Origin of the sequence: Occultella gossypii, assembly GCF_019947135.1 — a bacterium.
Classification (GTDB): Bacteria; Actinomycetota; Actinomycetes; order Actinomycetales; family Beutenbergiaceae; genus Occultella; species Occultella gossypii.
In genome coordinates this window covers 1-115013 of sequence record NZ_JAGSHT010000016.1, presented here as the reverse complement: position 1 = coordinate 115013, position 115013 = coordinate 1, and the positions used below count along the sequence as shown (strand labels likewise).

Genomic DNA, 115013 nt, shown 5'->3' with positions numbered 1-115013 from the left:
TCCGCGCTGCTGTGGGACACCCGGACCGGGGCGCCGCTCGGTCCGATGCTCGGCTGGCAGGACCGGCGCACCGCAACCGCGGCCGCCGGTCTCGCCGGGCACGAGGAACAGGTGCGCGAACGCAGCGGGCTGCCCATCGACCCGATGTTCTCCGCGCTCAAGCTCGCCTGGCTGCTCGACCGGGTGGACCCGGATCGCTCCCGCAGTGCCCGTGGCGAGATCGCCGCCGGCACCGTGGACTCCTGGCTCGTCCACGCCCTCACCGGCGAGCACCGGATCGAGATCGGCAACGCCAGCCGCACCCAGCTGCTGAACCTGGCCACCGGCGGCTGGGACGAGCACCTGCTGGAGATCTTCGGCGTGCCCGCCGCCGTGCTGCCGCGCGTGGTCGCCTCCACCGAGCCGACCCGCCCGATCGCCGAGTTCGGCGGCGCCCGGATCCACGCCGTGCTCGGCGACTCCCACTCCGCCCTCTACGCCCACGGCGTGCGTGAACCCGGCGCGGTGAAGGTCACCTACGGGACCGGGTCCTCGGTGATGGGGCTGCTGGCCGGTGACGGGCAGATCCCGCCCGGGCTCGTCGGCACGATCGCGTGGCAGTTGGGCGATGCTCCGCACCGACTCGCGTTCGAGGGCAACATCCTCGCCACCGGGGCCACCATGGCCTGGCTCTCGCGACTGCTCGGACGGCCGGTCCCGGACCTGGCGGCACTGGCCCGGACCGCCCCGGCCGACCACGGCGTGCACCTGGTACCCGCGTTCGCCGGCCTCGGCGCGCCGTACTGGGATCCGGGCGCCGGTGCGATCCTGACCGGGTTCGATCTCGGCACCGACGCCGCCGTCCTCGCCCGGGCGGGTGCCGAGTCGATCGCGCACCAGGTGGAGGACGTGCTCGCCGCCGCGGACACCGCCGGCCCGGTCACCGACGTGCTCGTGGACGGCGGCCCGTCCTCCGACGACTGGCTGATGCAGCTCCAGGCGGACGTCAGCCGCCGCCGGGTGCACCGCGGCGCCCGGGACTCGCTCTCGGCGTGCGGAGCCGGTCTGCTGGCGGCCGAGACCCTCGGCCTGAGGGTCCCGCCGGACGCGCCCGCGACCACCTTCACCCCGGCCATCCCGGCCGACCGGGCCGGCCCGCGCCGCGAGGCGTGGCGGCGAGCCGTCCGCCTGGCTCGCGCTACGCCGTCGGGCATCACCGCAGTCCCCACCACCACCTGAGGAGACCCATGAGCAACCAACGCTACGGCGCGGGCATCTGGCACTTCGCCACCTACGTGGACCGTTACGCCACCGACGGCTACGGCGAACCACGCACCATCCTGGACGCGATCGACCTCGCCGGGCAGGTGCGGGACCTGTCCGTCGTGGACCTGAACTACCCGTTCTTCGGCGGCGACTTCAGCAACGAGCAGGTGGGCACCGCACTGACGACGGCCGGGCTGGACGTCATCGGCATCACGCCGGAGATCTACACCCGGGCGTTCGCGAAGGGGTCGTTCACGAACCCGGACCCGGGCGTGCGTCGGCTGACCCACGAACTCGTCACCGAGGCCGCGGACGTGGTGCGCCACTTCGGCGCCGACTACGTCAAGCTCTGGCCGGGCCAGGACGGCTGGGACTACCCGTTCCAGGTGGACCACGGCGCGCTCTGGAAGGCCTCGCTCGACGGCGTCGGCGCGCTCGCGAGCGAGAACCCGGACCTGAAGTTCGTGATCGAGTACAAGCCGCGGGAGCCGCGCGTGCACATGAGCTTCGACTCGGTCTCGCGCACTCTGCTCGGCATCGAGCGGATCGGACTGCCGAACGTGGGCATCCTGCTGGACTTCGGGCACGCCCTGTTCGGCGGCGAGTCCCCGGCGGACTCGGCGCAGCTCGCGATCGACTACGGGCGCCTGTTCGGGATGGACGTCAACGACAACCTGCGGGGCTGGGACGACGACATGATCGCCGGCACGGTGCATCCGATCGAGCTGTTCGAGTTCTTCTACACGCTGCGCCGCAACAACTGGGCGGGCGTGTGGCAGCTCGACCAGTTCCCGTTCCGGGAGGACTCCGTGGCCGCCGCTGACCTGGCCATCGACTTCCTCAAGGCGGTGGAACGGGGCCTGGACAAGCTCGACGTGGCCGGTGTGGTCGAGGCACAGTCGCGGCACGACTCGATCACCGCGCTGCGGCTCGTTCAGCAGGCCCTGTTCACGTCCTACTGAGCGCCGATGACCACGGGCAGTAGTGTTCACGCCATGTCTTCCGGACCCGGCGGCGCGGGCCGCGTCTCGAGCGATCGGATGTCCCTGCTCGTCAAGATCGCGCGGATGTACCACGAGCAGGGGCTGCGCCAGCCGGAGATCGCCGACCGGCTGCACATCTCCCAGTCGAGGGTGTCCCGGTTCCTGAAGGAGGCCGTCTCGATCGGCATCGTGCGCACCGTCGTGGTGCCCCCACCCGGGGTGTTCTCCGAGCTGGAGGAGGCCGTCCGCGACCAGTACGGCCTGAGCGACGTGGTGGTGGCCGGGCCGTCCACCGACGACGACTCCGCGGTGCTCGCGGCCATCGGCGGCGCCGGCGCGGCCTACCTGGAGACCACCCTGATCGGGGCCGAGCGGGTGGGCATCTCGTCCTGGTCCGCGTCCCTGCTGGCCGTGGTCGAGGCGATGTCGCCGCGGGCCACCCGCACCGCCGACGTGGTGGTGCAGGTGCTCGGCGGGGTGGGGAACCCACGGGTGCAGGTGCAGGCCACCCGGCTCACCGACAGGCTCGCCCAGGTCACCGGCGGGACCGGCCTGTACTTCCCGGCACCCGGCGTGGTCTCCTCCTCGGCGGTGCGGGACGCGCTGCTCGCCGACCCCTACATCTCCGACGTCGCCGCCGCCTGGTCCTCGCTGAGCGTCGTCCTGGTGGGCATCGGGTCCGTGCAGCCCTCGCCGCTGCTGGTGTCCTCCGGGAACGCACTGCCCACCGCGGACCTGGACGCGCTGCGGACCGCCGGTGCCGTCGGGGATGTCTGCCTGCGCTTCTTCGACGCGGACGGCGCCCTCGTGGAGACCGACCTGCACGATCGGATCCTCGGTATCAGCGCCGACGCATTGCGGGCCATACCCCGCAAGATCGGGGTGGCCGGGGGGCCGCGCAAGTTCGAGGCCATCCGGGCAGCGGCGCGCGGCGGATGGATCGACGTGCTCATCACGGACAGCTTCACCGCCCGCCGCCTGGTGGACTGAGGCCTGGACCGGTGCGGGCCGCCGCTCGACGGCCTCGTGTCGCGGGCGCGTGCGGACCTCGCAGCCTGCGAGGTTGGCGGAAGTCCTGGTGAGTCAGAGTTCCACGGCGGTGCGCCAGCGCTGCCAGGTGGCGGCGAGAGCATCCTCGGCCAGGTGAGCCTCGCTCGCGATCGCCCGCACCAGTGCGCCGGGGCCGGCGAGCGTGGTCGTATGCCGATCCGTGACCTCATCGGGCGTCAGCCCCAGCACTGCCAGGGTGGCGAGCACGCGCGCTTCGCCGAGCACACCGGGGGCCGTGCGCAGCCCGTGGTCACCGCCGTGCAGGTCCAGGTCCTCGACGAGGAGCGGGGTGCCGTCGTAACTCGCGCGCAGGGCCGCGCGCAGCGCTCCGCCGACCTCGCCGCTGCGTCCGAACACCAGCACCTCCCGCAGCAGTGCCCGCGCACCCAGGGCCAGGTCGAGGTCGGTGTGCCGGTGCACGTGCGCGCCCTGCGCCAGCACGAACGGCGCCGCTGCCCAGGTGAGGCGGGCGCCGTCGGCCAACCGGACCTGGGCGCTCCAGTGCGCGTCGCCACCGCGGGCGTTGTAGGCCACGGTCCCGGAGGGCTCGACCAGCACCAGGTGGGCGCCGGGGCCGACGTCGATGTCGATCCGCAGGTCGTCGCCGGCCAGCAGCATCGCGCACGCTCCGATCAGCGCGACCTCCGCCCGGCGGCCCCGCACGCCGAGCAGCCGGGGCCGGAGGAACTGGCTGGCATCGAGCCGGCCGATGCGTGCCCTCCCGTCAGCGACGTCGACGGCGATCCGCGCCGGTGCCGGTCGGCTCACCCGTGCACGTGCTCATGTTCGTCATGGGCGTGTGTGTGCTCGTCCTCGGCGTGGAAGTGCGGGGCCATCGGGCCGGGATCACGGGCGACGTGGCCGCCCTGCCGGTACTCGGCCACCACCGCCTCCACCCACGCGCAGAGCCGGTCCACCGAGGCGGGATCGTGGTGGCTGAGTGCCAGCACGGGCAGGCCGTCCCGCACGGCGCCGGCATCGCTGACCATCTGCTCCACATCGACCTCGACGTACGGGGCGAGATCGGTCTTGTTGATGATCAGCAGATCAGCCCGCTCGATGCCCGGGCCGCCCTTTCGAGCCACGTCCCCGCCGCCGGCGACGTCCAGGCAGAAGATCTGGGCATCCACGAGCGCGGGGCTGAACGTGGCGGTCAGGTTGTCCCCGCCACTCTCCACGATGACCAGGTCCAGCGGTGCGAACTCCCGTTCCAGGTCCTCGACGGCGATCAGGTTCGGCGTCACGTCGTCCCGGATGGCCGTGTGTGGGCAGGCCCCGGTCTCCACCGCCCGGATCCGCTCGACGGGCAGCACCCCGGCCGCGCGGAGCAGGCGGGCGTCCTCGTCGGTGTAGATGTCGTTGGTGACCACGGCGATCTGCAGCCGGCCGGACAACTGCCGGCACAGCGTGGCGATCAGCGTGCTCTTGCCGGTGCCGACCGGGCCGGCCACGCCGAGCCGCAGGGGCCGGGTGTCCCGGGCCCGGCCGTGCGGGGTGTGCTCCGGGGACTCATGGGTGTGGGTGTGCTCAGGCAACGAAAATCCTCCTGGTTCGTCCATGGTGCTCGAGTGACCACTGTTCGATCAGTGGCGCGGTGACGGCGGGGAGATCGTCCGGGCAGGTGACCCTGATCGCCCTGGTGATGATGTCGGTCATGGTGGGCTCGGCCCGCAACAGCCACCGGGTCGCCTCGGTGGGGTCCACCGGCAGCAGCTTGAGGGCCGCGGCCGCCACCGTCTGCGCGTCGTCGTACAGGCTGGCGCGGGCCACCTGCACTTCGTCCATCCCGACGGCGGCCGCCACCACACCGAGCACAACCGGGCGCAGTGGGGCCAGACCCAGGCCGCCGAGCGCCCGTACCGCCGGGTTCTCCGGCCAGAGGCGCTCCGCCAGCCGGACCAGACCCCGGCCCAACAGGCCGGACGCGTGGCGCTGCGGGGCGCTCGGGGTCCGCGCCGTGAGCGCCTCCTGCACGGCACCGAGGCGGTCCGGGTCGGTCCGAGCCGACCGCAGCGCCAGGACCGCGGCGGCGGCCTCGACCAGGCCCACCGTGCGCAGCCGGGTGGTGATGTAGTCGGGCACCTGGGCGGCGGTCAGTCCCGCGGCCAGGGCCGGTTCCAGGCCACCGGAATGCGCGTGCCCGCCGGTCGGCAACCGTGCGTCGGCGAGCAGCAGGACTCCCAGCTCAGCGGTCATCGCGCGCTCAGAACATCAGGTAGCGCTGCGCGAGCGGCACCACGTCCACCGGGTTCGGCCGGACCAGGTCACCGTCGATCGTGATCGCGAACGTCTCCGGGTCCACCTCCAGCGCCGGCAGTGCCTGGTTGTTGGGCATGTCCGCCTTCGTCACGTCGCGGGTGGGGCGCACCGCCGTCAGGCGACGGCGCAGGCCCAGGCGGTCGGCGAGGCCGTCCTCGATCGCCGCCGGTGACACGAAGCTGGTGGCCAGGTGCGGCGCCGAACCGGGCGCACCGGGCAGGGTGGGTCGCAGGAACACCGGTTGCGGCATCGGGACCGCCCCGTTGGGGTCACCGAGCGGGGCGGAGACGATGGCACCGCCCTTGATCACCGCCGACGGCCGGATGCCGAAGAAGGCCGGGTCCCACAACACCAGGTCGGCCAGCTTGCCGGCCTCGATCGACCCGACCTCGTGATCGATGCCGTGCGCCACGGCCGGGCAGATCGTGTACTTCGCGACGTACCGGCGGGCGCGCTCGTTGTCGGCCGGTAGGGACGAGCTCAACGGACCCCGCTGCGCCTTCATCACGTGCGCCACCTGCCAGGTACGGCACACCAGTTCGCCGATGCGGCCCATGGCCTGGGCATCCGAGGACGTGATCGAGATGGCACCCATGTCCTGCAGGATGTCCTCGGCCGCCATCGTGGTCCCGCGGATCCGCGACTCGGCGAATGCCAGGTCCTCAGGCACTCGGGGGTTCAGGTGGTGGACCACCATCAGCATGTCCAGGTGCTCCGCGACCGTGTTGACGGTGTGCGGCAACGTCGGATTCGTCGAGGCCGGCAGCACGTTCGGCTCACTCGCCACCACGATGATGTCGGGAGCGTGCCCGCCGCCTGCGCCCTCGGAGTGGAACACGTGGATCCCGCGCCCCGCGATGGCGTCCATCGTGTGCTGGACGTAGCCGGTCTCGTTCAGGCTGTCGGCGTGCAACGCCACCTGCAGTCCGAACTCGTCGGCAGCACGCAGGGCAGCATCGATCGCGGCCGGGGTGGCACCCCAGTCCTCGTGGACCTTGTAGCCGCCGGCCCCGGCCAGCGCTTCCTGCCGGAGCGCCTCCGCGCTCACGGTGCTGCCCTTGCCGAACAGGATGACGTTCAGCGGGATGTGGTCGAGCGCGCGGTGCATCATCGCCAGGGACCAGGCGCCCGGGGTGACGGTGGTGGCCTTGGACCCCTCGGTCGGTCCCGTGCCGCCCCCCATCACCGTGGTGGTGCCGGTTGCGAGCGCCTCGAGCATCTCGATCTCGCTGAGGAAGTGCACGTGGGTGTCGATGGCGCCCGCGGTCAGGATCTTGCCCTCGCCCGCGATCACGTCGGTGCTCGGGCCGATCTGCAGGTCCGGGTGCACGCCGTCCATCACGTCCGGGTTGCCGGACTTGCCGACGGCGACGATGCGACCGTCTCTGACGCCGACGTCCGCGCGCACGATGCCCCAGTGGTCCAGCACCACGACGTTCGTGATGACGAGGTCGAGGGCGCCCTGGTCGCGGGTGGTGGTGCCCTGCCCCATCGACTCGCGGATGGTCTTCCCACCACCGAAGGTCGACTCGTCGCCGCCACCACTGAGATCCTGCTCGATCTCCAGCCAGAGGTCGGTGTCGCCGAGGCGCACCTGGTCCCCCACGGACGGTCCGTACATCTGGACGTACTCACGGCGGTCGACCCGGCTCACGGTGTCTCCTGCTCGGGTGTCGGCTCGTGTTCCACCGCTCCAGGTGGTGCCGTTGACCGGTCGGCCGGTTCGCCGCTGACCCGGGCGCGCACCGCCCCCGCCCGGTGTGGATCCTCGACGTGCGTGCCGGGTGTGCCGAACGGCACCACCCGCTTGGGTTCGCGCCGGTGGGTGGGCAGATCACTGTCGATGCCACGTACTTGCAGGCCGGGGACGTGGCCCCGGCCCCCGAGTGCGACGATGTCGACGGTTCGGCTCACGCCGGGTTCCAGCCGCACCGACGTCCCCGCCGGGATGTCCAGGCGGAAGCCCTGCGTGAGCTCCCGGTCGAAACTCAGCGCGGGGTTCGCATCGGGTAGGTGCAGGTGCGAGCCGATCTGGATCGGCCGGCCGCCGTCATTGACCACGACCATGGAACGGCGGGCTCGTCCGGCGTTGCACTCGACCGGCGCGCCCCCGATGCGGACCTCCCCGGGGATCATTGGATCGGCTCCGTGATCGTGACCAGCTTGCGCCCGTCCGGAAAGGTGGCCTCGACCTGGACGTCGGAGATCATCTCGGCGACCCCCTCCATGACCTCGTCCCGGCTGAGTACGTGCCGGCCGTCGTTCATGAGGTCGGCCACCATTGCGCCCTCGCGGGCCCGCTCGAGGACCCAGCAAGACAGCAGCGCCACCGACTCGGGGTAGTTCAGACGGACGCCACGCTCCCGGCGGTCCCGGGCGATCATGCCCGCGACGCTCAGCAGCAGCTTCTCCGTGTCGGAGGGGGTTAGATACACAGCGTCACCTCTCCTTCGAAGTTCGCCCCGAACCTAACACTGGCGCCGATCACACGCACCCGGGCCGTCAGGCGACCGTAGCGCGAGTCCGACCACCCGGCGCACGCCGAGTTCGGGGGTGCTGGTGAGCACCAGCCCCGCCGCGTGCCCGGAGACCGTCGAGTAGGTGGTGGACCTCGATGCCGGGGGTGCGTGGCGTGACAACCACGAACGTCGAGCGACTTCCGGCCGGCGTCGGCCTGGGCCTGACGGTGCCGCCAACGCGGCATCTGCCAGGATGTGGCGATGGCCGAGACGGGCGAGCGCCAGGAGCAACAACGACCTGTTCGTCGCCGCTGGTGGCGATGGCCGGTGCGGGTGCTGGCGGCCCTGCTCGCACTCGTGCTGGCGGTGTTCCTCTGGTTCCAGGTGAGCCCTTGGCCGGGTGCGATGCTGATCCGGCACTCCGGAAGCGACGGGCTGGACGGCGCCGAGCTGATCGCGGACTACCTGCCGGAGGACGTGGAGCAGCACCTCGACGTCGTCTACGACGCTTCCAGCCCGGACGGCAGGCTCGACGTGCTCTACCCGTCCGGCACCACCGAACCGTTGCCGACGGTGGTCTGGGTCCATGGTGGCGCGTTCGTCGCGGGCACGAAGGACGCGCTGGTCGGCTACCTCTCGGTGCTGGCCTCACACGGCTACACGGTGGTGAGCATCGAGTACACGAAGGCGCCGGAGGCGACCTACCCGCGTCCGGTCGAGCAGGTCAACCTCGCGCTGGAGTACCTGGTCGCCAACGCCGAGGAACTCCATGTGGACCCCGACCAGTTCGTCCTGGCCGGCGACTCGGCCGGGGCGCACATCGCCGCGCAGTCGGCATTGGCGATCTCCGATCCCTCCTACGCAGCCGAGGCCGGCCTGCCCGCCGTGATCGGCGCCGACCAGCTGCGCGGCACGATCCTGTGCAGCGGGGCGTTCGACCCGAGCCTGGTGGATACCTCGAACCCGACCTGGGGCTTCCTGCTGCGCACGGTCCTGTGGGCGTACTCGGGGACGAAGGACTTCGAGAACTCACCGGTGTTCGACTTCGCGGCGCTGCCCCGGCACGTCGGTGCCACCTATCCGCCAACGTTCCTGACCACTGGACCCTATGACCCGCTGCTCTCGCACACCGAGGCCATGGCGGGGCCCTCGAGGACGCGGGCGGCGACGTCGATCTGCTCCTGTTCGACTCGACCACGACGGAGGAGGCGATCGGGCACGAGTACCAGCTCGATCTCAACACTCCCGAGGCACGCACCGCGATGGAGCACATGGTCGCGCTGCTGCGGGACGTGACGCAGACACCGCAGCCGCACGAGGGTGTCAGCGACGGCTGGTGATCACCACCGGCGCCGCGCCCTGAGCCGAGCGCTCAGGCCGGCAGTCCCGCCGTGGTCGTCGCCCCGCTCTGTGGCGCGCGGCGGCTACCGCCCCGGCGAAGCGGGTCGAAGTGCGCCATGACGGCCGGGGTCGGTTCGCCCGTCATCTGGTCGGCGAGCAGCCGCCCGGTCAACGGGCCGAGGGCGATGCCCCACATCCCGTGCCCGCCGGCGACGTGCACCCGCGGGGACCGGGTGCCACCGACCAGCGGCAGCCCGTCGGCGGTGCACGGGCGTGAGCCGACCCATTCCTCCTCGCGCACGTCCCAGTCGATGCCGGTGAGCATCGGCCGGGCGGCGTCGATGATCGCCCTGATCCGGCGGTCATCGCGCGGCGCGTCCGGCCTGCGGAACTCCATCATCCCGGCCACCCGGAACCGGTCCTGCAAGGGCGTACAGGCCACGCGCTGGGTGGGCAGGTACACCGGGTTCTCCGGCAGCCGGTCGGGCCGCACCGTGAAGCTGTACCCACGGCCGGCCTGGACGATGGTCCGCACCCCGAACCGGCGGGCCAGGGCGTTCAGCCGGGCACCGGAGGCGAGGACGACGGCGTCGGCCGACTGGGTGGCGCCGTTGCGGTCGAGTACTTCGACGCCCGTGCGCCCGTGGTCGAGGATCTCGTCGACCTCGAACCCGGAGATGATCGCGCCGCCGCGGGCGCGGACCGCGTCGGCGAGCGAGTTCACGAACCGGGGCGGGTCGATGAACCGCTGCCCCTCGATGGTGATCGCGGCGCGGACACCCTCGCCGAGGACCGGCTCGACGGCGCGGGCCTGGTCCCCGGTCAGGAACGCGTGGTCGACCGGGGCGCCGTGCTCGCCGGCGTAGCGGAACTCCTCGGCGAGGACCTGGCGGTCCGCCTCGTTGGCGAAAGCAGCAAGGAACGGCTCGGCGGTGCGGACCGGCTCGGCCACACCGCCGTCGGACAGTTCGTCGTAGGCGCCCAGGGCGAGCTTGTTCAGCTCGGCGAACACGGCCATCGACGACTCCCACCGCTGCTTGGTGCAGTGCGCGGCGAACGTGACGAGGAACTGCAGCAGCCGGGGGTCGGCCGACGGCGGCACGTACACCGGGGAAGCCGGGTCGAAGACGGCGCGAATCCCATACCTGAGGACGGCCGGCTCCGGGAGCGGGAGGGTCAGCGCGGGGGCGAGCCAGCCGGCGTTGCCCCACGAGGAGTCCGCGGCCACGCCGGCCCGGTCGAGAACGGTCACACCGATGCCGTGCCTCTGAAGGTGCCAGGCCGTCGACAGCCCGACGGCGCCAGCTCCGATGACGATCACGTGCTCGGGGTGCCTGCTGGTCACGGTCACCGACCTCCTCGACTGGGCTGTGGCTTTCCACACTGCCTGGTACCGCGGCAACCCGGACTGGCCGATCGGCCAGGGTTCCCGGCCGGCGGCGGTGCGATCGGACAGGTCGCCGCGCGCGCCGCTCAGTCCTGGGACGCCGGCCGCAGGGCCGTCAGCGCGAACTGGAGCATGAGCACCAGCCGCGCGTCGGGATCGGCCACGTCCACGTCGCAGCTGTCCGCGGCGCGCCGGAGCCGGTTCCGCAACGTGTTCGGGTGCACGTGCAGCTCGGCCGCGGCCACGGCGACGTCCCCGCCATGGTCGAGGAACGCTCGCACCGTGGGCACCAGCTCGCTCCCGTTCGCCTCGTCGTACCCGACCAGCCTCGCCAGCGGCGTGACCCCGTCCAGGTCGTCGAGCAGCCCTTCGGTTCGCAGCGCGACGAGGTCGGCGAGCGCGTCGCTCGTGGTCGCCACCGCGCCGGGCCGGCGCCGGCGGCGCAGCACGCGCAGGATCCGGACGGCGTCGGCGTGGGAACTGTGCGCCTGGCCGGGGGAGGGAGCCTCGCGCCCGACGGCGATGATCACGTGGTCGCGGACCCGCGCCGTGCTCGTGAACGCGCGCAGGACCCGGGTCGCGGTCTCCTCGCCGGCGGCGAGGACCGCGCACACGGTCGCATCCAGCTCCGCGGTCAGGGCGCGAACGCCGCGGGCGTCGAGGTGGATCGCCAGCGCACCGGCGAGCCCGGTGGGCACCTCCGGGCCGTCGACGGGCGCCGCCAGGGCAACCGTGATCTGGCCGGTCAGGCCGAGCTCGGTGGCGATGTCGAAGCCCTCCGGGCCGCCGTCGAGGATGGTGCGCGCCTGCCGGCTCCGCAGCCGCCGGTGCCGGTCCGCCCGCGCCCGGTGGGCGACGATCAGGCGGGCCACCCCCGGCGCGGCGGCCAGCAGGGTCTCCTCCTCGGGGGGGGCGAGCCGGCCGGATCGGGCGGCCCAGATCGAGCCGATGAGGGCGCCGTCACCGGTGCGCACGGCCACCACGGCCCGCGTGACGCTGCCGGCGCCGAGGTCCGCGTAGACGACGCCGGGCTCGCGCCGGAGCCGGTCGAAGACCCCCGCCTCGGCGAGCATCGTGCGGTATCGGCCGGGCACCTGACGGCCGAGGATCGTGTCGATCCGGACGTCGTCGACCGTCTGGGCGTCGGCGGAGTAGGCGAGCACCGTGGAGTGCTCGTCCTCGATGGTCACGGGTGCGTCGATCGACCCGGCCAGCGACTCGGCGACCTCGAACAGGTCTTCTCCGAGGGCGTCCATTCCGTGACTCTAGGGCAACCCGCTCGGTTCCAGCGTCCCCGCATGGTGCCGCCCGATCGGGAGCATCAGCGGCTTGCCGGAGACCGGGTCCGGGATGACCCTGGACTCCAGACCGAACACCGTACGCACGGTCTCGTCGGTGAGCACCGCACCCGGTTCCCCGACGGCGTGCACCTGCCCCTCGGCCATGGCGATCAGGTGGTCGGAGTACCGGGCGGCCAGGTTGAGGTCGTGCAGGACCATGACGATGGTGGTGCCGCGGTCGGCGTTCAGGTCGGTGAGCAGGTCGAGCACCTCGATCTGGTGGCTCACGTCGAGGAACGTGGTCGGCTCGTCCAGGAGCAGCACGTCGGTCTGCTGCGCCAGGGCCATCGCGATCCAGACCCGCTGGCGCTGACCACCGGAGAGCTCGTCCACGGCGCGGTCGGCGAGGTCCGCCGTCGCCGTGGCGTCCAGGGCGGCCGCGACCGCGGCGTCGTCGGCGGCGGACCAGCGCGAGAGCAGTCCCTGGTGCGGGTGCCGGCCGCGGCCGACCAGGTCCGCCACCGTGATGCCCTCCGGGGCGATCGGCGCCTGCGGCAGCAGGCCGAGGGTGCGCGCGAGCTCCTTCGCCGGCATCTTGTGCACATGGCGCCCGTCGAGCAGCACCTGCCCGCCGCGCGGGGCGAGCAGGCGGGACATCGCGCGCAGCAGGGTGGACTTGCCGCACGCGTTCGCGCCGACGATCGCGGTGATCGCGCCCGGTGGGACGAGCAGGTCCAGCGAGGTCAGCACAGTGCGGTCGCCGTAGCCGGCCGTCAGGGCCTCGACGGTCAGCGAATGGTCCGTGGTCACAGGGAGCCTCCCACGCGGTTGGTGCGGATGATCAGGTAGATCAGGTACGGCGCCCCGAGCACGCCGGTGATCACGCCGACCGGGAACCGGGTGCCGAACGCGAACTGGCCGGCCAGGTCGGCCACGAGCACCAGCAGCGCGCCGACGCACGCCGACGGCACCAGCAGCGAACCGCCCGGGCCGACCAGCCGGGCCGCGATCGGACCCGAGAGGAAGGCGACGAACGCGATCGGCCCGGCGGCCGCCGTCGCGAAGGAGATGAGCAGCACGGCGGCGACGATCAGTACCAGCCGGGTGCGCTCCGGGCGGGCGCCGAGCGCCGCGGCCGTGTCCTCGCCCAGCTGCAGCGCGGAGAGGTTGCGCGACTGTGCGAGCAGGACCGGCACGAGCACCGCGGCGGCGATCAGCACGGTGACCGTCTCCGGCCACGTCGTGCCGTTCAGGCTGCCGGTGAGCCAGCGCGTCGCCTCCTGCAGGTCCCACTGCGCGGCCTGGGAGAGCACGTAGGCGGTGACGCTGTCCAGCATCGCGGAGATCCCGATGCCGATCAGGATCAGCCTCGTCCCGGCCACCCCGTCCTTGAACGCGAGCACGTACACGATCAGTGCGACGGCCAGGCCGGCGACGATCGCGAACACGGACACCCCGGTGCTACCGAGGGAGAGCATCACGATCGCGAACGCCGCGGCCGCGCTCGCGCCGGAGGAGATCCCGATGATGTCCGGGCTGGCCAGCGGGTTGCGCAGCATCGTCTGGAACGTGACGCCGGAGAGGCCGAAGCAGGCGCCCGCGGCGACGGCGAGCACCGCGCGCGGCAGCCGCAGGGTGCCGACCGTGAACGAGGCGCCCGGTACGTCCTGCCCGAGGATCACCGCGATCACGTCCGCGGGCGGGTAGAAGGTCCGCCCGACCATCAGGGTCACCGCGAAGACCACGGCGACCGCCACCGCGAGCACCACGATGATGGTCCGACGGCGGGACGTGCGTCGCGTACGGCCGCTGCGGACCGCGACCAGGGTGTCGAGCGTCGACGGCGGCGGTCGGTGCGTCTGCGTCGTCATAGTTCGCGCACCTTCTGGCGGCGCACGATCGCGATGAAGAACGGCGCCCCGATCAGGGCGGTCACGATCCCGACGGCGACCTCGCTCGGCCGGGCCGCGATGCGGCCGACGATGTCCGCGGCGGTCAGCAGGGCGGCGCCGGTGACGGCGGAGAACGGGAGCAGCCAGCGGTGGTCCACGCCGACCAGCAGGCGGCACGCGTGCGGCACGACCAAGCCGACGAACCCGATCGGCCCGGTCACCGCCGTCGCCGCCCCACACAGCACCACGGCACCGAGCGAGGACGCCCCGCGCGCGACGGCGACCCGTTCACCGAGCCCGGCGGCCAGGTCGTCCCCGAGCGCGAGGGAGTTCAGGCCGCGGGCGCACAGCAGGCAGATCGCGAACCCGCCGATCAGGAACGGCGCGACCTGCCCGATGGAGGCGAACGTGGCCCCGCCGACGCCGCCGATCTGCCAGGACAGGGCACTGTCGGAGATGTCGCCGCGGATGAGCCGGATCCCGCTGATGAACGAGGCGAGCGCCGCTGCCGTCGCGGCGCCGGCGAGGGCGAGTTTGAGCGGGGTGGCGCCGCCGCGGCCGAGCGAGCCGATCACGTAGACGGCGACGGCGGTGATCGCCGCACCGGTGATGGCCACCCAGATGTAGCTGGTCGCCGCGGTGAGCCCGAAGTACCCGATGCCGACCACCACGGCGAGCGAGGCGCCCATGTTGATGCCGAGGATGCCCGGATCGGCGAGCGGGTTGCGCGTGACCCCCTGCATCACCGCACCGGAGACTCCCAGGGCCGCGCCGGTGATGACGGCGAGCAGGGTGCGCGGGATCCGCTTGGCCACCGAACCCTGACCGAAACCGTCGGTGCCACCACCGAGGGCCGCGATCACGTCGGCGAGGTCGACGTCCCGGGAGCCGATCAGGATCGAGGCCACCATCAGGGCCGCGAGCACGGCGAGGACCGCCAGCAGCCACAGACCGCGGGCGCGCCGCGGGCGCCGCCGCCGAACTTCGGCGACGGCGCCCGGAGCGTCGGTGGTGGTCGTGTTCACTGCGAGGCGTCGGCCGCCTCACCCAACAGGGCCAGGTAGTCGTCGAGGATCCAGGAGATGGACAGCGGGGTCGGGTTCGCGGCGGTACCCAGCGGGCTGGTGCCCGGGAGGTTCACGATCGCCCCGTTCTCGACGGCGGGCATCTGGGACAGCAGCGGGTCCGCCTCGAGGGCGGTGACGAGCTCGTCGCCGCCGTAGGTGACGATGATGTCGACGTCGTTGAACGCGTCGGCCTGCTCGGCGCTCTGGGTGAGGGCGAACTGGTCGGTCTCGGCGGACGCCGTCGCGATCGACTCCGGCGTGCTCAGGCCGAGATCCTCGAAGAACAGGGCCCGGGTGTCATGGGTGGTGTAGAAGCTGACCTCGCTGAGGTCGGTGGTGTCCACGTGGGTCAGGAACATCGCCGACCGCCCCTCGAGCTGCGGGTAGGCCGCCGCGGCCTCGGCGATCTCGGCCTCGAGGGAGGCGACGAGCTCCTCGCCCTCCGCGGCCATGCCCATCGCGGTCGCGTTCACCTCGATGATCTCGCGCCACGGGGTCGCCCACGGGGCCTCGGGGTAGGGCACCACCGGCGCGATCACGCTGAGGGTGTCGTAGTCCTCCTGGGTCAGACCCGAGTAGGCGGCCAGGATGACGTCCGGGGCGGTGTCGCCGACAGCCTCGAAGTCGATGCCGTCGGTCTCGTCGAACAGCACCGGAGGCTCGCCGCCGAGCTCTTCCAGCTTCTCCTCGACCCACGGCAGCAGGCCGTCACCGTCGTCATCGCCGAAGTTCGCAGCGGCCATGCCGACCGGGACCACGCCGAGGGCCAGCGGCACCTCGTGGTTGGCCCAGTTCACCGTGGCGACCCGCTCCGGCTGGGACTCGATCACGGTGGTGCCGAGCGCGTGCTCGATGGTGATCGGGTACTCGGCGCCCGCGTCGGCCGTGGTGGCGGCATCGTCGGCGCCGTCGGAACTGTCGGCGCCAGTGGCGGTGGAGCCGCACGCGGCGAGGGTCAGGGCGGCCGCCGCGGCAACGGCCACGGCCAGGGGTCGATAGGAACGCACGGGAAACGGACTCCACTCTCGGTGTGGGGATGCAGCAGGGGGGCGCGCAGACAAGCCCCGGGCGGCCGGAGAGGTCCCCGCTCGCTAAGGTATGGCGACCCTAACACTGGCGACCGGCCGCCGACAATGTCGGAGGGCTGGCACACGGCTCGGGCCTCCTCGCAGGCCTCCTCGCGGGCCGCCTGCTGGAGCGGCCTCAGGTACCGCGAGTCAGTCGCGGCGCCATCGAATCAGCCGGTTGGAAACGACTGATTCGAGGGCTGGTCGACTGAGTCGAGTGCTGGCTGGTTCCTCGCCAACTTCCTCGACCTGGGTGCGGGCCTCAGTGCCGCCGGGGCGCCTTCCAATATCCCGAGAACGTGACGTCGTCCTTTCCGACGCCGCCCCGGACCAGATGCCGGCGCAGCGCGACGGGCAGCGCCTGCTCGCCCGCCACCCACGCGTAGGTGTCCGCGGCCGGGGTCGGCAGTGCCTGCGCCGCGGCGAGCACCGTGCGGCCCGGGGTGTCGTGGACGTCGGCCCGGACCACCCAGGTGACGGCGACGCCGTCGGGCCCGTCGAGCACTTGCTGGTCGCCCTCGGCGGGGATCTCGATCAGAGCCCGGCCGGTGGTCGCCCGGGGTAGGGAGGCGAGGATCCCGGCGACGGCGGGCAGCGCCGTCTCGTCCCCGACGAGCAGCACCCGCTCCGGCTCCGGCTCGGCGCGGAAGGCGATGCCCTCGTCGAGGATGGCCACCACGTCGCCCGGCGCGCAGGTCTGCGCCCACGAGGCGGCCGGCCCGGCCGTGCCTGCCGCGGGGCTGCCGTGCAGCACGAAGTCGATGTCGAGTTCCGGACCCAGCGGGCCGTCGGGCCGGTAGGCGCGCACCGTGTAGTTGCGCAGCACCGGCCGCTCGGTCTTGGCGTGGGTCAGGTACTTCAGGTAGCTGAGCGTGTCCAGCTTGCTCGGCACCCAGCCCAGCGACTCGGGGTCCGTGATCGGGATGAACAGCCGGAACCACTGGTCGTAGCCCATCGGGACGAACCGCTCGATGTCGCGCCCGCCGAGGCTCACGCGGGCGAAGCTCGGCGAGATCCGCTCGGCACGCAGCACCTCGAGGGTGACGAGCGTCGTGGTCTCGGGCTTCGACCGCACCGCCGTCATGTTCGTGCGAACCACCGTGGACTCCTGATCGATCGGGACTGAGGCGAGCCTTACCTTACATGCGCTCGCTCGGACCCGTCGTCTCGACGTCCACCCACTCGTGGCCGAGCGGCACCACCTCGCCCGCGCCGGCGGTGGCCGCCGCCACGAGCGACTCCAACTCGCCGCCGTCCCCGGCCAGGCGCAGCACGGCCCGCTCGGCGTACGTCGTGTCCAGGACCACCACGCCGGCATGACGGCGCAGCTCGGCCTCCACCCGGCCGGCGTCGGCGTGCGGCAACGCGACCGAGAACAGGTCCCGGCGCTCGCGGGCCACCAGCAGAGCGTCCGCCGCAGCGGCGTCGACGGCGGCCAGGACCGCATCGGAGTACGCCCGCACCAGGCCTCCCGCCCCCAGCAGAACGCCCCCGAAGTACCGGGTCACCACCGCGACGCAGTCGATCAGGCCACGCCCGGTCAGGGCCTCGAGCATCGGTGCACCGGCCGTGCCGGACGGCTCGCCGTCGTCGTTCGAACGGCGAACCTGCCCCGGCTCACCCGAACCGCCGAGCACGAACGCCGAGCAATGGTGCCGGGCACTGTGGTGCTCCTTGCGAGCCTGCTCGACGGCGGCCCTCGCCTCCTCCTCGTCGCTCACCCTGACGAGTCGGCACAGGAAGCGTGAGCGCTTGACCTCGGTCTCGGCGTCCACGCGCGCGCCGGGCCCGCCGCGAAGGGTCAGATCGGTCATCGGCCCATCCTCCCGCAGCCGCCTCGTGCGCAGGCCCGTCCGCCGTCCAGGTGCTGCCTGCGGGCGAGATAGGGTCGCCGGACGTGAGCGCGGCAGCGGAGGTCAGCACCATCCCCAGCACACCCGAGGAGTCCCAGGGGGCCCGCCCGTGATCGTCGCGTTGGCGCTGCTCGCCGTGGTGGCGGGGGCCGCCCTGCAGCGGATCACCGGCCTGGGCTTCGCCCTGGTCTCGGCGCCGTTCCTGGTCCTGCTGCTCGGACCGTTCGACGGCGTCGTGGTCGCCAACGCGGGTGGCGCGCTGTCGTCGCTGCTCCTGCTGGTGCGGTTGCGCGACATGATCGACTGGCACCGGTTCCGCTACCTCACGGCAGGTGCACTCGTGGGCACGATCCCCGGGGCGTGGGTGGCGCTGACCGTCGCCGACCGCGTCCTGGACATCGGCATCGGCCTTGCCGTGGTGCTCGGGATGTCCGCGTCGTTCCTGGCCGCCCGGCTCGGCACCATGTCCGGCCGGGCGCCGATGCTGGCCTTCGGCGGCGCCTCCGGCTTCATGAACGTCACCGCCGGGGTGGGCGGACCTGCGCTCAGCGTGTACGGCGTGGCCTCGCGCTGGTCGCAGCTGTCCTTCGCCGCCACCCTGCAACCCGTCTTCCTCGTGATGGGTCTGGTCTCCCTCGCGGTCAAGGGCGTCGGCGCGCCCGAGGCCTTCGCGGCGCTCGGCTGGTCGGTCTGGTTGGGCGTGGCGGTCGCCGTGCTGCTCGGACTCGCGGTCGGGACGGTCCTCGCGCGGCGGGTGGGCCCTGCGAAGGCCCGGGTGGTCGTGATCGTGATGGCGTACGCAGGCGGCGCGGCGACCCTGCTGCGAGGCCTGCTCGCCGGGGCCTGAGCCCGGCGCCCGAGCCACCGAGGGTGCTCAGCCAAAACCTCCCGGTTGCGGCATCTGCAACGGTGCGCGCTGTGCGCCACGTCACAAGGCGGCCTGGTCGGGGTGGCTGACCTGCGGGTTCGTCGGCTCGTTCACCGGTGTTCACCGGGGCGTCGACTACGGACGCGCTGGTATTCACCCTCGGCTCGTACCTTTCCCAACGGCCCGCGGAACACGTTCCGGGCCCTCAGGAGGTACCGGTGCTCCATTCAACCCAGTGTCTCGGCAGGCGTCCGTGAGCGCGCTGACCAAGGCGCCGATCGCCGTCGGGAAGTCGAAGGCGGCGAAGCCGCCGCAGCGACCCGTGACGCCCGAGCGTCGCCGCTCGAACCGGCGCGAGGCCATCCTCTTCCTGGTCCTGATCCTGCCGAACATCGCGGCGATCGTCGTGTTCTCGTACTACCCGACGGCCTACAACTTCATCCTCAGCTTCATGGACTGGGACCTCGTGGCCCCGTTCCCGGAGTGGGTCGGCCTGGAGAACTACCAGCGCATGTTCGCCAGCCCTCGGTTCGTCGAGGTGCTCGCCAACACGCTCCTGTTCACCCTGGTGGCGGTCGGCGGGACCCTCGTACTCGGACTCGGCGTCGGGCAGTTGCTCGCCCAGCGGCTGAAGTTCTCCGGGTTCGCCCGCACCATGGCGTTCGCCCCGCACATGCTGCCCGGCGCGGCCGTGGGGGTGCTGTGGCTGTTCATGTTCGACCCGACCTACGGCCTGAGCCGGTGGCTCTTCAACATGATCGGCCTGGACTCACCGAGCTGGACCACCACGTCCGACTGGTCGCTGTGGGCGGTGATCATCGCGTACTCGTGGCAGCGTCTCGGCTTCGTCACGATCATCTACTACACGGCCATCCAGGACCTGCCGCAGGACGTCTACGAGGCCGCCGAGCTCGACGGCGCGCGCGGGTCGAAGCTGTTCTGGTACATCACCCGGCCGCTGCTCTCGCCGGTGACGTTCTTCCTGTCCGTCACCGGGATCATCAGCGCCGCGCAGGCGTTCGACATCATCGCCACGCTCACCGACGGGGGGCCCGGCTCCTCCTCCACGACCCTGAACTGGATGGTCTACGAGGAGGCGTTCAAGAAGTTCGACGTCGGGACCTCGGCGGCGGCGGCCACGGTGCTGTTCCTGATCCTGCTCGTCGTCACCCTCATCCAGGCCCGTGCGCAGGGCAGGCAGGTGCACTACTCATGAGCCTCGACGTCAAGCCGCCCATCACCGCGCCGGTGGCCACTTCGAACCCGGTGGAGCCGACCGATGCGGTCGTGAACGACGCCCCACGCGCGCCGAACCGCAAGGTGGTCCACAACCCGGTGCTGCGGGTGCTGCAGTACCTCGCCCTCGCGCTCGTGGTCGCGGTGTTCGTGCTGCCGCTGTACTGGCTGTTCAGTTCGGCGCTGAAGGCCGAGAACGAGATCTACTCCTACCCGCTGCAGTGGATCCCGACGATGCTCGAGCCGGAGAACTTCGCCGAGGCGTGGCGCTCGGCCCCGTTCGACCGGTTCTTCATCAACTCGATCATCACGACGTTCTTCGGCACCACGCTGGAGATCGGGCTCGCGATTCTGTCCGCCTACGCGTTCGCGTTCGTGCGGTTCCGGTTCAAGACGCCGCTGTTCCTGGTGATGATCGGCTCGCTGATGCTGCCCGGGCACGTCACGTTGCTGGTCAACTACATCACCGTCGGCCACCTCGGCTGGCTGAACAGCTACGCCGGCCTGATCCTGCCCGGCATCGGCAGCGCGTTCGCGATGTTCCTCATCTACCAGCAGATGCGGGTGGTGCCGACGGAGATCGTCGACGCCGCGAAGATCGACGGCGCCGCGCACCTGCGGCGGATGTGGTCGGTGGTGCTGCCGATGTGCCGCCCGATGATCCTCACCGGAACCCTGATCGTGATGTTCGGCAAGTGGAACGACTTCGTCTGGCCGTTGATCGTGACGTCCACGGCGGACATGCGGACGCTGCCGATCGGGCTGATGTTCCTGCGCAGCCAGGAGGGCTACTCGAACTGGGGCTCGATCATGGCGGGCACCGTGATGGTCGCCCTGCCGATGCTCCTCGTCTTCTTCTTCGCCCAGAAGCGCATCATCGGCGGCATCGCCGCCGGCGCGCTCAAGGGCTGAGTTCCGCACCCGCACCACCAGACCTCAATCCCCAAGCAACCCACAGGAGATCCGCATGTCCTCGTCCCGTCTGGACACCTCGCTGATGCTGAACCGTCGAACCCTGCTGACGGCGTTCGGCGCCTCCGCGGCGGGCCTCGGCCTGGCCGCCTGCGGCGCCCCTGGTGGCGGCGCCGCGGCGGACGACGGTGAGGCAGGCTCCAACCTGCGTCCCGAGTTCTCCCAGGCACCGGTCACGGAGATCCCGTCGCAGTACGCCGACCGCACCAACATCCTGTTCTGGGCGCCGTTCACCGGCGTGAACTTCGAAGCCCTGCAGGAGTTGTTCACCGCATTCAACGACTCCCAGGAGGAGATCTACGCGGCGCTGGAGTCGCAGGGCAGCTACGCGGACCTGAACACCAAGTTCACCGCGGCCCTGCAGGCCCGTCAGGTGCCGGACATCGTCTGCTTCCCCGAGATGCAGTGGATCCAGTTCTACTTCTCGGACGCTCTCGCCCCGCTCGACGACTACTTCGACGACGAGTGGTCCCTGGACGTGTACCTCCAGAACTACGTCAACGAGGGCGTCGCGGCCGGCAAGACCTACGTGGTGCCGTTCGCCCGCTCGACGCCGCTGTTCTACTACAACAAGACCCAGTACCAGGCGGTCGGCCTGCCCGAGGAGGGCCCCACCCGCTGGTCCGACCTGGCCGAGTTCGCACCCGCGCTCAAGAGCGTGAGCGTCGCGGGACAGCCGCTGATGCCGTTCGCGTTCGGCGCCGGTGACAACTGGTACGGCCAGGCGCACACCTGGGCCTGGGGCGGTCAGCTCTCCGACGAGCTCACGGTGACCGTGACCGACGGCCCGATGCAGGAGTGGCTGGAGTGGAAGGCGAAGTTCATCCACGACGACGGCTTCGGCTACATGGCCCAGTCCGCGATGACCGACTTCACCACGGGCCTGTCCGCAGGCACGCACGGCTCCACCGCCTCCCTGCGCGGAGCCACCGAGTCCGCCGAGTTCGAGATCGGCACCGCGTTCATGCTCGGCGGCATCGAGGACGAGACGAAGGTGCCCACCGGCGGCTCCGGCCTGTCCATCGTGAAGGCGGAGTCCCAGGAGCGTCAGGACGCCTGCGCCGTGCTGTTCCGGTTCCTCGCCCAGCCGGAGAACGCCGCCTTCTGGCACGCCGGCACCGGCTACCTGCCGATCGTCACCGAGTCCCTCGAGACCGCGACGGTCACGGACCTCGTGGCGGAGAACCCGAACTTCGGCGTGGCCCTGGCGCAGCTGCCGAACGCCCAGACCGCGGACGAGCCCACCTGGTACCAGGCCGGCGCCACCGAGTTCGGTACGGCCATGGCGCAGGTCTACGGTGACAACGCGGATGTCGCAGGCGTCCTCGAGGGTCTGCAGGCCGCCTTCGAGGAGGTCATCGAGGACAACCGCGAAGACCTTGAGGAGGTCAAGGGTTCATGACTGCCGGCTCGATCCCACGGATCGTCGGGCACCGGGGCGCGTGCGCCCTGGCGCCGGAGAACACGCTCACCTCGTTCGCCCGTGGCGTCGCCGACGGCGCGGACCAGATCGAGCTGGACGTGCACCTGACCGCGGACGGGCGCGTGGTGGTCCACCACGACCCGACCGTCGACCGCACCGCCGTGGGATCGGGCCGCACCACCGGCGCGATCGCCGAGCTCACCTGGGCCGAGCTCCAGGAGGTCGAGCTCGCCGGGAGCGAGCGGATCCCGACCATCGAGGCCGCGCTCGACGCGATCGACGTGCCGGTCCTGATCGAGATCAAGGCGCTCGAGGCCGCCGGCCCGGTCGCCCGCCTGGTGGCCGAGGGCGGGTACGTGGAGAAGTCGATCTTCATCAGCTTCAAGCCCGAGGCACTCGCCGAGGTGCTCCGGGTCGACCCCGGTTACCGCACCGGCCTCATCGCGAGCGAGACCACCGACGTCCAGCGCACCGCCCTGGCGGAGCTGGGCTGCGGGAACTACTCGCTGCGCTACTCCGGGCTGACCCGGGACGAGGTGGCGCACTGGCAGGCGCAGGGCCTCACCGTGACCGGCTGGCCAACGCTGGTCGACGCCGACGTGGCCGCCGGCCTGGCCGCCGGCGCCGACTTCATGACGGCGGACGACCCGGCCTGGGCACGCCGCACCGCCGAGGCGGCGGTCGCGGCGCAACAGACCGGCTGAGCCGGGAGGCCGCGCGGGCGAACCGAACCCGCCCGACGGCGCCCGCACAGCCCGCGCCCGACGGCGTCCGCACGCCCCCGCCCGACGGCACCCCCGCCGTCGCCGGCTTGACGAACCTTCATGGAAGGCACACCCATGGCACGCAACCGCCTGCTGGTCATCTCCGTCGACGCGATGGTGGGGGAGGACCTCGAGTACGCGCGCACCCTGCCCACGTTCTCCCGGCTGATCGAGCGGTCCGCGATCGCTGAGATCGAGTCCGTGTTCCCGACCGTCACCTACCCGAACCACACGGCGCAGACGACCGGGTGCCCGCCGGCGACGTCCGGGATCTTCAACAACCTGACCTTCGACCCGTACGCCACGGTCCCGGCCTGGTTCTGGGAGTCCCGGCACATCCGGGTGCCCACCCTGTTCGCCGTCGCGAAGGCGGCCGGCCTGCGCACCGCGGCCGTGCAGTGGCCGGTGACCGCGCACGATCCGAACATCGACGTACTCGTGCCCGAGGTGTGGCAGATCGAGCAGTGGGGCGGCATCGAGGAGCTGTACCGGGGCACCGCGTCGCCCGGAGCGTGGGAGACCTATGTGGCCCCGCACGTGCACAAGGTCGTCTGGTCCCCGAGGCGGGACTTCAACGACTTCGCCTCCGGCGTCGCCCAGGACATCCTGCGCGTGGAACGCCCGGACGTGATGTTCCTGCACCTGGTCGCCGTCGACGCCGCCCGGCACGCCACCGGGCCACACAGCCCGCAGGTGGACGCGGCCCTTCGCCGTATCGACGCGATCCTCGGCGAGATCGTCGCGACCATGGAGGAGGTCGGCACGTTCGAGTCCACGAACATCGTCCTGGTCAGCGACCACGGGCACCTCGCCACCACCCAGCACACGAACCTCAACGCCCTGTTCGCCGAACGGGGGCTGCTGCGCCTGGATGACGCCGGAGCGCTCGTCGACTACGACGTGTACTGCCACGGGGCCGGGTTGTCCGCACAGCTCTTCCTCGCCGAGGACCTGGACGACGCCCGGCGCGCGCAGGTCGAGGCGGTGCTCGCCGAGATCGTCGAGGAACCCGCCTACCGGATCGAGGAGATCATCTCGGCGGCGGCCGCCCGGGAGTGCTTCGGGCTGGACGGCCCGTTCTCCTACGTGGTGATCTCCGAGCCGGGGGTGCTGGTGGCGCCGCACCTGGACCGCGCGGTCATCGCCGTGCCGGGCGACGCGGACTTCATCGGCTACGTCGGCAACCACGGGCACGACCCCAAGCACGGCGGGCAGCCCGTGTTCATCGCGTCCGGCCCGGACTTCACACCGGGCGTGCACGCGGGACGGCGCTCCATCCTGGACGAGGCACCCACGTTCGCGGCCGTGCTCGGCCTCGACCTGCCCACCGCCGAGGGCACCGTCATCGCCGAGGTGCTCGCCGCGGAACTCGCCGAGCGCTAGCCGCGGGGCGCCGGCGGGTCGGAGCGGCGGCTCAGCCGGGCAGGTGGCGGGCCATGAGCACGTCGTCCACCTCGGCACCCTCGAGCAGGAACTCCCCGCGCAGCACGCCCTCCTCCACGAACGAGCAACGGGTGTACAGCCGGCGTGCGGCGGGGTTGGTGGAGAGCACCCGCAGGCTCACCTTCCGCACGCCGCGCCGGCCGAGCTCGGCGACCGCCGCCTCCACCAGGGCGGTGCCGATCCCGCGCCCGGCGTGGGCCGGGTCCACGGCGAGCCCGTTGATCTCGAGCACGTGGGCGTGGGAGTCGATGCCGAAGACGTTGTGCCACTGGACGTATCCGGCCACCCGGTCCTCGGCCGTGACGGCCACGAGCACATCGGTTGTGGGCAGGTCCGTGAACGCCGAACGCGGCCCCTCGGGCGCCGGTACCGGAGAGTTCGCGGGAGACCAGGTCGCCTCATCGATGGCCACGATGGCGGCGTCGTCGGCCGGGGTGGCGGTGCGGATCGAGATCATGGCTCCCATCGTGGCGCATGGCCGGTTCAGGTCCCGGGGCGGGTGGCTCGTCCCGTTCGCCCGGGGGCGGACCGGCGGCGGTACCGTCGTGGCCATGACCTCGATGGAGCGGGCCCGCCCCGAGGCGCAGCCGGCCCCGGCCCGCGAGGTGGGACCAGCCCGCCGGCTGGTGCCGGCACTGGCCGTGGCATTCGCGCTGCTCGCCGTGATCGCGGACGCCGGCGACTGGCGCAACGGACTCTTCCTGCTGATCCCGGTCGTGGCGTTCGGGGCCTGGTACCGCTCGGCCCTGCCGATCCCGGTGCTGGCCGCCCTGGTCATCGTCGGCGTGACGGGCGCGCTCTGGGGTGGGGATTTCGAGCCGGGCCTGTTCCTGCTCGCCCTGCTCGCGCTGGTGAGTGTGGCCTGGTGCGAGCACCGCCCGACGGCGTGGGCGCTCGCCGTGATGTCGGTCGCCGCAGTCCTGGGACTGGCGCTGGGGCGGCCGGAGGCCGAGGTCGCGTGGGCGCCGTGGGTCGTCGGCATCTCGTTCCCGGCGGTCCTCGGTTGGGTGGTACGCCGCCAGGAGCAGACCACCGCCCAGTTGACCCGGGCCCGGCGTGAGCTCGCCGAACGGGCCGTGCAGGACGAGCGACGCCGGATCGCCCGGGATCTGCACGACCTGGTCGGCCACGGGCTGGCGGCCGTGCTGTTGCAGGTCACCAGCGCTCGGCACGTGCTGCGCCGCGACATCGACTCCGCCGACGAGGCCCTGGCCACTGCCGAGCAGGTCGGCCGGGCGAGCATGCAGGATCTGCGAGCGACCATGGACCTGCTCCGCGCCGACGGCGAACCATCCGGGAACGCCCCGCTGCCGGGCCTGGCGCAACTGCCCGCGCTCGTGGCCGGCTACGCCGAGCGCGGGCTGGATGTGGAGCTGGAGCGCAGCCCGGGCGGGACCGGCGTACCCGGCGGGACCGGCGTACCCGGTACGCCCGGTGCGCCCGGGGCGCCCGACGGGACCGGCGGACCAGCCGCCACCGGCGCTGCCGAACCGGGCTCCGCCGTCGGGCTCACGCTCTACCGGATCGCGCAGGAGGCGCTCGCCAACGCGGCCACCCACGCGCCCGACGCGCGCACCCGGGTGCGTACCGCCGTCGGGCCGGGCTCCCTCACGTTGGAGGTTGTCACCGAGGGGCCGCTCCGACCCGTCCCGTCGCGGCCGGTGCACGGCCACTACGGCCTGCTCGGGATGCGCGAGCGGGCCGAGGTGATCGGTGCGGAGTTCCACGCCGGCCCCACGCCGGCGGGGTGGACGGTGCGGTGCGACGTGCCGATCGACGGTGCGCCGTGATCCGGGTCGTCCTCGCCGACGACCAGGCGATCGTGCGCGCCGGGATCGCCCGCATCCTCGCCCCGGCGGACGGGTTCGAGGTGGTCGCCGAGTGTGCCGACGGCACCGAGGTCGCGGCCGCGGTTGCCCGGTCCCGGCCCGACGTGGTGGTGATGGACGTGCGGATGCCGCGCCGGGACGGGCTCGCCGCGACGCGGGAGGTGCGGGCGCTGCCACAGCCGCCGCCGGTGCTGATCCTGACCACGTTCGACGAGGACGAGGTGCTCTGGAGCGCCCTCGAGGCGGGCGCCGCCGGGTTCCTGCTCAAGGACGCCGGCGCCACCGACCTGATCCACGCCGTCCGGGCCGTGGCCGGCGGCGCGGCCTGGTTCGACCCGGCGGTCAGCCCCCGGGTGCTGGCCGCGTATCGGCGCTCCGTGGTGCCGGACCAGCGGCAGCGCCGGCGCCTCGAGGAGCTCACCGAGCGGGAGGCCGAGGTGCTGCGGTGGATGGCCCGGGGCGCCACGAACGCCGAGATCGCCGCGGGCCTGCACGTCAGCGACGGCACGGTGAAATCCCACGTCGGGGCCGTGTTCGGCAAGCTCGGCGTGCGGGACCGGGCCGCCGCCATCGTGTACGCGTTCGACCACGGCGTCGTCAGTCCGGGGGAGGGCCCGCCCGCGGCCTAGGACCACGGTGGCAGGGCGGGTTCTGGACCGGGGGCCGATGTGGCGGCCGTGCCGTGCGGCGCAGGATCGCGGGTATGACCGACCAGCTCACCCGGCCCGTGAACCCCGACCGGCGCGACGCGATCGTCGCCGCCATGTCCAAGCCGCCGGCCGCGGGGAAGAACCGCTACCGGGTGGTGGTGGTGACGTTCCTGTCCCTCGGTGTGGTCGCCTACGCGGCGGTCATCTACGGGGGCTTCGACGTGTCCACCTCGATGGTCGACACCCGGGACGAGCTGTCCTGGCACTACCCGGTGCTGTGGACGCACATCGCCACCGGCGCCATCGCGCTCACGCTCGGGCCGCTGCAGTTCGTGCGGCGGATCCGACGGGTGCCGCGTGTGCACCGCTACATCGGGCGGGTGTATCTGTTCGCGGGGGTGGTCCCGTCCTCGATCGTCGGGATCGTGGTGGCGCTGCTGACCACGTCCGGTCCGGTGGCCGCGGCCGGCCTCGTGGTGGGGGACGTGCTCTGGATCTCGACGGCGGCCCTCGCCTATCGGCATGCGCGCGCCGGCCGCTATCGGCAGCACGGCCAGTGGATGATCCGCAACTTCGCGGTGACGTTCGCCGCGGTCACCTTCCGGGCCTGGCTCGGCCTGACGATCGTCGGGCAGTTGCCGATCCTGGAGTCGGTGTACGGCGGGGACTTCGACGCCCTGTTCGACGTCGCCTACGCCATGACGTGCTGGCTCGCGTTCATCCCGAACCTGTTGTTCGTCAACCTCTTCCTGCGGCGTCGGCGCGCCGCTGCGCACCCACGGCGATGAGCGCGATCACGAGCCCACCGACGGCCAGCACGGACCCGGCCCACGCGGGCGCCAGGTAGCCGAGGCCGGCCGCGAGGACCAGGCCACCGACCCACGCGCCCACGGCGTTGCCGATGTTCAGCGCGGAGTGGTGCAGGGCGGCGGCCAGCGACGGTGCGTCCGGGGAGGAGTCCAGCAGCCGGGTCTGCAACGAGGGACCGAGGAACTGCGAGATCGTGGCGATCGCGAACAGCCCGATGATCCCGACGACGGCCCAGTGCGCGGTGAGCGCGAAGCCGGCGAGCAGCACGGCCATCCCGGCCAGGCCCGCGATCGCGGTGCCCATCACCGACCGGTCGGCCAGGCGCCCGGCGATCATGGTGCCGACGGTCATCCCGGTGCCGAACACGGCGAGGATCAGGGGCACGGCGCCGATCGACAGGCCCAGGACCTCCGGCACGATCTCGCCGATGTAGCTGTACACGGCGAACATGCCGCCGAACCCGACGGCCGCGATGCCGAGGGTGAACCAGACCTGTGCGTGCCGGAACGCGCGCAACTCCCCGCGGGCGCTCGCGCGCTGGCCGGCCGGGCGTGGCAACGCCGGCACGAACCGCCAGATCGCGGCCACGGCTGCGAGCGCCACGATGACGACCACCGCATAGGCCGAGCGCCAGCCCGCCCACTGGCCGAGCGCCGTCGAGAGGGGCACGCCGATCATGGTCGCGATGGTGAGCCCGAGCATCACCTGCGACACCGCCCGCGCTCGCCGTCCGGCCGGGGCGAGCGTCGCCGCGATCAGCGAGGCGACGCCGAAGTACGCCCCATGGGGCAGACCGGCCACGAACCGGGACACCGCCATCGAGCCGAACTCCGGCGCGAGCGCGGAGAACGCGTTGCCGAGGGCGATCGCTACGGCGAGCAGGACCAGGAGCTGCTTGCGCTCGAGCCGGGCCGCGACCACGACGATCAGCGGCGCGCCGATCACGACGCCGAGCGCGTAGGCGGAGATGAGCTGGCCGGCGGCCGGCACCGAGACGCCGAGGGTCGTCGCCATCTGCGGCAGCAGACCCATGGTGGCGAACTCGGTGGTGCCGATCGCGAAGCCGCCGATCGCCATCGCGATGATCGCGGCCCGCAGCCGCCGGGGCGGGAGGGGCGACGGCGTGGGCCGGGCTGGTGCGTGTGCGTCGGCCCCGGTCAGGTACGGCGAGCCGGACGACGGCGTGGGCGCGGGTCGCGCGGGCGGGTTCGGCCCGGCGTGGGGCACGGCGGTCACGACGGCGTCGGTCCGGCTGGTCATCGGGCGCTCCTGGGGCTGGTGGGGAGGTGCTGCCGACGCTGGGAGCCGTGGGGTCGAAACGATTCTAGTGGGCGGGTCGCCGATATGGGGCCGGTGTGCGCAGACTCACCCGGCGGCGCTGTCCACAGGTCGATGCCGACCGGGCGCGGCAACCGTGCAGACTGGGATTCATGGAACCTGGCGACGCGCTCCTGGAGTGGCTCGGCGGCCTCGGGCAGGAGGAGGTCGACGATCTCGTCGCGCGGCGCCCGGACGTGACCCTCACGTCCAAGCCGCGAGATCTGGGCGATCTCGCCCGGCGGCTGATGCACCCGTACGGCGTGGTGGGGGCGTTCGTGGGGTTGCCCCAGCCCGGCCGCGACCTGATCGAGGCGGCGATGGGACTCGGGTCCGGGCTCGATCTGGACCGGCTGGCGGAGTTCCTCGAACCGGCCGGCAACGACGCTCCGACCCATCGCCGGGTGGTGCAGTCGTGGTGGGAGCACGCGCGCTCGGCGGCTCTGTGCTGGGGTGCCGGGAGGCGCCTGTACGTCAACCCCGGCCTGTACGAGACGATCGGCTCGCCACTGTGGCTCGGGCGCCCGGCGTCGATGCTCGCTGAGGCCGTCACCGTGCCGGTACTGCAGCGAGCCATGCGCGGCTGGGCCGACCGTGCCGTGCAGGTGCCGAGCCGCCGGCCCGAGGTGATCGCCGCCGTCTGTGCCTACCTCGCCGAGCCGGACCATGTGCGCCGCATCGTCGCGAGGGCGCCGGAGCCCGTCCTCGCCTGGATCACCGGGCATGCCGACTCCGTGGCGCACCTGATCCGCACCGTGCCCGCGATCAGCTTCCATGAGGCACCCGAGGAGGAGGAGTTCGAGCCATCCCACTTCGACCGGGCCACCTACCTCGCCGGGCGCCGGGCGCTGGATTGGCTCACGGAGAACGGGCTGATCCTCTCGGAGTCGACCTACTCCAGGTCCGCGACCCACATCCCGGCCGAGGTGACGCGCGCGATGCTGCCGCCGACGCTGCGGGCCCCGTTCCGGGTGCACCCGCCGATGCCGGTCACCACCCCGGTGGATCCGGGCCAGGCCGAGTCGGCCGCGGCAGCCTCGGTCTCGGACTTCCTCGCAGCGGTGATGGCGACGCTCGAGTCGGTGGCCCGGACCCCGCTCACGCAACTCAAGGCCGGCGGTGTCGGAGCGCGCGAACTGGCCCGCCTCGCCAAGGCCGCCGCCGTCGAGCCCACCGAGGCCCGGATGGCCGTGGAGCTCGGCTACCGGATCGGGCTGTTCGACGTCACCGCGGACGGCTCGATCGGCACCGCGCCCCGGTTCGAGCAGTGGCGCCGCCTCGAGCCGGCCGAACGCGCCGCCGAACTCCTGCACCAGTGGTTCCACGTGGACGTGGCCACCAGCGTCGACTCCGATCGCGGGCGCCCGCTCCCGGCGCTCACCCGGCAGGGCCCGGGGTGGTTGCCGAACCCGGCGCTCCTACTGGACACTCTCGCCGGCCTCGATCGGGACGTGGCCGTGGTCTCGGCAGAGGAGGTGTTCGCGCTCGCGGCCTGGGGCAGCGGGGAGTACGAACGACCCCGCGGGGACGCCGAGGTCACCTGGGCCGAGGCACATCGCCTCGGTGCCCTCGCGCACCGACGGCTCAGCCGCATCGGCCGGGCACTCAGCGAGCACCGGTCCGAGGACATCCCGGACCTGCTCGCCGCGCTCACGGACATGCTGCCCGCAATCGAGGCGCACATCCTGTTCGGCTCGGACCTGACCGTGGTGGTGCCTGGCAGCCCGGCCGCCGGGGTCGTGGACCTGCTCGACGCGATGGCGACGCGGGAGGCCCGCGGGGCGGCCAGTACGTGGCGGATCTCCGCGGACACCATCCGCGGCGCGCTCGACGCCGGCCACGATGTCGACACCCTCCTGGAGGACCTCGCCGCGCTCTCGGACAAGCCGCTGCCGCAGGCCGTCACCTACCTGCTCCACGACGTCGGCCGCAGGTACGGGCATCTGGAGGTGCAGCCGGCCGGCGCCGTGCTGGTCAGCGAGGACGAGGCCCTGCTCGCCGAGGTCGCGGCCACCCGGTCCCTGCACGCGCTCGGCCTGCGTCAGGTCGCTCCGACGGTGCTCGCGGCCGCCGCACCGCGGCATGAGGTGCTGGCGAAGCTGCGGTCGGCGGGCTTCCTGCCGCGCGAGCTCGACGAGCACGGACAACCGGCGGTGCGGCTGAGCCGGTCAGCCGTCACGGATGGATAGTTCTGCCACCCGGTGGCTATGGCGGTCCGCAGAACCCGAGCCCCTACGGCGCACCCGGTGGCTACGGCGCTCCCGAGACGCCGAGCCCCTACGGTGCACCGGCGGCCGGCGGTTACGGCGTGCCCGCCGGAGGCTACGCCGCGGCCGGAGGGTACGGGGCGCCGGGTGCCTATGGGGGCTACCCGCCGCCGAAGAGGTCGAACACCGGCCTCATCGTCGGCCTCGCGGTCGGCGGTGCCGTGCTCGTTCTCATCATCGTCGTGGTGCTCGGCAACGTCCTCGGCAACCGCGGGAGCTACGGGTCCGATCCCGAGCTCGACCGCCTCTACGACCAGTGCGAGGCCGGTGACAACCAGGCCTGCGACGACCTGTACAACGAGTCCCCGGCCAACTCCGAGTACGAGGAGTTCGGCGACACCTGCGGCGGCCGAACCAGCGGCGGCACTTGGTGCGTGAACGAGGACTTCTGACCGCACCGGTCTCAGCGGGCGAGGTCGAGGCCGAGCCAGTCGGCCAGATCGGCGAGCTCGGCATCGACCGCGGTCATCATCGTGGCGCTGAACGGGACGTCCTGATGCAGCGCGTGCACGCGGAACACGCCGGCCTTGCGGTCCGCCGTCGCGTCGAGCTTCCCGACCAGCCGGTCCTGGTACAGGATCGGCAGCGCGAAGTAGCCCCAACGGCGCTTGGCGGCCGGCTTGTACATCTCGAGCAGGTACTCGAAATCGAACAGCTCGACGGCGCGGGTCCGGTCGTGCACGAGCCGGTCGAACGGGGAGAGCAGGGCCGCCCGGCCCGTGAACGGCTGCCCGAGCAGGGTCGGATCCACCCGCCAGGTGCCCTTCACACCGTCGACGACGGCTTCCTCCCCGGCTTCGCCGACGTCCCAGGCCTCGACCGGGGACTGCGTGGTCCTGGCGCGCGCGATCCCGAGCGAGCGCAGCCTGCGCTCGTCGCGGATCCGGCGGGCATCCTCGGCCGGCACCACCGGGACGTCGGGGTAGACCCGGTCCGCCAGATCCCACAGGCGCTGCCGCCCGGTTCGGCCGGCGACGGCGACCTCGCCGCGCGCCGTCATGCAGTCCAGCATCATCGTGACGTTGCGGTTGTTCGTCCACCCGGTCGAACCCCACGGCACCGCGCAGGTGTCCGGCAGGTCCCGGGACAGCATCGGGCCGCCGGCCTCCAGGCGCGCCAGGATGTCCCGTCGGCAGGCGTCGTTCGCCGTGACCCACTCCTGGGTCGGGCCGTCGCGGCCCACCCGGGCGATCATGTCCGCCCGGTACAGCGCGATGTCCTCGGCCGGCCGGATCACCGCGAGCACCTCGATGAGGGTGTGCTCGGCGAGCGCGCGCTGCAGGTCCGCGCGCTCGTACGCCGAACCCAGCCGGCTCCACAGCACCAGATCGGCGTTCGGGGCGACGGCCGCCGTCGGGTCGACCTGCAGCATGGCGAGGTGCCGCACCACCTCGCGGGCGTCCGTGGGTCGACGGCGGTCCAACAGCTGGGCGCGCACGGCGATCCGTCGGGCGTCGGCGCGGGAGAGGTGGTGCGTCACTCGCGGCCCGCCATGGTTGCCACGTCCACTTCGTTGCCCTCGGCGTCGGCCAGTGTCCACCACGTCGGCGCGTGCGACGAGACGAGCCGGCCACCGGCGGCCAGGGCGGCGGCCACCCGCTGCTCGCCCTGGTCCGGCGGCACGCAGACATCCACGTGGATCCGGTTGCGGCCGGCCCGGGGCGGGTCCATCTGCTGGAACCAGATCGACGGGCCACGGCCGAGCGGGTCGTCCAGGTCCTCCTCGCCGCGGGGTTCGTAGCCGAGCACGGCCCGCCAGAACGGCATCACGGCCGCGTGCACGTGGGCGTCGATGGCGAGCTGCACGGCCTGCACGGAGTCGGGCCGGGCCACGATGCCGAGTTCGGCCGCCGCGAGTGAGATCTGCCGTGCCAGGTCCGCATCCCGGCGGCTGATCGTGCCGACGTCGTGGGAGATGAGCCGGACCGTGACGCTGCCGTAGCGCAGGTCGACGTCGGGATGGTGGTTCACCGCGTCGGCCAGGTCACCGATCCTGGCGACCAGGGCCACCCCGGTCGCGAACGAACGGGTCTCGAAGTTGGCGGTGGCCCCGCCGAACAGTACCCGCCAGTCGGCCACGCCCTCGCTGGCGTCGAAGGCCGACGGCGTGATCGCGTCGGACATGATCGTCACCTTCCCGCGAGGAACGCGTGCACCCGCTCGGTCAGCAGCGCTGCGGCCTCGGGCTGGTAGGAGGGCAGGCTCGAGTCCGCGAAGTAGTGCTGGTCGCCGGGGTAGAGGAACAGCTCGGCATCGTCGGTGGCCTCGACGAGTTCGCGGGCGGCGTCCACATCACCCTCGTCCATGAAGTACGGGTCCTCCTGTGCGCCGTGGATCTGCACCGGAACCCCGGCCGGCCATGCCTGCCCGAACTCGGTGTACGGCACGCACGAGTACATGAGCAGGGCGCCGCGTGCGCCCGGCCGGGTCTGGGCGAGCTGCTGCGCGGGCACCACCCCGAGGGAGAAGCCGGCGTAGACCAGCTCGGTGGGCAGGTCCTCGGCGCTCTTCGCGCCACGGGCCAGCACCTCCTCGAACCCGATCTCCCCGACATGGGCCATGCCGTCGGGAATGGAGGCGAAGGTGCGGCCGGAGAACAGGTCCGGTGTGTGCACGGTGTGCCCGGCGGCCCGCAGGTCGTCGGCGAAGGCGTGGAAGCCCGGGGTCTGGCCCTGGGCGTGGTGGAACAGCAGAACCTCAGCCATGACGCTTCCTTCCGTGGTGATCATCCGGCGGGTCTGGATGACGCCGAATGATCCATGAGTCTAGAATGATCCAACAGTTTGGATCAATAGGGAGCGGAGAATCGATGGACGCAGCCGAGTCAGGCTCGCCGGTCTCACCCGACTACGACCTCCTCGAGACGGTCGCCGTCACCGAGCCCACGAAGCTGCGGGCGATCTTCGACCCGTTGCGCGGGCAGCTCATGGACCTGGTCCTGGAACGGGCCGCGACGGTCAGCGAGCTCGCCGCGGCCGTCGGCCGGCCGAAGAGCACCATCGCCCACCACGTGAAGGTGCTCGTCGAGAACGACATCTTCAAGGTGGTCCGGACCCGGAAGGTCCGGGCCATCGAGGAACGGTTCTACGGGCGGGTGGCCCGCACCTTCTACGTCGGAGCGGTGCCGCTGGAGGACGTCACGCCGCTGCCGTGGACGAACTATCTCGCGGATGCTGCCGCCGAGTCGATGCCCGCCTATCACGCGGACACGATGTGGGCGCAGCACATGCACGCCCGGATCCCCAGGCAGCGGGCGAACGAGTTCTGGAAGCGTGTCGACGAGGTGATCGGGGAGTTCGCCCGGCTGCCTCGCGAAGGGGACACCGTCTACGGGTTCGCGGTGGGCCTGTACCCGACCGAGCACCCCACGCTGCCCGAGCCGCGCTGACGAGCGGGCCGGTCAGCTGTGCCGCCCGGTCAGCCGTGCCGGCCGGTGCAGGCCGATCGGTTCGGCCGGTCAGCGCGGGTCGATCAGGAACTTCATCACGTCCGCGTCGCCGTTCCGGGCGATGGCCTGTGCCAGCTCGTCCAGACCGAACGTGCCGGACACGAGCCCATCCAGGTCGATCGCCCCGGACGCGGCGAGCTTGATCGCGGTCGGCCAGGTGTCGACGTACCGGAACAGGCCCTCGATCTTCAGCTCCCGGCTCTGCAGCAGGAACAGGTCCACGTCGATCCGCTCCACGCCCATGCCCACGAGCACGGCCCGCCCATCCGGGGCCAGCGCCCGCAGGCCCGCGTCGATCGCGCGGGCGTTACCGGACGCGTCGATGAACGAGGTGACCACGCCGTCGAGGGGCGCGTCGGAGACCGGGTCCAGGACCGCCGTCGCCCCGTGTGCCAGCGCGATGTCGCGGCGGGTCGGCAGCGGGTCGGAGACGATCACCTCGGTCGCACCGAAGGCGCGCGCCGCCACCGCGGTCAGGATCCCGATCGGCCCCGCCCCGGCGATCAGCACGCTGGAACCCGGCACCACGCCCGCCTTCCGGACGGCCGCGATCCCCACCGAGAGTGGCTCGACGAGCGCCGCGGCGGCGTCGGAGACCTCGTCGGGGACCGGGTGGGCGAAGTCGGCCGGGGCCACCAGGTACTGGGCGAACGCACCGTCGACCGGGGGAGCGGAGGGGAACTCCATGTCCGGGCAGAGGTTGTAGCGGCCGGTGCGGCAGTAGTGACAGCGCCGGCACGGGCGTTGTGGCTCCACGGCGACCCGCTCGCCGATCCGCTCCGGGGGCACCCCGGCGCCGACGGCGGCGATCACGCCGGTGGCCTCGTGGCCCAGGATCAGCGGCCCTTCGACGACGAGGTCGCCGACCCGGCCGTGGTCGTAGAAGTGCACGTCCGAGCCGCACAGCCCGACGGCGGTGATCGCCACGAGCACGTCGAGGTCACCCGGGGTGGGCACGGGGGTCTCGCGGACCACGATCGTGCGCGGGCCGTCGAGGAAGGCGGCCCGCATGGTGCTCGGGACATGGGTGGGCAGATGGTTCGGCGCAGCGGGCAGGGCGTGATTCATCTCCGGGTCAGCGTCCGTTCGAGTGTCGTCGTTTGGGGGCCCGCCGCGCGGGTTGCTGGACCGGTTCGACGTCCGGTGCCGCGGGTACGGGCAGGGTGACCGGCTGGTCGGGGCGCACGTCGACCGGCTCGCCGTGGTGCCAGGTCCGCAGACCCGGGCCGGCCTCGACCTCGTAGGTCGCATCCTCGGCGCCCGTGTCGGCATCGCGGCGGATGCTCACCCGCAGCACGTTGCCGCCATAGGTGAGCTGGAACGCGATCCGCTGCAGGGCCAGCGGCAGGCGGGGCGCGAACGTCACCCGGCCGCCGTGATCGCGCATCCCGCCGAAGCCGGCCACCGCGACCATCCAGGAACCGCCCATGGCGGCGATGTGCAGGCCGTCGTCGACGTTGCCGTGCAGGTCGCCCAGATCCACGAACGCGACCTCGGCCCAGTAGTCGTAGGCGAGCTCGAGGTGTCCGGTCTCGGCCGCCATGACCGCCTGCGTGGCCGCGGACAGGGACGAGTCCCGGACCGTGCGGGCCTCGTAGTAGGCGAAGTTGCGTTCCTTCTGCTCGGGCGTGAACAGGTCCCCGCGCAGGTGCATCGCGAGGGTCAGGTCCGCCTGCTTGATCACCTGGCGCCGGTACAGCTGGAAGTACGGGTAGTGCAGCAGCAGCGGGTAGAACTTCTTCTTCGTGGTAGCGAAGTCCCACTCGGCGTGCCGGGTGAAGCCGAGCGACTGCTCGTGCACCCCGAGGTCGTCGTTGTAGGGCATCGCGACACCGGCCGCGGCCCGCCGCCAGAGGGCGATCTCGTCGGCGTCCACGCCGAGGGTCGCGGCGACCTCCGGACGGCGTTCGCAGGCATCCGCCGCGTCGGTGAGGTTCTCCGCCGCCATGACGTTCGTGTAGAGGTTGTCGTCGACGATCGCCGTGTACTCGTCGGGGCCGGTGATCCCGTCGATGTGGAACTCGTCGCCGTTGAAGTGCCCGATCGAGGCCCACAGCCGGGCGGTCTCGGTGAGCAGCTCCACGCCGGCCCCGATCTCGAAGTCCTTGTCACCGGTCACCGCCAGGTATCGCGCCGTGGCCGCCGCGACGGCCGAGTTCACGTGGAAGGCAGCGGTCCCGGCGGGCCAGTACCCGGAGTTCTCCTTGCCGGAGATCGTCCGCCACGGGAAGGCCGCCCCGCGCAGCCCGAGCTCCTTGGCCCGGGCGCGCGCCTCGCCGAGGGTGGCGTGGCGCCAGACCAGGTGGTCACGCGCGGCGGCGGGCATCGTGTAGGTGAGCATGGGCAGCGCGAAGACCTCGGCGTCCCAGAACGTGTGCCCGTCGTAGCCGACCCCGGACAGACCCTTCGCGCTGATCGCCTGCCCCTCGGCCCGGGCCGCGGACTGCAGGATGTGGAACATCGAGACGCGCACCGCCTGCTGCAGGGCCGGGTCGCCGTCGATCTCGACATCGGCCCGGCTCCAGAACTCGTCAAGGAAGTTGCGCTGCTGCTCGATGAGTCCGTCCCAGCCGGTCAGCCTCGCGACGGACAGGGCCGCCTCCACCTGGTCACGCAGCGCCGGTGCCGAGCGTCGGTGCGACCAGCCGTAGGCGACCAGCTTGATCAGCCGCAGCCGGGAGCCGCGCGGGACCTTCGCCGTCACCGTGTAGCGGGCCAGATCCCCGGCGGCCTCGATGGTGGTCTCGACCTCGTCCGGGACCTCGAGCAGGTGCGTCATGCCGGCGGCCACCCGGAGCTTGCTGCGGCGGGTCCGGTGCACCAGGACGGCCCGGCTGTCCCGGGCGGCGGCGAACTCCGCACGCAGTGGCCGGTCCAGGTGGGCGGCATCGCGCGGGTCGCTGGAGGGCGTGGAGCCGGACTCGTTCGCGAGCAGGTCGGACTGCAGCGCGACGTAGGCGTCGCCGTCGAGCGGCTCCACGTCGTAACAGATCGCCGCGAGCGAGCGCTGGGCGAAGGACACCAGCCGGCGCGAGGTGACCCGCACCGGGGTGCCGCTGGGGGAGGTCCACTCCGTGTGCCGGTCCAGGGTGCCGGACCGCAGGTCAAGGGCCCGCTCGTGATGCTCGATCGAGCCGTACCGCATGTCGAACGGGGAGTCGCCCACGAACAACCGGATGATCTTGCCGTCGGTGACGTTGACGGCGGTCTCCCCGGACTCCGGGAAGCCGTAGCCGGACTCGGCGTGCGGAAGCGGGCGCTCCTCGTAGAACCCGTTCACGTAGGTGCCCGGCACCGCGCGCGGCTCACCCTCCTCGAGGGAGCCGCGCAGCCCGATGTGGCCGTTCGCGAGGGAGTACAGCGACTCGCTCGCGGCGAGCGTGTGCAGGTCCAGGCCGGTGCGGCTAAGCGTCCACGGGTCCACCCGGTACGCGCTGTCCCGCTCGTACTCGGTCGCGTCCGCGTCCTTGCTGCCCCGGTCCGCGGGGTTCACGCCGGTGAAGTCGGTCATGATGCCTCCTCGTCGAGGAGCTGGGCCAGGTCGGAGACGACGACGTCGGCCCCGTTCGCGGCGAGCTCGGCGGCCTGGTCGAGGCGATCGACCCCGACGACGTAGCCGAAGTTCCCGGCCCGGCCCGCCTGGACGCCGGCGATCGCGTCCTCGATCACCGCGGCCTGCGCCGGGTCCACACCGAGGGCGCGGGCGCCGGCCAGGAACGTGTCCGGGGCGGGCTTGCCCGGGAGGTTGTCCCGGGCCGCGATCACGCCGTCGATGCGGGCCTCGAGCAGGTCGCTCAGGCCGGCCGCGGCGAGCACGTCCGCGCCGTTCGCGGACGCGGTCACCACCGCGGTGCGCAGCCCCGCGGCACGCACGGCGTGCAGATAGGCGACCGATCCCGGGTAGCTCGCGACGCCGTCGGCCGCCAACCGGCGACCGACCTCCTCGTTCTTGCGGTTGCCGATGCCGCAGACCGTGTCGGCCTCCGGCCCGTCCTCGGGGGTGCCCTCCGGAGGGTGGATCCCGCGGGAGGCGAGGAAGGCACGCACGCCGTCGTACCGGCGGCGGCCGTCCACGTGGGCGGCATACTCCGCCTCGGTGAACTCGCCCTGACCATGCGCGGCCAGGATCGGATCGAAGGTCTGCTTCCACGCGGTGCGGTGCAGCACCGAGGTCTGGGTCAGTACGCCGTCGAGGTCGAACAGGACGGCGAGGATGGTGGGCGGGAGACCGAGCCGGCCGAGGCCGGTCGATGATGCGTGGGGCATGACAACGACGCTAGCCCTCGCCGCGCAGATATGGCCAAACGCGCTCGGCAGGTCGCGAGATGGCGAAATCGGCTTGTTCCTGCGCGTTGCGTCACTGACCCGCCACCCGGGTCAGTGACGCATCCCACGGACAAGGTGGCCGCGAGAGGGCCGCTACCCGGTCGCCCGGTGGCGGCGCCGGATCGCCTTCGGCGGGCGCGGGCCGAGGTAGGAGCGGCCGGGGTCGACCAGGAAGCCCTGGCGCAGCGCCTCACGCCCGATCAGCATTCGGAAGCCCATCCGGTCCCGGTTGCTCAGGGTCACCTCGGCGGTGATCGGGCGGGCGGCGACCACCAGGTCCAGGAGCACCACGATCCGGCGCTGGGCGTGGCCCGAGGAACTGCGCACGAGCCGGCGGTCGTGCACGGGGAGGGTGACCTCCACCTCGTCCCGGGCCGAGTTCTGCAAAGGGTGCACGATGAACGAGACCCACGGGCCGCCGTCGCGCTCGAACTCGGTCACGCCGAAGGCGTGCAGGGCGCTCGAGCGGGCCCCGGTGTCGATCTTCGCCTTGACCCACGGCACGCCGATCCCGGGCATCGCGACCCACTCCCGCCACCCCGTCGGGGTGCTTAGATGGGTCGGCCCGGTCACCTCCTCATCCTCGCAGGCGAACAGCATGAAACTGGCGATCCTCTCGCGCGCGCCCCGTGCGTACTCCACCCAACGGCTGCGGACCGCTGCGGCTGACCGTGGGCACCAGGTCAAGGTCCTGGACACCCTCCGGTTCGCCATCGACCTGTCCGGCCCGGAGCCGGACCTGCAGTTCCGTGGCAAGCCGATCTCGGACTACGACGCGATCCTGCCCAGGATCGGCAACTCGATCACCTACTTCGGCACCGCCGTCGTCCGGCAGTTCGAGCAGATGGATGTGTACACGCCGAACACGGCGAACGGGATCTCGAACGCGCGGGACAAGCTCCGGGCGAGCCAGATCCTCGCGCGGCACCAGATCGGCATGCCGGCGACGGCGTTCGTGCGCAACCGCGCGGACGTGCGGCCCGCGATCGAGCGGGTCGGCGGGGCGCCCGTGGTGATCAAGCTGCTCGAGGGCACCCAGGGCATCGGCGTGATCCTCGCTCCCGGGGTCAAGGTCGCCGAGGCGATCATCGAGACCCTGCACAGCACCAAGCAGAACGTGCTCATCCAGAGCTTCGTGGTGGAGAGCAAGGGTCGGGACGTGCGGGCCCTCGTGGTCGGCGACCGCGTGGTCGCCGCGATGCGCCGGATCGCGCACGGGGACGAGTTCCGTTCGAACGTGCACCGCGGCGGCTCGGTCGAGCCCGTCACGCTAGACAAGGAGTTCGAGGAGCTGGCGGTCCGTTCGGCGCAGATCATGGGGCTGCGGGTCGCCGGTGTCGACATGCTCGAAGGGGCCGACGGGCCGCTCGTGATGGAGGTGAACTCCTCCCCGGGCCTTGAGGGCATCGAGACCGCCACGAACCTGGACGTGGCCGGCGCGATCATCGACCACATCGCCGACCAGGTCGCGTTCCCGGAGATCGACGTGCGGCAGCGGCTGACCGTCTCCACCGGGTACGGCGTCGCGGAGCTGCTCGTGCATACCGGCGCCGACCTGGTGGGACGCACCATCGGCGACTCCGGCCTCGAGGAACGTGACATCACCGTGCTGACGCTGCACCGCGGGACCTCGGTGATCCCGAACCCGCGGCGCAGCACCGAGCTCGAGGCCGAGGACCGGCTGCTGTGCTTCGGCAGGCTGGAGGAGATGCGTTCGATGATCCCCGCCCGGCGCAGCCGACGGCGCAAGGTGCGCAAGCTGCCGCCGGGGCCGTTGGTCGAGGGCTGAGCCGGCGAGGGGGCCGCCCAGGCGCGCTGTCCATCATCTGAGACTCACGGGGACCACATTGAGAGTCGGTCGGACGAGCGCGACTCTGGAGCGACCCACAGTCCCGCAGGTGACACCCGTGATTCGGGTGCACTGCCCCTGCCCAGGCAGGCCACGAGAGGAACCCCCCGATGAGCAGAACCCACCGCGGATGGCAGGGCGCAGCGGCGTTCGGCGCCACACTCGCTCTGGTTCTCACCGCGTGCGGATCCAACGGCGGGGACAGCAGCGGGAACGGCGAGCCCAGCGGCGACCCGGTCACGGGCGGGACCCTCGTCTACCTCGAGCACCAGCCGCATGACACCCTCTACCCGCCGGCAGCGGGCTTCTACCCGAACGGCGGGCTGGTCAACAACATCACCGACCGGCTCGTGTACCAGAACCCGGAGACGCTCGAGTTCGAACCGTGGATCGCCACCGACTGGGAGGTCAACGAGGACGCGACGCAGTACACGTTCGACCTGCGCAGCGATGTCACGTTCTCCGACGGCTCAGCGCTGGACGCCGAGGTGGTCGCCGCGAACTTCGACCTCTACGGCCTGGGCGACCCTGACCGGGCGCTAACCGTCTCCGAGGCGGTGAACAACTACGCCTCCAGCGAGGTGGTGGACGCGGACACGGTGGTCTTCAACTTCTCCGCCCCGGCCCCGGGTTTCCTGCAGGCCACGTCCACGATCAACTCCGGCCTGGTCTCGGCGAGCACACTGGAGGGAGCGTTCGAGGACTTCGGGCCCGGCAACGGCCAGAACGTGATCGGCTCGGGACCGTTCGTGATCACCGCCGAGGAGATCGGCACGAGTGTCACGCTCGGTGCTCGCGAGGACTACGCCTGGGCGCCGGCTTCTCGCGAGAACCAGGGCCGTGCGTACGTGGACGAGGTGCAGGTCACGGTCACCCCGGAGGACAGCGTCCGGGTGGGCGCCCTGACGTCCGGACAGGCCGACGTGATCCGGTACGTCGAGGCGCAGGACGAGGCCCAGGTCGCGGGCGCCGGACTGGAGATCTACGCGCCGCAGACCCGCGGCGTGAACAACTCCCTGAGCCTGCGGTTCACGAACCCGATCCTGTCCGACATCCGGGTGCGGCAGGCGCTCATCGCCGGCATCGACCGCCAGGAGGTGGTGGACACCATCTACACCGAGAACTACCCGCTGGCCACCTCCTCGCTGAGCAGCACCGCGCTCGGCTACGAGAACCTCGAGGACTACTACGCATTCGACCCCGAGCGGGCCGCCGACCTCCTCGATGAGGCCGGCTGGACGCTCGGCGCCGACGGGATCCGTGAGAAGGACGGCCAGAGCCTGACCCTCGTGGTCAACGAGGCCGCCCCGCAGCCACGCTCGTTCGAGGCGCTCACGCTGATCAGTCAGCAGCTCGCCGAGATCGGCGTGGACCTGCAGATCCTGCGGGCGGACGCCGGCACCTACACCGAGGCCATCCAGGACGCCGGCCAGGTGCAGATCTACCACTCGATGGTGGGCCGGGCCGACCTCGACGTCATCAAGAGCCAGTACTACTCCACGAACCGCAACACCCTGCTGAACCGGGACCCGGCCACGGACACGATCGCCGACCCGGAGCTGGAGGCCCTGCTCGAGGCGGTCGCCTCAGAGGCCGACGGCGACACCCGGATCGCGAACTCCCAGGCGGTGCAGACCTACCTGGCCGAGAACGCCTACGTGATCCCGCTGTTCGAGGAGCCGCAGGTGTTCGGCTCCCAGACCGACGTGGCGGGATTCTCCTTCGAGTCGGTCGGCCGCCCGAGTTTCTACGAGGTGTGGCTTGACCGCTGAGGCCCCCACCGACGTCCGGGTGCCCGACGGCGCACCCACCCCGGGTGCGCCGCGCACCCGGGGCAGTGGCGCCGTCGGGCGTTCCACGCCGCCCACGGGCGGCGGTCGCGTGGTCGCGCTGCTCACCGGCTACGTGCCGCGCCGGCTCGGGCAGGCCCTGATCGTCCTGTGGATCGCGTTCACCGCGGCGTTCGTGCTGCTCCAGGCGCTGCCCGGGGACGCGATCATGATCCGGTTCGAGAACCCCGAGCTCGGGCTGTCCCCGGAACAGATCGCCGACATCCGGGCCTCCTACGGCGTGGACGACCCGGTGCTGATCCAGTACCTGCACACCTTCGCCGGCTTCGTCCGGGGCGACTTCGGGTACTCGGTGCAGTCCGGCACCCCGGTGCAGCAGCTGATCGCCGAGGCGTTCCCGCAGACGCTCGTGCTGGCGGCGGCGGGGTTCGTCCTGGCCGTACTGCTCGCGTTCGCCATCGCGTTCCTGAGCGCCTCCGCCTCCTTCGCTTGGATCCGCACGGCACTGCGCTCGGTGCCGTCGCTGTTCGTCTCGGTGCCGGTGTTCTGGCTCGGCATCGTGCTGATCCAGTCCTTCTCGTTCCGGCTCGGCTGGGTCGCCGTGATCAACCCGGGTCCGGTCGAGGGGCTGATCCTGCCGGTCCTGACCCTCGCGGTGCCGATCGCGGCCCCGATCGCGCAGATCCTCACCCGCAGCATCGACGAGGTCTACACCCAGCCGTTCGTGCGGGTGGTCCAGGCCAAGGGGGCCTCGCCGTCCTGGGTGCTCTGGCGAAACGTGCTCAAGAACGCGACCCTGCCGACCCTGACCATGGCGGGCATCCTCTTCGGTGAACTGATCGGAGGGGCGGTGGTCACCGAGACCGTGTTCGGGCGCTCGGGCATCGGCCGGATCACCGAGCAGGCGGTGGCCCACCAGGACACCCCGGTGCTGCAGGCGGTGGTGCTGCTCGCCGCTACCGCGTTCGTCCTGATCAATCTCGCCGTGGACCTGATCTACCCGAAGCTCGATCCGCGGCTGGCGCGCCAGGTAGGGGCATCCCGATGACCGAGTCCCGACTCCTCGAGGCGACCCCGATGTTGCCGCAGGTGGCCGAGCCCGTGCCGGGTACGCCCGCGCTGCCGGGTTCGGCGACGCCGCACGCTCAGCCCCGCCGGCGCCGCGGCGGCCGGATCCGCGTCACCGAGGTGATCCCGTGGCTGGTCATCGCGATCGTGGTGGCCTGGGCCGCGCTGCCGGGCCTGTTCACCTCCTACGGCCCGACCGCCGGCGACGCCGCGGCCGCGCTGCAGGGCCCCAGCGGCGAGCATCTGTTCGGCACCGACGCCACCGGCCGGGACATGTTCACCCGGGTGGTGTACGGCTCCGTGCACTCCCTGTCCGGCGCCCTGGTCGCGGTGAGCGTCGGCCTGGTGCTGGGCACCGGGATCGGAGTGATCGCGGGTTCGGTCGGCGGATTCGTCGACGACGTGCTGATGCGGGTGGTCGACGTGCTGCTGGCCGTGCCCACCCTGTTGCTCTCGCTGAGCGTGATCATCCTGCTCGGCTTCGGCACCGTCCAGGCCGCGGTCGCGGTCGGGATAGCCTCGGTGGCCGCGTTCGCCCGGCTGTCCCGGTCGGAGGTGGTCCGGGTACGGCGCAGCGACTACGTGGAGGCCGCGTTCGCCTCCGGTGGAACCTTCTTCAACGTGGTCCGCAGGCACGTGCTGCCGAACTCCCTGACCGCCGTGATCGCTCTCGCCGCGCTGCAGTTCGGGACCGCGATCCTGGCCATCTCCACCCTCGGCTTCCTCGGCTACGGCGCACCGCCGCCCACCCCCGAGTGGGGACTGATGATCGCCGAGGGTCGCAACTACGTGGCGACCGCCTGGTGGCTGACCACCCTGCCCGGCCTCGTCGTCGTGGCTGTGGTGCTCTCCGCGAACCGGATCTCCGCCGACATCGCGCGACGGGGTCGGGCATGAGCGGCGCGAGCGCACCGGTGCGCGCCCTCGCCGGGGCGCGTTCCGCCGTCGGGCAGGACGGGCCCGACGGCGCAGCGCCCGTCCTGGAGGTCCGTGACCTCTCGGTGGCCTACTCCAGCGGCCACGAGTCGACCACCGTCGTGCACGAGGTGTCGTTGCGCATCCACCCCGGTGAGGTCGTGGCCGTGGTGGGGGAGTCCGGCTCCGGCAAGACCACCACCGCGCAGGCCGTGATCGGGTTGCTGGCCGAGAACGGATCGGTCACCGCCGGGCAGATCCTGCTCAACGGGACGGACATCACCGCGTGGTCGCCCAAACAGCTGCAGGCGGTCCGGGGGAGCCGGATCGGGCTGGTGCCACAGGACCCGAACAACTCCCTGAACCCGGTCAAGCGCATCGGGGACAGCCTCGGCGAGGTGCTCCGGATCCACCGGTGGGGTGACAAGCGGGCTATCCGGGCCCGGGTCGTCGAGCTCCTCGAGCGGGTCGGCATCCCCGACCCGCAACTGCGCGCGCGCCAGTACCCGCACGAACTGTCCGGGGGCATGAAGCAGCGGGTTCTGATCGCTTCCGCGATCGCGCTCGACCCGGAACTGATCATCGCCGACGAGGCCACCTCCGCCCTGGACGTGACCGTGCAGCGCAACATCCTCGACCTGCTGGATGAACTGCGCGCCGAACTCGGCACCGCGATCCTGCTGGTCACCCACGACCTGGCGGTCGCAGCGGACCGGGCGACGTCCGTCGTGGTCCTCAAGGATGGCCGGGTCCAGGAGCAGGGTCCGAAGGACGAGGTGCTCACCGCGCCCACGTCGGCCTACACCCGGCAGCTGCTCGCCGACGCCCCGGCCCTGGCCACCGCGGGCCGGCGGACCTTGGCCGAGGCCGAACGGATCGTCGCCCACGGCGCGGGCGCCCGGCCCACCCTCGTCGTGCGTGACCTGGTGCAGGAGTTCTCCCTGGGCCGTGGCCGGGACCCGCTGCGTGCCGTCGACGGTGTCTCGTTCTCGGTGCAGCCGGGCACCACGCACGCCATCGTGGGCGAATCCGGCTCGGGCAAGACCACGATCGCGCGGGCGGTGCTCGGGTTCCACACACCGACGTCGGGGTCGATCGCCGTCGGCGGGCAGGAGCTCACCGGGCTCCGCGGGGAGCAGTTGCGCCAGTTACGGCGGGTGCTGCAGATGGTCTACCAGAACCCGTTCAGTTCCCTCGACCCGCGTCAGGACGTGGCGACCATCATCGCCGAGCCGCTGACGAACTTCGGTCTCGGTGACCGGGCCGGCCGGGCGGCGAAGGTGACCGCCCTGCTGGATCAGGTGTCGCTGCCGGCCGGGCTCGCCACGCGCCGGCCCGCGGAACTCTCCGGTGGCCAGCGGCAACGGGTCGCGATCGCCCGGGCGCTGGTGCTCGAGCCGCAGCTGCTGGTCCTGGACGAGGCGGTCTCCGCGCTGGACGTGAGTGTGCAGGCGCAGATCCTGCGGCTGCTCGAACAGCTCCAGGACGACCTCGGCCTGACCTACCTGTTCATCTCCCACGACCTGGCGGTGGTGCGGCACATCTCGCACACCGTGACCGTCCTGAACCAGGGCCGGGTGGTGGAGAGCGGGCTGACCGAGTCGGTGTTCACGGATCCGGCCGAGCCCTACACCCGCGCGCTCCTGGCGGCCATCCCGGGGCGGCTCGCCCCGGCCGGGCTGCCGCAGGAGCCATCCGCATGAGTATCGAAGACACGAGGTTGGACATGACACGCAAGCAGCTCGGGTTCTTCACCCGGGTCCTGGACCAGGTTCCGGCCGCGCAGCGCTACGAGCTCGCCCTGGAGCAGATCACCACCGCCGAGACGGAGGGCTTCGACGCGGTCGCCGTGGCGCAGCACCACTTCGACGGCGACGAGGGCGGTCTGCCCTCGCCATTGGTGTTCCTGGCCCAGGCGGCCGCACGCACCAGCCGGGTGCGGCTGACCACCGGCGTGATCACCCTCGCCCTGGAGTCCCCGGTGCGGGTGGCCGAGGACGCCGTCGTGCTCGACGTACTCAGCGGCGGGCGCCTCGAGCTCGGGTTCGCCTCCGGCGGGTCGCCGACGGCGTTCGCCACCTTCGGTCTCGACTTCGCCGAGCGCCGGGAGATCTTCGCCGCGAACCTCGCGACCGTCGAGGCCGCGCTGGGCGGCGAGGAGGTTGGCCAGGGCGCGGTTCTCTACCCCGGCGCGCAGTCCCTGGCGCAGCGGCTCTGGATCGCCACGTTCTCCGCACCCTGGGCGATCGAGGCGGGCCGGCGCGGGCACGGCCTGATGCTCTCGCGTACCCAGCCGCGCGAGGACGGACGGTCCCTGGCTGACGTGCAGAACGAACTGATCGACGCCTACCTCGAGCACCTGCCCAGCGGCGTGGCCCCGCGGATCAGCGTGGCCCGCTCGCTGTTCGTGGCCGACGACCACGACCAGGCCCGGGCGTTCGCCGAGACCGGCCTGCGCGGCGCCGGCTTCGTCCGGACCATCACCGGCCAGGACCCGGCCGCCCTCTCGGTCGACGAGCTGATCGCAGCCACGGACGCCCATGTCGGCGACCCGGCCGCCGTCATCGCCACGCTCGGCGCGGACTCCGCGCTCGCCCGGGCCACGCACCTGTCGTTCCAGGTGCACTCCATCGACCCGCCGCACGCCTACATCCTGCGGTCCATCCAACTGACGGCCCGGGAGGTTGCCCCGGCGCTGGGCTGGGCGCCTGCCCCCGGCCATGGGCGCGACCATGCAGCCGCGGCCCGGTGAGGGCGAGCCGCACCACCCTCTCGACCATGAAGGAGAACGATGCCTGACGTCATCAACACGGTGCTGGACGTGGCACCCGGGGACCACCTGGACCGGATCCGCGACTCCCGCCCTGCGGCGAAGGAGAACAGCCAACGCACCTACGACGCGCTGTTCACCCCGGTGGACACCGCGGACGTCACCAGGGTCGAGCGCCTGGCGGTCGCGGCGTTCGTGAGCCGCCTGCACCGGCAGGAGGAGCTCGCGGACCACTACGCGGTGGCGCTGGGCGCCGTCGACGCGAACCTGCTCGCCCTGGTCGTGACGCAGGCGGACGCAGGACTGACGACCGGGCCCTATGGCACCTACGCCGAGACCGGCCTGGCCGCGGAGTCGAGCGACGGCCCCCGGTTCGCCGTGTCCGAGGAGGGTGCGCTGGAGCTCGGCAGTCGCCTGAGCGCGGCGCTGGAACACGCCCACCTGCTCGTGTTCCGTCCACGGGAGGCCAGCCCGGAGGCGCTGCAGCGGTTGCTGGACGCCGGCTGGTCCACCACCGGCGTGGTCACCCTGTCCCAGCTGGTGGCGTTCCTGTCCTACCAGATCCGCGAAGTCCACGGCCTGCGCGTGCTGGCCACCACGGAGGCCTGAGCCATGACCGAGACGACGCAGACCGCCGAGACGACCGAGACCGCCGGAGTCGCCGAGCGGGCCGCGGAGCGCGTCACCATCCACCACGACGTGGCGCACCCCGAGGCCTTCACCCGCGAGCCGCTCGGCTGGCTGCCGTGGCTCACCCCGTTGCGCGAGGACGAACTCACCGAGCGGCACTACGAGGGGCTCGTGGAGCCCGCCCGCGCGAAGAACGACTACTTCGCGCTGCTCGCCCGCGACCCCGAGGTGCTCGGCGCCCGCACCCGCACCGACCTCGACATCTTCTACAACACCGACGGCGGACTGCCGCGGGCCGAGCGCGAACTCGCGGCCGCGGCGACCTCCCGGGTCAACGGCTGCGTCTTCTGCGCCTCCGTGCACGCGCGGCTCGCCGTCAAGGAATCCGGCCGCGACGCGGACGTGGATCGCCTCCTCGCCGACGGTGTGACCACCGATCTCGATCCTCGCTGGAACGCGATCGTGGCCGCCTCCGTCGCGCTCACCGCGACGCCGCCGACCTTCGACGGCAGTCACGTGCGGGCCCTGCGCGAGGCGGGCCTGGCGGACGAGGAGATCGTCGACGTGATCAACGGTTCCGCGTTCTTCAACTGGGCGAACCGGCTGATGCTCTCTCTCGGCGAGCCCAGGCTGCCCAGGCGCCGGGCGAGCGCGTGAGCGTCCCCGCGATCCTGGACCATCTGGTCCTGGCTGGGCCGTCCCTGGCTGAGCTGGTGTCGTGGTTCACCGAGGCCACCGGCGTGGAGCCCGTGCCCGGCGGGACGCACCCCACTGGCACCGCCAATGCGCTCGTCGCGTTCACGGTCGCCGGGCGGCGCGGCCCGCACTACCTGGAACTGATCGGCCCCGACCCGGACCGCACCACCACCGGGCCCGTCACCACGTTCGGCATCGACGAGCGCGACGCACCCGGGCTGGCCACGTTCGCCGTCCACCCCGACGACATCGAGGAGACGGTGGCGCGAGCGGCCAGCGGCGGTCACGACACCGGAGCGATCCGGCCGCTCTCGCGCACCAAGCCCGACGGTGAGGTGCTGTCCTGGCGATTGACCCGGGTGCTCGAGGGCCGACCCGACCCGGTGCTGCCGTTCCTCATCGACTGGGGCACCACCCGCAACCCCGGACAGGGGGACCTGCCCACGGTGGAACTGGAGGCCATGCGCGGCCGGCACCCCGATGCCGCCCGGGCTCGGCAGGTGCTCGATCTGCTTGGCGTGGACCTCGCTGTCGACGCCGGGGAGGAACCCGCCCTGACCGCCGTCGTACGTGGCGCCCACGGGGACCTGGAACTGAGCTGATCGTTCGGCCGCGGGTGGCCCGGATCCCGGGCGCCACGGGCAGAGGTTCGCGGCGCTGGGGGCCGGGGACCCCCCGCGCGGTGCGGGGGGAACCCCCCCGCCCGCAGCCCCCCCGGGGCGGGGGGGGGCGGGGCCGCCCCCCCCCCCCCGCGGCGGGTGCGGGGCCCCCCACGCCCGGACGCGCTCCCCGCCTATGCTCGGGTCGGACCCGGCGTGGCGTCGGGCGTGAACCGAGCGGGAGTGGTGGCACGTGAGGGACCTGAGGATCGGCGTGATCGGGTACGGGGCCCGGGGGCCGCTGGCACGGGAGGCGCACCGGCAGGGGGCCGGCGCGGAAGTAGTGGCGGTGTGCGACCCGAGTGCACGGGCCCGGGATGAAGCCGGCACGGCGTTCCCGGACGCCCTGATCACCGCGGACCTGGGCGAGTTGCTCGACCACGGCGTGGACGCCGTCATGGTGCTCACCCCCGACGATCGGCACGCCGGCCCGGTCCTCGCCGCGCTCGAGGCGGGCGTGGCCGTGTTCTGCGAGAAGCCGCTCGCGGTCCGCATCGAGGACACCGACCGGATCCTGGCCACCGCCCGCCGCACCGGTGCCCGCCTGTACGTCGGCCACAACATGCGGCACATGCCCGTGATCACGGTGATGAAGGAGTTGATCGACGACGGCCGGATCGGCGAGGTCAAGGCCATCTGGTGCCGGCACTTCGTGGGCCACGGCGGCGACTACTACTTCAAGGACTGGCACGCCGACCGTAGCCGCAGCACGAGCCTGCTGCTGCAGAAGGGCGCGCACGACATCGACGTCATCCACTGGTTGGCCGGTGGCTACTCCCGCCGGGTCGCTGCTGTCGGGGCGCTGAGCGTCTACGGCGACGTCACCGACCGCGCCGACCGGTCCGACGAGCGCATGACGGATTGGTTCAGCCTCGACAACTGGCCGCCGAGCGCCCAGCGTGGCCTGCACCCGATCATCGACGTCGAGGACCTGTCGATGATGAACATGGTGCTCGACGGCGGGGTGCTGGCCTCGTACCAGCAGTGTCACTTCACGCCGGACTACTGGCGCAACTACACCGTGATCGGCACGCAGGGACGGATCGAGAACACCGGGGACGCCGCGGGCGCCCGGGTGCACCTGTGGAACCGCCGGCACAACGGCACCGGCGAACCGGACGAGAGCGTCGAGGTCCCCGCCGGTATCGGCGGGCACGGCGGCGCGGACTCAATGCTGATCAGCGAGTTCCTGCGGTTCGTGCGGGACGGCGGTCGAACCGAGACGTCCCCGGTCGCGGCGCGTGAGGCCGTGGCCGCCGGGATCGTGGCCACCGCGTCGCTGCGCGGCGACGGCTCCGCGTTGCCGGTGCCCCCGTTGGAGGAGGACCTCGTCGCCTACTTCGACGCCGGGCAGCCCGGCTCGGGACAGGCGCACTGACCGGGCGACCCCTTGGAGTCACCTACCCTTGGAGGCCTGAACCCACCAAAGGGCATGCATGGCACAGATGGCGTTGGGCTTCCCTCGTCAGGTGGCCGAAGCCAGGGACTGGCGCGAGGAGACTGACGAGAGCCTCCTCGACGAGGTCCGGGCCGGGCACGTGGCGGTCTTTGCCGTGCTCTACGACCGGTATCGCGACCAGGCGGTGCGGTCGGCCAAGCGCAACGGCGCCGGCGAGCACGCTGAGGACGTCGTGCAGGACGCGTTCGTCGGGGTGCTCCGCGCGATCCGATCCGGAGGCGGGCCCACGCAGGGTTTCGCCCCGTATCTCTTCGGTGCCCTGCGCAACGTGGCGATCGACCGGTCCCGGCGGGTCGGTGAGATCCCGGTCGACGATCTGGACGACGTCGCTGGAGCAGTCGAACCGATGGTGGTCGCCGACGCCAGCGACGACGTCCTGGAACGGGGCATCGTCACCGACGCGTTCAGGTCCCTGCCGGCCCGCTGGCAGCAGGTCCTCTGGCTGACCGAGGTCGAGGGCTACGGTCCCGCGGCGCTGTCCGAGGAGATGGGGATCAAGCCGACGGCGGTGGCCGTGCTGGCCTCCCGGGCGCGCAGCGGGTTCCGGTCGGCCTGGTTGCAGGCACACGTCGGTGCCGGACGGCGCACCGACCTGCCCGCGGAGTGCGCCAAGGTCGTCCCGCAACTGGGGGACTACGAGACCGGGCGTCTCACGGCGCGACGCCGACTCGCCGTGCAGAACCACCTCCAGGGGTGCGTGGACTGCAGCGCTGTCGCGCTCGAGCTGACGGCGGTCTCGGAGAAGCTCGGCGCCGTGCTCGTGCCGGTGGTCGTCACACTGCCGCTGTTCTTCCTGACCTCGGCCGTGGTCAAGGCCGGCATCGTGCTCGGGGGCGCCGCCGGTGCCGGCGCCGCGACGAAGGCCGCTGGCGCGGCCGGGACAACAGTCGCGAAGACGGGCGCCGCGTCAGGTGGGTTCGCCGCGGCACGCACGGTCGGACGCGTGGTGAAGGCGAACCCGATCGTCGCGGGCACGTCCGTTGCGATGGTCGCGCTCGTCGTCGTTGCGGCGGTGGCCTGGTCGAACCCGCCCGCGCCGCCCGGCGCAGGGACCGACCCGGGGGCGATCGTCGCCACCGCCACCGCCACCGCCACCGCCGACCCGGACCCGAGCGCGACGCCGACGGACGCGCCGACAACTACATTGCCGACCCCGAACCCGACAGCCACCCCGACGTCGCCGACGAGTCCGCCGGTGAGGACGGCGCCCGTCCCCACGAGGCCCGTCGTCCGAACGAACCCCACGCCGCCGGCCACGGATCAGACGCCCACCCCGGTCGATCCCACCCCTGTCGACCCGACTCCCGTCGATCCCACGCCGGTCGACCCCGACCCCACGGACGAGCCCACTGACCCGGGCCCGGTCGAGCCCGACCCACCAGTGGCCGTGACCCTCGTCGGCACGGACACTGGTCCTGTGCTCGTCTCGCCGGAGCTTTCCGGTGTGGGGGAGCCGGGTGCGACCATCACGATCCTCGACGATGCCGACGTCACGGTGGCGACGGCAGTCGTGGCCGACGACGAGTCATGGTCAGCGATCCCGGCCCCGGCCACGGACGGGGAAGAGACCTGGTACCGCGCGACCCAGACGCTGCCTGATGCGGGCGCTGATGCCGGCCCGGGCGTCGACTCCGCCGCCGCCAACCGCGCTCTGGATGACGTCAGTGATGCCTCGACCCCCACGGCGCCGGTGGGACCGTACCTCTTCCAAGCCCCCGTCCTGGATCTGGAGGACGGCGACGAGATCCGGTACCAGCCGCTGCTGCAGTGCGGCGATGTGCTCGGTGGCATCAACATCACCGTGGCGGGGGAGTATCTCGAGCATGTGAGGTTCATCCTCGACACCGAAGTCCGCGAGTCGGAGCACGCGATCGAGGACGACCTCGGTGACGGCTGGGGTCAGGTGACGCGGTGCTGGCCGGAGCAGGGTGCCCCAAGGCTCAACGCGGGTCAACACACCGTAGGCGTGCAGTACGTCGACCCCGACACCGGGGCCGCCGGACGGGTCGATCAGGTCACCTTCAACCTCGTCCGCGCGACCAACTCCTGATCCGAAGAAACTTCCATCGATTCTTGCGTTATATCCGTCCGTCCCCTGCGTCTTGCTAGGTACGGGCAGCTTCTGGCCGCCCGTGCAGGACGTACATCCGGACGGGAGCGAGAACGATCGTGATCGAGCGTGGGCAGACCGCAGTGCCGCAGGGGGGCACTGGGTGGCGCGCGCCTGATCCGGATCACTCGCTCTCGGGCCGGGGTACCCGCCAAACAGGGCGGAACTCACAACGTCACCGTCTCCCGCGTTCGAGGCGTTCCCGGCTCGGGGGCCGTGGTTCGAAAAAGGACGGTTGCGGCGTGAGCGTGGAGGGCTGACCTTCCGCACCTTCGGGGGTGTCTGCGGTGGCGGGGTGCCTGACGGATCCCGCCACCGCCGGCCACGAGGCTCGGTTGTGGCGAGAGCCGGTTCGTCCGGTCGAGGCTCAGTCCGTGTGGGCCGCGAGGTACTGGCCGCGTTCGGTGAGCAGCCCGAGCGTCAGCGCTGCACCGAGGGCGCGTTCGAGGCGCGTCCGGATACCGTCTGTCAGGCGCGAACCACCGAACACGGAAGTCGTCGCCCGGAGAAGTTCCTCGCTGGTAATGCCAGCGGACGCCCGCGCCAGGTCCGCCATCGCGTTCGCGATCTCCCGGCTGGAGACATGGTCCAACGGCCGCACGGAGGAGCTCGTCTGGGTCCGGTAGCCGCGCCAGTCGTCAGGGTCCAGTCCCCTGGGCCAGACGAACTGGTCCTGGACCGGCAGGTCCGTGGGGACCTGTCCGAGGATCGCCTGGGCACGGGTCTCGGCGACCTTGGTCAGTCCGAAGCTGTTCGCGACCAGACGTGTGAGCCGGGCGGTGTGGACGGGACCCTCCTGGGCCACGATCGACTCGATCGCCTGCTGGACCTTGTGCGCGGCTCGCGCTGCCGGCAGGGCATCCAGCACGGACCGCACGCCGAGGGGTTGCGGATCCCAGGGCTGGAACGGGACCGCGAGGCCGACCGAGGCCGTCACCGGTTCGGAGCGTTCGTCGGCCGTGGACAGCCCGGTCAGGATCGGCTGCTCCGGCTCGTCCGCCGCCAGTGCCGTAGCCGCCTGCTCGGCGGCTGCCGTACGGGCCAGGTGTTCCGTCTCGCGCTCGGCCTCCTCCCGGTCAGCTGCCGCGCGCTCGGCGGCGTGGGTTGCCTCGAGGAGCCGCCGCGCCTCGCCGTCGGGATCCTTCAACCACGCGGGCAGCCACAACCGCTCCACGGCCGGCCACCGCATCATCGCCGAGAGCACCTCGACCGGCAGGCCGTCGCGGTCGCCGACGGTACCCCGGCCCGCCCAGCCCGGCCCGTCCAGCAGCACGGCCACGACGGGGTGGTCGGGGCGCTCGGGCAGCGCGAGCGAGAGGTCCACCTTGAAGTCCGAGAGGCCGACGTCGGTGTGCGCCACAAGGCCCAGGTCCCGCAGGGACGCGGCGACCTGTTCCCGGTGCCGGTCGGCGATGATCGTGCGCCGAGGCGCGGACGCGATGGTGCCGAGCACCTGGGGTCCGTGCGCGGCCATGTCCAGGTAGTTGCGCAGGTGCTTGATGCCCACGGATGACGTCTGTTCCGAGCGCAGCTGGTCGGGGTCGAAGGAGGAGAACACCACGACCTGGCGCCGGGCCCGCGTCACCGCGACGTTCAGGCGACGCTCCCCACCGGCCCGGTTCAGCGGACCGAAGTTCAGCGGCAGGACTCCGCGGTCGTTCACGCCGAACGCGGTGGAGAACAGGATCACGTCCCGCTCGTCGCCCTGGACGTTCTCCAGGTTCTTCACGAAGAGGCCCTCACTGTTGTCATCGAGGGCGGCCCGCAGCCGGTCGTCGCCGGCGTCCCGGAGCAGCGACTCGATGTGGTTGCGCTGCTGCACGTTGAACGTGACCACCCCGATCGACGGCGTCCCGTACGGGTGGGCGTCGAAGCGGCGGATGATCTCCGCGACGATCGCGTCCGCCTCCACCGGGTTGGTCCGGAGCAGCCGACCCTTCCCGGTGCGGTGGAACTGCCCGTCCACACGCACCAGCGAGACGCCGACGCCGTCGATGTCCGGGGAGGCCGCCCCGTTGTTCGGCGCCGGGAACGAGGAGAGCCGGTTCTCGTAGTAGTGGGTGTTGCTGAACGCGATGAGCGACTCGTCCTTGCTGCGGTAGTGCCAGGATAGCCAGCGTTGCGGCACTCGCGACTGGATGCACTCGGTGAGGATGGACTCCTCGTCGTCGATGACGTCCTCGGCTTCGACGGCGAACTCGTCGTCGCCACCCTCGAAGAGCGGCTCGCCGAAGGACGTCGGCGGCATCTGCTTGCTGTCCCCGACCACGATGACCCCGTTGGCGCGACCCATGGCCCCCACGGCGTCGGCGACCCTGATCTGGGAGGCCTCGTCGAAGACCACCAGATCGAACTGGTCGGCCCGGGCCGGGAAGAACCGGGCCAGGGAATCAGGGCTCACCAGGACGCACGGCATGACCTGCGTGATGAGATCGCCGTAGGCCCGCAGCAACGCGCGGACCGCCAGCCCGCCACGCTGCCGGCCGAGCTCGCGGCGCAGGGCGCCGACCCTGCCACCGGCCTCAGGGTCGAACCGGCGGGAGGCGAGGACCTCCCGCGGAACGATCGTGGTGAGGTGATCGCGAACCTCACGCGCCGACGTCGTGAAGCGGCTGATCGTGCGGCCGTGCCCGAGCGGGTCGAAGCCGGCCAGACCGGTGGCACCGGACCGTTCGCTGACGGACGACTCCGCCACGCCGAGGTCCAGGGCCCGGACGGCGTCGTCGGCGTGGACGACACCCTCGCGGAGCTGGTCGCGGGCGCGCGCCAGCCCGGCGGAACGTAGCGGTTCGAGCCCGCCGAGGAAGGCGGCCCAGCGCCGGGCGGGGAGCAGTTGCGGATCGGTGAGGTCTCGACCGGTCGTGGTCCGGGTCCAGGTGCGAAGCAGTCCGTGCCGGCCCGCCCAGGGGGCGAACGGGTCCTCCGGGGCACCCGGAGCGGCCGCGCCGACGAGTGAGTCCAGTTCGGTGAACGCGGCCAGGAGTTCCGCGACGACCCCGGTGGCGGCAGGGTCGACCTCGCCGACCCGACCAGTGGCACGTGCGTCCAGGTAGCCCCGCAGCGCCGTGACGGCGGTCGCGGGACTCTCGTCGGGCCCGGGATCCTGCGCGGGCCTGCTTGAGGCGACCGGGTCCGGGGTCAGTGCGCGGGCGGCCCACTGCGACCAGGCGAGCTGGCTGTCGAGGTGTTCACGGTGCTCTGGCAGGAGGGGGTTCCAGTCCGGGGAGAGGTGTACCCCGGGCGCCCGGACGGCTAGGTCGCGGACCTGTCCAGCGGCGTGCGCGGCGCCGGCGAGCATGGTCGTGACCTCGACGACCTCCTTGTGGCTGACGTCGACGTCGGTCCGCAGGCCCGGTCGGAGGGTCTCCAGGACCGCTCTCAGTCGCCGCCGACGGCCGAAGAAGCCGGAAGCGGCCGCCGACTGCGCGGCGGCGTGGATGTCCGACACCGGCAGGTCCAGCACGTTCGGGAGAGCAACCCGGGCGACGGCGTCGCCGTGGTCGCGGACGAACGTCACCAGGGCGGTGCGTAGGTCGGTCCGCGCGCGCTCACCCGCCGCGGATCGCACCGCGTCGAGGTCCGCGAGGACCGCGGGCGACGTGGCGATGGTGACCACCGCATGCAGTTCCCGGACGGACCGCGCCGCGGACACCGCCCCGGCGAACCCGTCCGACGGGACGAGTGCCTGGCCGGCGGCGTCGACCGCCACGTCCACCCGTCGGACTGCACCGAGCAGGGCGGCCGCGGGCACCGCGTGCGGGTCCACGAGCCCGACGAAGCCCCACGGGTGGTGGGGTCGCGGCTGAGCCGGGTCGGCGACGTCGGGCAACACCTCCAGGGCGCGTCGCACACCGGCGAGCACCGCGGGGTCCGCGGCCGCGACCAGTCGGGTCGGCACCGGCAGGGCGCGCGGCTCGTCACGCAACGTGAGTCGTTGGGTGTGCGCCGAGTACAAGGAGAGCCCGGCGCCGTTCGGCTCGTGCAACTCGGCCGCATACCGGGCGAGGCGTCGACGGGTCGAGCGAAGTGTCTCCGTGGCCGCCGCGAAGCCCTGCGTGTCGGTGTCGATGGCCAGCTCGAGGGCCCGGGAGATCTGGGCCCGCACCGCGTTCGGTCGGCTGGCCCGATCGTGCAGGTCGATCGAGAACGGCCCCATCCCCACGTCCTCGAGCCTGCGGCGGACCACGTCCAGTGCGGCGCGCTTCTCCGCGACGAACAGGACCCGCTTGCCCGCGGCGACGGAGCGGGTTAGCAGGTTGGTGATGGTCTGGGACTTCCCGGTGCCCGGTGGGCCCTCGAGGACGAACGTCCGACCGGCCACCGCCTCGGCGATCGCGGCGAGCTGGGAGGAGTCCGCCGGCACCGGGCAGCCGCTCGCGAGCTCGTCGAGATCCACCTCGGCGGGCGGGGGAGCGGGGTCGGCGAACGCGTCCGTCGGGGTGTGGATCAGGTGGTGCACCAGCGGGTTGTGGTCGAACTGCTCCCAGTTCTCGTCGAGGTCCTTCCAGAGGCGGAACTTGGCGAACTGCAGGATGGCCAGGTCCGCAGTGGCCTCGACCCGGAAGTTCAGACCAGCCTTGACCAGGGCCATGCGGGTCGCCGCGAGTGTGGCGTCGAGGTCCACCCCGGCGTGGTCATCGGTCGGTTCGGTCAGCCCGGGGATCTCGAGGTCGAAGAGTTGCTTCAACTTCTCGAGCAGGCAGAAGTTCGGTGTGGACGAACCCGACTCGTCCAGGGTGAGGGTGTACGCGCCGGCTTTGGACCGGGTCCGCAGCGTGACCGGGACCAGCACCAGGGGTGAGCGCAGCTGCTCGGTTCCAACGGACCAGATCAGGGACCCGAGTGCCAGGTAGAGATTGTTGGCGCCGGTGTCCTCCACGATCGTGCGGGCCCGGTGCGCGAGGCCGCGCATTCGCCCCTGATACGCGGCGCCGGGGACGTCGGAGTAGACGGCCCGTCGCTCGTGCAACAGGGAGGTGCGCATCTCCTCGTCCAGCTCGGCCCCGACGCTGATCCCGCGCTGGGTATGGACGGCGTCCACCGAGTCCGCCGGCAACAGGCTGATCGACGTGCCGGCGTTGATCGTGTCCTCGAGGCGAGCGAGCTCACCCGGCGGTACGGCCAGGTGGATCGCGTTGCGTTCGGAGAACTTGATCAGCTTGTTGCCCAGGCTCAGGTCGAGCAGGGAGTTCTTCCACTGCTGGACCCGCGGCGGGGCCTTGGCGCGGCTCGGCTCCTCGCCGTCCGGGCTCTCCCGTGACCCGCTGGCCGATGGCGCCCCACCGGGCGGCGTGTAGGTCGGTGGCCGGTACTCGACCACGGTGACGTTGCCGTCATCGGTGCGGACCCGGGCCGGCAGCGGCAGGATCCGGTTGCGGCGGGCCTCGTGGACGTCCAGCACTCCGTACACGTCCCGTAGATCGCCGGTGAGGAATCGGGAGTACGGCTGCCGTGCCACGGTCGCCCGATCCGGCAACTCGGCCGCGGTGACGAGCGTGGTCTCGATCAGGCCGATGACCCCGACGTCGATCAGGTTGACCACGCGCGAGGTGTCGACGTCGTAGACCACTCCGAGGGACGTCGGCTGGCGCCAGTAGCCCAGGAAAGCGTGCCCGGCGACGATCCACACCAATGGCCGGATCCCGGCCTGCTCGAGGGCCGCCGCGAGCACGACGACGGTGTCCAGACAGGTTCCGATCCGCCCGTCCAGTACCTCCCCCGGCGTGCGCACCTTCTGGCCGTGGGCGGACCAGCTCGACGGCGCCTCGGCGTAGCGGATGCCACGAGCGTGTGCTGCGGTGAAGATGGCGCGGGCGAGTTCGTCGACCCGCTCCGGTCCGGACTGGTAGCCCTCGAGCGAGGCGCTGCCGGTCTCGGTGCGCAGGATCTCGCCGGCCTCGCCGAGCAACTGCGAGATCGCGGGATGGTTCGGCATCACGAACGAGGCGAGCACCTCGGTGGTCACGGGGTGTTCCGAGCGGAGCCAGTGCTGCGCTGCCAGGAGCCGGACCGGGAGCGCGATCCGTGCGAGTGGCTCGGAGACCACGTCGGTCTCGTCGCGGTTCGTGCCGTCCACGGGCGGGAGCACATCCACGACGATCTCGGCGGGACGGTCCTCCTCGACCTGCGCCATCGCCGACGGGTCGAGAACCAGCGGCACGTCCCGCACGACCGTCTCCTGTCCGCGGGCGAGGTCCACGGCCACCACGCAAGGGCGGGCGAGGTCGCCCTGGACGTCGAGCACCCGCACGCGCATCCGTGCCCCGAGCAGGTCGACGTCGTGGCTCGCGATCCGCACCTGCCCCACCACGGCGAGTCCGTTGTGCGCCATGGCGTAACTGAGCACGTCGAGGGCATCGACCTCGAGCGAGATCGGAGTCGTCATCTGGGTGAACCTGCTGGCTTCCTGAGCGGCGGGACTGCTGCGTTAGCAGAGTGCCATGGATCACCCACATGGGCCGCGTCGCGCCGCCGCGCGCCGGTGTGTGTCCGGACGTTGCGCCACTGACCCACCCCACGGGTCAGTGACGCAACGTTCCGGAGGGCCTCGTGTGGTCGGGCCGCTCGGCGCAATGTCCGTGGTGGATGGCATGGTCGGTGCAGTGGATGTTCGGAGGGTGTTCGAACCGAGGAGGCGACGATGGTGTCGGTGCAGGAGCGAGCCGCGTGGGTGGCTGAAGTGGTCGAGGTCTGGACGGCGCGGTCGCGCCTGGCCGCGATCGACTGGGAGGTGGTCGAGGCGGGTGGGGCCGGTCCAGCCGGGTGGGCGGAGCGGCCTGAGGGCGACGGCGGAGCGGAGCGGCTTGAGTCCGACGGCTCGGCTGGGCGGACGGCTGAGTTCGACGTGGCAGGGCACGTGCTCCGGGCGCGGCGTCGTGGGGACCTGAGTCAGCGCGAACTCGCGGCGCTGCTCGGTGTCTCGCAGTCGACGGTGAACCGGTACGAGCAGCCGGGCGCCGAGATCGGGGTTCGGCACCTCGCGCAGGCGCTGGCCGAGGGTGGCCTCCGGTTGGCCGTCGTCGACGAGTCGGGGCAGGAGGTGGTGCCGGTGCGTGCCGACGAGGTCAGGGACAACGCGGGCCGGCGGTTCCCCGCCCACCTGGAGGTGTTGCCGCCCGATCAGGTGCCTTCGCAACGGACGTCCCGGCCGCGGTACGACCGGAGTCCGGCCACGGCCTGGTACCACCACCGGGTGATGCGTGACTGCTATCGGGCGGTCCGGGCGGGCGAGGTCGACCATCCCACCGTGACCGACCTCGCGCAGCGCGGCTGGGTGCTCAGGTGTCGCCCGCGAGAGGCTCGCTCGATCCGGTTGGCGGAGCGCAGGCTGCGCGCCTTGGCCGCCAAGGTGCACGCGGCGGAACCTGGGTGGGTGATCGGGCACCTGGGGGAGGTCCGGACCCCGCGTGAGGGTGGTGGGGAAGCCATCACGCCCCCGTAGCGGGCCGCGTCGACACAGGTCAACGCTCTCGAGGACTCCATGAGCGACCTCACGGACGTTTCCCAGGGGGTATGGCTCGAGGACGTTTCTCAACGGTATGGGCGACGCGACGCCGGGAGTCAGGCGGGCGGTGGCAGCGGGTCGTATCGCAACCCGTGGGCGTGGGCGACCGGCTCGCTCGTGAGGAGCCCGCCGGTGGTGCTGACACCGGGCCGCAGCTCGGGGTGCCGGCCGAGTGCGACCTCCCAACCGTGCGTGGCGATCGTGGCGATGTAGGGCAGTGTCACGTTCGTCAGGGCGATCGTCGACGTGATCGGGACCGCGCCGGGCATGTTCGCCACGCAGTAGAACGTGGAGTCATGCACGCGGAACGTCGGGTCCGCGTAGGTGGTCGGCCGGGTCCCCTCGAAGCAGCCGCCCTGGTCCACGGCGATGTCCACCAGCACCGTGCCCGGGTTCATCCGCGCGATCATCTCGTCGGTGACCAGCTTCGGTGCCCGCGCGCCGGGTACGAGGACCGCGCCGATCACCAGGTCCGCGGCGGACGTCTCCTCGGCCACCGTGTACGGGTTCGAGCGAAGGGTGTGCACCCGCGGCCCGAAGCGGGCCTCGAGGGCACGCAACCTCGGCACCGATACGTCGAGCACGGTCACGTCGGCCAGCATGCCGATGGCGATCTCCGCTGCGTGCTCGCCCGCCACTCCGCCGCCGATGATGACCACCTTCGCTCGCGGGGTGCCGGGCACCCCGCCGAGCAGCACCCCACGGCCGCCCTCGTCCTTCATCAACTGGTAGGCGCCGACCTGGACCGACAACCGGCCGGCGACCTCGCTCATCGGGGCCAACAGGGGCAGCGAACGATCCGGAAGCTGCACGGTCTCGTAGGCGATCGCCGTGGTGCCGGCCGCCAGCAGCGCGCGGGTGAGGTCCTCGTCGGCCGCCAGGTGAAGGTACGTGAAGAGCACGAGGTCGGCGCGCAGCATGGGGTACTCCTGCCGGACGGGCTCCTTGACCTTGAGCAGGAGCTCCGACGATGCCCATACATCGGCCGCGTCTGCAACGATCCGGGCGCCGACCGCTGCGTAGGCGTCGTCGGCGAAGCTCGAGCCCACCCCGGCGCCCTCCTGAACCGAGACGTCGTGTCCGGCGAGAATCAGTTCGTGGGCACCCGCCGGGGTGAGGGCGACCCGAAACTCGGAGTTCTTGACCTCGGTCACCACGCCGATCCGCATCGTTGCTCCTCGCCTCGTCCGGGCATCAGCCCTCGTCCGGGCACCAGCGTCCCTTGTTCTCCGCGACCGCGCGACCGATTCGCCGCGACCCGGTTGGCACTCATACCCCCTAGGGGTATAGTCGGATCATGTCGTGGAAGGGAACATCATGCAGGCGCCCGTGAAGTTGACGATCTTCGCCGCCGGACTGGCGGTCCTCTTCGGTGGTGCGTTCGCCGTCGGATCGGCCTCAGGGGTCCAGGTCGAGACGCAGCCGCCGGCCCATCCCGAGGAGGAGGCGTCCGGCGAAGGTGACTCCGGCCACGCCGGGACCGACGAGAGCGCGGGCGACGACGGGGCCGACGAGAGTGCGGGCCACGACGGGGCCGAAGGCTCCGGACACGACTCCGGACCCGACGCAGCCGCTGCCGCCGAGGAGCTTCCCGTCGGGGTCCTGTCCGCGGCCGGAGGGTACCGGCTCGACTCGCTGACCGTACCGGGCGCCGTCGGCGTGGCCGGCACGCTCAGCTTCCGGGTGCTGGACGCCCACGGCGACCCGGTCACCGAGTACACGACGCAGCACGAACGCGACCTGCACCTGATCGTCGCCTCCCAGGACACCAGCCAGTTCCGTCACGTCCACCCGACCCTCGGCGCGGACGGCACCTGGAGCATCGACTGGACCTGGCCCACGGCGGGCAGCCACCGCGTCTACGCAGACTTCCTGCCGGCTGCGGCTGAGGACGGGCTGACCCTCGCCCAGGACGTCACAGTGCCCGGCATCGTGACCACGGTGCCGCTCCCCGCGGCGGGCAGCACCGCCGTCGTCGACGAGTACACCGTCACCCTCTCCGGCGACCTGACCACCGAGGGCGGCCCGCTCGCCTTCGAGATCAGCCGCGACGGGGACCCGGTCACGGACCTCGACCCCTACCTCGGCGCGTACGGGCATCTCGTCGCCCTCCGGGTCGGGGACCTCGCCTATCTGCACACGCACCCCGAGGGCGAGGCCGGTGTGAGCGAGCCCGGTCCGCTCGTCGAGTTCATGAGCACCGCACCGAGCCCGGGGACGTACCGGCTCTTCCTCGACTTCTCCCACCAGGGCGTGGTGCACACCGCCGACTTCACCGTGGAGGTGACCCGATGACCGACGTGAGCGCGGCCCGGCCCGCGACCGGAGATCTGCAGCGGATCGAGCTCGGGATCGGCGGCATGACCTGCGCGTCGTGCGCCGCTCGCGTGGAGAAGCGCCTGAACAAGCTCGACGGCGCCACCGCCACCGTGAACTACGCGACCGAGAAGGCGCGTGTCTTCGTGCCGCCCACGATCAGCACCGCCGCGCTCATCGAGGCCGTCGAGAAGGCCGGCTACACCGCCCACGAGTTGAACGTGCCCACGCCCTCGAGCGACGCCGTCGACCCCGCGGACGTCGAGCGGGAGCGGGACCTGAAGATCCTGCGCAACCGGGTCATCATCTCCGCGCTGCTGAGCCTGCCGGTGATCGTCCTCGCCATGGTCCCGGCTTGGCAGTTCACGTACTGGCAGTGGGCCAGCCTCGTGCTCGCCACGCCCGTCGTGGTCTGGGGTGCGTGGCCGTTCCACCGGGCCGCCTGGGTGAACCTGCGTCACGGCGCCGCCACGATGGACACGCTGATCTCGCTCGGCACGCTCGCGGCGTTCGGCTGGTCCCTGTACGCGCTGTTCCTCGGCACGGCCGGGATGCCCGGCATGACCCACGAGTTCGAGTTCACGATCGCGCGTGGCGACGGTGCGGCCAACATCTACCTCGAGGTCGCCGCCGGCGTCACCACGTTCGTGCTCGCCGGCCGCTACTTCGAGTTGCGTGCCCGCCGTCGGGCCGGGGACGCCCTACGCGCGCTGCTCGACCTCGGGGCCAAGGAGGTCACCCTGCTCCAGGGCGGGGTGGAGCTGCGGGTCCCGGCCGGCGATCTTCGGGTCGGTGACGAGTTCGTGGTCCGCCCGGGCGAGAAGATCGCGACCGACGGCGTGGTGACCGGCGGACGCTCCGCCGTCGACAACTCCATGCTCACCGGGGAGTCGGTGCCCGTCGAGGTGGCCGAGGGCGACGATGTCGCCGGCGCCACGATCAACTCCGGGGGGCGGCTCGTGGTACGGGCCACCCGGGTCGGCGCGGACACCCAGCTCGCGCAGATGGCCGCGCTCGTCGAGGATGCCCAGAACGGCAAGGCGCAGGTGCAGCGGCTCGCAGATCAGATCTCCGGGGTGTTCGTGCCGGTGGTGCTCGGGATCGCCGTCGCCACGCTCGGCTTCTGGCTCGGAACCGGCAGTGCGCCGCAGGTTGCGTTCACGGCCGCGGTGGCCGTGCTGATCATCGCCTGCCCGTGTGCGCTCGGGCTCGCGACTCCCACCGCCCTGCTCGTCGGGACCGGGCGCGGCGCCCAGCTCGGCATCCTGATCAAGGGGCCGGAGGTGCTGGAGTCGACCCGACGGATCGACACGGTGGTCCTCGACAAGACCGGCACCGTCACGACCGGGCGAATGACGCTGCTGGAGACGGTCCCGGCCGCCGGCGAGAGTGCCGACGACGTGCTGCGCATGACGGGCGCGGTGGAGCACGCCTCGGAGCACCCGATCGCACGTGCCGTGGCGCGCTCCGCCGCGGAGGCCGGTGCGCTGCCGCAGGCCCACGACTTCGAGAATCTCGAGGGCCGGGGCGTGCGGGCCACCGTCGACGGTGAGCTCGTCGCGGTGGGACGACCCGGCTGGGTCGCCGACGAGCTCGGCGCACTGCCCGCCGAACTGACCGACGCCATCGACGCCGCCCACGAGGCGGGCCGGACCGCGGTCGTGGCCGCCTGGGACGGGAGGGCCCGCGGCGTCCTCGTGATCGGCGACACGGTCAAGGACACCTCCGCGGAGGCGGTCCGGCTGTTCAAGCGGCTCGGTCTCACGCCGGTGCTGCTCACCGGGGACAACCAGCGCGCCGCGGAGCAGATCGCGGCGCAGGTCGGCATCGACCGGGTCGTCGCCGAGGTGCTGCCCGCGGACAAGGTCGACGTCGTCACCTCGCTGCGCGCCGAGGGCAAGGTCGTGGCGATGGTGGGCGACGGCGTGAACGACGCCGCCGCGCTCGCGGCCGCCGACCTGGGCATGGCGATGGGCACCGGCACCGACGTGGCCATCGAGGCCAGCGAGATCACGCTCGTGCGCGGCGACCTACGGGCCGCAGCGGACGCCGTCGCCCTGTCCCGGCGCACTCTGCGCACGATCAAGGGCAACCTGTTCTGGGCGTTCGGCTACAACGTGGCCGCCATCCCGCTGGCCGCGGCCGGGCTGCTGAACCCGATGCTGGCCGGTGCCGCGATGGCGTTCTCGTCGGTGTTCGTCGTCGGCAACAGCCTGCGGCTGCGGCGGTTCCGCTCGCTCCGGTGACGGGCCTCAGGCGTCCGTCGCGGTGGTATCCGGTGCCAGTGCGCCTCTCGCCGTGGAGTCCCGGGCGACGAACGTCGGGGCGATCCGCCGCTTGACGGGCTCGTCGGTCGGCTCCTCCCCGCGCGCGAGGAGGAGGTCGACGGCCGCCGCCCCGATCTGCGACCCGGGCAGCCGGACCGAGCTCAGCGACGGCCTGACGAACCCGGCATAGGGGTGGTCGCCGTAGCCGGTGACCAGCACGTCGTCGGGCACACGGTGGCCGAGTTCGGCCAGGGCGCGCATCAGCCCGAGGGCGAAGTAGTCGTTCCCGGTGATCACGGCGTCCGGCGCCCCGCGTTCGGCGATGAGTTCGCGGCACAGCGTGTAGGCGCCCTCCGCCTGCCACGGCAGTGCGCTCGACTCGTAGCGGCGGGTCGGGACCGGGACCACGTCGCGCGCGGCGCTCGGCAGCCCGCCCTCGTCCATGGCCCGGTGGAAGCCGTCGATCCGCTCGGCGATGGTGGTGATCGGCAGGTCCTCCTCGAGCGCCCACACCGTGCGGGCGCCCTGGGCGATCACGTGCCGGGTGGCGTCGTACGCGCCGCGCCCGTTGTCCACGCCGACGAAGTCGGTGTCGAGGTCGGGGATGTCGCGGTTGACCAGCACGAGCGGGATCCCGGCGCGGTTCACCCGGCGCCAGTGCTCGTGCTCGCTCTGCACCGGCACCGCGATCGCGCCGTCGACGGCGGCGCGTAGCAGTGCCTCGACGGCGGCCCGTTCGTTCTCCGTCGACTCGTCGGTGACGAGGAGCAGGAGCGAGTAGCCGTGCTGCCGCGCACGTACCTCGACCCCGGAGATGAGCTCCGCGTACAACGGGTTGGACGGGTTCGTGATCACCAGGGCGAGGGTCTGGTTGGAGCCGAGGACGAGTGATCGGGCCAGGGTGTTCGGGACGTAGCCGAGGCGATCGGCCTCGTCCTGGATCCGTTGCCGCGTCACGGGACTGACCTCGGCCTTGCCGGCGAGCGCCCGGGACACGGTGTTCACGGACAGGCCGAGGGAGTCGGCGACGTCCTTGAGGCGGACACGCTGGGTCATGGTGGCCCCCCTCCTGTACGTCCCTCTCGGCCCGGCCGTGAACCCCATGGCTATCCCTTGCAGACCAGGTAGATCCGCAGCCGCGCCAGTCCCGAAACGGTTCCGCTCACCCGCAGCCAGCCTCCGAACTCACGGACCGACCAGGTCACCATTGTGCCGTCAAGGCGCACCGTCGGCGTGTTTTCGGCATCGACCCAGGTGATTCCGTCCGGAGAGATCTGCGTACGCAGTTCCACCTCCCCCGTGGTGTCCTCGAGGCGCTGCACGAAGAACCTGGCCTCGCCGGCCCAGGCCACCTCGTACGGCTCCGTCGCGAAGTCCGAGCTGAAGTCCTCGCCGCGTTCCAGCACGGCGGTCTGAGTGTGTCGCATCGCCGTCACCAATCCACCGAGATGAGGACCGAGTCCAGGAACAGGAAGTTGCGCACGTTCGAGTGGGTGCGCACGCTGAAGTAGAAGTTCAGGAGCGTCTCGAGCGACTCGTACTTCTCCTCGTAGACCGGCACGGGCACATCGCGCATGTCGATGATGCGGTCGTTGATCTGCAGTTCCACGTTCTTGCGAGCATCGGTGTCGATCAGCCAGCGCAGGTAGTGCCAGTTCACCTTCGTGGGGACCTCGTTGTAGCAGAGCTCCATCGGGTCGCTGAACGGCTTCCAGTCGTCCGGGTCCGGCGCCGTGAAGTCCGCCAGGTACGCCAGGCTCGCCTTGCCCTGGACGTGTTCACGGGGGGTCGGCTCCGGAACCGCCGGATAGACCCAGCGTCGGTCGAGGGCGTTGTCCAGCGTGGTGTTCCGGTACCGGGCGACCGTGTGATACCTGGTGCCGCCGTCCCCGCAGATGTCGGTGGCAACCGTCAACGCGCCGAACTGTGCCTCGCTCGGGTGCAGGTTCCCGTCCCACTCGACGCCACCGAAACTGTTGTTGGCGGGGTCCTTCCCCAAGGTGGCCTCCGACTTGTACGTGAAGTACGTCTCGAGCTGGACCAGCCCCTTGCCCGCCATCGTCAGCCGGCGAATCCCGACGGCGGTGTGACCGGCGATCGGACGCGTCGCCAACTTCAGGGCGTACGTGCCGCTCAGGGCGCCGTGGGTGCCGGTGTCGAAGAAGGTGCAGCTGCTGAGCTGCGGCGGTCGGAAGTCCCGCATGTGGTCGTCGACCGTGCGCAGGTTGCCGTTGCCGTCGAAGTTGCCGATCAGCTCGGTCCAGCCGTGCGTCCCCGTCTGGAAATCATCGTGGGCGAGGATCCGGGGCAGCGGGTTGAACCTCGACAGCTTGGGATCGGCGTCGAGGAGCGCGCGGCGCAGGTCGGTGGCGGGTGTGGGTGAGGTGCTCACGTGGCGCTCCACGTCGTGAACATCGGGTGTCCTTTCCATCAGGATTCAGGTATTCGCATCTTCAGCGGATCCGGACCGACGCAAGGCGCAGTCGACCGAATGTCGTCGACGCTATTGAAAGGGCCAGAAAGGCGTCAATCGGCGCGTTGCAGGATGAGCAACGTCCCGCGGGTGCCCTGCCTGGCCCATCAGCGGCAGGATTCTGCCCGTTTCGGTCAACCCTTGACAGGCTCGCCCAGCCGGTCGTAGGGTCGCCGTGAACGTTACCGGGAACGCTAATGGGACATCGAGGCACACGTCCGAGCGGTGGTCCCGCTCGCCGCTTTGCCATGGTCATTCTGGCGCGCATTCATCCTTATTCTCCGCGACCATTGGAGCCAGATTGCAATCGCTTTCTCGAGCCCTCGGGCTGCTCGACAGCCTGGCTCGCCAGGGGCAGCCGTCCACCCTCGCGGAACTCGCGGAGCGGACCGGGCTGCACAAGAGCACGGTGCACCGCATGCTCGCCGCGTTCCTCGCGCACGACCTGGTGCGCCACGACGACGCGCACCGCTACACGATCGGCGTCGGGGCGTTCGAACTGGCCCGGGCGGCGAACTGCGACGTCGGCCCGGACCCCGCCATCACGCGAGCCCTCGAGGCCGTCAGCGCCCGGTCCGGCGCGGTGGTCACCTACTTCCGGGGCCGGCCGGAGCACCTGGAGCCGGTGGTCGCCGTCCGCGACCGCGACGTCGTGGCCGTACGCGAGGGGCCGGTGCACTGGCACGCCAGCGCGATCGGCAAGGCGTTCCTCTCGATGCGGCCCAAGGCCGAGCTGGACCGGCTGTTGGTGCACGCCAGCCTGCCGGCGCTGACCACTCGCACCCTCACCGACCCGTTCCGGGTCCGGCAGGCGGTCACCCGGGCGCGGATGCGCGGCTACGCCGTCGAGGACCGTGAGGTCACCGCGGACCGGCGGGCGATCGCGGCGCCGGTGGTGGCGCAGGGTGGCATGGCCGTCGGTGTGATCGAGGCCGTGCTCCCCGCGGGACAGCTGGGCCCGGACCGGCTCCGGACCCTGGCGGTCGCCCTGATCGGGTGCGCCGAGGAGCTCGCGTCGACGTTCGTGGACCGTCGGAGCACGGCACCCCTGGTCGCGCTGTCCACACCGGGTGTCGGCGCCTGATGGTCGCCTACATCGTCCGTCGGCTCCTCTTCGCGGCCTTCGTCATGTGGGGCGCCGTGACCATCGTCTTCATCGTGCTGCGCATGGTGCCGGGCGACCCCGCCCTGGTCATGCTCGGCCCGGACGCGAGCCCGGACGAGATCGCCGCGCTCCGGGAGTCCCTCGGCCTGACGGAGCCGATCCCGCAGCAGTACCTGCACTACTTGGCCTCCTCGGTCCGGCTCGACTTCGGGGACTCGATCCGGCTGGGCGGGGACGCCATGGGCCACGTGCTCGAGCGGATGCCGATGACGATCCAGCTCTCCGTCGCGGCGCTCATGTTCGCGGTGGTGTTCGGGATCGGATTCGGCATCGTGGCCGCGCTCCGGGTGAACACCTGGGCGGATCGCGTGATCACCGTGACGTCCCTGGTGACCCACTCGCTGCCCTCGTTCTGGGTGGGTCTGGTGCTCATCCTGATGCTCGCCCGCGGCCTGCAGCTGCTGCCCAGCGGCGGCGCCGGCTCCTTCGCCCACCTGCTCCTGCCGGCGTTCGCGCTGGCGCTGCCGTTCACGGCGATGGTCATGCGGCTGACCCGCTCCGGGCTGCTCGAGGTCATCAACGAGGGCTACATCGCCACGGCCCGCTCGAAAGGCCTGTCCGAGCGCGTCGTGATCTTCCCGCATGCCATCCGCAACGCCCTGATCCCGATCGTGACGGTGGTGGGCCTCTACTTCGGCGCCATCCTCGGCGGCACGGTCGTGATCGAGACCGTGTTCGCCTGGCCGGGCGTGGGCCGCCTGATCGTCGACTCGATCGGGTTCCGTGACTACGGCGTCGTGCAGTCGGGGATCCTCGTGATCGCCGCCATCTTCGTGATGATCAACCTGATCGTGGACATCCTCTACGGATACCTCGATCCCCGAGTTCGGCTGGCGAGGTGACGTCGATGACAGGCGGTACGGAACTGATCGAGACGGTGGCGGCGCCGATGGCGGACGCCGTGCCGGAGCGGGTGCGTCGCGGACGCGGGTGGGGGCCGCGGATCTGGATCCCACTGGTGGTGGTGGCGTTCTACGTGCTCGCCGCGATCTTCGGGCCGATGATCGTGACCTTCGACCCGGTCGCCACGGACACCGCGAACCGGCTGCTACCGCCGTTGTCGCACCGTGACGACGGCTCCCTCGTCCTGTTCGGGACCGACCAGGTGGGCCAGGACCTGCTGGCCCAGACCATGCAGGGGGCCAGGGTCTCGATGCTGGTCGGGGTCGCGACCCTGCTCCTGGCGGGGTTCATCGGGGTGGTCGTGGGGGTGGTCTCCGGGTACTTCGGGCGCTGGGCCGACGCCGTGCTCATGCGGGTCGCGGACATCCAGCTCACGTTCCCCGGGATCCTGCTGGCGATCCTGATCGCGGCGGTGATCGGGCAGAGCGTCCTGAACGTGGTCCTGATCCTCGCCATCAGCGGCTGGGTGACGTTCGCGCGGGTCACCCGTGGCCAGGTCCTGGCCACGAAGAACCGCGAGTACGTGGACGCCACCCGTACCCTCGGCGCGAGCAACTGGCACATCATCCGGACCTGCATCCTGCCGGCCTGTACGGCACCGATCCTGGTGATCGCGACCCTGGACATCGGCAGCGTCATCCTCGCCGAGGCGGCGCTGTCCTTCCTCGGCCTCGGCACCCCGGCGTCCACGCCGAGCTGGGGCGTCACGATCGCGAACGGACGCAACCTGCTCAGCAGTGCCTGGTGGGTCTCCACGATCCCCGGCATCTGCCTGGCCATCCTCGTGGTCTCCTTCGGCATCCTCGGGGACGCGCTGCGGGACCGCTTCGACCCGAAGATGAAGGGCATCTGACGATGAGACTCGCCGAGCGACCCACGGGCACCGCCGCCCCCGGGACTCGAACCGGACCGCTGCTTCGGGTGCAGGACCTGAGCGTCTCGTTCGCAACCGGCTCGGGGCGGCTCCGGGCCGTCGACGGCGTCTCCTTCGACGTCGGCGCAGGCGAGACCGTGGCCGTCCTCGGGGAGTCCGGATCCGGCAAGAGCGTCACGGCCCAGACCGTCATGGGCCTGCTGCCGCGGCCGGCCGGGCGGATCGACGGGGGCAGCGTCTCCTTCGACGGTGTCGACCTGCTGGACCGGCCCGACTCCTACACCCGGGCCCTGTGCGGCACGGACATCGCGATGATCTTCCAGGACCCGCTCTCGTCGCTGAACCCGGTGTTCCGGGTGGGCACCCAGATCGGGGAGACGCTCCGGCGGCGCCGCGGCGTCTCCCGCCGCAAGGCCCGCGAGCACGCCATCGAGATGATGCACCGGGTCGGCATCCCGGCACCCGAGAAGCGGGTGGACGACTACCCGCACCAGTTCTCCGGCGGCATGCGCCAGCGCGTCATGATCGCCATGGCGCTGTCGATGAACCCCCGCCTGGTCATCGCGGACGAACCCACCACCGCCCTCGACGTGACCGTCCAGGCGCAGATCATGAGTCTGCTCGCGGACCTGCAGCGCGAGGAGGGGATGGCGTTGGTCCTGATCACGCACGACCTCGGCGTGGTCGCGGACGTGGCCGACCGCGCGATCCTCATGTACGCTGGGCGCGTCGTCGAGACGGGACCGATCCGCGAGGTCTACGACCACGGCGCCCACCCCTACTCGGTGGGCCTGATGGGCTCGCTGCCCACGGGCGACCAGGATCGGCTCACTCCGATCACCGGGGCGCCGCCGGACCTGCGGCAACTGCCGACGGGCTGCTCGTTCCACCCGCGGTGCGCCTTCGCGACAGACCGATGCCGCACCGAGGAGCCGGTGCTGAGACCGGCACCGGACCGGCCGCAGGCGCACCTGACCGCCTGCCACCACGCCGAGGAGGTGCTCGCCGATGGCATCCGCTGAACCGTTGCTGAGCGTCCGTGACCTGCACACCACGTTCCCGATCCGGTCGGCGCTGCTGCGGCGGCGGGTCGGGGGCATCCAGGCGGTCGCCGGGGTGAGCTTCGACCTGCAGGCCGGGCAGACCCTCGGCCTGGTCGGGGAGTCCGGCTCCGGCAAGTCCACCGTGGCCCGGACGATCATCGGCCTCGAGCAGGCGGCCTCCGGCCAGGTGCTCTTCCAGGGCCAGGACTTCGCGGCCGCCGGCCGGGCGCAGACCCGTCGGCTGCGCCGGGACGTCCAGATGATCTTCCAGGACCCCTACTCCTCGCTGAACCCGCGGCGCACGGTCGCCGAGTTGGTGTCGGAGGGGTGGCAGGTGCAGCCGGGTTTCGGCCCTCGCGGCACCTGGCGCGCGAGCGTGCAGGAACTGCTCGAACGCGTCGGCCTGAATCCCGACCACCTCGACCGGTACCCGCACCAGTTCTCCGGCGGCCAGCGCCAGCGCATCGGGATCGCCCGGGCCCTGGCGATGTCCCCGAAGCTGATCATCTGCGACGAGGCGGTCTCCGCGCTGGACGTGTCCATCCAGGCCCAGGTGATCAACCTGCTCCAGGACCTGCAGCGCGACCTCGGCCTGACCTACCTGTTCATCGCCCACGACCTGTCCGTGGTCCGGCACATCTCCGACCGGATCGCCGTCATGTACCTCGGCCGGATCGTCGAGGAAGGGACGCGCGACGAGGTGTTCGACCGGCCGACGCACCCGTACACCCAGGCGCTGCTGTCGGCGATCCCGGTGTCGCACCCGTGGCGGATGCCCAGCCGGGAACGGATCGTGCTGGCCGGTGACGTGCCCTCCCCGGCCGACCCGCCGAGCGGCTGCCGGTTCCGGACCCGGTGCCCCAAGGCGCGGGACCGCTGCGCCGTGGAGGTGCCCGCACTCGAGGTGCGCCTCGGCGAGCACGCCAGCGCATGCCACTTCGCCGCCGTCGAACCCGCCGTGGCGCCGACCGCCTGACGCGACCCGCCGCGCGACCCGTCAGGTTCGTCGGGGTGGCGCCGCGCGTGGGCGGGCGTGGCGCGCGCCGACCAGGACCCGCGCACTCCGAAGGGGCGGGCGGCCGCGCCGCCCGCCCCTTCGGCGCGCTCACTCCCGCGTGCGCAGCACGGCCGGCTCGGACAGGACCGTCTCGGCCCCGGCGGCGTCCGTGCTCGCCACCCACCACACGTACGCCGCGCCCGGGGTGAGGCCGGACCAGGTGGCGGTGACGCCGTCGGCCCCGGTCGCCGTCCCGATGACCGCGGTGTCCCGGGCCAGGACCAGCCCGGTGGACGTCACCTGCCGGTCCGTCCCCGTGATCGTGATCGGGGCGAGGAACTCGTCGTGCTCCGGGGTCCACGTCGGCGAGGACGCGTACCGCCACGAGTTGTGCTCGTCCAGGGACGGCGAGTAGGTGTTCACCGAGATCGTCCCGGAGTCGATGTCGACCTGCAGCAGGCGCAGGAAGTCGGCCCGCTTCTCGCCGTCGACGATCTGGTAGCCCTGGTAGTTCGAGAGCATCTGCGGCACGATCCGGCCGGGCACCCCGCCGACGTCCCGGGCCACCGTGTAGGCCTGCCCGTTGACGTGCCCGCCCATCACGAAGGCGACGTTGGCGTACGGGACCACCAGGTCCTCCCAGATCCGGTACCCGACGGCGTTCCACCGGTCCGTGGCATCGCCCGGCTCGCCGTCCCGCTGCAGGTAGTCGTGGGTGAAGATGAGCACGTTGTGGTCCTGATGGTCCTCGATCACCTGCGCCGCCCAGGCGAGCGTGGCGTCGTGGTTGAACCAGCCCGGGTAGCCGATGTTCAGCGCGAGGAACCGCGCGCCCTGGACCTCGAAGAGGTCGTAGTGGCTGGACGCGTCGTCGGCCCCGATCGCGCCGCCGAACCAGGGCGTGCCGCCGATCTGCGCGGGCCCGAAGTACTCGTTGTAGAGGGCGTTGTCCCGGCCCCACTTGTTGTCATGGTTGCCCGGCACCGTCCCGTTCGGGATGCCCGCGTCGGTGAGGTAGTCACCGAACGCCTGCGCGGTCTCGAACTGCTCCCGCGCCTGGTTCTCCAGGTGGGTGCCCCACATCCACCACTCGGTCACGTCGCCGATGGTCGAGACGTAGGCCATCTTGCGGGCGTCGGCGTTGGAGACGAGCCAGGCGATCTCGTTCGCATAGCCCCACCGGTACCCGTAGGTGAGTTCCTGGGGGTCGGGGATGTACCCGATCGAGAAGTCGTAGTCGCCCGGGTCCTCGAAAGTCTCGTCGGCCCCGACGTCGAACGCGGGCGTGGTCGCCGGGCCGTCCTGGACGAGGATCTCCACGCGCGCGCCGAGCCGGTGCACGGCCTCCTCGATCCGGCCGACCATGGTGAAGGTGCCGCCGTCACGACCCGAGCCCACGGTGAGCAGGTCCCACGCCGACGTGGTGAAGTTCCATGCGTACATCTGCAGCTCGTGGCCGCCGAGGCTGGAGCCGGTCCACGCCACGTCCGCCACATCCTCGGCGCGGCCCGGCAGCACCAGCTCGAAGCGCTGGTACGGGTAGCCGTCGACACCGGTGACGGTGATCTGGTCCGCGAGGTCGGCCAGCCGGTGCCGGGTCTCGCCGGTACCGATCCGCTCGGCCGGCGGCGCCTGCGGGCTGGTGCCGGAGAACACCCGGCTCGCCGCGCTGTTCACCTGGACCTGGGTCCCGCCGGCGAACGTCGCCGTCACCTGCGCGCCGCTCGTATGCCCGACGGCGGCGCCCAGGTCCGCCGTGGTGGTCGCCTCCGTGGCGGTCAGGTCGGTGGCCGCGAGCGGCCGCGGGTCCGGCGCCACGGTCACAGGTTCCAGCCGGGAGGCCTCGATGTCGGTCGCCGCCCGCAGGTCCCGCGCCCACACCCCCGGGGTGCGTTCGCCATGCACGAAGTCGCGGCGGTTGTCGCCGGTGTCGGCGAACCGCTGGTAGCTCAGACCGAGGGAGTAGGCGATGATCTCGTCCAGGGTGACCCCGTCGATGCACGGGCTGTACCGGTCCCGGAGCATCCCGAACCGGTCCACCACGGCGCCGTCCGCGGCGCGCACCAGCAGGCCGTAGCCCGCGGCGGTGAGCGGGGCGTCGAAGACCGCCGCGGCGGCGCTCGCCCACGGGCTGCCGGCCTGCGCCAGGACGATGGCCGCGCCGGGCTCGAGGGTGCCGGACAGCGGTGCCACCCACGGGTCGGACTCCAGGCGCCCGTCCACCCCACAGCGCTGGACGGACCAGCCCTCGATCGAGACGGCCGCCGTCGTCGTGTTCGTCAGCTCGACGAAGCTCGCCGGGTCGGAGTCGGCGTCGAGGGTGTGGGCCACCTCGGTGATCCGCACCCCCAGGCCGGGCTCGAAGCGCAGCCCGCTGGTCAGGGGGGCGGCCTCGAGGTCGCCCGGCGCGGCGTCGCCGACGGCGAAGTCGGCCGCGTTGTCACCGGTGTTCGCCACGCGCTGGTAGGACTGTCCGGAGGCGAGGTCGAGGCGGTTCGGCAGGGCCGTGCCGCGCACGCAGGCGCTGTCCACCGCCGGTGCGAACTCGGCGTCCTGCTCGTAGATGCCGACGCCGTCCCGGACGGCCCCGCTGTCGTCCCGCAGGATCACGCCGGCGCCCTCGGGCGGGAGCCGGGGTTCGGAATAGGGCAGGTCGCCGCCGGCCGGGGCGAGCACGAGGGTGGCGCCCGCGCCGAGGACGGTGCCGGCGGGCAGCGTCACCGGCGCGGGGATGGTCGTCGAGCCGTCCGCCGCGCAGAAGGACAGGACCCACCCGGTGACATCCACGGGTGCGGCGGAGACGTTCCCGAGCTCGACGAGCTCACCGGCCGGCCCGGCGGGCCCGCCGTTGGCCAGTTCGGTCACCAGCACCGGGGAGTCGACCGGACCGGGCGCCGGTTCGACGGCGTTCGGCGCCCCGGGCGTGGCGGTCGCCGCGATGAAGTCGGCCGCCGGGTCGCCGGTGGCGCCCACCCGCTGATAGGTCTCGTCCGCGGCCGCGTCGAGCGTCGCAGGCAGGCCGGGGCCGCAGGCGGAGTCGCGGGAGGCGGGGGAGATGGACAACCGGTCCTGCACCACGGACCCGGCGCTCTCCACCCAGGCCCCGGTCGCGACCTGGGCGCCGCCGCTGACGAAGGTGGCATCGGCGTCGCCGGCGTGCGGGGATCCGGTACTGGCGAGCAGGAACACCTCGCCCGGGGCGAGGGTCACGTCCGGCAGCGTCGCCCACAGGCTGCCCCGGCTCCCGGAGGCCCCGCACGGGTAGACCCGCCAGCCGTCCAGCGGGACCGGATCCTCGCTGTGGTTCGCGAGCTCGAGGATGCTGTCCTTCGGGCCGGCGGGCCCGCCGAGCGAGAACTCCTCGATCAGGACGCCGCTCGGTTCGCCGGAGCCGGGTCCGGGAGTGAACCCGGTTGGCTCGGCGGCGGCTCCGAGGGGCACCGCCAGCGTCATGGTCAGGGCCGCGGCCAGGGTGGCGCGGCGGATCGGACGGGTCGGTGAACGCATGATGGGCCCCTTCTCGGCGACGATCGCGGTAGCGACGCTGCCCCGGTCCGGGGCGTGGGGCAACGGTGTTGCAGGCCGCGAAACGTCCTTGCGCCGACACCCGGCCGTGCCGGACCGTGAACGTTGAGGGCGGCCCGACCGGGCACCCACGGGAAGGACACGCGTGGTCACGGGCTGGGCGATCGACGAACCGCTACTGGAGCAGGATGCGCTTCGGCTGCGCGTGCTGCTGGTCCGGCACGGCGAGTCGGACTGGAACGGCGAGGGCCGGATCCAGGGCCACCTCGGCGGCGGGCTGACCGCTCGTGGCAAGGACCAGGCCGTGACCACCGCCGGCTTCCTGGCCCGGGCCCACCGGGTGCCGGACGTCGTGCTCGCCAGCGACCTGCCGCGGGTGCTCCAGACGGCCGCGCCGTATGTCGACATGCTCCCCGGCGCCGTCGCGCTGCGCCTGGACCCGCGGTTGCGGGAGGTGGACAACGGCACCTGGAGCGGCCGGCTCATCGCCGACGTCGCGAGCGCCGAGGCCGACACGATCGAGAGGATCCGCGCCGGGCAGGACCTGCCCCGGGGCGGCGGCGAGCGGATGGCCGAGCTGTCCGCGCGCGTGGAGTCAGTGATCGCCGACCTCGCCGCCGAGACGGCGCGGGAGGACCCGGCAGGGGAGCGGCTCGTCGTCGCCTTCAGCCACGGTGGCCCGATCCGGATGGCGACGGTCGCCGCGGTCGGACTCCCGCCATCGGGCTACCGGGCCGTCCGAGGCGCCGGGAACTGCTCGCTCACCGAGCTCGAGTACTGGGTCGGCACCGACGGCGCGGTGCTCGCCGGCAGGCTCGTCAGCGCCAACTCCGCCCACCACCTCGGCGCCGGCGCCGGCGCCGCACCCACGGACTGAGGCAGACCATGCGACACACGTTCACGGCCATGACCTACAACCTGTGGGGCGACTGGGATCTGCCCCGTCGCACCCCCGCGCTGAGCGGGCTCCTGACCGGCCGGAGCCCGGACCTGCTCGGCGTCCAGGAGCTGAGCCCGGCCGCCGTCGACCTCATCGACGCCGCGCTGCCGGGGCACGCCCGGGTCGTCGACGACGCACCGGGCTGGCAAGAGCACGCGAACCTGTGGTGGGACCGCGAGCTGTTCGCCGAGGTCGACCACGGCCTCGCCGACATCGGGATGCCCACACCCGGCCGGGGCCTGTCCTGGGTGCGGCTGCGCCACGTCGAGGCGCCCGGCCTGGCGCCAGTGGTCCTCGCGTCGGCGCACCTGACCTTCCCGGGCAACGCCGAGGAGGTGCGCACCGAACGCAGCCCCCGTACCGAGCAGGCCCGATCCGCGGCGCGGGAGCTGAACCGGCTCGCCGGGGGAGACCCGGTGATCCTGTGCATCGACATCAACGACTACGCCCGCCCGCTGTGGGCGTTCTACGACGGCGGCTTCCGGGAGCCGTTCGGCACCCTCGGCCGGACCAGCCCGATCACGCATCCGGTCACCCCACGGCTGGACAAGCCGATGCGCTGGGAGGGTGTCCAGGTCGTGGAGAAGGCACTCGACTGGCTGTTCTTCAACGGGGCCCTGCGGCCCCGCACCGCCGAGGTCGTCGACTACTTCCTCGACGGAGTCGCCCCGAGCGACCACAAACCGGTCACGGCGACCTTCACCCAGGGTGCCGTGACCTGACGCCATCGGACGACGGCACGGTCGCCGTCGCCAGAACCCTGAACACGTCCTCATCGAGCCCGCAGAAAGGGGCCCATCATGTTCACTCGCACGCGGTTCAACCGCCTGCTCGCCGGCGCCGCCGCCGTCGCCACCGGTCTGAGTCTCGCCGCCTGCTCCGCCGGTGGTGGTGACGACGGCGGCGATGGCAGCGAGGGCGGCGCACCGACGGCGGAGCAGACCCTCACCGTCGCTCCCGGCACGTTCCCGGTCGCGCTCGACCCGCACCAGTGGTCCGCGGAGGCCGCCGTCATCGGCCCGATCCAGCACGTGATGGAGACGCTGGTGGCCCGGGACGGAGACGGCTTCGCACCGTTGCTCGCGAGCTCCTGGGAGAACCCGGACGAGACCACCTGGGTGTTCCACATGAACCCGGACGCCACGTTCTCCGACGGCAGCCCGGTCACGGCCGAAGACGCCCGCGCCTCGGTCCAGCGGCTCGTGGACATCGGCGGCTCGATGGCACCCCTGTTCGCGCTCGTGGAGACCATCGAGGCGACCGACGAGGCCACCCTCACGCTGACCACGAGCCAGCCCCTTGGCACGATGCTGAACACGATGTCGCTGGTGTTCGTCGGCCAAGCCGCGGCGATGGACTCCGAGGACTACTGGCGGGCCCCGGTGGGCAGCGGCCAGTTCACGGTCTCGGAGTACCTGCCGGACGAGCGGCTCACCCTCACCCGCGACGACGACTACTGGGGTGCTGCCCTGCCCACGCTGGACACGCTCACGTTCACGAACATCCCGGAGGAGGCGGCCCGGATCTCGGCACTGTCCACCGGTGAGGTCGACCTGATGACCGGAATCGGGGCGGACTCCGTGCCCGAGCTCCAGGGCATGGACGGCATCGTCTACGACGAGGTGCCGAGCTTCACCTACCAGCTGCTGTGGTTCAACTCCTCCCGTGAGCCCTTCACCGACCCCCGGGTCCGGCAGGCGATGTGGCACGCCGTCGACATCGAGCAGATCGTCTCCGACCTGTTCGGCACGCAGGCCACGGTGGCCCAGGCGCCGATCCCGCAGCCCGTGTTCGGTGCCCCGCAGCTCGAGCCCTACGGCTACGACCCGGACCTGGCCCGGGACCTGCTCGCCGAGGCGGGCTACCCGGACGGGTTCTCCACCTCCTTGCAGTGGTCCGACGCCGGCGGTGAGGGCAGCAGGAGCCTGGCCCAGGCGTTCATCTCGGCGTGGGCGGAGATCGGCGTCACCGTCGAGCCGCAGGCGAAGGAGCGGGCTGTCTGGCTCGAGGACCTCAACAACCTCAACTGGGACATGAACCTCCAGGGCAACACCGTCGCGACCGGGGACGCCGACTACACGCTCGGGCGGCTGTACCTGTGCGAGGCGAACCGGATGGGCTACTGCAACCCGGAGCTGGACGCCCTCCTCAACGAGGCGAAGGCCAGCCTCGACCAGGATGTCCGGGCCGACCTGTACGCACAGGCGGCGCAGATCATCTGGGACGACGCCGTCGGGATCTTCCCGATGGACATGACCAGCACGTCGGCCTACTCCGAGCGCGTCGAAGGTGTCACGATCGACCCGGGCGGGCGCACCAGCTACGCCGACGTCGTCATCACCGAGTGAGGCCCGGGGCGGGATCGCCCGCAGGGCCGGATAGGACCACCGTGCCCGAGCGCGCCCCCGCGCCAGCAAGTACCCCCGCGACCAGCGCACCCGCGGCCGCCCGCCTGGCGGCCGCGATGCGGGATGCGACCGACACCCGGGACCTGCGCTTCGGACCCGGTGCCGTGAGCCAGACCGGCGCGATGTTCGCCGGGCTGTTCCCGGGCCGGGCCGCGGTCGTCGTGGCCGACGAGCACACCTGGGCGGTGGCCGGAGCCGCGGTCACCGCCGCGCTCACCGGGGCGGGCGTCGAGGTGCTCGCCCCGGTGCTCCTCGCCGGACGGCCAGTGGTGCACGCCGACTACGACACGGTGACCAGGTTGCGGATCGCGCTCGAGCCGCTCGACGCCGTCGCCGTGGCGGTCGGGTCGGGGACGTTGAACGACGTGACCAAGCGGGCCAGCGCCGAACTCGACCGGCCCTACGCCTGCGTGGGCACGGCGGCGTCGATGGACGGCTACACGGCGTTCGGTTCGGCGATCACCAAGGACGCGTTCAAGCAGACCCTGGCGGGCCCGGCGCCCCGCGGCGTGGTCGCGGACCTGAGTGTGATGGCGGGCGCGCCGGCCCGGATGAGCGCGTACGGGTACGGCGACCTGATCGAGAAGATCCCCGCCGGCGCCGACTGGATCCTCGCGGACGAGCTCGGCATCGAGCCGATCGACGAGCACGTCTGGACGCTCGTGCAGGGGCCGTTGCGGGAGGCGCTGGGACCGGCCGCACGGATCCGGGGCGGGGACGAGGCGGCGCTCACCGGGCTGGTCGAGGGGTTGCTGATGTCCGGTCTCGCGATGCAGGTCCACAAGTCGTCCCGGCCGGCGTCGGGCGCCGGGCACCACTTCTCGCACCTGTGGGAGATGGAGGGCCTCGGTGCCGACGACGACCCGCCGCTGTCGCACGGCTTCAAAGTCGGCCTCGGGGCCGTCTCGATCGCGGCACTGTACGAGCGGGTGCTCGAGGAGGACCTGACCACGCTCGACGTCGACGAGTGCGTGGCCCGCTGGCCCTCCCGCGAGGCGATGGCCGACCGGGTCCGGGCCGACTTCACCGAGCCCCTGCTCACACCGGCCCTGGCGGCGGTCCTGAAGAAGTACGTCACGTCGGACGAGCTCCGGGAGCGGCTCACCCGGCTGCGGGACCGGTGGCCCGTGATCGTCGAGCGCTGCCGGGCCCAACTCCTGCCCGCGGCGGACCTGGCCCGGCTGCTGGACGAGGTCGGTGCCGTGTCCCACCCGGCGCAGATCGGGCTCAGCCCTGGGACGTTCCGGGCCACGTATCGACGGGCCCAGATGATCCGCGACCGGTACACGGTCCTGGACCTGCTCACCGAGACCGGACGTCTCGGGCCGGTGGTGGACCGGCTGTTCGAACCAGACGGCCACTGGGGCCGCGAGGCCACCACGACGGGAGAGTGAGGACACACGATGGAGGACAAGTCCTACGTGATCGGGATCGACTTCGGCACCCTGTCCGGGCGGGCCAGCGTGATCCGCACGGCCGACGGGGCCGAGCTCGGCGCGCACGTCGTCGACTACCCGCACGGAGTGCTCGAGTCGGACCTGGACGGCGTCCGGCTCCCGCCGGACACCGCGCTGCAGGTGCCGGCCGACTACCTGCGGGTGCTCGCCGACGCCGTCCCCCGCGCACTCGCCGGCGCCGGCGTCGACCCCGGATCCGTGGTGGGGCTGGGGCTCGACGTGACCTCCGCGACGGTCATCCCGACCACCTCCGACGGCACCCCGCTGTGCGAGCTCGGGGACCTGGCCGGACGGCCGCACGCGTACGCCAAGCTCTGGAAGCACCACGGTGCCCACGCACAGACCCGCCGGCTCGTCGACGCCGCCCAGCAGCGCGGCGAGCCCTGGCTGGCCCGGTACGGCGGCACCCTGTCCGTGGAGCTGGCCGTGCCGAAGCTCCTCGAGGTCGCCGAGGCGGATCCGGAAGTGTATGCGCGCACCGCGCATTTCGTGGAGGCGCTGGACTGGATCGTCTGGCAGCTCACCGGCGAGCACGTGCGCTCGGCAGCGGCCGCCGGCTACAAGAGCCTGCGCCAGGACGGCGCCCACCCCAGCGCGGAGTTCCTGGAGGCGGCGGGCTTCCCGAGCGGGCCGGAGGCACTGGCGAAGCTGACCGCGTCCACGATGGCGCCGCTCGGGGCGCGGGCCGGGGTGCTGAGTGCACGTGGCGCCGAGCTCACCGGACTGACGTCGGGCATCGCCGTCGCGGTCGGCAACATCGATGCCCATGTCACCGCGCCGGCCGCGGCGGCCGTGGAACCGGGCCAGCTGACCATGATCCTGGGCACGTCGACCTGCTTCATCGTCTCCGCCGAGGAGTTCCACGAGGTGCCGGGCATGTTCGGCGCGGTGGACGGCGGCATCGTGGCGGGCCTGTGGGGGTACGAGGCCGGACAGTCCGGCGTCGGCGACATCTTCGCGTGGTTCGTCGAGACCTGCGTCCCGCCGGAGTACCACGAGCGAGCACGGGCCCAGGGAATCGGCCTGCACGACCTGCTCAGTGGGCTGGCCGCCGACCAGGCCGTCGGTGCGCACGGGCTGATCGCGCTCGACTGGCACAACGGGAACCGGTCGGTCCTGGTCGACCCGCGCCTGTCCGGGCTGGTCCTCGGCCAGACCCTCGCGACCCGGCCCGAGGACACCTACCGCGCCCTGGTCGAGGCCACCGCGTTCGGCGCGCGCACCATCGTGGAGTCGTTCGAGCGCGCCGGCGTCGCCGTCACCGAGATCGTCGCGGCCGGTGGGCTGATCCGGAACAGGTTCCTGATGCAGGTCTACGCCGACGTGCTCGGCCGCCCGCTCGCCGTGGTGGGCAGCAGCCAGGCCGGTGCCCTCGGCTCAGGGATCCACGCCGCCGTGGCCGCCGGGGTGTTCCCGGACGTGCGCGCGGCCGCCGCCGTGATGGGACGACGTGCGGACCAGGTGTTCACGCCGGACCCGGCTTCGGTGACCGCGTACGAGGCGCTGTTCGCGCTCTACACCCGGCTGCATGACGCCTTCGGCCGGGAGCAGACGATCATGCACGAGCTGAAGGACCTGCGCGACGCCGCGTCGAAGGGCTGACCGGCCGGCCGCGGCTCAGTGGCGCAGGTCCGCCAGCTCCCGCGCGAGGTCGCACGGGTCGATGCCGTTGACCGTGCGCACGGTCGCCACGGAGTCGGGCGGCAGTACCGAGAGCCCGTTGATCGCGCCGGCCATCGCCGTCGCCAGGGCACCGATCGCGGTGCACGCACCGCCCAGGTTCGCGGCGAGCGTGGCCACCCGGAACGGGACGCCCTCGCCGCGTACGAGCAGCCCGACGGCGGCCGGGACCACCTCGGTGGCCGCGGGCGTGGTGCCGATGACGTCGTAGAGGTGCTGCAGGAAGCTCACGTCGCTCTCGGCGTTCATGGCGATCTCCCGCGCCAGCAGGGACCGCTGGATCACCGACGGCGCCGCCACCGGGGAGCCCTGGCCGAGGCCGATCTCCGCGGCCCGGAACCCGATCTCCAGGTGCGCGGGCAGGAACACCGCCCCGGTCGCCCCGATGGGCGCATCCAGGGCGGACGTGACCACCCCGGCGACCAGCGCGGCAGCCGCCACCGTCGCGTTCGAGAGGTGGTGCGGGGCGGCGCTGATCAGGATGTCGCCGACCAGGGCATCGAGGTCGAGGCCGGTGTGCACGATCCCCAACGGCACGAACCGGGAGACGTGCACCGGCCGCCGGGGCCGGTCGCCCAGCGCATCCATCCGCTCGGCGATCCGATCCTCTGCGGCCCGCCCACCGCCGTCGCGCAGGGCCTCGGCCACCGCGATCGCCTCGAAGGTGCCGGCGCTGACGTGCCCGGCCCGGCGGGTTCGGTCCCCGGTGCGGGCGGGCAGGAGCTGGTCGATCCAGCCGTAGTGGGACCGCAGCCGCGCGTGCGGCCAGCGGTCGCCGGGCAGACCCATCGCGTCGCCCACGGCGAGGCCGGTGAGGGCGCCCTGGGCGCGGTCCATGAGGAGGTCACGCGCCTGTAGCGTCGACGTCACAGCGATCCTTCCGGCAGGCGGCAGGGGCGCACCTGGCCGTGGGGCAGCGTCGGGGGAGTTCGAGATTTTCCGCAGCCGGCCGGTGAGGTGTCTGTCGGACATCGTAGGCGCCATCGCGCTGCATGGTGAATCGATTCGTGGATGACCTCGAACCGAGGTTCGGCGAACCGACGTCCGCGCCGATCGGTCAGGTGCGCGGCACCACGGCGTGCTCGGCGTGGACCGTCGGCACCCGGATCCGGAGCGCGGCCGGCTGCACCACCGCCCGCAGTGCCACCACCTTGCCGAGGTACTCGCCGTCGATCTGGAAGTCCTCCCCGTGACGCACGGTCAGGCGCACCTCGCGGGTGCGCGTCATCAGCACCGACTCGCCCTGGGGGACGTCGCTGCGGTGCCCGTTCGTGCGCCGGACCCGCTGGACGAGTCCGTTCTCGGTGAAGAACCACCGCGCCAGGTCGCGCCACCCGCGGGCCCCCTCCGGCCGCAGCAGCAGCACGTCGAGCTCTCCGTCGTCGATCACCGCGTCCGGGAGCAGGGTCAGCCCGGCCGGGAGCGACCCGCCGTTGCCGATCGCGAACGTGTGGGCGCGGACGGACCGCGGCTCGGCGCGATCGAGGCTGTAGGTGAGGTCGAACCGGTCGGCACGGGTGACCCCGCGTCGTACTCCGTCCACGTAGGCGAGCCACCCGAACTGCCGCTTCGCCGCGGGAGAGGTGTGCACCACCATCTGGGCGTCGACGCCGAACCCGGCGAGCACCACGAACACCTTCTGCAGCCGTCGCCCGTCGGCGAGGTCCGCCGTCAGCCTCCCGACGTCGACGACCCGCTCGACGTCACCGAACGCCGCCCGCAGGGCCGCGCCGGGGTCGAGCATGCTCAGGCCGAGGTTCCGGGCGGCGAGGTTCGTGGTGCCGACCGGCCAGAGCCCGAGCGGCAGCGACTGATCGACGAGCGCCTCCACCGTGGCGCGCACCGTGCCGTCCCCACCGACGGCGATCACCACGTCCGCGGGCTCGGCGAGGATCTGTGCCCGGAGCGAGTCGGTGCTCTCGTCCTCCTCGGTCGCGACCAGCCGGCTCGGCGCCCAGCCGGCCCGTGACTCCTCCCGGGCGAGGGCACGGTCCAGCCGGGCGCGGCTCATCTTCACCGGATTGTGCACGACGACGGCACGCGGCTCGGTCATGTCGCTCACCTTCTCGTCGGGCGGACTGAGGTGCTCAGATTACGGGCACACTGGGGTGCATGGTGAGCGCGGCGGGTGTTCGGGTCGGTCCGACGCTGACCATCCCCGAGGGAGAACTGTCCTGGCGGTTCTCCCGCTCGTCCGGTCCCGGCGGGCAGGGCGTGAACACAGCCGACTCCCGGGTCGAGCTCAGCTGGGACGTCGGCGCCTCGGCGGTCCTGACCAGTCACCAGCGGGATCGGATCCTGACCAGGCTCGCGCCGCGGATCAGTGACGGCGTGCTGACCATCGCCGCGTCCGAGTACCGCGCCCAGCTGCGCAACCGGGACGCCGCCCGGGCCCGGCTCGCCGCCCTGCTCATGGACGCCCTCGCCCCGCCGCCGCGGGCCCGGCGAGCCACGAAGCCGACCCGCGGTTCGAAGGAGCGTCGGCTCACCGCGAAGAAGCAGCACGGGCAGACGAAGGCGCTGCGCCGCCGCCCGGCGGATTAGGCGCCTGCTCTCTCGGACCGGTCCGGCCTCAGGCGTGATGTAAGCGCCATGTAAGCGCGCGCGGTCACGGTGGTCGGCATGTCAGATGGAACGAGCGTGGCCACGACACCCCTGAGCGCATTTCGCACCGGGGTGATCTGCCTGGCGTTGCTGCTGGAGGGGATGAGCTCGTCGAGTATCAACGTGCAGATCCACGCCATGGCGTCGGACCTTGGGCTCAGGGGAGCTTCGGTGCCGATCGTGGTGGGGGCCTTCCTCCTGGCCTACGCGGGATGCCTCCCGGTGGCCGGACGGATCACGGACGTCTGGAGCCGCCGCGAGGTGTTCCGGCTCGGGGTCGTGCTGTTCGGTGTCGGCTGCATCCTCTGCGCCGTCGCCCCGGGGGCGTTCCTGCTGGTGGCCGGCCGGCTGATCCAGGGTGCGGGGGCCGCACTGAGCGCACCGGCAGCGCTCGCGCTGATCACCGCGGGCCTCGGCGAGGGGGCCGCCCGGAACCGCGCCGTGGCGATCTATGGCGCGATGGGCGCGGCCGGGTTCTCACTCGGTCTGGTGCTGCCCGGATTCGTGGTGGCGCAGGTCGGATGGCGGCGGAGCTTCGTGCTGCTCGTGCCGATCGTGGTCGCGGTGCTGGCCGTGACGGCCCGCCTTGCCACGAACACCCCGGCCGGCGGCCGGGTGGACGTGCCCGGCGCCATGGGCCTGACGGCGATCCTCATCCTGACCATGCACGCGCTCGGCGGCCTCGGGAGCACCCGCGTGGGGTTCCTCGCGATCGAGCTCGGCCTCGCCGCCGTGGTTCTGGCGTGGCTGGTCCGCCGCGGGGGCGTGGGTGACTACCCGACGGCGGTGCTCGCCTCGCGCCGGATCCGCGCCGCCTGCCTGGGGCTCGCTGGGGTGTACGCGGCGGTGCTGTCCTCGATGCTCGCGCTCAGCCTCGGGCTGCAGGGGCAGGGCGACCTGGACGCGTTCGCGCTCGGCCTGCTGATCCTGCCGCAGCCCGTCGCGTTCACCCTGACCGCAGGTCTCGGCTCCCGGCTCGTCTCCCGGTTCGGACCGGCGCGGGTCATGACGGCCGGCGCCGTGGTGCTCGCCGCGAGCCTGGGGTACCTGGCCGTGGTCGGTGTGCAGCCCCCGTGGGTGGCGACCATGCTGCCCGCCATGGCCGGCATCGGGGTGGCCCTCGGGCTGGCGTTCCCGGCCGCGTCCATCGCGGTGGTGGACGCCGCCGCGGAGGTGGACCGGGGCACCGCCTCGAGCCTGCTGACCACGGCGCAGAACGTCGGCGGTGCCCTCGGGGTCGCGGCGCTGACCGCGCTGGCGCTGCTCCCGGGTACCGAGAGCGCGGGCGCTGGTGACGCGGCGGTGGCCCCGGGTGGACCGGAGGTCGGCCCCGCGCTGGTCGCGGGTATCGCGATGCTGGGGCTGGCGGTCGCCGTGGCCGCGGCGATCCTGGGCCGGTCCCCGCGGGCTGCACGGGACGGGCGGGCCGCGGGGCCCGCGCGCGATGGGCGGGCGGTGGGGGGAGCGCGCGGCCGGCGGGCAGCGCACGACCTGCGGGCAGCGCGCGACCGGTGGGCAGCGCGGGTACGCAGGCGGGGCGCGCAGGTGTCGGGCCGTCGGGCAGCGCCGCAGGCCGCGAGTGTGGAGCTGATCGGCACGCGGGTCGCACGTGTGGATGCGACGGGCGAGTGGGTCGCCGCCGCGGAGGAGAGCGGCGCGCGAGTGCCCGGCGTGGGGTTCACGGGTGAGCTGCTCGCCCGTGAGTGGGCCGAGCGTGAGCGTGCTGCGCGAGACCTGCTCGCAGCCCAACGTGCCTCGAGGGCGAGCGCCCGGTCCGGCGGCCGGCGATGAGGACGATCGTCACCGACCTGGACGGCACCATCGCGTTCGGCGGTCGCCGCCCGGCCCGGTCGATCCGGTCCACGCTGTTCGCCCTCGCGACCGCCCCGGACACCCGGGTGGTGCTGGCCACCTCCCGCACCCCACGGTGCATCGGCGACTGGTTCGGTCCCCGCGCCCACCGGTTCGACCTGGTCTGCTGCAACGGCGCGCTCGTCGTGCCCCGCGCGGGTACCGCGGCGGTGACCCGCACCGCGATCCCGGCCACCGCCGTCGGGCAGATCGTGGCGGCGCTGGGCGCCGCCGGCGCCGCCTACTGCCTGGAGTACGGGCACGAGTTCGTCGCCACCGACCACGACTCGCTGCCCTGGTGGGGGACCCGGCACCGCCGGGTCCTTGACCAAGGGCGAGTGCCGGACCTGGGCGGCGTGGTCAAGGTGACCGTGGCCCGCGCGGAAGGTTGGGCGCAGACGTTCGGCGCGCTCGGGGGCGTGGACGTCTTTCCCCACGAGACCGGGGACCTGGACGTCGTCGCCCGCGGCGTGGACAAGGCGGCCGCGCTCGCGGGCCTGCTCAAGGGCACCCGCACGGCCGTGCTGGCATTCGGCAACGATCGCAACGACCTGGCCATGCTGCGGGCGGCGGACCGGGCGGTCGTGGTCGGCGCCGGGCTCGCCGGGCTGCCGGCCGTGCGTCGCGTGGCTGCGAACCCGGAGGCGGTGCTGGCCGCGCTGCGGGCCGAGGCGCGTCAGATCGTGGACGTCGTCCCAGTCGGCCCGGCGGTCACCTCCACCGTGACGGCGTCCCCGGCCACCGCCATCCCCGCGGTCAGGGCCGCGAGCCGCGCTGCGGCCAGATCGGGGTAGCGCCCCACCCGTTCGTAGGCCGCGTACTGCTGCACCGCGCGAGCGTAGTGGCGGGCCGCCGCACGCAGGTCGCCAAGTGCCTCATAGGTGCGGCCCAGGTGGCGGTGCCCATGGGCGTGCTCCGGCAGGGCACGAGCCCGGGCGGCCAGCGCGAGGGCCTCCTGGTGGCGTGCCAGGGCGGTGCCGTGGTCCCCACGGCGGGCATCCACCATGCCGCGGACGTTGATCATCCGCGGTACCAGCCCGCTCTCCCGGATCTGGTGGGCGAGCCGGAGCCCTTCATCGGCCAGAGCCGCGGCGCGGTCCAGGTCGTCGTCCTCGGCGGCGAGGACTGCCTGCCAGCACAACGCCGCGGGTTCGCTCCGACGCAGCTGACGCTCCCGGACCAGAGTGGACAGCTCATCGGCGTACCGGCGCGCGGCGGGCAGGTCCAGCCACTCGACGGCGTAGGAGGTGACCCGGTCGAGGATCATGGCCCGCTCGTCGTCGTCGCGCTCGGCCCGGGCGATCACGAGCGCCTCCTGCATGAGGTCCTGCCCCTCGGCGCTCCGGCCGAGACCGATGATCGTGGAACCGAGCTCGCAGAGGGCACGCGAGCGGTGCAGGGTGTGCCCGGACTCCGCGAACAGCCCCAGCGCATCGCGGAAGAACTCCTCGGCGCGGGTGCGGTGCCCGAGGTCGTACTGGTAGCAGCCCAGGTTGAACACCGCGACCGACTCCCGGTCCCGGTGCCCGGCTGCGCGCAGCGACTCGCGCGCCTTCTCGGTCCGCCGGATGGCACTGTCGCGCTCCCCGAGGTTGCTCAGGACCGCCGCCAGTGACACCTCCATGGCGGGCACGGACTCGGCGTCCTCGGCCTCGGACTCCACGGCCTGGGTGAGCAGATCGGCGCACTCGTCGAGGTAGCCCTGGGCGTACAGAAGGGGGACCGCGGCCTGGGCCATCGGGATCAGCCCAGCGACCCCGGCGGCCCGGGCCGCGAACGCCACCTGGACCAGGTCCGCGCGCCGCTGCTCGGCCCAGTTCGCGGCCAGGCTCGCGGACTCGAAGGGCGAGCGGACGCCGTCGGTGTACTCGGCCCGGTGTGGCGCCCGGGGCGGATCCCAGGTGTCGTGGGCCAGGAACGCCGTGGTGGTGAGGCACCGCACGAGCCGGGCCAGGGCCTCCTGCCGTGGCACCGTGCCGAGGCTGTGCTCGGCCAGTTCGCGGGTGTAGGCCGCGAGCACGTCATGCTGGGTGAAGGCGCCGGTCTCGGTCGGCTCCACGAGATGCATCCGGACCAGGGTGTCGAGGCCGCGCCGGGCAGCGGCGAGGTCGATGTCCGCCAGAGCGGCCAGTTCGGCGGTCTCCAGGCTCGTGCCCGGGAACACGCCAAGGTACTGCAGCAGCGACCGGTCCGGCTCGGTCAGGTTCTCGTAGGACCAGCTCAGCACCGAGCGGATACCCGCATCCGGATCCCCGGCGGCGTCGAGGAGGTCCAGGCGGGTGCGGTGGTCGTCGAGCTCCGCGAGCAGGTCCGCCGTGGGTTGGGTCCCGGTGCCGATCCGCTCGACGAGCAGGCGTAGCGCGAGCGGCAGGTAGCCGCACCGTTTGGCCAGCGCGGGCAGGAACTCATGGTCCTGCGTGTACGCCGCGAGCAGGCTGACGGCGTCCGCCTCGGTGAGCCCGCCCAGGTCCACCCGCGGCACGCCGTCGCGTCCGACGAGCCCGGGCAGGGCGTGGCGACTGGTCACGAGCAGCACCGAAGCGCCACCGCCGGGCAGCAACGGTCGCACCTGGTCCGGTTCGCCGGCGTTGTCCGCGACGAGCAACAGCCGGCGCTCGGCGGTCAGTGAGCGCAGCACCGCGGACCGGCCGTCGAGATCCCTCGGGATCAGGTCGCTGTTGACCCCGAGGGCGAGCAGCCAGGAGGCGATCACGGTGCTCGCCGTGAGCGGTTGCCTGGCGCTGAACCCGCTCAGGTCGGCGTACAGCTGGCCGTCCGGGTACTCCTCGAGGTGCTCGTGCGCCCACTGCACGGCGAGGGAGGTCTTGCCGACGCCCGCCGGCCCGGCGATCAGCGCGGCCCGGGCGCCCGAGCCGAGGGCGCGATGGACGGCCGCCAGGTCGGCCTGCCGGCCGATGAAGCCGGCGACGGCGGGGAGGAGTTGGTTCGGACGCTGCCGCACCGTGGTGGGTGCGACAGCCTCGCCGGAGAGCACGAGGGCGTGTACCCCACGAAGTTCCGGCCCGGGCTCGACGCCGAGTTCGTCGGTGAGTGCGCGATGGGTGCGGCGGTAGTGCTCGAGTGCGTCGGCCTGCCGTCCCGCGCGGTACAGGCCGGTGATGAGCAGGCCCTGGAGTCGTTCCCGGAGCGGGTGCCGGGCGGCCAGCGTGGCGAGGTCGCCGAGCACCGCGGCGTGGTTGTGGTGGCCGAGTTCCACCGTGTACCGGACCTCGAGGAGCTCAAGGCTCAGTTCGGTCAACCGCCACGCCTCGGCGCGTACCGCATCGCCGTCGAGGCCCTCGTACGCCTCGCCCCGCCAGAGCGCCTGCGCCGCGTCCGCGAGCGGGAGCATCCGGGTGTGGTCGAGGCCGGGCGCGAGGGCGCGGCTGCGCAGCGACTCGAAGCGGGTCGCGTCGACCTCGTCGGTGTCGGCGTGCAGGACGTAGCCGTCGGGGCCATGGCTGAGGCGGTCGGGGTTGTCGAGGAGCTTGCGGAGGCGGTGCAGGTGGACCTGGAGGCGGCCGGGGCCGCCTTCGGGTTCGCCGGGCCAGGCTGCTTCGGCGAGCACGCCTGGGGTGACGGGCCGGTTGACGTGGGCGAGCAGGTGCGCGAGCAGGGTGCGCTGCAGGCGACCCGCGGGCGTCACGTCGGTGTCGCCGTCGAGGACCTGCAATGGGCCCAGTACCCCGAAACGCATGCCGCGCGGTTCACCCCCGGTCGGTGCGCCCCCGGCGCGTGTCGCTTCGATCATGCTCCTGCGCGGCCGGGAAGGGAAGGAGCGTCCACTCGGCATGCGCGGATGTGTCAGCGCGCGACGGCCTCGGTCGGCCGCAGCCCGGTGCTGAGCGTGCCGAGCCGGATCCGGGCGTGAGCGCGCCACAGATTGACGGTCTCGATCCGTGCGTAGCGAACCTCTGCCCGGGCGTAGTGGCGCTGGGCGGCGGCCACATCGCCGAGGTCCTCGTAGGCCTCGCCGAGGTGGACGTGGGCACGGGCGCGAGTCTCGGGCGCGCGGATCGGCGCCGTCATGGCGAGCACCGCGTGGTGGCGAGCCAGCGCGGTACCCGGATCTCCCTCCGATCGGTCCAGCACCCCGAGCGCGTTGAGCGCGTCCGGAAGGTGCCCGGCGACCTCGCCGGAGCGGGCCAGCTCCAGAGCCTCGAGCAGGTGCCGCCGCGCTCCGGTGTGGTCGCCGTCGAGGCACAGCGCCTGGCCCACGCGAGTCAGGGCGATCGGGACCACGGACGCGATGTGCAACGTCCGAGCGAGGCTGAGGAAGGACCGGGCATGCTCGAGTGCACGGCCGTTCCGCAGGCAGTGCAGTTCGGCGCTGGCCAGGTACCACAGGCCCAGGCACTCAGCCTCCTCGGAAGCGCAGGCCCGGGCGCGCGTGATGGCCTCCTCGAGGATGTCGATCCCCTCCTGGGCCCGGCCCCGGTCGACGACGGTATTCCCGAGCGAGCCGAGCACGCGCGCCTCCAGCGGGGCGGTTCCGAGCTCCCGGTACCGGCCGAGGGCGTCGCGCAACAACTCCTCCGCGCGGGCAAGGTGGCCACGGTTGGACTCGTAGACGCCCAGGTTCGCCGTCGCGAGCGCGATGCGTGTGGTGGTGAGGGCGTCGCGATCGGCCGGGGCGCCGGCGAGCCGGGTGATCGCGGCGCCGGTGTGGTGGATGGCCTCGTCGGTCCGGCCCTGCTCGTCCAGCAGGAGCGACAGGCTCAGTTCCATCCGGGCCTGCACGCGATCGGAGCCCGCTAGCGGCAGCGCGGCACGCATCGCTCGCTCGCCGGCGGCGAGGTTGCCGATCCAGGCCGAGGCCGGCCCGTACGCCCGGGCCAGGCCTACGGCGCCCGGCAGACCCTGGGCGGCGGCGGCCTCGACGAGATCCGCGATCGGTTCCGCCTCGATCTCGAACCAGGCTGCACAGTCCTCGGGGCTGCCCGGTTCCTCGATGGGCGTGGGCGGGACGTCGAGTTCGACGGTGACCGGTTCGAGGTTCGGATCCCAGCGTTCGAGCATCGCCGCCGCGGTGTAGGCGGTGTGGTCCACCAAGCGTTCCAGGGCGCGGACCTGCTCTGCGGGCGAGACCTTCTCCTGCGCGAGCTCGCGTGCATAGGCTCCGAGCAGGTCGTGCTGGGCGAATCTGGCCTGTGCGGTTCGTTCCACGAGGTGTGCGCGGACCAGGGCGTCGAGCGCGCGGCCGGCCGTGCGCATGTCGGTCCCGGCCAGAGCGGCGAGGGAGTGCACGCCGGCCCGCGGGCCGGGCAACAGTCCGAGGTGGTGCAGCACGTGCCGGGCGTCGGCGTCGAGCCGTTCGTAGGACCAGGAGAACACCGCGCGCACGTCGGTGTCACCGTCCCCGCCGGCGTCGAGCGCGTCCAGGAGTGCGTGGGCGTCGGTGAGCTGGCCGGCAAGGTCATCCAGGGAGCGGTCCGGTTCCGTGGGGATCCGTTCCGCGAGCATCCGCAGCGCGAGGGGCAGATGCCCACAGAGCGAGGCAAGCCGTGCCAGGGCGTCCGATCCCGCGCTCGGGCGGACCGGGAGCAGCGAGGTGAGTACGTCGAGGGAGTCGTCCGGCGCCAGCCCACGCAGAGCGACCCGGTGGGCGCCGTCCCGGGCCACCAGGCCTGGCATCGCATGCCGGCTCGTGACGAGCAGCAGCGAGCCGTCAGTGCCCGGAAGCAACGGCCGCACCTGCTCGGCGTCAGCCGCGTTGTCCGCGATCAGGAGCATCCGGCGTCGAGCCAGCACGGAGCGCATCAGGGCGGACCGGTCCTCCAGGCGCTCGGGGACCTCGGCCGCGCCGACGCCGCTCGCGCGGAGCCACGCTCCGAGCACCGACTCGGGATCCCGGGGCGACTGCGCGCTGAACCCGCGCAGGTCGGCGTACAGCTGGCCGTCCGGGAACTGTGCCGACCGCCGATGCGCCCAGTGGACGGCGAGGCTGGTCTTGCCCACGCCGGCGGTCCCGGCCAGCAGGATCACCCGGGCGCCGTCGCCCGACGCGGAGTCGAGGTCGGCGAGTTCCGCCGTCCGGCCGTGGAACTCGTCGACTGCGGGTGGCAACTGGGCGGGAATGCGGCGCCCCGAGCCCTCGCCCGGTGCCGGCGCCCCGGAGAGCACCGCCGCGTGTACGCCACGCAGTTCCGGCCCGGGCTCGACGCCGAGAGTCTCCACGAGCGCGTTCCGGGTGTCCCGGTACGGCGCCAGCGCCTCTGCCTGCCTACCAACCCGCGCGAGCGCGGCGATGAGCAGCCCCTGGATCCGCTCGCGCAACGGGTGCCCGGCCGCCAGTGTGGCGAGGTCGCTGAGTACAGCGGCGTGCCGGCCGATGTCCAGTTCGACCGTGTAACGCACCTCGAGCAGGCCCAGGCGGCGTTCGGTGAGCCGGTGCGCCTCGGCCCGAACGGCTATGCCCTCGAGGTCGGCGTACGCGTCCCCGCGCCAGAGGTTCTCGGCGGCGATGGCGGCATCGAGCAGCTTCTCGTGGCCGTTGCCGGGGGCAAGCGCACGTGCGGCGAGGTCGTCGAACCGGGTTGCGTCGACCTCGTCGGTGTCGGCGTGCAGGACGTAGCCGTCGGGGCCGTGGCTGAGGCGGTCGGGGTTGTCGAGGAGTTTGCGGAGGCGGTGCAGGTGGACCTGGAGGCGGCCGGGGCCGCCTTCGGGTTCGCCGGGCCAGGCTGCTTCGGCGAGCACGCCTGCGGTGACGGGCCGGTTGACGTGGGCGAGCAGGTGCGCGAGCAGGGTGCGCTGCAGGCGACCCGACGGCGTCACGTCGGTGTCGCCGTCGAGGACCAGCAGCGGTCCCAATACCCCGAAGCGCATGCCGCGTGATTCACCCCCGGTTGGTGCGCCCCAAGCGCGCGTTCGCCTCGATCATGCCGTTGTGCGGCGGGCAGGGGAAGGGCATTTCCTGAGGGCGCTACTCCCCGGCTGTTCCGGTCGCGGGGGCGCAGACGGACCCACCCTCCACCAGGGTGACCGGGACAACCACCTTGTCGATCGAACCGGGCTCGGCGATCTGGGTCAGCGCCAGGTCGACGGCCGTGGCCCCGATCCGCTCCTGATCCTGGCGGATGTGCGTGAACGCGATCCTCGGATCCGCGCTCGGGTCCGGAGCGTCGAAGCAGACGATCGAGAGATCCTCCGGGACGCTGCGGCCGAGGTCGGCTGCCGCGCGGGCGAGGAGGACGGCCGCGCGGTACTCCGCAACTACGTATCCGGTCAGGCCCGGATGGCTGGCCACGAACGCTCTGAGTGCGATCACGTCCTGAGCGGCGTCGGCCTTGGGCTCCGGGGACATCGAGTGCACCTCGGCGAGGTCCGCGGCCGGATCCGGCCGGATGCCCTCCGCGGCGTGGGCCCGAATGTAGCCCGCCTGCCGCTCGTCCACGGTTGAGACGGGACTTGCCGAATGCACCAACCCGACCCGCCGATGGCCGTGCTGGAACAGGTACTCGGTCGCCATCCGCCCGCCGGCCACGTTGTCCGAAGTCACCGTGCTCACCGGCAGGCCTGCCAGTGTGCGGTCGACGATGACCGTGGGAAAGTGCCGGGCAGCGAGGCCGAGCACCGCTGGCGCGATCCAGCGCGAGGTCGTGGGGAGCAGGATCAGCGCACCGACGCCATGGGCGATCTGCTGTTCGATGGCCTCCTCCTCACGATCCCGCACACCCGCCGAGAGGCTGAACGTGAGGTTGGCCCGACCCTGTGTGGCCTGGGCGAGTCCGACCAGGAGCGGTGTTCCGAACACGTCGTCCATTGACGGGGTCACGTAGCCGATCGTCGGCAGATCGACGGCCGGGCGAGGCCGGGTGGCCCGGGGCAGCACCACGGTGCCGCGTCTGGGCCGCGCCGTCACATAGCCCTCGTCCCGGAGCATGCCCATCGCTCGCTTCAGCGTGATCGCGCTGATGCCGAGGTCGGCCGTGAGTTCCGCCTGGGTCGGCAGCCGGTCACCCTCGGCCCAGAGGCCGTCCTCGATTCGCTCCTTCAGGGACGCGTACGCCCTGAGATACAGCGGATCCGCCATCTGTGCTGCCTCCGAGTCGCGTCCATGATGCCCACCCTGATCCTGCCACCACGGTGTCGCGGCGTCCTTTCAACCTATTACATATATTGACAGCATCGAATTAGACTGATTAGTCTCAGCGGGCATCCGAACGACCCATCCAACGAAGGGTGACCGCGTGGTCGCAGACCTGAGGGAGCGGGCCGCACCAGCGGCTGACCCGCCTCGACCAGCCTTCCAACAACGCCACATCCCGTGGCGCACGCGCCTGCGTCGAGATCGCTCGCTCCTGGCGATCGCCATCCCTGGGATGGCGCTGCTCCTGCTCTTCCACTACGTGCCGATCCTCGGCAATGTCATCGCGTTCAAGGACTACCAGCCCTACATCGGCATCACCGAGAGCGCATGGGTCGGCTTCGACAACTTCGCGGTCATCTTCAACGGCGACCCCGAGTTCCTGAATGCCCTCAAGAACACGCTGATCCTGACCGGGATCCAAGCCGTGTTCGTCTTCCCCGTCCCGATCGCGTTGGCGCTGCTGCTGAACAGCCTCCTCTCGGAGCGCCTCAAGCGCCTGGTCCAGAGCGTGCTCTACCTGCCCCACTTCCTGTCCTGGGTGATCGTGGTGGCGGTCTTCCAGTCGATGCTCGGCGGCGCGGGGATGTTGAACAACTACCTGCGTAGCAACGGGCTGGAGACGTTCGACATCATCGGCAACACCGAGCTGTTCCGGGTGCTGCTGACCTCCCAGGTGATCTGGAAGGACGCCGGCTGGGCCACGATCATCTTCCTGGCCGTGCTGTCCCAGATCGATGCCCAGCTCTATGAGGCGGCCAGTGTGGACGGGGCGGGGCGCACCCGGCAGCTCTGGCACATCACGCTGCCGGGCATGAAGGGCATCATCATCCTGCTCTTCATCCTCCAGCTGGGCAGCTCCCTGACCGTGGGCTTCGAGCAGATCGTGCTGCAGCAGGGTCCGGTCGGAACCTCGACGAGTGAGGTCCTGGATACCTACGTGTACAACCACGGCATCCTCGGCGGGAACTGGGGGGTCGGTGCCGCCGTCGGCCTCGTCAAGGGCGTCGTAGGCGTGGTGTTGGTACTCGGCGCCAACAAGGTGGCGCATCTCTTCGGCGAGGACGGGGTCTACCGATCATGAGCAGAGCCACAACGGCCGGAGTGCCGCCACCCACCATCCCGGTGCGGACCCTCAAGTGCATCGTGCTGCTGGGGGCGTGCCTGCTCGTCCTGGTGCCGTTCCTCGGGATCGTCTCCACCTCCCTGGCCAGCCGCGAGGCCGTCACCGGGGCGGGCGGGTTCCTACTGATCCCCGACGGGGTGCACTGGGACGCGTACACGGCGGTGCTCTCCGGAGGGGTCGTCACCAGGGCCCTGATGGTCAGCATCGGAGTCACGCTCGTCGGCACCGCGGTGAGCCTTGCTTTCACGTCGATGCTTGCGTACACGCTGAGCGCTCGGACCGGCACCTTCGGCCAGCGTCCGATGCTGATGCTGGTGCTGCTGGCTCTCCTCTTCGGCCCGGGCATGATCCCGAGCTACCTGGTGGTGCGCGAGCTCGGCCTGACCGACAACTACCTGGCTCTGATCCTGCCGGGCGCGGTCGCTGCCTTCAACGTCATCATCGTCAGGTCGTTCTTCCTGGGTCTGCCCGCGGAACTCCTGGACAGCGCCCGGATCGACGGCGCGAGCGAGTTCGCGATCTTCCGCAAGATCGTTCTCCCGTTGTCGAAGGCGGCGCTCGCCGTCATCGGCCTGTTCTACGCCGTCGGCTACTGGAACTCGTTCTTCAACGCGCTGCTCTACATCAACGACAACGCGATGTGGCCGTTGCAGTTGGTGCTGCGCAGCTACGTGGTCGACGGCGCGAGCCTCGGCTCGGGCGAGCTGAGTTCGATGGGCGACGTCTTCCCGCCGCAACAGTCGATCCAGATGGCGATCCTCGTCATCTCCATCGTGCCGATCCTCATCGTCTACCCGTTCCTGCAGAAGCACTTCGCCAAGGGCGTGCTCACCGGGGCCGTCAAGGGCTGACGCGCACCATCCGCAACCCCTCCCGCTGTTGTGAAAGGACCCAAACCATGACCTTCAAAACCTCCCGCCGCGCATTCCTCCAGGGCACGCTCGGAGCCGCACTCGGCGGCAGTGCTCTCGCCGCCTGTTCCTCCGGCTCCTCCGGTGCCCCCGGGGGCGGCGCCGAGGAGAACGCCAGCGTGACGCTGCCCGACTACCTGCCCTACGAGGGTGTGACCCCCGACCTGCAGGGCAACGCCGAGGGCCTCGCCAACGCCTTCTTCACCTATCCGGAGGAACGGCCGCGCGCCAGCGCCACACCGCCGGGGGACGGCTCGGCGATCAGCGCGCTGGTGGAGAGCCCACTGCCGACGCCGCCGGGCAAATCCGCCAACGAGTTCTGGCAGCACATCAACGAGATCGCGAACGTGGATCTCAACCTGACCATCGTGCCCACCGCGGACTGGGGGACGAAGTTCGCGACCTCGATCGCCGGGGGCGACCTGCCGGACCTGACCGAGGTCTGGACGCCGCCGCAGCGCTCGGACATGATGCCCGCCTTGTTCGCCGAGCTCAGCGACTACGTCGCGGGCGACAAGATCGCTGCCTACCCGAACCTCGCCAACATCGAGACCGCCTCGTGGGAGCAGTGCGTCTTCGAGGGCGGCATCTACGGCACGCCGGTCCCGCGCGGGGCAATGAGCAGCGAGATCATGTTCCGCCGGGACGACCTGGTCGCGGCGCTCGGACTGAACCCGGACCCGGGGAACTTCGAGGAGTTCGTCACCCTCTGCCAGGACCTCACCGACCCACGCGCGAACTCGTGGGCACTCGGCGGGATGCCCCACTCGATCCTCCAGCAGATGCTCGGTATGCCCAACGGCTGGTCGCTGGAGGGCGGGAAACTCGCCAACGCCATCGAGTTGCCGGAGATGAAGGAGGCCATCGCGGCCGCCACCCGCCTGTGGGAACTCGAGGTGGTCCACCCGGACAGCTTCTCGGCGAACGTGGGCCCGTTGCGCAAGCAATGGTTCAACGCCGGCACGGTCACGCTCGTCACGGACACCTACCCGGCGTGGCCGGGGTACTACCGGGAGAACGTGGCCGGGGACTCCTTCGACGTCGGCGCGATGATCCTGCCGGGCTTCGACGGCCACGAGGTGGTCACCTGGCGGGGCAACCCGACCCACAACATCACCGCGATCCGTAAGGACGCCGACCCCGAGCGCGTCGACCTGCTGTTGCGGTTCATCGACTGGCTCTCGGCGCCGTTCGGGACCGAGGAGCACCTGGCCATCAACAACGGCATCGAAGGCACCCACTTCGACTTCGTGGACGGCGAACCGATCCGCACCGCCCAGGGCAACTCGGAGATCGCACTCGCCCTCGGCTACCTCGGCGCCGGACCGCAGGCCTTCTACCAGGCCGGTCTGCCGACCGTCAGCCAGAAGCAGTACGACCACCAGAGCTGGATGATCGAGCGCGCTGCCTCCAACCCCACGCTGGGCCTCATCTCGGACACCGACGCGAGCAAGGGAGAGCAGCTCTGGAAGGCGCTCTACGACGCCCGGGACGCGATCGTCCAGGGCCGTGAGCCCATCGACTCCTGGGACGAGGCAGTCGCCCGGTTCAAGAGCAGCGGCGGCGACACTATCCGGGACGAGTACCAGGCGGCGTACGAGGCCTCCGGGCGATGACCGTCGGGGCACGGCCCGGCGCGGTCGAGGGTGGGGGGACGTCGGCCGCGAAGGATGCCGTGCCCACCGCGGACGCCGCGGGCCGTGCCGTGCCGGACGGATACGACGAGCGTCGTGACGAGCTCCTCCGGCTCGCCGCGGCTGCCGGCGGCGCGCGTGGGCTGACCGCGATCATGACCCGGGTGGCCCGGCTGCGGCTAGGACGGCGGGCCGGCGAGCCGGGTGGTGCGGCCGGCGAGCCGGGTGGTGCGGCCGGTGTCGAGCGGGGTGGTGCGGCCGGCGTAGAGCGGGGTGGTGCGGCCGGCGTCGACCCGGCCATCGCGGAGGCAGTGGGCTTCCTCGAGGCACGCCGGGATTGTGCGGACTTCACGTTGTCCGGCATCCTGCGACTCCTCGCGCTGGATCGTCAGCGCCCCGGGCTGAGCCTCGCCGAGCGGACCGCACTGACCCGCGCGGTACTGGACTTCACCTACTGGTGGGATCAGCCGGGCGGTCGGGGCATGTGCTTCCACACCGAGAACCACCAGATCCTGTTCCACTCCTGCGAGCTCCTCGCCTCGGAGGCCTTCGGTGACGAGACGTTCACCGCAGCCGCCGGCACCGGCCGGGACAGCGCGGCCCGGGCCACGGGCCTGGTCGAGCGGTGGCTCGACCTGCGCGAGCGGACCGGATGGAGTGAGTGGCTCTCGAACACCTACGTGGAACACGACGTGCTCGCCCTGGCGAACCTGCACGACCTGGCCGCGGACGGGAGCCTGCGCCGCCGGGCGGGGGCGCTGCTGGACGTGCTCTGCGTCGAGCTGGCCAGCCACTCCCACCGCGGTGTGCTCGGCTCGACCCATGGCCGCGCCTACGCGCCCGGCCTGCGGGACGGTGCGCGCTCCGGCACCGCCACGCTCAGCTGGCTCCTGTTCGGAAGTGGCGCACCCGCGGACGTGACCTCCGTCGGGGCGCTGGCCATGGCCTCGGGCGGCTACCGTCCGCCGCGGTTGATAGAGCGACTACACGCCGGCCGCCCCGCACCGTTCACCGTGCATGAGCGGCAGAGCTTCGACGTGGCCCACGCGCCCGAGCTCGGCCTCGGCTACACCTCCGAGCTCGACGGTCATGCCTACTGGTCCATGCAGGAGTTCGGCCACCCCCTCGTGCTGCCCCTCACCCGCCGGCTGATGGACCGCTACGGCCTGGGCCTGGACTCCGATCCGGCGGACTACGAGCGCGAGTACGCCGACCAGATCGCCGCCCACGGCCAGATCGTGGACCCTCACCGGGACCGGCACGCGCTCTCCGCCGTCGACATCGCGACCTACCGCTCGCCGGGCGCAATGCTCAGCTGTGCGCAGGCCTACCGGCCGGGGTCACCCGGGTACCAGCAGCACATCTGGCAGGCCACCCTCGGTCCCCGTGCGGTCGCGTTCAGCACTCACCCCGGCAGTACCGATGAGACGTCCCGTCCGAACTTCTGGGCCGGCAACGGGGTGTTGCCGAAGGCCGTCCTGCACGACGACGTGGTGATGAGTCTGCACCGGATCCCACCCGAGGGGGCGTTGCCGTTCTCGCATGCCTACCTACCCCGCGCCGAGTTCGACGAGGTCATCCGGGTCGGGCCCTGGTGGGTGGCCCGGTTCGAGGACGGCTACCTGGCGCTGTGGTGCTCGACGGGCGCGGACGAGATCGACGGCGAGGAACTGCGCGCCCGGGCACCGGACGCGGCCTGGGTGTGCCTGGTCGGCGACGGTACGACCCACCGGGCCGGCTTCGCCGAGTTCACCGCGGACGTTGCCGCCACCATGATCGACGTCGACGGGTTGTTCGTGCGGGTGCACCGGCCCTCCCGGGCCGGACGCAGTGGGGCCGTGGTGCCCGCCCGAACGCTCGCCGTCGGGTGGGACGAACCGCTGTGGGTCGACGGCCGGATCGTCGAGGTGTCCGGCCACCCTCGCTACCGTTCGCCGTTCGGTGAGGTGCCAGCGGGGGCGCGTCACTGGAGACTGGACGACGGCGACCTTGGCCTCACCATCGACCTCGGCCCTCAGGATGAGCCGCCGAACCCCGTGTCGGACCCTTGATCCGATCGCTGCCCATGCATGTGCCGACTCACCTGGAGCCATCCGAATGACCGCCGATCCGCGTCCGTCCGCCACCCACCGAGTCCTTCCGCTCCCGCACCCTGCCGAGCCGGTCGCCGTGTTCGTCCAACGCCTGCCCGGTGAACCGCTCACGGCCGCTTGCCCGGCGGGACCCGACCGCTGGGCGGCCGGCGGCGTCGAGGTCACACTGACGGAGGACGGCGGTGGTGCCGCCAAGGTCACCGTCGACTCGGCCACCACCGTCTCCCGGGTGGCGGTGCGCTGGTCGTACGCGCTCGCGGAGGACGCCCTGATCCTCGGGGACGCCTGGGAGCGCGGCTACGGCGACCTGCAGTGGCGGCATCATCAGAGCGAGCGGCTGCTGCCCTGGTACTGGCTCGCGCACACCCCGCACGACGGCGTGACCACCGGCTTCGGCGTTGACGTCGCCGCCGGCGCGTTCTGTTCCTGGTCGGTGGACGAGAGCGGGTTCACGCTCTGGCTGGACGCCCGCAGCGGCGGCGGGCCGACGACCCTCGCCGGCCGCACCCTCGAGGCGGCGACGGTACGGAGGTTCGGTGGGCCGGACGCGAACGGCCCGGGCACCGACACCACCGGCTCGCCGTGGCGAGCCGCCAACCTCGCCGTGGCCAAGATGGCGAGCCGACTGACCCGGGCGAGCTCCGCCGTCGGGCCGGTTGTCGGTGCGAACAACTGGTACTACGCCTACGGCACCGACTTCGACGAGGCGGCCGTGCTGACCGACGCCCGCACCGTCGTCGAACTTGCGGACGGGCACCCGGTCCGGCCGTTCAGCGTCATCGACGCCGGCTGGAGCCCGGGCGGGGTGGCACCGGGCGGACCGTGGGACGCCGGGTTGCCGGGTGTCTTCGACGACATGGCGGCGACGGCGGCCCGGATCACCGAGATCGGCGCGCGCCCGGGCCTGTGGACCCGGCCCCTGCTCGAGCGCGGCGCCGAGCCCGTGCACACCGCTCTCGGACCGGGTGGCCCAGGGGAGTGGGCGCTCGACCCGTCGGCGTCGGACGTGCTGGCCGGCATCGACGAGGACTTCGCGCGTTTTCGCGACTGGGGCTACGAACTCGTCAAGCACGACTTCTCGACCTATGACACGTTCGGCCGGTTCGGCCCGGCGATGGGCGCGAGCCTGACCGACCCAGGGCGGCGCCTGGCCGACTCGAGCCGCACCACCGCCGAGGTGCTGGTGGCCTTCTACCGCCGGATCCGGGAGGCGGCCGGTGACATGGTGGTGATCGGCTGCAACACGGTCGGGCACCTGGCCGCCGGGCTGGAGGACGTGCACCGCACCGGGGACGACACGTCCGGTCACGACTGGGAGCGGACCCGGCGGATGGGCGTGAACACCCTCGCGTTCCGGATGCCGCAGCACGGGCGGTTCTTCACGGCCGACGCGGACTGCGTGCCGTCCACGCCGCAGACGCCGTGGGAGCACAACCGGGTGTTCCTGAACCTGATCGCCCGGTCCGGCACCGCGCTGTTCTGCTCCATCGACCCGGCCACCCGGACCGACGCGGTGGACGCGGACCTGCGCGCGGCCCTACGTCTGGCCCTCGACGGCGGCGAGAGCGGCGGCATCGAGCCGCTGGACTGGCTGAGCACCACCGCCCCGCGGCGCTGGCGCACCGCCGACGGGGACCTCGAGGTGGACTGGACCTCGCCCTGGGGGTTGGAGCCCGGCGCCGGCTGAGCCGTTCGGGCAGCCGGGTCGGTTCCCGATCGTGAGGGGTCGAGACGTAGCCACCCGAGACGTCCCCGCTGACCGCGGCCGGGCTCCGTGATCGGGCCGCCCGCGCCGAGTCACTCCTCCTGCTCGGTGGCGGTCACCTCGTCCGTCCCCGGGGCCGTCCCCGGATTCGCCGCCGGATGACCCTCCACCCGGATCGCCGTCGGCCCCGAACCCGGTCGTCTCGACCGGGTGGTTCGCCGTAGGGGACCCAGGATCGTGCTTCGCCGCCGGTTGAACATGGTCGCTCGCCTTCTCGTGATCGGTGCGCCTGGAGCGCTCGACGGTGAGTGTGGGGACGCCGGCTGGCCCGGTCCTGGGCGGATCCTGAGAGGTCGCTGAGGGCGGCGCGAGGCGAGTCGGCGAGGCTCGGGCACGGCGATCGCGCCGGCCCCGACCTGGTTCCGCTGACCCGAGTTGCGGGTGGCGCGGGGTTCCATCGACGGTTCGCGTCAGCGGAGTCCCGGGGGTGCCGGCCCCGACCTGGTTCCACTGACCCGAGTTGCGGGTGGCGCGGGGTTCCATCGACAGTTCGCGTCGGTGGAGTCCCGGGGGTGCCGGCACGGGCGATCGCGCCGAGGGTGCCGGCACGGGCGATCGCGTATCAACGGGGCCCGGCCGTGCCTCTTCCTGCTACCCGGCCCCCACCGGATCCCCCGACTCCCCGAGAGGACCGACGTCGATGAGTGACGCCTCCTTCGCCTTCCTCGTCCACCCGCGCACCCGCCTCGCCCCGGACATGGGCCTGATCTGGGCGCCGCTGGCCCGCGTGCCGGAGCGCTACTACGACCTGGCACTGCGCCGGCTGCCGCTACGGCCGTTCACGATGGCCGGGGTCCAGATCGACAGCCGGCGGGTGGGGCGCATCGTGATGGTGCCCTACGGCGCGCGGCACCTGCTCGAAGAGCCCGTCGCGGGCCGCGCCCGGGTGCACCGGGCCGTCGACGTGGCCGCCCGCACCGGTGCCGACATAGTGGGCCTCGGGGCGCTCACCGCGACCGTGACCCGCGGCGGGTCGAGCCTGTCCGGGCGCGCCGACGTCGGCGTCACCAACGGCAACGCCTTCACCGCCGCCATCGTGGACACCCAGGCCCGCCAACTCCTGGACGACCGACCCGGCGCACCCGGCCGGCGCGTGGCGGTGGTCGGGGCGAGCGGCAGCGTCGGCAGCGCGGTCAGCGAACTCCTCGCCGCGGACGCCGCGGTCGACCACCTCAGCCTCATCGCCCGGTCCCGCCCCCGGCTCGAGGCGCTCGCGGACCGGATCGGCGGACGGGTGCCGACCTCGATCGGCACGGACCTGACCGGCCTGGCCGACGCGGACCTGATCATCCTGCTCACTGCCTCCGCCGACGCACTGGTGCGGCCCGAGCACCTGGCACCGGGCGCCGTCGTCCTGGACGCCACGCAACCACGCAACACCGCACCCGACCTCCTTGTCGCCCGCCCGGACGTGACCATCGTCGACGGCGGGATCGTGAGCATCCCCAGCCTGCGCCTGACCGGCGGGGACATCGGGTTGCCGAACGGCCGCGCGTACGCCTGCTTCGCCGAGACCGCGCTGCTGTCCCTGACCGGTCACACCGGGCACTTCTGCCTCGGCGTGCCGACGCTCGAGCAGGTCGCCCACACCCGGGCCCTCGCCGCGGACCTGGCCCACCTCGGCTTCACCCCCGCCGTCCCCACCTCCTTCGGCAGACCCCTGGCCGCGACCGGAACGAAGGTGGCGGCATGAACGCCCGGGTGGTGCTTCTCGGCGGTGGCTACGTGACCCTGTTCGCCTACCGCGCCCTGATGCGCCGGCTCGGCGGCCAGGTCCGCAGCGGCCGGGTCGAGATCGTCGTGGTCAGCCCCGACGACGCGCACAGCTTCCATGGCTTCACCGGCGAGGTGATCGCGGGGATCCTGCCGTTCGCGCGCACCCGGACGCCGCTGGCCGAGGTCATGCCGCACGCGCGGATCCTGTCCGCGCGAGCGGTGCACATCGAAGCACGGCAGCGCCTCGTCGAGATCGAACGCGTCGACGACGGCGTCCGCTCCGATCTCTCCTACACGGCGCTCGTGGTGGGTACCGGTGGGCGCGAGCCCGTTGGCCGGGTTCCGGGGATGGCCCACCACGGGCGCACGCTGCGCGGCCCGGGGGACATCCGGGCCCTCGCGGACCGCGTCGCGGCGGCCGTCGACGCACCACCCGGCAGCGCGGACCGGCGGATCCTCGTGGTCGGGGGCGGCCTGGCCGGCGTGGAGCTCGCCGCGGCCGCCGCCGACCGCGGCGCCGGCGATCTGCAGGTCACCCTGGTCCACTCCGGGCCACGGCTGCTGCCCGAGCTCGACGACCAACCCCGGCTCCGCGCCCGCGCCCGCGTCGAGCTGATCCGGCTCGGGGTCGCGGTGCGCACGGGGGCGCGGGTGGCCGCCGTCGACGACGGCGGCGCGCGCCTGGCCGACGGCACCTACCTGCGCGCGGGGACGGTCATCGCCACGGTCGGGCAGGCTCCGGTGCCTGTGCCCGGTCTCGAGGAGTTCCGGGACGAGCGTGGGCGGCTCGCCACCGGGCCGGACCTGTCCGTGAGCACGGGGATCTGGGCGGCGGGGGACGCCGCCCGGGTGGTCCGCCCGGGCACCCGCGAGCCCGTCCCCGCGAACGCGCTCTGGGCGATCAAGGCCGGCGCGCACGCGGGCGCGAACGTGGCCGCGTACCTGCACACCGAGCTCGGGCTGCCGGGCTACGCAGGCCGGGCGCGGCGGCCGTTCACCTATCGCGGGCTCGGCCGCGCGGCATCCTTCGGGCTCGGCCGCTCGATCAGCGAGCTCTACGGGATCCCGTTCACCGGTGCCTTGGCCTGGGTGTTGCGGATGGTGTTCTTCCTGCGCTTCATGCCGTCCCGACGGCGGGCGCTCGCCGTCGTGGGCGACCTGTTCTCCGTCCGTGGCCGGGTCCGTGGCGCCGAACGGCGCGGGGTGCTGCAGGTCGGGCCGAGGGCCGGTCAGGTGCAGTCCTCGGTGGGCCGGCGCGGCTCACGACCGGAGCCGGTGGCCTCTCGCCTGCCGGTTCGGCAGGCGTAGCGCACCGGTCCGGCTGACCACGGACCCTCGCCTCGATCCGGTTGGCGGGCCGCACTCCAGCGGTGGTCAGGGGCGTGGGATGTTCCGCAGGTTCGACCGGGCCATGGACATCACCTCGGCGCCGCCTCCGCCGAGGACGGCCTTGGTCATCGCGGTCGCGAAGCCCTTGATCTGCTTGCCGGTGATGCTCGGTGGGATGGACAGCGCGTTCGGGTTGGTGACGATGTCGATCAGCGCCGGGCCGGACCGCTCGAAGCCGCCGGCCAGGGCCTTGCGCAGATCCTTGGGGTGCTCCACCCGGACGGCCGGGATGCCGATCGCCGTCGCGATGGCCGCGTAGTCCACCGGGGGCGAGTCGGTGAACGCGGCCGGGAGTCCCTCGACGAGCATCTCCAGCTTCACCATGCCCAGACTCGCGTTGTTGAACACGACGACCTTCACCGGCAGGTCGTAGTGCCTGATCGTGATCAGGTCCCCGAGCAGCATGGACAGGCCACCGTCGCCGCACATCGCGACCACCTCGCGGCCGGGTTCGGCGAACGCCGCCCCGATCGCGTGCGGCATCGCGTTGGCCATGGAGCCGTGCAGGAACGAACCGATCACCCGGCGGCGGCCGTTCGGGGTCAGGTAGCGCGCCGCCCACACGTTGCACATGCCGGTGTCGACGGTGAACACGGTGTCCTCGCCCGCGGTCTCGTCCAGCTGTACTGCCGCGTACTCGGGGTGGATCGGGGTGGTCCGCTCCACATTCTTCGTGTAGGCCCCCACCACCTTGTCCATGAGGGTCTCCTGCTTCTTGAGCATGGAGGTCAGGAACCGGCGGTTCGACTTGCGTCGCACCAGCGGGGCAAGGGCGAGCATCGTCTCGCGGACGTCGCCGACCACGCTCAGGTCGAGCCGGGTCCGACGGCCCAGGTGGGCCGGCTCGATGTCGATCTGGGCGGTGCGCACGTCGTCGGGCAGGAACTGGTCGTAGGGGAAGTCGGTGCCGATGAGGACCAGCAGGTCGGCGGAGTTCATCGCCTCGAAGCAGGCACCGTAGCCGAGCAGGCCGGACATGCCGACGTCGAACGGGTTGTCGTACTGGATGACCTCCTTGCCGCGCAGGGAGTGCCCGATCGGGGCCGCGGCCGCATCCGCCAGCGCGATCACCTCGTCGTGGGCGTCACGGGCGCCGGCACCGACGAAGAGCGTCACCTTCTTCGCGCTGTTGATGGCGTCCGCCAGGGCAGCCACGTCCTCATCGCGCGGCACGACCCGTGGGCTCCTGCTCGTGACGCAGACCGTCGGAGCCGTCTCGGAGACCTCCGCGTCCGCGATGTCGCCGGGCAGGGTCAGCACCGCGACGCCGGGCGCGCCGATTGCGTGCGCGATCGCGGTGTTCGCGATCCGTGGCATCTGCGAGGCACTGGAGATCATCTCGGAGTAGACCGAGCACTCGGTGAACAGTCGGTCCGGGTGGGTCTCCTGGAAGAACTGCGTACCGATCTGGTTGGTCGGGATGTGCGAGGCGATCGCGATGACCGGGACCCGGGACCTGTTCGCGTCGTAGAGGCCGTTGATCAGGTGCAGGTTGCCGGGGCCGCAGGAGCCCGCGCACGCCGTGAGCTCCCCGGTCACCGTGGCCTCCGCGGCGGCGGCGAACGCGGCCACCTCCTCGTGGCGCACGGACACCCAGTCGATCCCGGCGGTGCGTCGGACGGCGTCGACCACCGGGTTCAGGCTGTCCCCGACGATCCCGTAGATCCGTTTCACCCCAGCGGACACGAGTTGGTTCACGAGTTGTTCGGCGACCGTGACGGCCATGGTGGAGTTCCCCTCCGAGCGGTGGTGGTGGTCCTCGTCCATTCTCCCGGGATCCGCCACCGGCGCCACCCGCGGGAGGGACGTGGCTCGGCCCGGACGCTGGTCCCGGAACGCTACACGGACCCTCCGCCGTGGCTTCCGCCGCCGCCGGCCAGCTCCTCGAGAGTGTCGGCGAGCTCGGCCACCGGGCGCCGACCGTCCAGCTCCACGCTCGCGCCGGCGCGCAGGAGCGGCTCGACTGTCTCGGTGTAGTGGGCGATCTCGGCCCGTTGCTCCGGGGTGCTGCCGTACGGGTTCTCGGTGCGGCGCCGGACCCGCTCGAGCATGACGTCGAGCGGTGCGCTGAGCAGGACCACGTGGTCGAACCGGTCGTAGAATCGGCCCTGGTTCTCGACCGTGCCGGACAGGAACAGGTCCGGATGCTCGTCCAGCAGCGCCGTGATGAGTGGCTCGTCCCAGGTGGCGTCCGGGAGCACCCAGCCGCCCTCGTCGGTCTCGACCGTGAGGTGCCCGCGACGGCGCAACTCGGCCAGGACGGTCGTCTTGCCGGTCCCGGACATGCCCGTGATGAGGATGCGCGCCATGGGGGCATTGTTGCCCGCTCCATGTCGGAAGCGACCTCTGCCACGCTCGGGGTGCATGTCGCCCGCCGGCCGTGCCCCGAACGGCGAGCCGGGTTGCCCGAGGGGTGGACCCGGGGTCCAAGATGTGACCCATGAGGATCGACGCCCATCACCACGTATGGGACCTGGCCGTGCACCCGCAGGACTGGATCGGCCCGGAGCTGGCACCGGTCATCGGCCGGGACTTCGACGTGGAGCAGTGGTTGGCCGCCGCCGAACCCACCGGGGTGAGCCACGCCGTCATCGTGCAGACCGTGCCGCAGGACTCCGAGACGCCGTACCTGCTCGACCTCGCCGCGCAGCATGAGCACGTGCTCGGCGTGGTCGGCTGGGTGCCGTTCGGTGCCCCGGACCTGATGGAGCGGCTCGACGCGCTGGCCGACCACCCGGCGTCGGATCTGCTCGTTGGGCTGCGGGACCTGAGCGAGCAGCGCGCCGACCCGGCCTGGCTGGCCGGACCGGAGGCGGCGCGGACGTTCGCGGCCGCCGGTGAGCGCGACCTGACCATCGATCTGCTCGTGCGCGGCGAGCACCTGGCTGCGGCGGCCGAGGCGGTCCGGGCGCATCCGGACACCTCGTTCGTGGTCGACCACCTCGCCAAGCCGGACCTGGACCAGAGCACGCCTGGGGAGTGGGCCGCCTTGATCGAGCCGCTCGCCTCGGCTCCGAACGTTGCGCTGAAGTTCTCCGGCTACGCCACCCAGACGGCGGACCTGGGTGCCGCCGACCTGACCCTGGCCGGTTATCTCAACGCGGCCCTCGAGGCGTTCGGTCCGCGACGGATCATGTTCGGCAGCGACTGGCCGGTCTGCCTGATCGGCGGCTCCTACGCCCAGGTGGTCGCGGCGGCCGAGGCGGCGCTGGAGGTGGTCGACGCCGACGACGCCCTGCGTGGGGAGTTCTTCACCGGCGCCGCGACCCGGTGGTACGGACTGGACCCGTTGGAGGCTGCCTGACCGCCGGGTCGGGGAACCCGCGCCGGGCGCCACGCGTTGAACAGAGGGAGACATCTCCCAGCCCGGAAGGATTCATCATGGGCCTGCTCGACCGGATCCTCGGCCGCGAGCCGAACGACTACGACCCCTATCGTGCCAACCAGCAGCCCGGGCGCCAGGCGTACGGGCATCCCCAGGCCGCGTACGGCCAGCCCTCCTCGGCCGGGCAGAACCACGCCCGACGGACCCCAGACCAGGTGGCGATCGACCGGTACCGGTACCTCGTGAGCACCGCACCACCCGAAGCCGTGGAACAGGCCCACGCCGAGGCGTTCTCCCGGCTCACGCCGGAGCAGCGGCGGCAGGTGCTCGACGACCTCGGTGCCGTCGTCCCGCCGGCGGAACGGGCGCCGTCGGACTCTCCGCAGGACCTCGCGCGGATGGCGACCCGCGCCGAGGTGCGCGAGCCGGGCACCCTTGAGCGCACCTTCGGCGGCCAGCGCGGCGGTCCCGGCTTCGGCGCCATGATGGGTTCCAGCCTGCTCGGCACGATCGCCGGGGTGGTGATCGGCTCGGCGGTGGCGAATGCCCTGTTCGGCCCCGCGTTCGCCGACCCCACCCAGGCCGTGCCGCAGGATGCGGCCGCCGATGGTGGCACCGAGGCAGGGGCCGACGGCGGCGCTGACGCGGGTGCGGACGGTGGCGTCAGTGATGCGGCGGCCGACGCAGGCGGGGGCGACGCCGGCGGGCTGGGTGACTTCGGTGGCGGCTTCGAGGACTTCGGCGGCTTCGGCGACTTCTGAGCAATGCTGCACGCAGCCTGCGGTGGGAGCGGCGTGGTCCGGTCCCTGTCGCCCGAGCTGCCGTGGGCTCGGGCACCTCAGACCCAGTTCGGCTCCTCACCGACCGGGTAGCCGTGCCGTTCCCAGGTGCGCCACCACGATGCGGCCCCCGGCGGGAGCGTGGCCGGGTGCTCCTCCAGGAGTTCGCGCAGCCGCAGCTTGAGCTCGACGAGTTCGGCCATCGGCGGACGGGCCAGGGCCGGGTCGCGGGCCGGATTGAACATCTCGTCCTCGGTGGTCCAGATGAGGCGGCGCAGGTTGATCACGTTGCGGGTGTGCTCGTGCACCTCCGCTGACGCGTCCGAGTAGACATCACGGGCGCGCAGGTACCCGTAGTCCATCGCGATCGAGACCAGGCCCGGCTCCACGGTGAGCAGGTCATGGATGTCGAGCTCGGGCTGGATGACCATGGCCCCGGCGGTCTGCGCTCGTCGGATCTCGTCGAGCTGGATCTCGTCGGTCATGATGCCGAAGCCGCTGCGCATCACGATCTCCAGCATGTCCTTGTCCGCGTAACCACCGTCCCACGGCAGCCCGGCGGGGGAGGCGACCACCGCGAAACAGCGGGTCACGCCCAACTCGGACACCGCGATCTCGACGGGCAGGGACTCCCGTGCTCCGCCGTCGACGTAGTGCTGGTCGTTCAGCCGGACCGGCGCGAAGACGGCCGGGATCGCACACGAGGCCCGGATCGCCTCGATGAGGTCGACCGGGTCCTCCTCGGGCAGCAGCGCGTCGACGCGGTCGCGCAGGCGCCCGAGCTCGTCGACGTAGCGCAGCTCGCCGGACTCCAGCGCCACCACCGCGGCTCGGAACCGAACCCCGGAGGCCGCCAACAGGCTGGGGTCGAACAGCCGTGGGTCGGAGACCCGGTCGACCAGCGGACCAGGGCGGAAGGCGGCGCGCTCGGTCTGTGCCCCGGTCAGGATCGTCTGCACGTCCGTGCTGGTGCGGCTGGCCTCCCAGATCGTGGCGAGCGTGTCCAGGACGTTGCCCGAGGACCACAACGGCGTGTGCTCGGGTGGTGTCTGGTCATGCTCTGCCGTCACCAACGCGACGTCGGCCGGCGCGGGCCTCGTCGCCTCCTCGTGGTGCTCGGCCTGCCGTGCGGTCAGTCGCTCCACCGCCTTGATCGGGCCCTGCAGCACGGACGCGAGGTTGGTGGTCAAGGCGGTGCGGTTGCCCGGCCGGTGCCGCAGCGCCATCACCTTGCGCCAGGTCGGCATGTGCTCGCGGAGCTTGGTGAACCAGGGCAGCTCCTCGAACAGGTCCGAGCTGCTGCGCATCCCGAGCCAGAGCCGGCGCAGATCCGCGACCGCCTCCCGCTGCCCGGCCTGGTCGGAGTACTGGGCGATCACGGCCGTCAGGATGGATCCGGCCGACGTGCCGGTCATGACCTGTGGGGCGAACCCGTCCTGCTCGTAGAGGTAGGTCAGCGCACCGATCTGGAAGCTCGAGCGCGCGCCGCCGCCGGAGACGACGAGACCGACGACCTCTTCCGGCGCTGCCGGTTCGACGGGCTCGGCGGGACTGGGATCGGGACCGGGGGCGGCGGCCCGCCCATCCGGCACGGGTTCGCCTCCGAGCATACGGATGAGCCGATGCCGCAGACTCGTGGTCACGTCCGGTGCACCGGTCATGACTCAAGGGTAGGAGAGGATGCCGGGTCCGTGTCGAGCCAGTCGGGCGTGGCGGTGATCGGGGTGGTGTGCCTCTCCCACGTGCGCCACCAGTCGCGGGCACCGGGTGGCAGGCGCTCTGGTGGGACCTGCGCGACCAGGTCGCGCAGCCCGTACTTCAGTTCGGCGAGCGCCGGTTCGAGCTGTGCGGGCTCGCCGGAACCCGGGTCGACGGCGGTGCCGAGGCTCGCGGTCGGCGCACCCGGGGCCGTGGCTGGCTTGGGCCCGGCGAACATGTCGTCCTCCACGCTCCAGATCAGGCGGCGGAGGTTGATGACGTCCCGGGTGCGGGCGTGCTCGGCCTCGGTGGCGTCGGCGCACACGTCCGCGGCCCGCAGGTACCCGTAGTCCATCGCGATGGCGATCAGGCCCGGCTCGATGGTGATGATGTCGTGGATGTCCAGCTCGGGGTCGATCACCGTGGCGCCGAGAGCGCGGGCCTGCTCGACCTCGTTGGCCTGGATCTCGTCCGGCATGATCTCGGCGGCCGCGCGCATCACGATCTCAAGCAGTGGCTTTCCGTGGAAGTCCTCGGCCGGGGGAAGCCCGACGGGGTTCGCGGTCACGACGTAGCAGCGCTCCACCCCGAGGTGGGAGTAGGCGATCTCGACCGGCACATTCTCGCGGACGCCGCCGTCGACGTAGGTGCCCTCGTTCAGCCGAACCGGGGGCAGGCCGGCGGGGATCGCACAGGAGGCGAGGATCGCCTGATCGAGGGCGACCGGGTTCTCGTCGAGGAGCTGGTCGGCGGCATCACGAAGGCGTCCGGCGCCGTCGACGTAGCGCAGCTCGCCGGACTCCAGGTGCACGGTGGCCAGGCGCAGCTCGACGCCGGAGGTCGCCGGCAGACCCGTATCGAACACCGCTGGGTCCAGCAACTGGTCGATGATCGGGCCCACCACGAACGCGGACCGCTCCCGTGCTGCGCCCCGGAGGACGACGTTCACGTCCGGCCCGGTCCGGCCGACGTCCCAGAGCGCGGAGAGGAGTTCGAGCGGGCTGGACCCGGCGGACGCCGGGTCGTGCTCCGGCGGAACGTACTCGGTTGCGCCCGGCACCGCCGTGGTCGCGGCGTCACCGTCTGCGGCCCGGTCCACGCCCGGCCGGTCGGTCGCAGCCGCTACCTGGCCCGCGCCTGCCCGGTCGGTCGCAGCCGTTACCTGGCCCGCGCCTGCCCGGTTCTCTGCCGCCATCCGGGCACGTTCGGTGAGCCGGTCCACCGCGCGACGTGGGCCGGCGAGGACCGTGCTGAGGTTCTCGACGAGCGAGACCCGGTTCGCCGCCCGCTCCTGGATCGCGGCAAGTCTGCGCCAGGTGGGCATGTCCTCGCGAAGCGCGGTGAACCACGGCAGCTCGGCGAACATGTCCGAACTGGTGGTCATGCCGAGCCAGATCCGGCGTAGTTCGGCGACCGTGCGCTGCTGCCCGGCCAGGTCGCCATGCTGGGCCAGGATGCCCGCCAGGACCGACCCGGCGGATGTGCCCGTGATGACCGACGGCGTGATCCGCTCCACCTCGTAGAGGTAGGACAGTGCCCCGATCTCGAACGACGACCGGGCGCCACCGCCGCCGAGGACGAGGCCGACCAGTGGCTCGACCTCGGCTTCCGCCGTGCCCGGCCCGGGCCTCGGGGCGTTCGCGGCCTCGCTCAGTGGGCCGCTCGCGCGGTCGGGCCCGATGCCGGCGGTCGGGGACGCGGGGACGCCTCCGAGCAACCTGATCAGTCCGTGGCGTGCTGATCGCAGCAGAGCGGCTGGGGTGCCCATACCCGCACTGTAGGGGTAGGGACGGACGTGGGTGCCGGGGTCGCAACGCCGCAGCGGCTCCCGCGGGCACGCGAGTTCTCGACGCAAGCACCGGAATGTTCCACCCCCGTCGCGCTGGCCCCGGGGTCTGGGCGCGGTGACGATGGAGGTCCGGTCGACGCGACTACTCCTCCGTTTTGGCGTCGCGAACCGACACCCGACCTGTTCTGCGAGGACCCGATGAGCACTGTCACCCACGGCGGCGACGTCGATGCCCTGATCGCGACCGCGAAGGCCTACGCCGCCGGCGCGGAGCAGCTCCGTACGATCTGCGTGCGCATCACGGTCGGCCTGTGCCACACGATGATCTGGAACGGTCCGGACGCCCTCGCCGCGCGAGCCACTTGGGAACAGGAGTGGTCGCCGGCCCTCATGCGAGCGTCGACCGCGCTGATCGACGCCGGTCTGGAGCTCGTCGAGCAGGCCGAGGACCAGCTTCGCGCGAGCGGCGCGGACACGGCCGGATCGGGGCACGCAGGTGTGGGCGCGAGTGCCGCGGGAACCACGGCGGCCGGCACGGCGGCCGGGAGCGTGGGCGGGGAGACTCCGAGCCGGTTCGGCGATCTACGGACCAACCTCGAACGGTTGCGCTCGTTCGCGATGAACCTGCCGGAACTGGCTGTGCAGGCACGCACGCTCCGGGTATTCGGGGACGTGGCGAACAACCTGGCCACGGCCGAGGTCGCCCGGGAGTTCATCGAGGCAGGCTTCACCAACGCAGAGCGTGTGGGGCTGGCTGGACTGTCCGGCCTCGGCACCGTCTTCGACGCTCACGGATTGGTGACCGGCATCGAGGACGGCGACGCGACTGCGATCGTTCAGAACGGCACCTCTCTCGGCATCACCGCGGCGGCGCCTTGGATCGGCTCGGCGGTGTCCGGTGGGGTGGGGGCCGCGTGGGGCGTCGGGAGCGTGGCCGGCGGCCTGATCTATGACGGCATCCAGGGCACCCGGTACAACGAGATCCTCACGGACATGACGGACGAGGCGTTCAAGGAGAACGGCGTCCTCGGCATCGCCCAGGTGCCCGGACTGCTCGCGTTCGCGGCATGGGAAGCGCTCACCGAGGACGACGCTGGCGAGTAGCCGCTGGCGGAGGACGACGCTGGTGAGGAGCCGCTGACCGAGACTCCCGCCGACCGAGACTCCCGCCGACCGAGACTCCGGGCCGACTGGTGGCTCCGGCCGGCTCGGTTAGAAGGGTGGGGGTTCGTCGGGGTCGATGGGTCTGGGGTCGGGGGTGTGGTAGCGGGTTTTGCCGTTGCTGCCGGGGTGGTGGAGGTCGCGACTGAGTTTGGTCAGCGTGCCGTTGGGGTCGCGTTGGTAGGTGTGGCCGGTGGGGGTGTGCCAGGTGATGGTGCCGTCGGGGGCGCGTTCGTAGGAGAACTTGCCGTGGGTGACCAGGACGTGGTCGCGGCGGCACATCGGGTCGAGGTTGTCGTCGCTGGTGGGTCCGATGGGGTACGGGACGCGGTGGTTGAGTTCGGTCTGGCGT

At 72.1% G+C, this 115013-nt stretch carries 91 protein-coding genes and 1 pseudogene (1 of these 92 running past the window's edge); 53 read left to right on the top strand and 39 right to left on the bottom strand.

The window, feature by feature from the left end; genetic code table 11:
- The 3 genes in view from KCQ71_RS17035 to KCQ71_RS17025 are tightly spaced (at most 33 nt apart) and all read left to right on the top strand, a layout consistent with a single transcriptional unit that may run on beyond the window.
- A protein-coding gene (locus tag KCQ71_RS17035; RefSeq protein ID WP_223408062.1) for an FGGY family carbohydrate kinase crosses the window boundary here: on the top strand, positions 1–1218 show its 3' portion. Its footprint begins 273 nt before the window's first position; only the last 1218 of its 1491 coding nucleotides appear in the window; its start codon lies off the left edge, out of view; its stop codon occupies positions 1216–1218.
- Positions 1219–1226: 8 nt separating this feature from the next.
- Positions 1227–2207: a sugar phosphate isomerase/epimerase family protein gene (locus KCQ71_RS17030; RefSeq protein ID WP_223408060.1), complete on the top strand. Its 981-nt coding sequence runs from the start codon at positions 1227–1229 to the stop codon at positions 2205–2207.
- Between the two features lie 33 nt (positions 2208–2240).
- Entirely contained in the window at positions 2241–3218 is a 978-nt protein-coding gene (locus KCQ71_RS17025) for a sugar-binding transcriptional regulator (RefSeq protein WP_223408059.1), read from the top strand.
- Positions 3219–3311: 93 nt separating this feature from the next.
- Here the strand turns inward: KCQ71_RS17025 and KCQ71_RS17020 are convergent, their stop codons facing one another.
- The 6 genes from KCQ71_RS17020 to KCQ71_RS16995 are packed head-to-tail and all read right to left on the bottom strand — an operon-like array spanning position 3312 to position 7972.
- Complete coding sequence (locus tag KCQ71_RS17020; RefSeq protein WP_223408057.1) at positions 3312–4046, bottom strand: urease accessory protein UreD; 735 nt, start codon at positions 4044–4046, stop codon at positions 3312–3314.
- On the bottom strand, positions 4043–4813 hold the full coding sequence (gene ureG, locus KCQ71_RS17015) for an urease accessory protein UreG (RefSeq protein ID WP_372454053.1): 771 nt from the start codon (positions 4811–4813) through the stop codon (positions 4043–4045). Before ureG ends, KCQ71_RS17020 begins: the two co-directional genes overlap by 4 nt.
- Complete coding sequence (locus KCQ71_RS17010) at positions 4806–5474, bottom strand: urease accessory protein UreF (RefSeq protein WP_223408055.1); 669 nt, start codon at positions 5472–5474, stop codon at positions 4806–4808. The genes ureG and KCQ71_RS17010 overlap by 8 nt, the downstream gene beginning before the upstream one ends.
- 7 nt (positions 5475–5481) lie before the next feature.
- On the bottom strand, positions 5482–7158 hold the full coding sequence (locus KCQ71_RS17005) for an urease subunit alpha (protein ID WP_249423175.1): 1677 nt from the start codon (positions 7156–7158) through the stop codon (positions 5482–5484).
- A 29-nt stretch (positions 7159–7187) separates the two neighbouring features.
- The gene (gene ureB, locus KCQ71_RS17000; RefSeq protein ID WP_223408051.1) at positions 7188–7673 is read right to left on the bottom strand and encodes an urease subunit beta; all 486 of its coding nucleotides are present in this window, start codon (positions 7671–7673) and stop codon (positions 7188–7190) included.
- A complete protein-coding gene (locus KCQ71_RS16995) occupies positions 7670–7972 on the bottom strand; it encodes an urease subunit gamma (protein WP_223408049.1) in 303 nt (100 codons plus the stop codon). The genes ureB and KCQ71_RS16995 overlap by 4 nt, the downstream gene beginning before the upstream one ends.
- 285 nt (positions 7973–8257) lie before the next feature.
- On the opposite strand from KCQ71_RS16995, the gene KCQ71_RS16990 reads away from it, so the two are divergent.
- Positions 8258–9292 carry an alpha/beta hydrolase gene (locus tag KCQ71_RS16990; protein WP_223408047.1) on the top strand — a complete coding sequence of 345 codons (1035 nt, stop codon included), beginning with the start codon at positions 8258–8260 and terminating at the stop codon, positions 9290–9292.
- 76 nt (positions 9293–9368) lie between these two features.
- On the opposite strand, the gene KCQ71_RS16985 is transcribed toward KCQ71_RS16990, so the two are convergent.
- The 8 genes from KCQ71_RS16985 to KCQ71_RS16950 form a co-directional block, all read right to left on the bottom strand.
- Positions 9369–10682: an NAD(P)/FAD-dependent oxidoreductase gene (locus KCQ71_RS16985; protein ID WP_223408045.1), complete on the bottom strand. Its 1314-nt coding sequence runs from the start codon at positions 10680–10682 to the stop codon at positions 9369–9371.
- A 128-nt stretch (positions 10683–10810) separates the two neighbouring features.
- Positions 10811–11980 carry a PucR family transcriptional regulator gene (locus KCQ71_RS16980; protein WP_223408043.1) on the bottom strand — a complete coding sequence of 390 codons (1170 nt, stop codon included), beginning with the start codon at positions 11978–11980 and terminating at the stop codon, positions 10811–10813.
- A gap of 9 nt (positions 11981–11989) precedes the next feature.
- Positions 11990–12814: an ABC transporter ATP-binding protein gene (locus tag KCQ71_RS16975; RefSeq protein ID WP_223408041.1), complete on the bottom strand. Its 825-nt coding sequence runs from the start codon at positions 12812–12814 to the stop codon at positions 11990–11992.
- Positions 12811–13875 carry a FecCD family ABC transporter permease gene (locus KCQ71_RS16970; protein ID WP_223408039.1) on the bottom strand — a complete coding sequence of 355 codons (1065 nt, stop codon included), beginning with the start codon at positions 13873–13875 and terminating at the stop codon, positions 12811–12813. The genes KCQ71_RS16975 and KCQ71_RS16970 overlap by 4 nt, the downstream gene beginning before the upstream one ends.
- Complete coding sequence (locus KCQ71_RS16965) at positions 13872–14921, bottom strand: FecCD family ABC transporter permease (RefSeq protein WP_223408037.1); 1050 nt, start codon at positions 14919–14921, stop codon at positions 13872–13874. Before KCQ71_RS16965 ends, KCQ71_RS16970 begins: the two co-directional genes overlap by 4 nt.
- Positions 14918–15970, bottom strand: coding sequence for an ABC transporter substrate-binding protein (locus tag KCQ71_RS16960; RefSeq protein WP_223408035.1), 1053 nt, complete (start codon positions 15968–15970; stop codon positions 14918–14920). The genes KCQ71_RS16965 and KCQ71_RS16960 overlap by 4 nt, the downstream gene beginning before the upstream one ends.
- A 322-nt stretch (positions 15971–16292) precedes the next feature.
- A complete protein-coding gene (locus tag KCQ71_RS16955) occupies positions 16293–17129 on the bottom strand; it encodes a siderophore-interacting protein (RefSeq protein WP_223408032.1) in 837 nt (278 codons plus the stop codon).
- A gap of 40 nt (positions 17130–17169) precedes the next feature.
- Positions 17170–17844, bottom strand: a complete 675-nt coding sequence (locus tag KCQ71_RS16950) for an IMPACT family protein (RefSeq protein WP_223408030.1) — start codon at positions 17842–17844, stop codon at positions 17170–17172.
- Positions 17845–17992: 148 nt separating this feature from the next.
- Here KCQ71_RS16950 and KCQ71_RS16945 point away from each other — a divergent pair, with 148 nt between their 5' ends.
- From KCQ71_RS16945 to KCQ71_RS16920, 6 genes are all read left to right on the top strand, one after another.
- Positions 17993–18730, top strand: a complete 738-nt coding sequence (locus KCQ71_RS16945) for a sulfite exporter TauE/SafE family protein (RefSeq protein WP_223408029.1) — start codon at positions 17993–17995, stop codon at positions 18728–18730.
- Positions 18731–19004: 274 nt separating this feature from the next.
- Entirely contained in the window at positions 19005–19967 is a 963-nt protein-coding gene (locus KCQ71_RS16940; RefSeq protein WP_223408027.1) for a carbohydrate ABC transporter permease, read from the top strand.
- Positions 19964–20899: a carbohydrate ABC transporter permease gene (locus tag KCQ71_RS16935; RefSeq protein ID WP_223408025.1), complete on the top strand. Its 936-nt coding sequence runs from the start codon at positions 19964–19966 to the stop codon at positions 20897–20899. Before KCQ71_RS16940 ends, KCQ71_RS16935 begins: the two co-directional genes overlap by 4 nt.
- Before the next feature lie 55 nt (positions 20900–20954).
- Positions 20955–22361 (top strand): extracellular solute-binding protein, encoded by a 1407-nt coding sequence (locus tag KCQ71_RS16930; RefSeq protein ID WP_223408023.1) that lies wholly within the window; start codon positions 20955–20957, stop codon positions 22359–22361.
- The gene (locus KCQ71_RS16925; RefSeq protein WP_223408022.1) at positions 22358–23086 is read left to right on the top strand and encodes a glycerophosphodiester phosphodiesterase; all 729 of its coding nucleotides are present in this window, start codon (positions 22358–22360) and stop codon (positions 23084–23086) included. The genes KCQ71_RS16930 and KCQ71_RS16925 overlap by 4 nt, the downstream gene beginning before the upstream one ends.
- Positions 23087–23221: 135 nt before the next feature.
- On the top strand, positions 23222–24529 hold the full coding sequence (locus KCQ71_RS16920; RefSeq protein ID WP_223408020.1) for an alkaline phosphatase family protein: 1308 nt from the start codon (positions 23222–23224) through the stop codon (positions 24527–24529).
- Between the two features lie 31 nt (positions 24530–24560).
- On the opposite strand, the gene KCQ71_RS16915 is transcribed toward KCQ71_RS16920, so the two are convergent.
- Positions 24561–25046 (bottom strand): GNAT family N-acetyltransferase, encoded by a 486-nt coding sequence (locus KCQ71_RS16915; protein WP_223408018.1) that lies wholly within the window; start codon positions 25044–25046, stop codon positions 24561–24563.
- Here KCQ71_RS16915 and KCQ71_RS16910 point away from each other — a divergent pair.
- From KCQ71_RS16910 to KCQ71_RS16900, 3 genes are all read left to right on the top strand, one after another.
- Entirely contained in the window at positions 25045–26379 is a 1335-nt protein-coding gene (locus KCQ71_RS16910; RefSeq protein WP_223408016.1) for a sensor histidine kinase, read from the top strand. The genes KCQ71_RS16915 and KCQ71_RS16910 overlap by 2 nt on opposite strands.
- A complete protein-coding gene (locus tag KCQ71_RS16905) occupies positions 26376–27047 on the top strand; it encodes a response regulator transcription factor (protein WP_223408014.1) in 672 nt (223 codons plus the stop codon). Before KCQ71_RS16910 ends, KCQ71_RS16905 begins: the two co-directional genes overlap by 4 nt.
- A gap of 74 nt (positions 27048–27121) precedes the next feature.
- Positions 27122–27856 (top strand): DUF2306 domain-containing protein, encoded by a 735-nt coding sequence (locus tag KCQ71_RS16900; RefSeq protein ID WP_223408012.1) that lies wholly within the window; start codon positions 27122–27124, stop codon positions 27854–27856.
- Here the strand turns inward: KCQ71_RS16900 and KCQ71_RS16895 are convergent.
- Entirely contained in the window at positions 27807–29138 is a 1332-nt protein-coding gene (locus KCQ71_RS16895; protein WP_223408010.1) for an MFS transporter, read from the bottom strand. The genes KCQ71_RS16900 and KCQ71_RS16895 overlap by 50 nt on opposite strands.
- A 170-nt stretch (positions 29139–29308) precedes the next feature.
- Here KCQ71_RS16895 and KCQ71_RS16890 point away from each other — a divergent pair, with 170 nt between their 5' ends.
- Together KCQ71_RS16890 and KCQ71_RS16885 are read left to right on the top strand one after the other, a co-directional pair.
- A complete protein-coding gene (locus tag KCQ71_RS16890) occupies positions 29309–31384 on the top strand; it encodes a helicase-associated domain-containing protein (protein WP_223408009.1) in 2076 nt (691 codons plus the stop codon).
- 119 nt (positions 31385–31503) lie between these two features.
- Entirely contained in the window at positions 31504–31854 is a 351-nt protein-coding gene (locus KCQ71_RS16885; RefSeq protein WP_223408007.1) for a hypothetical protein, read from the top strand.
- Between the two features lie 11 nt (positions 31855–31865).
- Here the strand turns inward: KCQ71_RS16885 and KCQ71_RS16880 are convergent, their stop codons facing one another.
- Genes KCQ71_RS16880 through KCQ71_RS16870 form a run of 3 tightly spaced genes read right to left on the bottom strand, consistent with a single transcriptional unit; the run spans position 31866 to position 34167 of the window.
- A complete protein-coding gene (locus tag KCQ71_RS16880) occupies positions 31866–32942 on the bottom strand; it encodes a DNA glycosylase AlkZ-like family protein (RefSeq protein ID WP_223408005.1) in 1077 nt (358 codons plus the stop codon).
- The gene (locus KCQ71_RS16875) at positions 32939–33586 is read right to left on the bottom strand and encodes a 4a-hydroxytetrahydrobiopterin dehydratase (protein ID WP_223408003.1); all 648 of its coding nucleotides are present in this window, start codon (positions 33584–33586) and stop codon (positions 32939–32941) included. Before KCQ71_RS16875 ends, KCQ71_RS16880 begins: the two co-directional genes overlap by 4 nt.
- A 5-nt stretch (positions 33587–33591) precedes the next feature.
- Complete coding sequence (locus KCQ71_RS16870) at positions 33592–34167, bottom strand: dienelactone hydrolase family protein (RefSeq protein ID WP_223408001.1); 576 nt, start codon at positions 34165–34167, stop codon at positions 33592–33594.
- A 104-nt stretch (positions 34168–34271) separates the two neighbouring features.
- Between KCQ71_RS16870 and KCQ71_RS16865 the strand changes: the two genes are divergently transcribed.
- Positions 34272–34850 (top strand): ArsR/SmtB family transcription factor, encoded by a 579-nt coding sequence (locus KCQ71_RS16865; protein ID WP_223407999.1) that lies wholly within the window; start codon positions 34272–34274, stop codon positions 34848–34850.
- Positions 34851–34919: 69 nt separating this feature from the next.
- Here KCQ71_RS16865 and KCQ71_RS16860 read toward each other — a convergent pair whose 3' ends face one another.
- The 4 genes from KCQ71_RS16860 to KCQ71_RS16845 form a co-directional block, all read right to left on the bottom strand.
- Positions 34920–35978 (bottom strand): NAD(P)-dependent alcohol dehydrogenase, encoded by a 1059-nt coding sequence (locus tag KCQ71_RS16860; RefSeq protein ID WP_223407997.1) that lies wholly within the window; start codon positions 35976–35978, stop codon positions 34920–34922.
- A gap of 7 nt (positions 35979–35985) precedes the next feature.
- Positions 35986–38421 (bottom strand): glycoside hydrolase family 65 protein, encoded by a 2436-nt coding sequence (locus KCQ71_RS16855; RefSeq protein WP_223407996.1) that lies wholly within the window; start codon positions 38419–38421, stop codon positions 35986–35988.
- On the bottom strand, positions 38418–39176 hold the full coding sequence (locus tag KCQ71_RS16850; protein ID WP_223407994.1) for an HAD family hydrolase: 759 nt from the start codon (positions 39174–39176) through the stop codon (positions 38418–38420). Before KCQ71_RS16850 ends, KCQ71_RS16855 begins: the two co-directional genes overlap by 4 nt.
- Positions 39177–39329: 153 nt before the next feature.
- Positions 39330–39836, bottom strand: a complete 507-nt coding sequence (locus KCQ71_RS16845) for an ATP-dependent zinc protease family protein (RefSeq protein WP_223407992.1) — start codon at positions 39834–39836, stop codon at positions 39330–39332.
- Between KCQ71_RS16845 and KCQ71_RS16840 the strand changes: the two genes are divergently transcribed.
- The 11 genes from KCQ71_RS16840 (at position 39835) to KCQ71_RS16790 (ending at position 53122) form a co-directional block, all read left to right on the top strand.
- The gene (locus KCQ71_RS16840) at positions 39835–41025 is read left to right on the top strand and encodes a RimK family alpha-L-glutamate ligase (RefSeq protein ID WP_223407990.1); all 1191 of its coding nucleotides are present in this window, start codon (positions 39835–39837) and stop codon (positions 41023–41025) included. The genes KCQ71_RS16845 and KCQ71_RS16840 overlap by 2 nt on opposite strands.
- 170 nt (positions 41026–41195) lie before the next feature.
- On the top strand, positions 41196–42857 hold the full coding sequence (locus KCQ71_RS16835; RefSeq protein WP_223407988.1) for a TIGR04028 family ABC transporter substrate-binding protein: 1662 nt from the start codon (positions 41196–41198) through the stop codon (positions 42855–42857).
- A 118-nt stretch (positions 42858–42975) separates the two neighbouring features.
- On the top strand, positions 42976–43923 hold the full coding sequence (locus KCQ71_RS16830; RefSeq protein WP_223408323.1) for an ABC transporter permease: 948 nt from the start codon (positions 42976–42978) through the stop codon (positions 43921–43923).
- 29 nt (positions 43924–43952) lie between these two features.
- Positions 43953–44840: an ABC transporter permease gene (locus KCQ71_RS16825; protein WP_372454054.1), complete on the top strand. Its 888-nt coding sequence runs from the start codon at positions 43953–43955 to the stop codon at positions 44838–44840.
- Positions 44837–46561, top strand: coding sequence for a dipeptide ABC transporter ATP-binding protein (locus KCQ71_RS16820; RefSeq protein ID WP_223407984.1), 1725 nt, complete (start codon positions 44837–44839; stop codon positions 46559–46561). Before KCQ71_RS16825 ends, KCQ71_RS16820 begins: the two co-directional genes overlap by 4 nt.
- Positions 46558–47610, top strand: coding sequence for a putative FMN-dependent luciferase-like monooxygenase (locus tag KCQ71_RS16815; RefSeq protein WP_223407982.1), 1053 nt, complete (start codon positions 46558–46560; stop codon positions 47608–47610). The genes KCQ71_RS16820 and KCQ71_RS16815 overlap by 4 nt, the downstream gene beginning before the upstream one ends.
- Before the next feature lie 39 nt (positions 47611–47649).
- Positions 47650–48237: a CMD domain protein gene (locus tag KCQ71_RS16810; protein ID WP_223407980.1), complete on the top strand. Its 588-nt coding sequence runs from the start codon at positions 47650–47652 to the stop codon at positions 48235–48237.
- 3 nt (positions 48238–48240) lie between these two features.
- Complete coding sequence (locus KCQ71_RS16805; protein WP_223407978.1) at positions 48241–48915, top strand: alkylhydroperoxidase domain protein; 675 nt, start codon at positions 48241–48243, stop codon at positions 48913–48915.
- A complete protein-coding gene (locus KCQ71_RS16800; RefSeq protein WP_223407976.1) occupies positions 48912–49556 on the top strand; it encodes a VOC family protein in 645 nt (214 codons plus the stop codon). The genes KCQ71_RS16805 and KCQ71_RS16800 overlap by 4 nt, the downstream gene beginning before the upstream one ends.
- Positions 49557–49806: 250 nt before the next feature.
- Positions 49807–50991, top strand: coding sequence for a Gfo/Idh/MocA family protein (locus KCQ71_RS16795; protein ID WP_223407975.1), 1185 nt, complete (start codon positions 49807–49809; stop codon positions 50989–50991).
- A gap of 91 nt (positions 50992–51082) precedes the next feature.
- Entirely contained in the window at positions 51083–53122 is a 2040-nt protein-coding gene (locus KCQ71_RS16790; RefSeq protein WP_223407973.1) for a sigma-70 family RNA polymerase sigma factor, read from the top strand.
- Positions 53123–53549: 427 nt separating this feature from the next.
- On the opposite strand, the gene proA is transcribed toward KCQ71_RS16790, so the two are convergent.
- Positions 53550–59567 (bottom strand): anti-phage protein ProA, encoded by a 6018-nt coding sequence (gene proA / locus KCQ71_RS16785; protein ID WP_223407971.1) that lies wholly within the window; start codon positions 59565–59567, stop codon positions 53550–53552.
- A gap of 255 nt (positions 59568–59822) precedes the next feature.
- Between proA and KCQ71_RS16780 the strand changes: the two genes are divergently transcribed.
- On the top strand, positions 59823–60623 hold the full coding sequence (locus KCQ71_RS16780) for a helix-turn-helix domain-containing protein (protein ID WP_223407969.1): 801 nt from the start codon (positions 59823–59825) through the stop codon (positions 60621–60623).
- A 119-nt stretch (positions 60624–60742) separates the two neighbouring features.
- Here KCQ71_RS16780 and ald read toward each other — a convergent pair whose 3' ends face one another.
- Positions 60743–61855, bottom strand: coding sequence for an alanine dehydrogenase (ald, locus tag KCQ71_RS16775; protein ID WP_223407967.1), 1113 nt, complete (start codon positions 61853–61855; stop codon positions 60743–60745).
- A 133-nt stretch (positions 61856–61988) separates the two neighbouring features.
- Between ald and KCQ71_RS16770 the strand changes: the two genes are divergently transcribed.
- Together KCQ71_RS16770 and KCQ71_RS16765 are read left to right on the top strand one after the other, a co-directional pair.
- Positions 61989–62981 (top strand): DUF8832 domain-containing protein, encoded by a 993-nt coding sequence (locus KCQ71_RS16770; RefSeq protein WP_223407965.1) that lies wholly within the window; start codon positions 61989–61991, stop codon positions 62979–62981.
- A complete protein-coding gene (locus KCQ71_RS16765) occupies positions 62978–65248 on the top strand; it encodes a heavy metal translocating P-type ATPase (RefSeq protein WP_223407963.1) in 2271 nt (756 codons plus the stop codon). Before KCQ71_RS16770 ends, KCQ71_RS16765 begins: the two co-directional genes overlap by 4 nt.
- A gap of 6 nt (positions 65249–65254) precedes the next feature.
- On the opposite strand, the gene KCQ71_RS16760 is transcribed toward KCQ71_RS16765, so the two are convergent.
- From KCQ71_RS16760 to KCQ71_RS16750, 3 genes are read right to left on the bottom strand one after another with little or no spacing between them, the layout of a single operon-like run.
- Positions 65255–66325: a LacI family DNA-binding transcriptional regulator gene (locus KCQ71_RS16760; RefSeq protein WP_223407961.1), complete on the bottom strand. Its 1071-nt coding sequence runs from the start codon at positions 66323–66325 to the stop codon at positions 65255–65257.
- Positions 66326–66375: 50 nt separating this feature from the next.
- Complete coding sequence (locus KCQ71_RS16755; protein ID WP_223407959.1) at positions 66376–66696, bottom strand: hypothetical protein; 321 nt, start codon at positions 66694–66696, stop codon at positions 66376–66378.
- A 5-nt stretch (positions 66697–66701) separates the two neighbouring features.
- Positions 66702–67661 carry a DUF6772 family protein gene (locus KCQ71_RS16750; RefSeq protein WP_223407957.1) on the bottom strand — a complete coding sequence of 320 codons (960 nt, stop codon included), beginning with the start codon at positions 67659–67661 and terminating at the stop codon, positions 66702–66704.
- A 382-nt stretch (positions 67662–68043) separates the two neighbouring features.
- Here KCQ71_RS16750 and KCQ71_RS16745 point away from each other — a divergent pair, with 382 nt between their 5' ends.
- The 5 genes from KCQ71_RS16745 to KCQ71_RS16725 are packed head-to-tail and all read left to right on the top strand — an operon-like array spanning position 68044 to position 72703.
- Positions 68044–68826 (top strand): IclR family transcriptional regulator, encoded by a 783-nt coding sequence (locus tag KCQ71_RS16745; RefSeq protein ID WP_223407955.1) that lies wholly within the window; start codon positions 68044–68046, stop codon positions 68824–68826.
- Positions 68826–69749, top strand: coding sequence for an ABC transporter permease (locus KCQ71_RS16740; RefSeq protein ID WP_223407952.1), 924 nt, complete (start codon positions 68826–68828; stop codon positions 69747–69749). Before KCQ71_RS16745 ends, KCQ71_RS16740 begins: the two co-directional genes overlap by 1 nt.
- A 5-nt stretch (positions 69750–69754) precedes the next feature.
- A complete protein-coding gene (locus tag KCQ71_RS16735; RefSeq protein ID WP_223407950.1) occupies positions 69755–70663 on the top strand; it encodes an ABC transporter permease in 909 nt (302 codons plus the stop codon).
- A gap of 2 nt (positions 70664–70665) precedes the next feature.
- Entirely contained in the window at positions 70666–71706 is a 1041-nt protein-coding gene (locus KCQ71_RS16730; RefSeq protein WP_223407948.1) for an ABC transporter ATP-binding protein, read from the top strand.
- Positions 71693–72703: an ABC transporter ATP-binding protein gene (locus tag KCQ71_RS16725; RefSeq protein ID WP_223407946.1), complete on the top strand. Its 1011-nt coding sequence runs from the start codon at positions 71693–71695 to the stop codon at positions 72701–72703. The genes KCQ71_RS16730 and KCQ71_RS16725 overlap by 14 nt, the downstream gene beginning before the upstream one ends.
- Before the next feature lie 129 nt (positions 72704–72832).
- Here KCQ71_RS16725 and KCQ71_RS16720 read toward each other — a convergent pair whose 3' ends face one another.
- Positions 72833–76231: a lamin tail domain-containing protein gene (locus KCQ71_RS16720; RefSeq protein WP_223407944.1), complete on the bottom strand. Its 3399-nt coding sequence runs from the start codon at positions 76229–76231 to the stop codon at positions 72833–72835.
- 163 nt (positions 76232–76394) lie between these two features.
- On the opposite strand from KCQ71_RS16720, the gene KCQ71_RS16715 reads away from it, so the two are divergent.
- The 5 genes from KCQ71_RS16715 to araB all read left to right on the top strand — a co-directional run bounded on the left by KCQ71_RS16715 (position 76395) and on the right by araB (position 82656).
- On the top strand, positions 76395–77126 hold the full coding sequence (locus KCQ71_RS16715) for a histidine phosphatase family protein (RefSeq protein WP_223407942.1): 732 nt from the start codon (positions 76395–76397) through the stop codon (positions 77124–77126).
- 8 nt (positions 77127–77134) lie between these two features.
- Positions 77135–77911, top strand: coding sequence for an endonuclease/exonuclease/phosphatase family protein (locus KCQ71_RS16710; protein WP_223407940.1), 777 nt, complete (start codon positions 77135–77137; stop codon positions 77909–77911).
- Between the two features lie 78 nt (positions 77912–77989).
- On the top strand, positions 77990–79537 hold the full coding sequence (locus KCQ71_RS16705; RefSeq protein WP_223407937.1) for an ABC transporter substrate-binding protein: 1548 nt from the start codon (positions 77990–77992) through the stop codon (positions 79535–79537).
- A gap of 41 nt (positions 79538–79578) precedes the next feature.
- Positions 79579–80991: a sn-glycerol-1-phosphate dehydrogenase gene (locus tag KCQ71_RS16700; protein ID WP_223407936.1), complete on the top strand. Its 1413-nt coding sequence runs from the start codon at positions 79579–79581 to the stop codon at positions 80989–80991.
- Between the two features lie 9 nt (positions 80992–81000).
- Complete coding sequence (gene araB / locus KCQ71_RS16695) at positions 81001–82656, top strand: ribulokinase (RefSeq protein ID WP_223407934.1); 1656 nt, start codon at positions 81001–81003, stop codon at positions 82654–82656.
- Between the two features lie 15 nt (positions 82657–82671).
- On the opposite strand, the gene KCQ71_RS16690 is transcribed toward araB, so the two are convergent.
- Entirely contained in the window at positions 82672–83604 is a 933-nt protein-coding gene (locus tag KCQ71_RS16690; protein WP_223407931.1) for an ADP-ribosylglycohydrolase family protein, read from the bottom strand.
- Between the two features lie 187 nt (positions 83605–83791).
- Entirely contained in the window at positions 83792–84787 is a 996-nt protein-coding gene (locus KCQ71_RS16685; protein ID WP_223407929.1) for a diacylglycerol/lipid kinase family protein, read from the bottom strand.
- 59 nt (positions 84788–84846) lie between these two features.
- On the opposite strand from KCQ71_RS16685, the gene arfB reads away from it, so the two are divergent.
- The 3 genes from arfB (at position 84847) to KCQ71_RS16670 (ending at position 87983) form a co-directional block, all read left to right on the top strand.
- On the top strand, positions 84847–85278 hold the full coding sequence (gene arfB / locus KCQ71_RS16680; RefSeq protein WP_223407927.1) for an alternative ribosome rescue aminoacyl-tRNA hydrolase ArfB: 432 nt from the start codon (positions 84847–84849) through the stop codon (positions 85276–85278).
- Positions 85279–85374: 96 nt separating this feature from the next.
- Complete coding sequence (locus KCQ71_RS16675) at positions 85375–87129, top strand: MFS transporter (protein WP_223407925.1); 1755 nt, start codon at positions 85375–85377, stop codon at positions 87127–87129.
- A complete protein-coding gene (locus KCQ71_RS16670) occupies positions 87126–87983 on the top strand; it encodes an HAD family hydrolase (RefSeq protein WP_223407923.1) in 858 nt (285 codons plus the stop codon). The genes KCQ71_RS16675 and KCQ71_RS16670 overlap by 4 nt, the downstream gene beginning before the upstream one ends.
- On the opposite strand, the gene KCQ71_RS16665 is transcribed toward KCQ71_RS16670, so the two are convergent.
- The 3 genes from KCQ71_RS16665 to KCQ71_RS16655 all read right to left on the bottom strand — a co-directional run bounded on the left by KCQ71_RS16665 (position 87866) and on the right by KCQ71_RS16655 (position 95221).
- The gene (locus tag KCQ71_RS16665; RefSeq protein ID WP_223407921.1) at positions 87866–90940 is read right to left on the bottom strand and encodes an AfsR/SARP family transcriptional regulator; all 3075 of its coding nucleotides are present in this window, start codon (positions 90938–90940) and stop codon (positions 87866–87868) included. The genes KCQ71_RS16670 and KCQ71_RS16665 overlap by 118 nt on opposite strands.
- Before the next feature lie 53 nt (positions 90941–90993).
- The gene (locus KCQ71_RS16660; protein ID WP_223407919.1) at positions 90994–94014 is read right to left on the bottom strand and encodes an AfsR/SARP family transcriptional regulator; all 3021 of its coding nucleotides are present in this window, start codon (positions 94012–94014) and stop codon (positions 90994–90996) included.
- Between the two features lie 97 nt (positions 94015–94111).
- Complete coding sequence (locus tag KCQ71_RS16655) at positions 94112–95221, bottom strand: GntR family transcriptional regulator (protein WP_223407917.1); 1110 nt, start codon at positions 95219–95221, stop codon at positions 94112–94114.
- 289 nt (positions 95222–95510) lie between these two features.
- On the opposite strand from KCQ71_RS16655, the gene KCQ71_RS16650 reads away from it, so the two are divergent.
- The 7 genes from KCQ71_RS16650 (at position 95511) to KCQ71_RS16620 (ending at position 105828) form a co-directional block, all read left to right on the top strand.
- Positions 95511–96359 carry an ABC transporter permease subunit gene (locus tag KCQ71_RS16650; protein WP_223407915.1) on the top strand — a complete coding sequence of 283 codons (849 nt, stop codon included), beginning with the start codon at positions 95511–95513 and terminating at the stop codon, positions 96357–96359.
- The gene (locus KCQ71_RS16645; RefSeq protein ID WP_223407913.1) at positions 96356–97252 is read left to right on the top strand and encodes a carbohydrate ABC transporter permease; all 897 of its coding nucleotides are present in this window, start codon (positions 96356–96358) and stop codon (positions 97250–97252) included. Before KCQ71_RS16650 ends, KCQ71_RS16645 begins: the two co-directional genes overlap by 4 nt.
- 47 nt (positions 97253–97299) lie before the next feature.
- Positions 97300–98928, top strand: coding sequence for an extracellular solute-binding protein (locus tag KCQ71_RS16640; RefSeq protein WP_223407911.1), 1629 nt, complete (start codon positions 97300–97302; stop codon positions 98926–98928).
- The gene (locus KCQ71_RS16635) at positions 98925–100997 is read left to right on the top strand and encodes a hypothetical protein (protein WP_223407909.1); all 2073 of its coding nucleotides are present in this window, start codon (positions 98925–98927) and stop codon (positions 100995–100997) included. Before KCQ71_RS16640 ends, KCQ71_RS16635 begins: the two co-directional genes overlap by 4 nt.
- A gap of 46 nt (positions 100998–101043) precedes the next feature.
- Positions 101044–102726, top strand: coding sequence for an alpha-amylase family protein (locus tag KCQ71_RS16630; RefSeq protein ID WP_223407907.1), 1683 nt, complete (start codon positions 101044–101046; stop codon positions 102724–102726).
- Positions 102727–103444: 718 nt separating this feature from the next.
- A complete protein-coding gene (locus tag KCQ71_RS16625; RefSeq protein ID WP_223407905.1) occupies positions 103445–104497 on the top strand; it encodes a semialdehyde dehydrogenase in 1053 nt (350 codons plus the stop codon).
- Positions 104494–105828 (top strand): NAD(P)/FAD-dependent oxidoreductase, encoded by a 1335-nt coding sequence (locus tag KCQ71_RS16620; RefSeq protein ID WP_223407903.1) that lies wholly within the window; start codon positions 104494–104496, stop codon positions 105826–105828. Before KCQ71_RS16625 ends, KCQ71_RS16620 begins: the two co-directional genes overlap by 4 nt.
- 66 nt (positions 105829–105894) lie before the next feature.
- Here KCQ71_RS16620 and KCQ71_RS16615 read toward each other — a convergent pair whose 3' ends face one another.
- Positions 105895–107634: a pyruvate dehydrogenase gene (locus KCQ71_RS16615; RefSeq protein WP_223408321.1), complete on the bottom strand. Its 1740-nt coding sequence runs from the start codon at positions 107632–107634 to the stop codon at positions 105895–105897.
- A gap of 113 nt (positions 107635–107747) precedes the next feature.
- Positions 107748–108218: an ATP-binding protein gene (locus tag KCQ71_RS16610; protein ID WP_223407902.1), complete on the bottom strand. Its 471-nt coding sequence runs from the start codon at positions 108216–108218 to the stop codon at positions 107748–107750.
- A gap of 131 nt (positions 108219–108349) precedes the next feature.
- On the opposite strand from KCQ71_RS16610, the gene KCQ71_RS16605 reads away from it, so the two are divergent.
- Both KCQ71_RS16605 and KCQ71_RS16600 read left to right on the top strand, forming a co-directional pair.
- The gene (locus KCQ71_RS16605; RefSeq protein ID WP_223407900.1) at positions 108350–109213 is read left to right on the top strand and encodes an amidohydrolase family protein; all 864 of its coding nucleotides are present in this window, start codon (positions 108350–108352) and stop codon (positions 109211–109213) included.
- A 77-nt stretch (positions 109214–109290) separates the two neighbouring features.
- Complete coding sequence (locus KCQ71_RS16600) at positions 109291–109995, top strand: hypothetical protein (protein ID WP_223407898.1); 705 nt, start codon at positions 109291–109293, stop codon at positions 109993–109995.
- Positions 109996–110072: 77 nt separating this feature from the next.
- On the opposite strand, the gene KCQ71_RS16595 is transcribed toward KCQ71_RS16600, so the two are convergent.
- Both KCQ71_RS16595 and KCQ71_RS16590 read right to left on the bottom strand, forming a co-directional pair.
- Positions 110073–111674, bottom strand: a complete 1602-nt coding sequence (locus tag KCQ71_RS16595; protein WP_223407896.1) for a patatin-like phospholipase family protein — start codon at positions 111672–111674, stop codon at positions 110073–110075.
- A complete protein-coding gene (locus KCQ71_RS16590) occupies positions 111671–113479 on the bottom strand; it encodes a patatin-like phospholipase family protein (RefSeq protein WP_223407895.1) in 1809 nt (602 codons plus the stop codon). The genes KCQ71_RS16595 and KCQ71_RS16590 overlap by 4 nt, the downstream gene beginning before the upstream one ends.
- A gap of 219 nt (positions 113480–113698) precedes the next feature.
- On the opposite strand from KCQ71_RS16590, the gene KCQ71_RS16585 reads away from it, so the two are divergent.
- Positions 113699–114604, top strand: coding sequence for a hypothetical protein (locus KCQ71_RS16585; RefSeq protein WP_223407893.1), 906 nt, complete (start codon positions 113699–113701; stop codon positions 114602–114604).
- Between the two features lie 108 nt (positions 114605–114712).
- Here the strand turns inward: KCQ71_RS16585 and KCQ71_RS16580 are convergent.
- Positions 114713–115013, bottom strand: a pseudogene (locus tag KCQ71_RS16580) (hypothetical protein); the annotation flags it as partial.

What these genes read in the sequence shown, in the direction of transcription:
- KCQ71_RS17030 (WP_223408060.1), top strand. Translation starts at nt 1,227, where the DNA reads ATGAGCAACCAACGCTACGGCGCGGGCATCTGGCACTTCGCCACCTAC.
- KCQ71_RS17025 (WP_223408059.1), top strand. Translation starts at nt 2,241, where the DNA reads ATGTCTTCCGGACCCGGCGGCGCGGGCCGCGTCTCGAGCGATCGGATG.
- KCQ71_RS17010 (WP_223408055.1), bottom strand. Translation starts at nt 5,474, where the DNA reads ATGACCGCTGAGCTGGGAGTCCTGCTGCTCGCCGACGCACGGTTGCCG.
- KCQ71_RS17005 (WP_249423175.1), bottom strand. Translation starts at nt 7,158, where the DNA reads ATGTACGGACCGTCCGTGGGGGACCAGGTGCGCCTCGGCGACACCGAC.
- ureB (WP_223408051.1), bottom strand. Translation starts at nt 7,673, where the DNA reads ATGATCCCCGGGGAGGTCCGCATCGGGGGCGCGCCGGTCGAGTGCAAC.
- KCQ71_RS16990 (WP_223408047.1), top strand. Translation starts at nt 8,258, where the DNA reads ATGGCCGAGACGGGCGAGCGCCAGGAGCAACAACGACCTGTTCGTCGC.
- KCQ71_RS16980 (WP_223408043.1), bottom strand. Translation starts at nt 11,980, where the DNA reads ATGGACGCCCTCGGAGAAGACCTGTTCGAGGTCGCCGAGTCGCTGGCC.
- KCQ71_RS16970 (WP_223408039.1), bottom strand. Translation starts at nt 13,875, where the DNA reads ATGACGACGCAGACGCACCGACCGCCGCCGTCGACGCTCGACACCCTG.
- KCQ71_RS16950 (WP_223408030.1), bottom strand. Translation starts at nt 17,844, where the DNA reads ATGACCGATCTGACCCTTCGCGGCGGGCCCGGCGCGCGCGTGGACGCC.
- KCQ71_RS16935 (WP_223408025.1), top strand. Translation starts at nt 19,964, where the DNA reads ATGAGCCTCGACGTCAAGCCGCCCATCACCGCGCCGGTGGCCACTTCG.
- KCQ71_RS16930 (WP_223408023.1), top strand. Translation starts at nt 20,955, where the DNA reads ATGTCCTCGTCCCGTCTGGACACCTCGCTGATGCTGAACCGTCGAACC.
- KCQ71_RS16925 (WP_223408022.1), top strand. Translation starts at nt 22,358, where the DNA reads ATGACTGCCGGCTCGATCCCACGGATCGTCGGGCACCGGGGCGCGTGC.
- KCQ71_RS16920 (WP_223408020.1), top strand. Translation starts at nt 23,222, where the DNA reads ATGGCACGCAACCGCCTGCTGGTCATCTCCGTCGACGCGATGGTGGGG.
- KCQ71_RS16910 (WP_223408016.1), top strand. Translation starts at nt 25,045, where the DNA reads ATGGCTCCCATCGTGGCGCATGGCCGGTTCAGGTCCCGGGGCGGGTGG.
- KCQ71_RS16915 (WP_223408018.1), bottom strand. Translation starts at nt 25,046, where the DNA reads ATGATCTCGATCCGCACCGCCACCCCGGCCGACGACGCCGCCATCGTG.
- KCQ71_RS16900 (WP_223408012.1), top strand. Translation starts at nt 27,122, where the DNA reads ATGACCGACCAGCTCACCCGGCCCGTGAACCCCGACCGGCGCGACGCG.
- KCQ71_RS16895 (WP_223408010.1), bottom strand. Translation starts at nt 29,138, where the DNA reads ATGACCAGCCGGACCGACGCCGTCGTGACCGCCGTGCCCCACGCCGGG.
- KCQ71_RS16890 (WP_223408009.1), top strand. Translation starts at nt 29,309, where the DNA reads ATGGAACCTGGCGACGCGCTCCTGGAGTGGCTCGGCGGCCTCGGGCAG.
- KCQ71_RS16875 (WP_223408003.1), bottom strand. Translation starts at nt 33,586, where the DNA reads ATGTCCGACGCGATCACGCCGTCGGCCTTCGACGCCAGCGAGGGCGTG.
- KCQ71_RS16870 (WP_223408001.1), bottom strand. Translation starts at nt 34,167, where the DNA reads ATGGCTGAGGTTCTGCTGTTCCACCACGCCCAGGGCCAGACCCCGGGC.
- KCQ71_RS16865 (WP_223407999.1), top strand. Translation starts at nt 34,272, where the DNA reads ATGGACGCAGCCGAGTCAGGCTCGCCGGTCTCACCCGACTACGACCTC.
- KCQ71_RS16860 (WP_223407997.1), bottom strand. Translation starts at nt 35,978, where the DNA reads ATGAATCACGCCCTGCCCGCTGCGCCGAACCATCTGCCCACCCATGTC.
- KCQ71_RS16855 (WP_223407996.1), bottom strand. Translation starts at nt 38,421, where the DNA reads ATGACCGACTTCACCGGCGTGAACCCCGCGGACCGGGGCAGCAAGGAC.
- KCQ71_RS16850 (WP_223407994.1), bottom strand. Translation starts at nt 39,176, where the DNA reads ATGCCCCACGCATCATCGACCGGCCTCGGCCGGCTCGGTCTCCCGCCC.
- KCQ71_RS16840 (WP_223407990.1), top strand. Translation starts at nt 39,835, where the DNA reads ATGAAACTGGCGATCCTCTCGCGCGCGCCCCGTGCGTACTCCACCCAA.
- KCQ71_RS16845 (WP_223407992.1), bottom strand. Translation starts at nt 39,836, where the DNA reads ATGCTGTTCGCCTGCGAGGATGAGGAGGTGACCGGGCCGACCCATCTA.
- KCQ71_RS16835 (WP_223407988.1), top strand. Translation starts at nt 41,196, where the DNA reads ATGAGCAGAACCCACCGCGGATGGCAGGGCGCAGCGGCGTTCGGCGCC.
- KCQ71_RS16825 (WP_372454054.1), top strand. Translation starts at nt 43,953, where the DNA reads ATGTTGCCGCAGGTGGCCGAGCCCGTGCCGGGTACGCCCGCGCTGCCG.
- KCQ71_RS16820 (WP_223407984.1), top strand. Translation starts at nt 44,837, where the DNA reads ATGAGCGGCGCGAGCGCACCGGTGCGCGCCCTCGCCGGGGCGCGTTCC.
- KCQ71_RS16815 (WP_223407982.1), top strand. Translation starts at nt 46,558, where the DNA reads ATGAGTATCGAAGACACGAGGTTGGACATGACACGCAAGCAGCTCGGG.
- KCQ71_RS16810 (WP_223407980.1), top strand. Translation starts at nt 47,650, where the DNA reads ATGCCTGACGTCATCAACACGGTGCTGGACGTGGCACCCGGGGACCAC.
- KCQ71_RS16805 (WP_223407978.1), top strand. Translation starts at nt 48,241, where the DNA reads ATGACCGAGACGACGCAGACCGCCGAGACGACCGAGACCGCCGGAGTC.
- proA (WP_223407971.1), bottom strand. Translation starts at nt 59,567, where the DNA reads ATGACGACTCCGATCTCGCTCGAGGTCGATGCCCTCGACGTGCTCAGT.
- KCQ71_RS16780 (WP_223407969.1), top strand. Translation starts at nt 59,823, where the DNA reads ATGGTGTCGGTGCAGGAGCGAGCCGCGTGGGTGGCTGAAGTGGTCGAG.
- ald (WP_223407967.1), bottom strand. Translation starts at nt 61,855, where the DNA reads ATGCGGATCGGCGTGGTGACCGAGGTCAAGAACTCCGAGTTTCGGGTC.
- KCQ71_RS16765 (WP_223407963.1), top strand. Translation starts at nt 62,978, where the DNA reads ATGACCGACGTGAGCGCGGCCCGGCCCGCGACCGGAGATCTGCAGCGG.
- KCQ71_RS16760 (WP_223407961.1), bottom strand. Translation starts at nt 66,325, where the DNA reads ATGACCCAGCGTGTCCGCCTCAAGGACGTCGCCGACTCCCTCGGCCTG.
- KCQ71_RS16755 (WP_223407959.1), bottom strand. Translation starts at nt 66,696, where the DNA reads ATGCGACACACTCAGACCGCCGTGCTGGAACGCGGCGAGGACTTCAGC.
- KCQ71_RS16740 (WP_223407952.1), top strand. Translation starts at nt 68,826, where the DNA reads ATGGTCGCCTACATCGTCCGTCGGCTCCTCTTCGCGGCCTTCGTCATG.
- KCQ71_RS16735 (WP_223407950.1), top strand. Translation starts at nt 69,755, where the DNA reads ATGACAGGCGGTACGGAACTGATCGAGACGGTGGCGGCGCCGATGGCG.
- KCQ71_RS16730 (WP_223407948.1), top strand. Translation starts at nt 70,666, where the DNA reads ATGAGACTCGCCGAGCGACCCACGGGCACCGCCGCCCCCGGGACTCGA.
- KCQ71_RS16725 (WP_223407946.1), top strand. Translation starts at nt 71,693, where the DNA reads ATGGCATCCGCTGAACCGTTGCTGAGCGTCCGTGACCTGCACACCACG.
- KCQ71_RS16720 (WP_223407944.1), bottom strand. Translation starts at nt 76,231, where the DNA reads ATGCGTTCACCGACCCGTCCGATCCGCCGCGCCACCCTGGCCGCGGCC.
- KCQ71_RS16710 (WP_223407940.1), top strand. Translation starts at nt 77,135, where the DNA reads ATGCGACACACGTTCACGGCCATGACCTACAACCTGTGGGGCGACTGG.
- KCQ71_RS16705 (WP_223407937.1), top strand. Translation starts at nt 77,990, where the DNA reads ATGTTCACTCGCACGCGGTTCAACCGCCTGCTCGCCGGCGCCGCCGCC.
- araB (WP_223407934.1), top strand. Translation starts at nt 81,001, where the DNA reads ATGGAGGACAAGTCCTACGTGATCGGGATCGACTTCGGCACCCTGTCC.
- KCQ71_RS16685 (WP_223407929.1), bottom strand. Translation starts at nt 84,787, where the DNA reads ATGACCGAGCCGCGTGCCGTCGTCGTGCACAATCCGGTGAAGATGAGC.
- arfB (WP_223407927.1), top strand. Translation starts at nt 84,847, where the DNA reads ATGGTGAGCGCGGCGGGTGTTCGGGTCGGTCCGACGCTGACCATCCCC.
- KCQ71_RS16670 (WP_223407923.1), top strand. Translation starts at nt 87,126, where the DNA reads ATGAGGACGATCGTCACCGACCTGGACGGCACCATCGCGTTCGGCGGT.
- KCQ71_RS16665 (WP_223407921.1), bottom strand. Translation starts at nt 90,940, where the DNA reads ATGATCGAAGCGACACGCGCCGGGGGCGCACCGACCGGGGGTGAACCG.
- KCQ71_RS16660 (WP_223407919.1), bottom strand. Translation starts at nt 94,014, where the DNA reads ATGCGCTTCGGGGTATTGGGACCGCTGCTGGTCCTCGACGGCGACACC.
- KCQ71_RS16655 (WP_223407917.1), bottom strand. Translation starts at nt 95,221, where the DNA reads ATGGCGGATCCGCTGTATCTCAGGGCGTACGCGTCCCTGAAGGAGCGA.
- KCQ71_RS16650 (WP_223407915.1), top strand. Translation starts at nt 95,511, where the DNA reads ATGGCGCTGCTCCTGCTCTTCCACTACGTGCCGATCCTCGGCAATGTC.
- KCQ71_RS16645 (WP_223407913.1), top strand. Translation starts at nt 96,356, where the DNA reads ATGAGCAGAGCCACAACGGCCGGAGTGCCGCCACCCACCATCCCGGTG.
- KCQ71_RS16640 (WP_223407911.1), top strand. Translation starts at nt 97,300, where the DNA reads ATGACCTTCAAAACCTCCCGCCGCGCATTCCTCCAGGGCACGCTCGGA.
- KCQ71_RS16635 (WP_223407909.1), top strand. Translation starts at nt 98,925, where the DNA reads ATGACCGTCGGGGCACGGCCCGGCGCGGTCGAGGGTGGGGGGACGTCG.
- KCQ71_RS16630 (WP_223407907.1), top strand. Translation starts at nt 101,044, where the DNA reads ATGACCGCCGATCCGCGTCCGTCCGCCACCCACCGAGTCCTTCCGCTC.
- KCQ71_RS16625 (WP_223407905.1), top strand. Translation starts at nt 103,445, where the DNA reads ATGAGTGACGCCTCCTTCGCCTTCCTCGTCCACCCGCGCACCCGCCTC.
- KCQ71_RS16620 (WP_223407903.1), top strand. Translation starts at nt 104,494, where the DNA reads ATGAACGCCCGGGTGGTGCTTCTCGGCGGTGGCTACGTGACCCTGTTC.
- KCQ71_RS16615 (WP_223408321.1), bottom strand. Translation starts at nt 107,634, where the DNA reads ATGGCCGTCACGGTCGCCGAACAACTCGTGAACCAACTCGTGTCCGCT.
- KCQ71_RS16610 (WP_223407902.1), bottom strand. Translation starts at nt 108,218, where the DNA reads ATGGCGCGCATCCTCATCACGGGCATGTCCGGGACCGGCAAGACGACC.
- KCQ71_RS16605 (WP_223407900.1), top strand. Translation starts at nt 108,350, where the DNA reads ATGAGGATCGACGCCCATCACCACGTATGGGACCTGGCCGTGCACCCG.
- KCQ71_RS16600 (WP_223407898.1), top strand. Translation starts at nt 109,291, where the DNA reads ATGGGCCTGCTCGACCGGATCCTCGGCCGCGAGCCGAACGACTACGAC.
- KCQ71_RS16595 (WP_223407896.1), bottom strand. Translation starts at nt 111,674, where the DNA reads ATGACCGGTGCACCGGACGTGACCACGAGTCTGCGGCATCGGCTCATC.
- KCQ71_RS16590 (WP_223407895.1), bottom strand. Translation starts at nt 113,479, where the DNA reads ATGGGCACCCCAGCCGCTCTGCTGCGATCAGCACGCCACGGACTGATC.
- KCQ71_RS16585 (WP_223407893.1), top strand. Translation starts at nt 113,699, where the DNA reads ATGAGCACTGTCACCCACGGCGGCGACGTCGATGCCCTGATCGCGACC.